Below are 115,343 nucleotides of genomic sequence, written 5' to 3' on the forward strand. Positions count from 1 at the left end.
AATATTAAATTAAGTAACCTCAATCACGGTACTTGATTGAAGCGGAAGACGGGATTCGAACCCGCGACCCCCACCATGGCAAGGTGATGTTCTACCACTGAACTACTTCCGCAAAATGCCGACTAGACGATTCGAACGCCCGACCTCTTCATTACTAGTGAAGCGCTCTAACCAACTGAGCTAAGTCGGCAAAATGTATATTGTTAGGTAACTAGCACCTATGCGGGCGAAGGGATTCGAACCCCCACGTCATAAGACACTAGAACCTAAATCTAGCGCGTCTGCCAGTTCCGCCACGCCCGCATTGTTAAAAACTGGCAATGAGCCGTGGCAGTCTCGAACTGCCGACCCTCTGATTAAAAGTCAGATGCTCTACCAACTGAGCTAACGGCTCAATGGAGGATACAGGGATCGAACCTGTGACCTCCTGCTTGTAAGGCAGATGCTCTCCCAGCTGAGCTAATCCTCCATGAATCTAATGAATCAAATATTGGTAGCAACATCATCAACACAACTATTAAATTTTACAATACCAGTCAATTCAAGTCAAGTGGAATTTTTAAATTTTATAGCTGGATGACTCTTAGTCAGTTGCGTCTTTTTCCGACAAAAAATATTATATCCTATCCTGGAAAACATTGCTAGTCCAATTTGAATATTTTTGGATTTTTATCCGATAATAACAAAAAGGCGAAAGACTTTTCACAGTCTTTCGCCTTCCTTGGATTAACGGAGTAGAAAATCACATGCACATCCAAGAAGATCAAGGAAATGAGGTCGACTAATCAAATGGTCGGGGAAACCACTGAATGGTTAGCCATAACCCGGGTTCGAATCAGTTCCTCCGGGTTACATTTATTAGTTACGCATTCTTTCCTCGAAATTATTTTTGTTTTTCAATTTTTGTCATCCCGTGCATATATGGACGAAGTGCTTCCGGAATTGTGACGGTTCCGTCTTCGTTTTGATAGTTTTCAAGAATTGCAGCCACTGTTCGACCAACAGCTAATCCTGACCCATTCAAAGTATGAACGAAGTGGAGTTTGCCGTCTTCGTCCCGATATTGAATATGGGCACGACGAGCTTGAAAATCAGTACAGTTTGAACAGCTGGAAATTTCGCGGTACTTATCCTGGGCTGGGAACCAAACTTCCAAATCGTGGGTCATAGCAGCAGTGAAGCTCATGTCGCTGGTGGTCAACGTAATAACGTGGTATGCCAATCCTAATTTTTGCAGGTTCTCTTCTGCTTGGTGGGTAATTTCTTCCAAAGCCTTCCATGAATCCTCTGGCTTGGTAAATTTGACCATTTCAACCTTGTTGAACTGATGCAGACGAATCAAGCCTTTGGTATCTCTGCCGGCACTTCCGGCTTCTGAACGGAATGCGGGTGACAACGCGGTAACTGAAACTGGCAGCTTTTCGGTTGGAATGACTTCATTTCTATAGTAGTTAACTAACGGAACTTCTGCAGTCGGAATCAATGTCAAATCGCTATCTTGAATTTCATAACCGGCTTTGGTCTCCAAGAACTTTGGAAATTGACCTGTGCCATACATCGAATCATTATTCACCATGTATGGTGGAATGACTTCGGTGTAGCCGGCTGCGGTGTTTTGATCGAGGTAGAAGTTGTAAACGGCACGTTCCAGCAAAGCCCCATCCCCAATATAGTAGACAAACCGACTGCCAGAAACTTTGGCTGCCCGCTCAAAGTCGAGGATGCCCAAGTCTTCACCGATATCCCAGTGATGCTTTGGTTTGAAATCAAATGAAGGAATCTTGCCAATCCTACGGAGCTCAACTGAGCCTTCCTCAGTGAGTGACACTGGGACACCATCATGGGGAATATTTGGTAAATGAGCTGCCAGATTATGTTCCTTGTCTTCAACTTGACGTAATTGCTCATCCAAGTCCTTGATTTTTTGGCCAACTTCCTTCATCTGGTTGATGGTTTCGGAAGCATCTTCCTTGTTGCGCTTCTTTTGAGAAATCTGGTCTGAGACCTCATTACGCTTTGCTTTCAACGATTCTGACTCAACAATTAAATCACGTCGTTTGGCGTCGTAGCCCACTAACTCATCAATCGTTTCGGGCTTAATACCTCTGGTGGCCAATTTTTCTTTGGTAAAATCTGGATCTTTTCTGATCTTTTTAATATCTAACATTCTAAATCCTCCCTTTTGTATACAAAAAGGACCCCTCGTCTATGGGACGAAGGATCCTTTTCGCGGTACCACCCAAGTTCTCGACAGTATCTTGTCGAGCTCTCAAAGTATGGTAACGGCATACACCGTGCAGCATTACCTGCCCGTTAACTTGTGCTGGAATGTTCGATGACAGTTCGCACCAGCCACTGTCTCTCTGAAATCTACTTAATAGGCACAAAACGTTTTATCTGCATTTGATTATAACCAATCAGTAGAGAAACTACAAGTTCAGATTGTCTTTAAATAGCCAGCTTTTCAACTTTGGCGTCGATCATATCGATGACCTTGTTCTTATCTGCATCATTTTCGACAAAGTCGTACTTATCACCATCAATTTGAATCTTTGGTGACTTGTCATAATCTTGATACCACTTTTGATAACGTTCATTTAAGTCTTTGTAGTATTGATACAAATCCGGGTCGCTGTCAATTTGTTCAAATGAACGGCCACGCTTTTGAATTCTTCTCAGCATCGTTTCAAATGAAATGTTGATATGAATCAACAAATCCGGGTTCTTACTATGATCGGTGGAAGAAATCTCCTGCATCATATTTTGCAGTAACGAATCATAAATGCTAACTTCGGTCTCGGTTGCCCGGCCTAAATCAGCGTTTAAATGAAAGAGCAATGAATCCTCAAAGATTGAGCGGTCCAACACGCTTTCGTTGTTCTGCCAGGCTTTTTTGATGTCATCCATTCGTCGATTCAAAAAATCGATCTGTAACAAGAACGCGTACTTCTTAGGATCCTTATAAAACAACGGCAAAATCCGATTGTTTTCAACAGATTCATAATAAGCAGGTGTTCCTAAATGGTCTGACAACATTTTAGTTAATGAAGTTTTTCCGGCACCAATCGTTCCAGCAAGTACAAGCATAAATATTCCCCTAACGTTTAAGCGTGCATTAAACACATGCACAATATTTTATCATCGCTACATATTGTACTAGTTAGAATAGATGGGTGCAACATATTGTGTAAATTATTTGATATTAGATGTGTCAACGACTTCGATATTGTCCAGGCCACCGTATGCTTCGAACCATGGTGTGGCATTTTCTGACAAGATTTGTGTCAACTCAGTCACATTCTTGGTTCCTTTTCGCTTAAGCCAATCAACCAAACCATCTTTACCATCACGAATGTAAATATCGACACCTTCGAGCCAAGTTGCCCGACCACTCAAGACACCATTGAACTTAGCACCTGAGTCGCCAGCTAATTTCAGTTCACGCTGGAAGACAGGTGTTGGCACACCGGCACTCAAGAAAATAAATGGCCGAGTTGCTTCATCGCTTAACTCTTTGAGGTATCCCTTAGCCTGATCTTCAGTATAAGCATAATCATCACCATCAGCCCATTCCTTCACATAAGTTGGGTTGAAAGGAATTTCCATCTTCAACACATCGATATGATATTTCTCTTTGGTGAATTCCATCATTGATTGGAGAACCAAATCGGGCTTGATCTTAGCAAAGTCCAGAGACTTGCTGTCATAACGATCGTCATAAGTGACAATTTCAAAGAAGGTGGGTGTCTGAGCAGCTAAGCCCTCTGTCCCGTATCGCTCTGCAAATGCTTTTTTAACATCGTTAATTTCATCAGGATCGTTTGGGTTGTAGTAAACCAACACTTTAAGCGCATCGGCACCCTTTTCCACCATGATTTGAGCAGATTGATCTGGAATTAAGCTGGGTAGTCGGCCAGGGGTATCAGCATCGTACCCCGTCTTTTCATAAGACATAATCAAGCCGGTATCTTTGTCTTTAGCTTGGATTCCTTTGAAACCCATTTGTTCATCGAGCAAAACTGCTGAACTCAACGGGCTCAAGATTTCCGAGACGATTTCCTTAAAATCGTAAACCATCTTCATACTGAAAAGCTTTCCGTATTTTTCGGAAGCTGTTTTCATACCCTTAACAAGCGATCCACGTTGATCTAACGCCAATGCATCGATAATGTTCTGATCGTTGGACAATTTGTTCATTCTTTCAAACTTGCCTTTTGACATATACTTTTTCATATATCTTTCACCTCATATTTTAAATATACCAATTACTGAAATTGTACCAAACTTCTCCATGCAATATCAAGTCTTGACCTTGTAAATAATAAAAATTGGCCTATCCAAACGGATAGACCAATTTACAATTAATATATTACTTGTTGTTCAATTTTGAAAGATTTTCATCTTTACGTGCTGGGGAAACGTCGACCTTATCCAGCGGAATGATTTTCGTGTGATGTTTAATTTTATACCAAATGTACAATACCAATACCAACGGCACACTCATGTATGTCACCAGAATTTGCTTCCAGTCAAAGTTGGCAAAAGCTTGCGGATTTTGACCCACGATAACCAAAATACACAAAATCAAACACAATACGGGACCAAATGGGAATAATTTGGCATGGTACTTTAACTCAGAGATACTATGCCCCTGCTTGATAAAAGCTCGTCTAAACCGATAATGTGAAATTGCAATTCCAAACCAGGCAATGAACCCAGTCAACCCAGAAGCTGCCACCAACCACATGTAAATTTTTGGGCCGGCAATACTGGAAATGAACGTCAATAATGAAACCAAAGTGGTAACCAAAAGTGAATAATAGGGGATTCCATTAGTGGCGGTTTTTCCCAAGGCCTTTGGCGCATAACCACTGTTAGACAATGAGTACATCATCCGAGTCGATGCGTACATCCCTGAATTGGCAGATGAAATAACCGAGGTCAGGATAACTGCGTTCATTACACTGGCTGCCGCAGCCAGTCCAGCCCGCTGGAACACCAAAGTAAATGGACTAATGGCAATATCGGTTGCACTTGAGCCCAATAGTGAATGGCTGGTATAAGGGATAATCGCTGCAATGACAAAGATTGTCAGAATATAGAATAAGATAATCCGCCAGAACACTTCATTAATCGCCTTAGGCACACTGTGTTGAGGGTCTTGAGATTCACCGGCAGTAATTCCAACCAGTTCAGTTCCCTGAAAGGAGAATCCGGCAACCACGAAGACACTTAGAATTGCAGGAAACCCACCAACAAATGGTGCCTGCTTAATTGAAAAGTTACGCATCCCAACAAAATGACCGCCCATAATCCCAAAAATAGTCAAAAAACCGACTGCCAGGAAGATAATGATCGTGACCACTTTAATGGCGGACATCCAAAATTCAGTCTCACCAAATGTGCTGACAGACATCGCGTTAATTAAGAAAATAATTGCCAAGGCAATCGCACTCCAAATCCAAGCGGGTACGTTTGGCAGCCAGAATTTCATAACCAACGCGGCGGTACTGATATCAACGGCAACCGTGATTGCCCAGTTGAACCAATAGTTCCAGCCCATGGCAAATCCCAAGGCCGGATCAACGTACTTGGATGAGTATGCCGCAAATGACCCCGAAATCGGCATATTTGTGGCCATTTCCCCAAGGCTGGTCATTAGGAAGTAAACCATCAAGCCCATCAAAACATAGGCCGTCAGGGCGCCTCCAGGGCCGGCCTGGCTGATTGCGGATCCGCTGGCTACAAATAATCCGGTTCCAATACAACCACCCAGGGCAATCATCGACACATGGCGGGCTTTTAGCCCCCGCTTAACCTGCCCATTGGATTCTTCGCTCTCGTTATCGTTCATCGTTTCGTCTCCTATATAAAATAATTTAGAACCTCACTAAATCTACAAAAAAATCCCTTTCAAAATATTGAAAGAGACAATGTGCGTTTCTCAACATCTTGATAGCTCTCCGCGATTTCCCGCGACAGTCCCCAGCCTCTTAAACTGGGTCCCAACAACCAATTGGAAGGCAATTGGTTGTTTCGGCACTCATCCCTTTTTACTTCAGTCATAACTTCCTTCAAGTTCCTGAAATATACTGTTGATGAATGCGCCTCTACTCGAATATATTGATTGATTTAGTTTGTAAATAACTTCGACAATAAAAATTGTAACTCACTTGCTTGAAATTGACAAACCAGAGCCGCTTTTCTCACTGCAGTTTGAGTTGGTAAAGCACTTTTTCTTTTCCAACAAGGGGGTCGGTAACCGTGGCAAGTTCTTGAAATCCAACTTTTTGTATTAATCCTTTGGAAGGTAAATTGTCGATAAACACTTCTGCACTGAGGCTTTGAACTGTGTGATCTCTTTTGAGGGCTTCAATCAACCCACTCATCGCTTCAGTCATCAGCCCTTGATTCCAAAAATCGGGATGGAGAAAATAACTCAGCTCCAAGTTGTGTGTATCGGGCTCCCCCGTTTGCTCGATTCGTTCATATAAAAGGATTGCCCCCACCAGCTGGTGATCCAACCAAATGCCTACTGAGTTAGGATGGGCAAGCTGTCGTTTGGCAATCTCCCCCAACATTTTCTGATTACTGACCAAATTGAAACCAGCACCTTCAGCGATGACAGGAATCGAAATTAACGCTTCGTATGCTGGTAAATCAGTCAAGGCGAGCTTGGTAATAACAAGTCGTTCCGTTTTAATGGGTAATTTCAAGGGTCTGCTCCTTTTAAAAAATGCCGGGGAAAATCCCCGACATCGAATTTAGATCTTAGTATGAACAACAAACCGGTAGCGCGCTACTTGAGGCGCATAACTGGCATAAAGCATTTCAGCAACTAACAACCAAGAATAGCCAACCAGGCAAGCACCGACCGTATCAGTTGGGTAGTGGGCGTTCAAATAGACGCGTGAGAGCATCACCAGTGCCAGACCAATGACCAAAAGCCCCTTCAGGACCACTCGAATTGAAGCTCGCTGAATCAACGGCATAACAATGATCCAAAGCACCCCGACTACTAAGAAGAAACCTAAGACATGACCACTGGGAAAGCTATAGCCGTTATCGACGCCTAAATGTAGTGGTGGCCGATGGCGTCTCACCAATTGTTTAACGACCGCACCAATCACGTCCCCGCCAACAATCGTACCTAATGCCCACAGTGCCGGCACTTTATATTTAAATCCCCAGAGGAAAAAAGCAACAATGAACACCCAAAAAATATCCATCTTGGGACTGGCTAAGAATGTGATAATCGAATAAAAATGCTCCAAGCCTTGACTAGGTGAGGATCCTTGAATGGCCGTGGTAAATATTGAATCTAAAAATTGCAAATAATCAAAATTAAACGCCACTGAAACTGAAAGCAAACCTGTAAAACACAAACTCACAAGTAGTTTGAGCAGACGGTTTGGATCGCGTTCCATCAGCATGTAGTCTTCGTTTCCGTACATCATTTCAACAATCCTCTCGTATGTATTACTCAAAAACGAGTATATCACAAATCGGAAACCTGGTTTTTGGTTTCTGAAAATTTTTAGCCATCTTTTAATTATTTACAGAAAGTGTATAATCTTGTGAGTTAGTGACAGCAATTATAAGGAGTGAGAAACTTGATAAATTATGCTTTGTTGATGATTGCCATCGGCGTGTTTGCAGGATTTGCCGGTGCAATCCTGGGGTTAGGCGGCGGAATTATCTTAACGCCAATCTTAACGCTCTTGATGGGTGTCGATATCAAATACGCAATCGGTGCCAGTATCGTTGCGGTCATCGCGACGAGCTCGGGGGCAACAATCGCCTATCTACGTGACAAAGTTCTCAACTTACGGGTGGCAATGTTTTTGGAAATTGCCACGACTTTAGGAGCATTAAGCGGTGCGCTTTTAACTGGCGTGATTGATCCCAAATATCTCTACATACTATTTGGTTTACTGCTATTATTCTCAGGTTACAATATGATCCGCAAGCTCATCAGCCATCAAGAAGTGCTCCATCTTGCCCATCCCGACAAACTATCTTCCAAGTTCAAATTAGACAGCAGTTACTTTGACAACGTTGAGGGCAAAACGATTAATTATGAAGTCGAACACATCCCTGGCGGTTTAGCCGTCATGTACGGCGCTGGAATTGCCAGTGGGCTCCTCGGAATCGGTTCAGGCGCCTTCAAGGTCATGGCAATGGACACGGTCATGAAAATGCCACTCAAGCCGTCAACTTCTACCAGTAACCTCATGATGGGGGTTACCGCCGCAGCCAGTGCGACTGTTTACTTCTTCAACGGCTCAATCAAGCCCATGATTGCCGTCCCTCTGGCACTCGGAATCTTAGTTGGCGCCCGAGGCGGTTCACGAATTATGCGTGACATGTCTGCCCGTTCAATTCGGATGATTTTCGTGCCAATCCTGTTCTATATCGGAATTGAAATGTTTATGAAGGGGATCAGATAAAATGGACAAAGACACAAAACAACAAACGACAGAAGAAATGGCCGATGTCCAACTCATCATTGGTAAGATCCTTCGGCTAGGTGTCCTGGTGTCAGCGACAGTCATGCTCATCGGGTTACTGCTCCTGATTGTCAAGGGCAACGGTGGCTACCCCAACAATACCTTTCCAACCGACTTCACTGAGATTTGGCACGGCATTGCACAATTGAAGCCCTATGCCATCATGATGCTGGGAATTTTCTTACTCATCTTAACCCCGGTTCTACGGGTGATCGTCTCAATCTATTCCTTCTACCGCGAGGGTGACAATCTATACGTGGTCATCACAACGATTGTCTTGGTGATCTTGGGAATCTCTTTTGTATTTGGAATTTTAAGATAATAGTTGAACATCAAAATGCGCCTCAAGATTTCGTATCTTGAAGCGCATTTTTTTGTTAGCCTTCATGAATTGTCACGTCACCAACATCGCTGGTAAATTTGTAAACAATCGGATTTTTCGCTGTGCTTTCAATGTGTTTCTTGTGTGAGCTGCCAAACAATGATGCGTCACCAACATCCGCACTTACTGAAATTTGTGCCCGTTTATTTTTCGCTACGTGGCCACTAATATCGCCAACATCACTATGGGCAGTCAATGACTTACCTACCTTCTGTGGATTGAAATTAATGTCGCCAGCGCCGGTTTCAACCGACATTGAATCGAATTTGTTGGACGTCAAGGTGACATCCCCGGCGCCCACATCAAGATGGGCATTCGGAAACCGGCTGGATTTCAATGTGACATCCCCGGTGTTCTCCAAATCCAAATCCGCAGTTGTCGTGACATGATCGAGCGTAACATCACCAACACCTGAAGAAGTGATCGTCTTGATGATCATATTTTTCACGGAAATCGAGTCAGCCACATCACTGGTAATTGTGCCAATCTGAGTGTTCTTAGGAACGGTAATGATTGTTTTGCCAAATAGATGGGATGCTTGATCAAAATCGCCAAAGAACACGACGCCATGGCGTTTAGGCTGACTCTTCAGGTTCATATGAAGCGTATCTCCTGATTTGGTCACCTTGGTAGCACTCGGATATGTGATTTCAGTTTTCGAAACGTTCCCTTTTTTGATTTGAACTCGACTGGCAGTCGCCAATGAAAAGTTCTTAATTCCAGAATAGCTCTTCGTGACCTGGTGGGACTTGACTCTACTATATTGATCAGTGGTGAACCCGTGATCCCAATAAACCGTGCGGGCACCGCCATTTCCCAGTCCGAGAGCAAACAGAAAGATTCCCACGACAGTGACTATGAATCCAACAATGACAGTTTTTTTCATTTCTGGTCACCCTTTTCCTTTCGTTCGGCCCGATTTTTCGGCACAATCTTGTTATAAATCCACTTAGAGAACAGCGTAATACCACGGATTAAGGCGTTGATGGCTTTTTTGAACAGCGGCGTCAGCATGATCAGCACACCGATCACCATCAAGCCCATTCCGACATAGAAAATTCCTGTCCAAAATGAGCTGAACAAGGTTCCCAGCCCGACAACAAAGCCAGTAATTCCGACTACAATGATCGCAAAGAAAATTGCCAAAACCGCAACAATCAGGGACCCGGAAACAACAATTGCTGCAAAGATTAACCCTGCCAAACCGAGGGCCAACGGAATCGTCACCGGCGTTGAAAGTAACGCCAAGATGATCAGCCAAATGGTTTTGACATCATTTTTCGGTTGCTGCTTGCGTGACTTTGCCGACGTCGGTGTTTCCAAGGTCCGAATGGAATAATCTGCCAGTACCTTCCGTGCCAATTGATGTGGTGTGCCCAATTCTCTAATGCAATCGTCGTAAGAATCGTAACCACCGTCCTGAAGATATTCAGTATAGAAATCAACTGCTTCATCCCGTTCTTCCGGACTCAGTTGCCCCAATAGCGCTCGAAATTCCTCAATGTAATCATTCATCCTGATCATCTCCTAACATGTTATCAATACCTTTCTTAAATTCGTGCCACTCCTGTTGAATAATGCCAAACTGCCGTTGACCTTCCGGCGTAATTTTATAATATCGGCGGTTGCGGCCTTGATATGGCTCATCATAAGTCGTCAACAAATCATTCTTTTTTAATCGCCGTAAAACTGGATACATCGTTGACTCCGATACGGATATCGACTCCTGCACTTTCTGAGTCAATGCATAACCGTAATAGTCCTGGTCATTCAAGATGCCCAAAACACATCCATCTAATAATTCTGAACTTATTTGAATTGCCATATTGTCACCTCCACAGTATTATACGTCGTATAATATTATCCAAGACAAATAATACTACTTGGAAAATGGATGTCAAATATTTTTCACTAAAAATTGCAACAAAAAAGAACGACCTAATTAGATCGTCCTCTTGAGACATATTTAATCTTAATTCGAATTTTATTAATTAATTCAGCAACGATAAACCCTAGGGCGATTGAGCCGGCAATCCACACCACCTCTGACAGATAGTTGAATGCCACTTGATAATCACCCAAGGCAAGGTTCTTAATGGTGTTGTACGCCTGTCCTCCTGGCACTAATGGCACCAGACCCGGCACATCAAATAAAATGCTGGGCATTTTTTTGAGGTGAGCAATGACAACTGAAACCAACCCAATTGTGAGGCCGCCAAAGAAGTTGGCCGACCCCAAGCCACCCCATGTGTTCATGATGGCATAATACACCAACCAGCTCAACGTCGCCGTAATGCCGGCAACGTTTAATGCTCGGTGGGGTAAGTTGACAATCAGGCCAAAGCCGATTCCCGAAAAATATACGCAGATACATTTGATAATAAACAAACTCATAAGCATCCCTCAAAAGAAGTGCAGCGCAATCGCCACACCAAAGCCCAGCGCACACGCACTGATCAAGGCTTCAATTCCCCTGGCCGGACCACTAATCAAGTTCCCGGACAAGGCATCTCGCACAGCATTAGTGAGTGGGATTCCTGGCACCAACGGCATCATGCCACCAATAATGATGTCATCAGCTTTAACGCCAATGCCATTTTTAACGGCGATCAGTGCCAAGGCACCAACCACAACAGCGGCCAAAAACTCACTTAAAAAACGGATTTGAATATAAATATTCAAGAAATAATAAACCGCCCAGCCAAACATGCCGACAATAAATGCAATCCAAAAATCGGGAAGATTGTTCTGGAAAACCACAACCAGCGTGCCACTGACTAAACCCGCGCCAAGAGTTTGAAGCCAAAGTGGAAACGTAGCCACCAAGTCGTCGATATGAACCAAATCATCTCGAAACTGGTAGATATCAATTTTCTTTGCCGCGTATTCCCGTGACAGCTCATTGACCTTGGCAACTTTTTCCATGTCAAACGCCCGCTTATCAATCGAACCAACCTCTGCTCCGACTTCTTTAACGCCACCTGACATAATAATGCCAGTCAGTGTCGCATAGACCTGAGCATCTTTCAGTCCGGCATTTCTCGCAATCCGCATAATCGTATCATTAACTCGCGACATTTCGGACCCCGACTCAATCATAATCCGGCCAGCGAGCACGCAGGTGTTTAAGACCAAATGATCATAGTTCTCCTGCCGAGTTGCAGTGTCTGGCATTTTAATCACCTCACGAAAACGTAGTGAGCCGTTTTAAATCCAATCACGAGTTTTTTCTTATCCGTTAAATTCTTAACGGTCACCGAGCCTTCGAACGGATCGTGGGAAATAATTTTTAACTTATCGCCAATATCGAGCTTAATATCGCCCAACAACGTGAGTAAGTCGTGATTATCAATAAACCGGTTGACGATAACTTCTTCACCGTCTTTGGCGTTGGTCAGCAGCTTATCCTTATCCGGGTGGTAGTTCCCGTTTCGGTCTGGAATGACTCCACCATGTGGACAACGTTTGGGATTGCCTAAGAAGTCGTCCAAGTGATCAATCATTTTATCTGAGGTGACATGCTCCAGCAATTCAGCTTCGCCATGGACATCAGAAATCTCGTAGTGCAACGTGTTGACTAAAAATGTCTCCCAAATCCGATGTTTGCGCACAAGTTCTTCAGCATACTTCTTTCCCTTTTTAGTCAGTTGAACACCAGAATAGGGTTCGTGAGTCACCAGTTTCTCGTCAACCATCTTGTTCACCATTTCAGTTACTGAACCGGCAGCGATGTTTAAACTGATTGCAATCTGTTTGTTACTAACCAGATCGTCGGAACCGCCAAGTTCAAATATTATCTTTAAATAGTCCTCTTTCATTGGGGTCATTAAGCTCTAAATCTCCTATATTTTATGGAATATCGTTTCCACGGTCATAAATAATATCTTCATGCTCGCCACGAGTTGTTTCCGCCTGTATAGTGACGTGGCACATGTGATACTTATCTTTCAAAACTTTACTAATTTCCGAATAAATCGGCTGTGCTTCGCTAATCTTCATATCATGCATGTTCACATGAGCTGAGAAAATCACGTTGTTTTCGTCAATCGACCAGGCATGGACGTGATGGACGCTAAAGACGCCATCAATTTGCAACAGATCTTTTTTGATCTGGTCATAGTCCAAGTTGGGTGCTCCCTGCATCAGAATTCTAAATGTTTGGCGAATAATTGGAATTGATTCATAGAAAATGTATACAGCAACAATGACCGTAACAATTGGATCAGCCATCGTCCAGTTGTACAAATCAATCAAAATTCCGCCAAAAATAATTGCTAATGATGATAACGCATCGCTTAGAATATGCAAGTATGTTGCTTTCATATTCAAGCTGCTTTTAGAACCTGAGTTCAACAGATAGGCTGATAATAAATTGGCGGCCAAGCCAATCACAGCGATCGTCAGCATTAAGTTACCGTTAATCGGTTGTGGCTTGGTAATCCGTTTCAAAGCCTCAATGATCAAAAAGACACAAATCAAAGCCAACGCAATTGAATTTAAAAATGCGGCGATAATTTCAGCCCGCTTGTAACCAAAAGTATTCCGGCCATTTTGACGGCGTTTACTGATTCGGCTGGCAGCATAACTGAAAACAATCGAAACTGAATCACCTGCATTATGAAAACCATCTGAAATCAATGAAAGACTTCCTGATAGCGCACCACCAATGAATTCAGCAATAGTAATAACAACGTTCAGCACGGTAACCCAAAAGAACTTGTTACCGGCCAATTCTTCGTGATCGTGATCTTTTTCAATCATCGGTTAATCACTCCAATCTATTATCATTATTGCATTAGTCGGAGAAAATTTCCATAACCAATAAACAATCCTTTTAGGGATACCAGAAAATTTCCCGCCATTCATCATAAAAGAAAAGGACGAGTCAGGTTTCACCAGCTCATCCACGATTATCTAAAATTCGTCAGCCACTTTTCTGGCTTCAGTTTCAGCATCTGCTACAATCTGCTCAGCTTGCTCCGGGAAATGATCCATTCCCTCAATACTGATTTTCTGAACCGATTGAAGGCCAACAAAATTCAGGATACCTTTAACATACTGGGTCCCAAAATCTTGATTATTATATTTCCCACCGGCCGCCTGAATGTGCATCGCCTTTTTGCCACTGGTTAGTGGGATTGCGGCACCGGTGTCGGTGTACTTAAAAGTTTTCCCGGCGACACAAATCGTATCAATCCAGGCTTTAAGCTTGGTTGGGACCATCAAATTAATCAGTGGATTGGCAATCACAATTTTATCAGCAGCCAAGAACTGGTCAGTTGAGGCATTAAATTCCGCAACCTTCACTTGTTGGGCGGAAGTCAGGTCACCAAAACGAGTGCCGCTGGTCAATTCATCCCATGCGGACAAAACATCGCCATCGATTTCTGGGAAATCAACTTGGTACAAATCCAATTTATCAATTTCATCATCTGGATGTGTCTTAACATATTCGGCCAAAAAAGCATTCAGGACTTTTAACGTCCGTGACTTGTCGCTTTTTGGACGTGCAATTACAACGAGTACTTTTGCCATTATTAAGGACCTCTTTTGTGAGCTAGTTAGGTTTCAACGCTGATACTATAGCATGATATGGGTGGTGTGGCAACGTTTTCATTCTTTGGTGGAAATATCGGGCTAAGTTTTGGGATCCTTGACAATATGCTGAAATATGGTCGATACTTTTATGTTGCTGAAACGTGCTCCGACGCAACTGACACTCTCAACAGAAAAAAGCCAGCGCAAATGCACTGACTTTTCCTAAGGGGAATCGGCGACTCTAATGGTTTTAATCAAATATCACTTCGTTCATACTCGAATACTGATCCGGTTTATAACCGAATACTCAAAGTGCTTTTATTCGCACGATGGAACTCTTTTGTCACATTACTTGTGCAATCTAACAGTTATACAAACGATCATCTAATTAATTACTTAAAGAGCGCCAATACCCCTCTTGTTTAGAATATCATTCAATTCTTGGTTTAACAATAACTTTGTCCTATATATTACAGTGTTTAATCAGCTGTTTGACATCGTCAATCGACGAACCGTTTTCGATGAAGCAATGGACCATATCCATCCAATACATATCAGTCTCATCAAAATCGGCCACTGCAGTCGCATCGGTTCTACTCGGCACCAAACCATTCTTGATATAGTCATCAATCACGGCAGGGGTGACATTAAATCTGGCTGCAGTTTCATTCAATGTAAGTTTCATAAGCGTTACTCCTGAATAGTCATTAAATTTCAAATCAAATGATAGTCTAACAGCTTGATAATAAAATGCAACAGCAATTATTCAACCATCCGCCAATTCCCTTCGTCGGCTTTAGAAATTTGATCCAGGAAGTGGAGAATTGACGCAGCTCGGTCCTTGTCGTGCTTGACCAACATGTTGAGGGCCTCACCGGTAATGATCGGATTACTCAATGAAAATTCTTCACCCTTCTTCTCGCCGGTAGAAAATGCCAACACTGTGTTGCCATCATCAATTTCAGTAATAATGAAGAACATACTGAAATCATCGTCATCTTTCATGTAGGCGGGCATTGCCCAAATACCATCGCTGATTTGAACCAGTTCTTCATTGTCAAAACGGTAGTCCCGGTGGTTCTGATCGTTAACCGGCTTGTCCAGCACAAACATCATCTTGTCAAAAACTGGGTTGCCGAGCTTAATATTGTCTTCCATATTGATCCCCTTTTTGCAGAATTAATTATTAAATGACACGTGCAAAAATCATTCTACTGATATTCCGGGGTTGATGCAAGAGAATATATAATCTGAAAACTCAAAGTGCCTACTTGACTTTAACAATATGTGAAATTGCTGTCCATGAATCAATTATCCATACCAGAAGGAAGAATCCAAGGGCAGACAAAATGATAAGCTGTGTTTTCATAACATTTGATGTCATCAATACTGTTAGGAATATTAATCCCCACAAGAGCCCTGAAATCATACTGCTTTTAACTGCATCAGAAACTGCATGTGAATAATCAGACTCTGAGACCTCTTGAATATCCAAATGGAGTTTGGAAACAGTTTGTCTGATAAAAATGTTTGTACCTCCCACACCAATAAATAAATTTGCATAGACAAAAATATTCATCATCGAAGTTAAGTTAGCCGAATTTGAGAACGTGACCATCGCTTCAGTTGCAATGAATATGTACAACCACAAAAAAATAAATGCGTGAACCACAGCCTCGTTGATGGCATTTCGAGTATGCTCATCAAGTAAGCCTCGAATATTGAAAAAGTACCTCATTAATTTGATTGATGTTGCTTCATTTCTTCTCATTTCTATCCTCCCTATTCAACTTTAACAATATGACCAATTTCTTTTTGGGTATCAGATGTCCAACCCATCACGACAATAAACAGGGTAAACAATATCGTGAAGAGTGAAAATAATCCCTGAATTCTTGCCATCATGAAATAACAAAAAATGCCATAAATAATGCCAAACCATGCGCCATGAATAATCGCTTGATGAACAGCTTTCGGATATTCCTCGACTGATACTTCACGATAATTTAATTTCAATTTTGAAATTTTTCGGGTCACGTAAAGGCTCACGCCACCCAAAGCAATGATCAGATTGACAAACAAAAACCAAATGAGTGTAGAGTGCGTCAGAAACTTATCAGAAACTATCAGCAACGCCCCATTTGCAACTGCTGTATAGATCCATAAAAACATAAACGCATTTGTTGCGACCTTATTAACCTCCCGAAGATTATGTTCATCCAGCACCCCACGAATGCTGAAGAAGTAACGCATGATTTTGATCAAGATACTTTCTTTCATTTGGTTTCATCCACCTTCCAAAATAACGTGTTCAAGTCCGTGCCCAACTCCTCAGCCAAACTAATACAAAGCTTGAGTGACGGATTATATTTGCCGTTTTCAATTAAATTAACGGTCTGCCTGGCAACACCTACCTTCTCAGCCAAGGCGAACTGAGAAAGTCCCCGATTTTTCCGATATTCCCTGACCCTGTTCAAATTAGCAGGCCTCCTTTGTCCTTTTGTCACATATATATGTCATTAACAATATAAAGCGGCTAGCACATTGTGTCAACTATATGTGACAAAAAAGGAGCTGGAATTAAAAATTCCAGCTCCTTAATATCTTTAAACATAAAGTAGGCTACGTTGTTTAGCAGCCTTTTGCATATGGTCATACAAGTGGTCCCCAATCATTTGGGTACCAACAGTCTTAAACCCTTTACGTTCATATAATTTTTTTGCTTCAGGATTTTCGAAATCAACGTTTAAGCCAATCACTGATTTGCCATCATTCAATGCCATGCGCGGTACGGCTGCAAGCAACTTGCTGCCGATACCGTGGCCCTGCCATTTAGGATCAACGGCGATGGAATCCAAGTACCATTCATCGGTATTGGTTTCGGAATCAGGAATATATGGCTCTTTAAAATCGGCACTCTTCTTCGATAAATTAATCAGAACCTTGTTGATATCGTCCTCGTTTTCGCTGGGGTAACCAAACACAACCCCAACAACTTGGCCATCGGCCTCGGCCACCACGGTGGATGCCTTACTCGACAGATACGTGTCTGTCTGGTAAGCCCTCGTGATGACCTTGGCTAATCCAGGTTCGGGAACGTCTTCTAATTCATCAAGTTCCATTTCATCAAAAATAATATCAATTAACGGGGCTATCTGGCCGGCGTCATCTTGCTGTGCTTCTCTAACGGTTATCAAAAAAATCCTCCTAATAAATGAACAATCTTTAGTATGTTACATCATATATTACTGAAGTTTTCATTTATTGTCAAAACTGGGGATTAATTTACTGATCTTTTTCAGAATCGTTTTCATGATCCTGATCGTTGCTTTCATTCAAATCACTTTTAGGATTGCCCAACTGATTGCGCTGCAGCATGTCAAGTTCAGTCCGGATTTGGCCAAGGATTTCAATCTCTAATTTTTGGATTTCCAATGAATGTGGCAATTGATTTTGCGTTAAATTATCAAGCTTGGCATGTAAGATTCTCAGTTCATGTTCAGATTTTTGGTTCACATGATAGTCGTTTTCAGAACTCATTCGATCACGGTCGGCAGCCCGGTTTTGACTCATCATGATAATTGGCGCTTGAATCGCGGCAATACAGCTCAGTGCCAGGTTTAAGAGGATGAAGGGATACGGGTCAAAATTCATTCCAAATAAATGCAATGCGTTGATGCACATCCAAGTCACTAACACAAATGTGAAAACACCAATGAAACCCCAACTACCACCGAAACGGGCAACGGCGTCCGAAACCTTTTGACCGAACGTCAAACTTTTAGCCAAGTTGTCGTTGACATCAACAATATCATAGTCGTCACTCTGCATCGCTTTGGTGAGTCGCCGATTAATCTTCTTGGTTTGTTTGACATCCGAGTTAACCATGCCGTCAACTCTCATCAATTGGTATTTCAACAAATCATGGTCACAAATAAAATCGGTCACCTTGGCTTTTGGATAATCCCCCTTGATCAAGTTTCTGGTTGCAGGTTCCAAATCTCTAAGATACCGGCCATCAATGATCATGTGCTCACGATGGTCAATGAAGCAAATTGCTGTTTTAGGTTCTGCCATGTTCTCTACCCCTCCCTAATATGTATGTAAAAAAGAATGTCCTACCGATTATTATATCAGTAAGACATTCTTTTAAAATCATTTAATAGTCGTCTAAAACTAGAGCCTAACCAAAGCCTGAAACATTATGCCTTAATTAAATCTGATTTTGCTTTCAACAAAGCAGCCTTCAAAGCACGAATATGCTCTTGGGTTTCTTTGTCTTCCTCTGCGCCCTTCATCCATGTTAATACAGACAAATTAGTTTCCATTTCAGCAATAATTTTTTGAACCGTCTGATCCGATTCACCATTGGTAGACATATCTAGTCTCCTCCTTAAGTTAATACCCATACTATACCAGAAGGAGACGAAAACACAACGGAAATGAACTCGCTTTCATCAAATTCTAATTTATAATTTGCATAAGTTATCCAACCATTGATCTTACAATGTTCATTTGTGCACAATATGAGTATTCTTCTAATCAAGGACGGCTGAAATGTCTTGTGGGAGTTGGGATTTAAAGCTCAACCCCCTGTTTGAAAATGGATCCTCAAAACTTAACTCGGTTGCATGGAGTGCCTGACGGTTAATCCCAAAATTCATCGGTCCATGATACAACTCATCGCCGAGCAACGGATGGCCGATTGAGGCGAAATGGACCCGAATTTGGTGGGTTCGGCCAGTGTGAAGGACTACATCAACCAAAGTCCGGTCTGCCAAGGCACGATTGACCCAGTATTCGGTTTGAGCCGATTTACCCTCGGGACTGATTATTTGCCCATACCCTTCCGGATCTTTGGCGATCGGCTTGTCAATCAGATCATGATCCGGCAGACCAACGCCTGCGACAACTGCCTGATACTTTTTATGAAGGTGCTTTGCAGCTAAGAGTTCATTTGCCAAGCTATTGGCTAATTGATGCTTGGCGATCAAAACGATCCCGCTGGTGAACCGATCCAATCGCGTAATAATATGGGGAACTAAATTTTCAGCGCGTTCGCTCATCAAATGACCTTTGACCCGGTTGACCAAGGTGTCATCCCGATTCGCCGGTCCGGGAACCACCGTTAGTCCGGCTTGTTTATCGACCACCAGCCAATTGTCATCCTCGTAAAGAATTCTGATTGGGCCATGACTGACGGCAACGTTTGGGTCACTGACTTCGGCAGGCAGCTTGACGACGACCCGATCACCGACATGAAGTGATACGGTGCCATCGACTGGCTGATCACCGATCAGGAAGGAACCGCCATTTGTCTTAGTTCGTTTGTACATTCGATGACTGATCCCCTTGGTGTTTAGAAATTTTTTTAATGATTGTGGATCGTTTTTAGTGACTGTCCAGGAAAATTTCAAAATAGCCTCCCAAAAAATATTTTTTATGTTGTGTACAACTATTTCGCCTGCGTTATAAATCCTATTCCGACAACAACCGTAGCATGTGAACGGATTTTCATATGGATAAATGCCAATGTCAAGCTCTTGACATCGCTTGCACAACTTGTAATATGTAAGTACAAGCATTGCTTGTGAATCTTTTATAAAACAGAGGAGAAGTTAATATGAAAATTGCAGTTATTGGTTGTACTCATGCAGGCACCTTTGCCATCAAAACTATTTTAGCAGAACACCCAGACGCACAGGTGACTGTTTACGAAAAGAATGACAACATTTCGTTTCTCTCATGCGGAATCGCCTTATATCTCGGGGGACATGTAAAGGATCCGCAAGGCTTGTTCTATTCTAGCCCAGACGAACTTAAAAAACTAGGCGCCAGCGTTAAGATGCATCATGAAGTAACTAATGTTAACCCTGCTTCCAAAACCATTGAAGTGACTGATTTGGAAAATGATCAAAAATTCGAAGATAGTTATGACAAATTAGTCGCTACCACCGGTTCATGGCCAGTTATTCCACCAATCAAAGGTGTTGACAACAAGAACGTTTACCTTTGTAAGAACTGGAATCATGCCCAAGAATTATTTGAAACTGCCCCAGAAAAGAAACGAATCACAATTGTCGGTGCCGGCTACATTGGTGCCGAATTAGCTGAAGCTTACAACACAAAGGGCCATGAAGTTACCTTGCTGGATGGTGCCGACCGCATCATGAGCAAGTATTTTGATAAGGAATTTACCGACGTTGTTGAAAAAGACTTCACTAATCACGGCGTTACTCTCGGCCTCGACCAACAAGTAACTGAAATCTCAGGTGATGACACTGTTACCATCAAGACGACCAAGGGTTCATACGAAACTGACCTGGTTGTCTTGTGTGTCGGCTTCCGTCCCAACACCGCATTGTTCCAAGGCAAATTAGCAATGACCGACAACGGTGCTTTGATTACCAATGAATACATGCAGACTTCCGATCCTGACATTTATGGTGCCGGTGATAGTGTTGCGGTTCATTACAACCCAACTCACGGTTTGGCTTACATTCCATTGGCAACCACGCCGTTCGCCAAGGAGTTTTAGTTGGCAAGAACATTGAAAAGCCAACCGTTAAATACATGGGAACCCAATCATCATCTGGCTTGAAACTTTATGACAAGACAATTGTTTCAACCGGCTTGACCATGGCTGCCGCAAAAGAACAAGGCATTAACGCCCGCGAAGTCATCGTAACTGATAACTATCGTCCAGAGTTCATGCCAACTACTGACCCGGTCTTGATGTCATTAGTTTACGATCCAGATTCACGTCGAATCCTGGGCGGCTCATTATTAAGCACCTATGATGTTTCACAATCAGCCAACACCCTTTCCGTATGTATCCAAAATGAAAACACGATCGATGATTTGGCAATGGTTGACATGTTATTCCAGCCACAGTTTGACCGTCCGTTCAACTACTTGAACATTTTGGCACAAGCTGCTCAAGAACAAGAAGCCAAGGTTACTGAGACCGCTTCAAAATAACGGTTACATTTTAGCTTTGTAAATAACTTGGAACCACGTTATAATATTTACGCATGGTGATGACGATCTTTCTAAACCACATTTAGCGTCTCACAAATGCATCCCGTCGGACTTCTGTTCGGCGGGTTTTCTTATATAATGCTTGTTGTATCCGTAATTTACGCTATACTTATGGCAGATTCAGAAAAGAAATTGGAGGAATTAATCATGGCTGAAGATCACTTTATTATCTCAACGACTGAACACATCCCTGGAAAAGAATACGACGTGATTGGTGAAGTATTTGGACTCACAACCCAATCTAAAAACGTTGTCCGAAACATCGGTGCCGGCTTGAAAAACATTGTCGGTGGTGAAATCAAAGACTACACCAAAATGTTGGACGAAGCTCGAAACGTTGCGGTTGACCGTTTGAAGCAAAACGCCATTGAAATGGGTGCAGATGCCGTGGTCATGATGCGGTTTGACTCTGGTTCAATTGGTGCTGACATGCAGTCAGTGGCTGCGTATGGGACAGCCGTTAAGTATAAGTAATTTTAATTTGTAGATTATATGGTCTGAAGACGTTTGTCTTTGGGCCTTTTTTGTTTTTTGGAGCACTCCTTTTATTTTGTGAAAACGTGCTCCTCGGAGCAATAACCTGCAGCTAAGGGAAGGATATCAAAAATCAAACTCGATTTTCGACATCCTTCCCTTAGCTTACGGTTATTCCCGCTCCGAGTCGCACTCTGTAAAATATCTGTAAATGACACGTAAAGGTTTAACCAACTTCAATTCAAATCCAGGTTTTCACGATACTATGAAATCACAGGAACAAATTCTTGAAAATTCATGGAGATGAAATTGATGATTGTTAAGTTGAAAAGTTCGATTTTTATCTCAGCGGTGGCGCTGGGAATGCTTGGGGTGAGTTGTGTGTCTGTCCAACCTGCTCATGCCAACAGCAAGAGCCAAATTGTGTCAGAACATTCGTTGACCAGTAAAGCGAGCAAAAGAAGTGTCACATTCACTGGGACATCCGCTCTTTACTCCAAGCCAAGGGTGAGCAAAGGCGCTCGAGTCGTCGCATCGACTAGCATTTTAAAAGGGTTGGCTGCTTCGAAGTCTTCCAGCGATAACTTTGCTGCTTATCGGCAGGCAACCGCCAAGAACGGCACTGTCTACTACAAAGTGACCTCATTTGACGGCAAATACCGCGGCTGGATTTACGGTGGGAAGAAACCTGGTCAATTCAAAGGTGGCTTGGAAAACTTTACCACTTTCAGTCAAACCAGCATGCCTTCTAATCTGAGTAACTATACGTTTAAGATTGCCGCACCAGGTTTTCAAAACGACGGCAAAACGGTTACATACAAAGCACCACTTAATACGACCTATGGAGCTGGCAAACAGATTGGCGATTCGGTGAAATACGCCAACACGACTTTTAAGATCGACGATATGGGCACCCGAACGCGTGAGGGTGATGTTTGGGTCCACATTAGTGCGATCAACTCGGACGATGCCCGGTCAAATGGCTGGATCCTCTATAAAGGGCTTCGGCAAGCAGAGTCACCGATACCAAACAATTCCCTGAGAATCGACTTGGTGGATTCGCAAGGTAACTTGATCCGATATATTAATTACACTGATGCCAACGCCCAATATGATCAACCACTAGGCGTTCCTTATGGCACTTCGTGGACCCTGGGCAATGACGACTTGGCAAACATCCAAGTGGCCGTCCGCCAAGCCCTGCAAGGAACCGGGTACACTTTAGACGCCATTTCAGCCAATCAAGCCGGTTTCCTCGCCCAGGCGAAATTTGGGCATAAAGCATCCCTCACGATTAAGACTGCCGACTCAATTCCAACCAATGCTGTTCGGATCAACATTGTCAACAGTGCCAATGCTGTTGTTGATACGGTGGATTACGCCCGGAATGGTGCGCAATCAGGCCAGACACTTGGAACGCCTTCACTAAGCGGCACGGATCAAAAAACGATTTTGACTAACATCTCAACCGCGCTCAAAGATTCTGGTTATCAACTAACTGATTTATCAAATGATCAGATTGCTGACCTTGCCAAAGCCCAATTCGGCGGTTCAGTTTATCTCAAAGCCGCCAATACTGATACCACAATTGCCGACAACGCCGTCCGAATTAATTTTACCGACCCGAGTTCCGGGAAAGTCATTAAATCGATCGATTATGTCAACACAGATGCCGATGATCCGGCCAAAAAGGGATCCACCCTTGGCACCCAAAAGGCGGGCAAATGGTCAATGGATGACAATGATGTCGTTGAAATCAACGCTTTGGCCGCTTCTGCTTTATCAGGTACCGGCTACATCTTGAACAACGAGCATTTATCTGACGACCAGCAGACCACCTTGGCTCAAGCTAAATTCGGCAGTTCAGTCTCAGTCAACGTTGGCAAATCAGCCAACTCAACTAATTTTGCGTTATATGCTACCGCAGCGTCAGATGACAGTGCCAACACTCAACAGCTCACCGCAACCAGCCTACCATACGTTAACAATAGCTGGGAATTTCCGGATGTTGGTGGCAGCAGCAAGCCGACATACAGCCAATTGAGTGCTGCAGCGATTGCCGGGATGTCTGCAAGCAACCTCAGTAACTTCAAGCAAGCGTTAGGAAAGTATAGTTCTGACTCCCTGGCAAAAATCAACGCTGATTTTAAATCCGCAGCAGAAATGCAATATGTTGATTCAGGTCAAACTGCTTCACTGAATAAATCGGACTTGAGCTTTGTAACCAACAACCTCAAGACCAGCAGCTGGTCAACCCTTCATTCGCCCAAGTACCCCGTATTCACCAAGAATGGCAATGGCGAAGCGTCAATTGATTGGCAGACCATCACCTATCAAGCAAAGTCAGCCAAACAAAACCCAACCGACAATTCACTAGCTGTTTACTACACTTATGATGCCCAGTAATCAGGCACACCAACAATTTAAGAAAAGGACTAGATAAGCATGAATAAACCTTTAAAAACCGTTGTGGCATTTGCACTGGCCTTTACCGCCGCAGGATTGTTTGCGACTTCCGGAAATGCCAAGGCTGATATCATTGACGTCCCCGGCGCCACCAAATCAATTCCCCAAGTCAATGCCGGCAACGTCTTAACCAACTATGAGTCAAGCGACCTCAAAGATATCAATAACACTTCTCCCGTTGGTAACATGGATCGAAAATATAATCAGGGAACCATCGATCCAAATGTGGACAACCCCGGTGACACATTTGCCACTACTTCGGCGACAACGACCACCGCGAACTCGTTTAAAACTCAATGGTTCCTCCCAGACGGTTTTAACGTCACCGATTACCAACACGGCAACTTTCAAAGTGTTGCCTTGGATGATTCCGGTAACGTGTACTTTGTGGAATCTAACGGAAGTGATACCAATCTCGGCGTGATTATTAAATTTAATACCAACAAATTAAAACAACTAGGTTTGGAAAATGATCCAATGGCCTTGTGGAAAGCCTTCAACTATTTCAATCCGTATACCGAAGATGGCATTGCGCATAATAACCAATATGACGACCTTTATGAATCAATGAAGGATTCTTTCAAGACCGTCAAATCACTTTCCAGCCAACTGGCAACCGTGAAGTCTGATATCAATGACCTCCGAAACGCCAAACGAACCGCCCAGTCTGAATTCAAGAAGGCCAGCAGCGCGACTAAGAAACATTTAACAGCAGTTCTCAAATCAAATGCAACCCAATCCGCAGCTGATCAGAAAAAAGCAGCTGCCCTTGAAAAGAAACTGGCTATCGCCCAGAGTCAAATTGACAAGATTAAATCCAAAAATCCAGACTTGTTCAAAAACATCGAAGTGGCTGAAACTGCTCAGTTGAGCCCACAGGTCGATATCGGTCATGGGCAGACGTTGACTTTCAACCCCCAGAATAAGCATCTCTATCTGGTTGAAGACAATACGTTGACCGACTTACGGAACCGCGATGAAAACAATAACGTTTTGGAAATCGATCCCAATACGATGGACCCCATCCGTCAGTATAATTTCAAGATGTTCCAAGGGACCAAAGGCAATCTTCAGCTGCACACATTGGCATTTGATAAGAACGGGAACGCCTACTGGGGCAGAAAAAATGGCATGGGCTATATGATTTTCTATGGTCGGCTTGATGAAAACGGCGTCAAATTCGCCGCTGCACCTGAAAAGCTGAAGACCCGTGGTGGCTCCCCGAACCAAGGAGTGGCATTCAATAATGTCAATAACCGAATCTATGTCGTCTCAGATGATGTGTTGACTTCGATTCCAATTGATAAACTCGTTGCTGGGACCGCAACTCCGGATGACGTTAACTATTCCGTCTTCCAGTCCAAACGAGAATGGGAGTGTCTGGCATTTGATTCGCAAGGCTATGGCCATCTCCTCGCCCTCTGGCCAGCCGAGTTGATGAAGACGACTGCACCTCTGAACTAAATTGAACAATTCACTAGGTAAACGAAAAGCCTGCAACCCAGCATTTAAGCTGAAGCTACAGGCTTTTAGTTTGTCTATTTTTTATCAGTTCATAAACCAACAGGATTGGGCCAAAGGCAATGGTCAATATGTTTAACAACAGGTTCTTGGTAATGTTGAAGCCAAAATCAGACGCACTCTTGTACGACTGAGTTTGTGAATACTGATATTCCCATGGGTTGGCAGTCACACCATTGGCTGACCAGGCCCGGTTCTTGTGGTTGGCTTGGGCATCTTCATGATGCAAACGCAGCGCCTTATCCTTATACGTCTCAAATTCGACTGAGTCCTGGCGATATGCGTGTCTCATGAAAACTCTCACGATTGGCAAAATCAGCACCAGGTTGACCAGAAAATACCAGTCCCACCACGAGAAGCCAAAAACCATCCGCAGGCTCCCCTTGGTGTACCAGTCGGGTAATATCAGCGCTCCATCATAAAAGTAAATCAACAATAGTGCAATCCCGCCGGCCACCAGCGACCAACAATAACTCAGGAAATACTTCACCGTCTTCAAGCCAATCACCTCTCTCAATGCAAAATCTTATCTTAAAGATACTTGTCATTAAGGGACGTGTAAAGACTATCTGAGATATATTCACACTTATTTCACATTTTAAATTGATTCTGATTTCACTTGTACAGCCACGTTCGCCAAAGCATCCGCAATCTGATCAATCCCTGCCAGCAAATCTGACTCACTCATCACCAGTGGTGGCAGCAAACGTAACGTATTGTGCTTGGCTGACAGCGTAAGCAGGCCTTCATCTTGTAGCTGGGCAATGACATCTGCAACCTTAACCGTGGGATTCAAATGAATGCCAATCATCAAGCCAAGACCACTGACACTGTCAACAACCGCTAACGGATTCACCTCTTGGTTGATTGCTGCAAAAACAGCCTGTGATTTTTTCTGAACATTTTCAAGAAAACTTGGTGTGAGTTGTTCCAAAACCGCTTTGGCTGATGCCAGGGCAATCTTGTTGCCACCAAAGGTTGTTCCGTGTGAGCCAGGTCCAAAGGCTGAGGCAAGTTCTTTCTTACCCAACATGGCACCAATTGGCAACCCATTGCCCAATGCCTTCGCGCAGGTAATGATATCCGGATCCAAATTGAAGTTTTGAAAGGCAAATTTCATCCCGGTTCGGCCGATTCCAGTCTGGACCTCGTCAATAATCAACAAGACCCCTTGCTCGTGACATTTTGCGGCAACTTTTTGCAGCCACTCACCATTGCCGGAAACCACGCCGCCTTCACCTTGAATCACTTCAAGAATCACAGCCGCCAAGTCATCGGTAATTGCGTCTAAAGCATTCGGATCGTTGTAATCCGCAAAACTAACTTCAGGGACTAAGGGCTTGAACCCAGCCTGAATATCCGGATTTCCAGTCAAAGACATCGACCCATAGGTCCGGCCATGAAAACCGTTGTTGAATGCGAGGACTTTCGCCTTACCAGTCACCTTTCGAGCTAATTTAAAAGCTGCTTCGTTGGCTTCGGTGCCGGAGTTACAGAAGAATGCCAGCATCCCCTCTGGACACAGGGCATTGGCGACATCATCCTGCAGTTGGCTGGGATATAAGTTGGAAGTATGCCAAATTTTACCTAATTGATTAATGACACTTTGCTCAATCCAATCATTGCTGTAGCCGAAACTGCAGACTCCGATGCCACTGGTGAAATCCAAATATTCTTTGTGATTGCTGTCGACTAAATGCCAGTCATGCCCCGAAACAATTTCCATCGGGTATTGGGCATATGTTGGAAAAATATGTTCCATAGATTTGATCTCCTTTAAATTGCGAGCTGCTCAACTGATAAATTGGTTCCTGAATGCTGCAGTTGATTAGTGATTTCGACTTCTTTAACGCCGTGCTTTAATGCCTCGAAAGCAGCTTTAATTTTTGGCTGCATTCCTGATTTGATGACCTCTGCTTCAAATAATTGATTTGCTTTTTTGAGGCTCAAGTGATCAATCACGTGACGATTTACCATTACCCCGGGCACATCAGTAACCAAGTACAGCTTTTCCGCGCCCAATAAACGAGCAATCCCAGCGGCGGCTACATCACCATTGACGTTGAGATAATTACCAGCTTCGGTCACTGCCATTGGCGCACAAACACCAATTCCATTTGCCAAAGCTTCCTTTATGTAATCTTGATTGATAGCCGTCACTTTACCAACCTCGCCATAAATTGATTGATCCAGATATTCGCCAAAAGCGACCGGCTGCCCAGTTGCATTCATGCCAACGACTGGGAGACCATGAGCGGATAATTGCCGACACAGTGTTGGTTGGACCAATCCAAGCAGAACCGCTTGCGTAATTTTCAAAGTTTGTGGGCTGGTCACACGAATGCCATTGATTTTTTTGACTAACAAATTAAGTTGAGTACTCCATTCGGAAATTTGTGGGCCACCGCCATGGACGATCAGAATTTGCTTGCCCATTTGGCGCCAAATTCGTAATTGTTCAAAGAATTCTTCTGTAAGATTATTGGTGGCGTTCCCACCAATTTTAACAACGATTATCTGACTCATGATGTTCACCTCCTAGCTTCGATATGATGCGTTAATCTGAACGTATTTATAAGTTAAGTCACAACCCCAAGCGGTGCCCGAGGCTTGACCGGCGTTTAAGTCAACGTCGATCGTCACTTTCGGTTGGTTAAGTGTCTTGGAGACCTCCGCATCGTCAATCCCAGTTCCTAGACTATTCTTAACTAGCTGCAGATCATTAATCGCAATGCTGACACCATCCAAATCTACATGGGCAGTTGTCTGGCCGATTGCCTGCATGATTCTGCCCCAGTTGCCATCTTCACCAAAGATCATCGCTTTGACTAAATTGGAACCAACAATCGCTTTCGCAACCTGCTGGCCTTCCAAATGATCGTAGACACCGGTAACGTTGACCTCAACCAGCTTTGAAGCCCCTTCGCCATCTCCGGCAATTTCTTGGGCCAAATGCGTTAACACTTTCTTGAAGGCCACCACAAAAGTCGGGTAGTCAGAATCTGTTTCTTTCAACGGATCATTGCCAGCAGCACCGTTTGCCATCACAACGACCATGTCATTGGTGGAAGTGTCGCCGTCAACGGTGATTTGGTTAAAGGTTTCATCAACAGTTGCACTGAGGAGTTGCTGAAGATCATTTCCGGCAATTGCAGCGTCGGTGGTGACAAAGCCCAGCATAGTGGCCATATTGGGATGAATCATGCCAGAACCCTTACAAAAGCCAGTGGTCGTGACAACTTTTCCGCCGATCAGACATTTGACGGTGATCGTCTTTGGATGAGTATCAGTGGTCAAAATGGCTTTGGTCACGCCAACGTTCTTGGTTAATTTGAGTTGCGAAATACCCGCCTTAATCTTTGCCATTGGCAGTGGTTCGCCAATCACGCCGGTTGAAGCAATTCCTACCATGTGGGGGTCGATTTGAAGACGATCAGCCGCCATTTTTTGCATCATGATGGCGTCGGTCTCTCCTTGGGACCCGTTGCATGAGTTGGCATTACCAGCGTTCATAACAACTGCCTGCAGTTTATGGGCCAAGTTGATGGTTTGTTTGGTTAACTTGGTTGGCGCCGCCTGGAACTGATTGGTTGTATAGACACCAGCTGCATCCGCTGGTTCTTCTGAATAGATCCAGCCCATATCATCTTGGTCGGGCTTAAGTCCGGCATGAGTGGAATCCGCATCATAACCCTTGGGCCAGGTAAATTCTGTTACTTCAATTAAGTCTTCACTTGTCATCTGCATCGCAATCTCTCCTTGTTTTATGGTAGGAACGTCTGAAGCTCCAGACCACTGGTTTCTTTATAGTTAAACATCTGATTAAAGTTTTGAACGGCTTGCCCGGCAGCACCTTTGAGCAAATTGTCAATGACACTGTCGGCCATCACCGTGTTGGTCACCGGGTTGTAAACCACGCCGATATTGCAGTTGTTGGTGCCCACCACTTGTTTGATATCGGGTAAGTGTTCTCCCATATAATTGACGAATGATTTGTCGCTATACGTTTCCTCATATGCTTGGTTAATTTGATCGCCGTCAACACCAGGTTTGACCTTTGCATAAATGGTGCTCATGATGCCGCGGGTAATTGGAATTAAGGTGGTCATGAATTGGATCGCCTTCACGTTATGATTCCAACTTTGCAGCTCCAACATGATTTCTGGAATGTGCTGATGTTGATTGGGCTTGTAAATTTGTAAGTTGTCATTAGCTTGGGTGAAATGAGTTGACTGCGCTGGATTTTTGCCGGCACCGGACGTTCCCGATTTGGCATCGACTATGATCGTGTCCAAATCGATCAAATCGTGTTGAATGAGTGGGGCTAATCCCAACAACGTGGCAGTGGCGTAACAGCCAGGGTTGGCAACGTACTTCTTACCGGCAGCTGATTCAAAATCTGCCAGTCCGTAATGTGCCTGGGTCATTGCCTGACGGGAAGCTGAAGGCTTGTGGTACCAACGTTGATATTCGTCCTCATCATTCAATCGTAGGTCGCCCGACAAATCAATCACTGGGAAGCCAGCAGCTATGTATGGCCGACTGAGCTGTGAAGTTACCCCCGCTGATGTGGCGAAGAAGACCATTTGGTTATCTGCCATGATTGCATCAGGTGTGTATGGCTGAACTTCTGTGCTGTCTGCATAGAAAGCAGGAACCATCTTAGATAACTTCTCATTTTCAGTTAGTTTGTGATCATAGAGATTAATATCGTCAACTTCTGGGTGCTGACGCAATAGTTGATACAACACCATGCCTGCATATCCTGTAATTCCGACTAATGCCACTTGCAAATAAATCGCCTCTCATTTTTCTAAATATTCTTCTAATTGAATATTAATGAATTGAAAGCATCTTACAACGCCATGCAGGAAAATGCAACGTTTTTTTAGATATTATTCATAATATTATTTCATTATTGATATTTATTCATTATTATGAGTATACTCATGTATATTTGGTTTGTGAAGGAAATTTATTCAGTTCTTTATTCATGAATAATAATGTTATTTTTGTGCTGATAATATTCATGATTGGATCTTGGTAGCTGACGTCATTGCTTAACTCACCAATTCCGCCGTGCCTCAGTCCACCGGCTCTGCCTGCTGTAGTGGCTTGGATTTCGAGCCTGTAGTCTCGAAATGCCAAGATGCTGTAATCACGACCTTCAGTCGTTTCAACAGCACTTTCACTACTGCTGGCAATGCCGGCAAACTGAGGCACGGCTACTTTGAAAATGAGTCTAAATTTGATCACCACTTCGACAGTGCTGATGCAAACAGCCAAATAGGCAAGGATAATCCGACTGCTATGACGGCGATTTGTAAAAGTTACAGTAAAACATCCAAAAGAGCATTTGCAGAATTAACACTTTGTAAGCTGATTTTGCTGGCTTGGTATTGCCGGCCACAGTGAAAGTGTTGTTGAAGCCGATAAAATCGGCGATTACAACACCACGATATTTCGAGACTACAGGCTTGAAATCAAAGCCACTATGGCAGGCGGACCCAAACCAGTAAAATCACACCACTTTTTTGAATAACTCACAGAAAGTTGATATCAAAAGAAAAAGGATTAACCGCAATGAATGCAGTTAATCCTTCGATCAATCAGATGGTTTAAATTAAGGCTTAGGTGCCCCCACCGCCTCGTGAACATCCGCAGGAATCTTGTCCAGTGCTTGACTGAGATCAGCAATCAAGTCGTCAGCATTTTCAACCCCCACTGAAACGCGGATCAAATCAGGTGTAATCCCAGCTTCACGCAGCTCTTCTTCGTTCAACTGAGCATGTGTCGTTGAAGCCGGATGGATAATCAGCGATTTGGCGTCGGCAACGTTTGCCAATAACGAGAATAACTCGAGATTTTGGATCAGTTGCTTGCCGGCCTTTTCGCCACCTTTTAAACCAAGGGTGAAGATTGAGCCGACCCCCTTTGGAAAGTATCTTTCTGCCAAGTCATGATATTTGCTGTCTTCCAACCCAGGATAATTAATCCAAGCTACTTTAGGATGATTGTGCAGGAAGTTGACGATTTTCTTCGTATTTTCTACGTGACGCTCAACTCTCAGCGATAATGATTCCAGACCTTGCAGTAACAAGAATGAGTTAAATGGACTGATGGTCGCGCCTAAATCCCGTAAAGATTCTGCCCGGACTTTCGTGGTAAAGGCAGCTCCCCCGAGATCCCCAAACACTAAACCATTGTATTGGGCATTCGGTTCAGTAAACCCAGGATATCTGCCGCTGGCGTTCCAGTCGAATTTGCCGTTTTCAACGATCACGCCACCCATTGTTGTACCATGGCCACCAATAAATTTAGTCGCAGAATGAACAACGACATCGGCACCATGATCAAGTGGCCGAACAAGATAGGGCGTGCCAAAGGTGTTGTCGACAATTAATATAATCCCGTGTCGATGAGCAACTTCAGCCACCGCTTCAAAATCAATCAGGTTAATACCTGGGTTACCGATACTTTCAATATAAAGGGCTTTGGTGTGTTCATTAATTGGTGTTTCAAAATTGGCGGGATCATCCGGATTTACGAAGTGGGTTTTGATCCCCAATTTTGGCAAAGTAACGTTAAATAAATTGAAGGTCCCACCATACAAGGTACTGGCTGAGACAATTTCATCCCCTTTACCGGCTACGTTCAAAATTGCGGCAGTGATGGCAGCTGAACCGGTTGCCAGCGTCACACCACCGGTCCCATTTTCCAAAGCAGCAACCCGCTTATCAACTACGTCAGTCGTTGGGTTGGTCAGTCGGGTATAAATGTTGCCGGGATCAGTCAAACCAAATCGGCCAGCTGCCTGTTCCGGATTGTCGAAGACATATGAGGTCGTCTGGTAAATCGGCACGGCTCGTGAGCCGGTTTCATCCACTGTTTGACCTGCGTGAACTTGGAGCGTTTCAAAATGTAAGTTGTTATTTTCTTCTGTCATATTGATAACCCTACTTTCTTATTGGCAATGATTGTCGTCCAGTTTTCATAAATTTGAATGCTGCTGGCTTTCCAGGAATAGTCCACGGTGCCGGAATCTTGATCAATGAAGTAATTTTTCGGAAGTCGGATGGGCATCTGTTCGTACAGATCACGATAATATTCTAGTGCAAGCGTCCCTTCTGAATACTCCGGATGACCGGTGATATAGGTGCTGTGAAGCTGCTTAGCCGATAAGATCATCGGCCCGGTCTCAGTCGAACTGACATCGACTGTCAATCCTTCGGGAAGATGAGTTTCATCGAGAACAATTCCTGTATGCCGTGACTGTGGCATCTTCAAGAGTCCTCCGGCGCCAAATCCACGCGCAATCGGTGATTCTGCATTAATCCTTTCAGCTGGAAAAATGCCAAATAATTTACTCAACAGCAGGTGTTTGCGAATACCAAAGTCATGGAATAAACAGGCTTGGGCCGCCCAACATTCATATAAACATTCAGTGACGTGATCTCGTGACCAATTGATGATTTCTTCTAACTCCTGCCAATAATCAACCTCACTAAATGGTAATGTTTCAACCGGTGCCCCGGTGATAATTAAACCGTCATAATGGGCATCTCTGATTTGATCCAAAGAGACATAATCTTGCTCAATGTCAGCTCGCGGAGTTCCTTGAAAATGATGGGATGCCGGGTACATAAACGTCAACTCAACATCAGAATTGATTTCACTGAATCGTGTTAAAAATTGATGCTCCGTGTTATGTCGAGTCGGCATCAGATTCAACACCAAGATTGATAGAGGATTAGTTGCTTCGTGGTTAACCCACTTTTGTTCCGCGTTCAAGAACCCGTTAATTGCATTTGCCGTCATCCAAATCATCTCCTTAGATAAAATAAAAAGCTTCCGTCCACATAGTTATATAACTACGGGACGAAAGCTTCGCGATGCCACCCTGATTTACTGTCACCTCACAATGACAGCCTCAATAAGTACTCCTAGGAATACCCGGTCCTTTATCGCGGACGTGCGGGCATCCTAGCCTTGCGACCGGATACCTGACTCAGAGCTCATCTTCACGCCGCTGCAAACCACTTCTCTCACCAAACGAAGCTCTCTTTGGGAATGCGTTAGTGTTACTCTTCTCTTCAATGTCTAATTTATTTTTAATAATTGATCCTAACTTTATCAGCACAACATGCCGTTGTCAACCTAATTTCAAAAAATATTTTTGTCCTGATTAAAATCATATGAGCTTATAATAGTTACAAAAGAAATTTTCAAGGGGTGAAAGTATGGATCAATCAATATCTGAAGACGAACTGATCGCCGTGTGCGGCAGGGTCGGCAAAATTCTTCTCACCAGTGGTGCAGAAACATCCCGGGTGGAAGGGACGGTTGAATACATTGGCCGGGCTGCTCATTATGATATCAGCTGCCACGCAACAATTACCGCCCTGTTTGTTGGGGTCAAAAATCAGACCAAGACCCACCTGGTGAAAGTCCGCCTGGGTGATTTTAATTTGGAAAAAGTCGATGAAATCAATACCATGTCGCGCAAATTTGTGACGGGCCAAATTGATTTTGATGAGCTCAAACGGACGATTGAACAGATCGACAAGAAGGTTATCGACTTCACCTGGCCGGAAAAAGTTTTCGGAGCGGCTTTAGTTTCAGTGGCGCCAATGCTGCTATTTAAGGCAACTTGGGCTGACTTGGGCTTGGCATTTTTCGTCGGTATCTTTGGCTATCTGGCCGCTGCCCTTTCAAGTCCACGAATCAAAACCCCTTACGTTGCCGCTGGACTGGGTGGATTTACGGTGGGCTTTTTGGCAGCTGTCCTACAATCACTTGGAATTGCCACCAACGCTGGAAACATCATCGTCAGCGCCTTGATGCCGTTGGTCCCCGGTGTCGCAATCACCAACTCATTTAGAGAAATCATTGACCGCAATACTATTTCCGGCGTGGTCAGGGCAGTCGATGCCCTGATCATTGCAGGGTCAATCGGCGCCGGTGTTGTCCTTGGTGCTGGACTGTCCGGCATTATTTTCCACATAATCGGAGGCGGCCTATGAAAGTCTTGATTGAATTAATCGTCAGTTTTGCTTCTACAGTCGGCTTTGGGTTGGTCACCAACGTTCCCCGCCGATCTTTACTTCCAGCCGGCATTACCGGATCGCTGGCATGGGTCGCATATTACTTGGTGCTTCAAGTTGACAACGGTCTCATCCTGCCGAACTTTACCGCTGCCATTGTCATCGGCATCTTAGGTAACATTTCAGCGGTCATGTTCCGAGTCCCCGTCAACATGATTTATGTACCCAGTCTGGTATCGTTGGTGCCGGGCGGCATCTTATATTTGGGCATGCGCAGCTTTACCCTTGGCAACGAAATGCGGACCGGACAGTATATGTTTAACGCTCTGACAATCGCGATTGCCCTGGCAGTCGGCTTTGTGGTCGCAGAAGTCATCTTTTACCGAATTAAACCAATTTTATTACGAACTTTGGACAAACAAAAAGAAAATTAGGAGGTTCAACAATTGGATTTAGAACAAGAATTAATGCAGCGTCTCGAAAACGATGAGGCTGAGATGATCAAAATCCGTCGTCATCTTCATGAACATCCTGAATTATCGTTTCAGGAAAAAGAAACTGCCAAATACATCAAAGATTACTACAAAAATTTGGACTGTACCGTCAGCGACTGCGGTGATGGTTATGGTATCTTGGTCGATATCGACAGTGGTCAACCTGGTCCGAAGTTAGCTTTACGAGCTGATTTTGATGCTTTGGCGATTCAAGAGGATAATGATTTGCCATTCAAGTCACAGAACCCAGGTGTCATGCACGCTTGCGGTCACGATGGCCACACAGCTTATACGATGGTGCTGGCTAAAAATCTCATTGCCTTGAGGAGCCAACTCAAAGGATCAATCCGGATCATCCACCAACCTGCTGAGGAAGTTTCTCCCGGTGGTGCCAAATCAATGGTCGCTGACGGTGCTTTAGACGGCGTTAATCATGTGGTTGGGATTCATGTGATGTCGTCAATGCCAACCGGTGCGATTGGCTATCATTATGGTGAGAGCCAAACCGGCCGCTCAGACTTCACCGTCAAATTCATTGGCAAAGGCGGTCACGCTTCGATGCCACATCTGTCTAATGATGCCATTGTTGCCGGCAGTTACTTTGTGACGACTTTACAAACGGTGGTTTCCAGACGGCTTGATCCGTTTGATACCGGCAGCGTGACAATTGGTTCCTTTGATGGTGCAGGTTCATTTAACGCCATCAAGGAATCAGTGACCCTCAAAGGCGATGTCCGAGTCATGAAAGAAAGCACCCGCAAAAAAATTCGTGAACAAATCAAGCAGATTGTCCACGGAATTGAAGTCACATTCGGCGTCACTGCTAAACTAGATTATGATGACAACTACCCAGTCCTCTACAACGATCCTGATTTCAGTCAGTATGTCGTAAAAGTTTTGAAGGACGCCAAGATCCCAGAAGTCAATCAAGTTACGGATTTTGGTCCCCAAGATCCTTCCGAAGATTTTGCCTACTTTGCCCAAAAAAAGCCCAGCATCTTCTTCTATGTCGGCTGCATGACTGATGATGGCGCCAATCACCCACACCACAGCCCCGACTTCATGATGAACGAAAAATGCCTGCTGATTGCAGCAAAGGCTGCGGGCACGGTTACGTTGGATTATTTATTGAAATAAATGAAGACAAACGTCCCGATATTTTCGAGGCGTTTTTTTAGACCAAATGTCGTAAAAATTGCAGTCTCTTTGGTAGCGTTCCCAATATAATCATTCTAAAAAAGTAGTTACTAATAAACTATGAGAAGCTTTCGGTATATAGTTATTCGATTGGTATTATAGCTAGTTTGAGTGAGCAGGCATAAATTGATTGACAACTCTTACATGAGGTAAATTATAATCATTCTAAACTAATTTTACAATTAATGCCTCAAATATGTTACGCTAAAGCTAACAGGTTCACAACTTGTTAATTTTGCTTAAGAAAGGCGGTATCATTCATGAAAGTTATTGTTGTTGGTTCATCTCATGGTGGATATGAAGCAGTTAGAGGAATTTTGGCTGAACAGCCGGATACTGAAATCCAGTGGTATGAGAAAGGTGATTTCATTTCATTCCTATCTTGTGGCATGCAGCTATATCTTGAGGGCGTTGTAAAGAATGTTAATAGTGTCCGTTATGCAACTGCCAAGGGAATGCGGGCAAAAGGTGTCAACGTGTTCGTTCACCAAGAAGTCACCTCGGTTAATCCCGATGCCCATACCGTGACGGTTCATAACCTTGATGATGATTCAACCCGCGAAGAAAAATATGACAAATTGATCTTATCTGCCGGTGCAATTCCCGCCAGCATTCCGGTTTCCGGTCGTGACTTGGAAAATGTCTACGCCATGCGGGGCCGTGATTGGGCAATCAGATTAAAGGCTAAAACTGTTGATCCAGATGTGCAAAATGTCACTGTCATCGGCGCTGGATACATTGGAATCGAGGCTGCTGAAGTCTTTTCGAAGGCTGGCAAGCACGTGACTCTAATTGATATTCTTCCTCGCCCACTGGCACTTTATCTGGATCAGGAATTCACTGACATTCTTGAAAAGACTTTAACCGATCACAACATTTATTTAGCAACCGGTCAGACCGTCAAGGAATTTACTGGCAAAGACGGCAAGGTAACCACTGTTAAAACTGATCAGGCAGAATACCCAAGTGATTTAGTTGTCGAAACTGCCGGGATCAAGCCCAACACCAACTGGTTAAAGGACACCCTCGACTTAACCGATAAAGGCTTGGTCAAGGTCGATGATCATCTTCAAACCAGCCAACCTGATATTTACGCCGTTGGTGACAGCACCAAGGTGCCATTTGCCCCAACTGGCAAATCATTGCAAATTGCACTGGCAACTAACGCCCGTCGTCAAGGTCGGATTGCTGCCAAGAATGTGCTGGGTCATGACATGAAAATGCCAGCCGTCTCAGGTTCATCGGCACTCTCAGTCTTTGATTATCACTTTGCTTCAACCGGTCTCAAAGAAGGAACTTCGGCTGCAAATGGTGTTAAGACGCAATCCGCTTTCGTCACCGACACCACTCAACCACCGTTTGTTCCTGATGCCGCTGGAAATCAACAGGTCTACTTCAAACTGACCTTTAACCCCGAAAATCATCAAGTTTTAGGTGCCCAAATCATGTCCAAACGCGACGTGACCGCAAACATCAACGCAATTAGTTTGGCCATTCAAGGTAAGATGACTCTGGACGATTTAGCTTATGCCGACTTCTTCTTCCAACCAGGCTTTGACCGTCCTTGGAACATCATGAATGTTGCCGCTCAAGAAGCGCTCCAAAAATTAGCTCAATAGAATGCCTTTCTTCACGAAAAAAGATTGCTCACTACAACGCATACTATAATTTGCGTTATAGTTGAGTTGTACCTAAATCTTTTTAAGGAGGGATTTATTTGAAAACTGTATTAATTCTTGGTGCTGCAGGACAAATTCCCAGTTTCTTGATTCCCCAGCTCTTAAAACAAACTGATTTTAATTTAAAACTATATGCTCGAAACGCAACCAGCCGACTCAAGGTGACTGATCCCAAACGGGAAACGGTGATTGATGGTGATTTTAATGATAAACAAACTTTAAACGATGCCATGAACGGTGTTGACGCTGTTTATCTGAATGAAATGCGTGATATCACATCTGTTAACAATATCATCGAAGCAATGGACGCCAACCACGTTCACCAGTTCATTGGTGCAACCGTCTTAGGAATCGAAGACGAAGTCAAAGGTGCCTTTGGCCAGTGGAATACCAGTATGATTGAAAGTTCCATTACCAAGCGCAAGGTCACTGCCAAGGCGATTGAAGATTCTGATCTAACGTACACCCTGCTCCGGCTGGCTTGGTTGTACAACAAAGACGGCAATACCAACTACGAGTTAACTCAAAGTGGTGAGCCATTTGGCGGTACCGAGGTTACCCGACAGGCAGTTGCCCAACTGATCATTGATATTTTGAACGATGATTCGCGGAAATTTGCTCGGAAGAGTCTTGGCGTTAATGAACCAAATACGAAGTTCGATAAACCATCATTCTACTAATATTAGCCGGTAAGATTAATGCATCCTCAATTTTAATCTTAGAATCAAAAAAGCAGCCCATCCGATAAGAAGATTATCGCATGAAGCTGCCTTTTTCAATTACTTATATACAACTATCAGTCGGCTTCATTCGCCGTTGTTTTCCCAAAGCGAAGTCCTAGCATGATACAGCTAATATTAACCACTTGTAAAATAAGCAACAACAAAAATGCATGTTGGGCGCCCAAAGCAGTGGTGTGTGCATAATCCGTGGAAACTTGAGCTAATGCCACCACCAGCGCTACAATAGCCGTTCCTAAGGCTCCGGCAAATTGTTGAAGAGTGTTAAAGACGGCGTTTCCATCAACGTTTTGAGAAGATGGCACCTGTGCCAGGCCATTGGTAATGATGGTCGACATACCGAATCCAGTGCCGAGCATCATCAAGATATAGCCGATAAGCGGTGGGATGGGGTTTGCCGATAATGCCTCAACCATTAGGAGAATAATGCCGATGGTTTGAAAGAACAAGCCAATCATGATCGGTTTACCGGCCCCCAATCGGTCATAAATTGTCCCACTAATGGGTGCTAAAATGGCACCCAGTGCTGCACCAGGTAGCAGCAACAAGCCGGCAGTAAGCGATGACGTATGGGCAACAATCTGCAAATAGTTGGGAAGCACAAATGCCGCCCCCACGTTCATAATTTGAAACATAACAAAGCTGACAACGTGAAGGTTGAATGATTTGTTCTTAAAAACGTCAAGGTTCACAATCGGTCTTGTAATCCGCTTGGAACGGATAATAAAACCAATCAAGCCAACTAAAGCGATTAGACCAAAAATGCCAGCTGTTGATAAAGACGATTCAATATTATTGAAAGCGAGAATCGCTCCGGCAAAAAAGATTGAGATCATTAGCCATGACACAAAGTCTAAAGGCACTCTCTCCGGCTTAGAAACTTGTCTAATTGACGCAAGCCCCATAATCAAAGCGATCACCATGATAACTAATAAGATACCAAAAATCAGGTGCCAATTAATGCCAATTAGAAAGCCCCCGTATGAGGGTCCCAACGCTGGTGCAATGGCAGTTACTAGGGTCCCGATCCCCATTAGTAAACCAATCTTATCTAACGGCGCCTGTTCCAAAATAATGTTAAACATCAAGGGCAAAGCAATTCCAGTTCCGACACCTTGAATAATTCGGCCAATAAGTAGAATATCAAAACGGTTTGCTAAGGAACAAATTAATAACCCAACGATAAAAAAGATACTAGCAGTTATAAATAACTTCATCGTTGTAAATCGTCGTTTAAGCACACCGGAAATTGGAATAATGATTGAAACAACTAGCAGATAGCCCGTCGTCAACCACTGAACGGTTGCTGTATCAACGTTGAATTGAGTCATTAGTTTCGGAAAAGTAACGTTCATCGCCGTTTCAATCAGAACACCGCAAAACGCCATTAACCCCGTTGCAATAATTGATAAGTAAAGTTTAATTGATACATTTCGATTCATAAAATCCTCCCAAAAAAACAATTAGTTCTATATAGAACTATGTACTAACTTATCATCTTTTCAAAAGTAAATCAACACTTTTTCTCATTTACAACCCCCAAGAAATCGTATACAATAATTCTAAATGTAATTAGTTTGAAATAGAATTATGAGGTGCTTATGTCAGAACAAATTGGAATTTTACTCAAAAATATCAATAACGATCTAGGACGTTATTCTGATCGGGAAGCTAAAAAGATGGGCATTACCCAAGTTCAAATGTCCATTATTGACTTTGTCTATCGAAATGAATCCAAGCAGGAACTTTACCAAACAGATGTCGAACGTGAATTCAATATTCAAAAGTCCTCTGCGACCGCCCTACTTAAGCTGATGGAAAAAAGGGGGTTGATTGTCCGATCACCATCCAAAACTGACAGCCGTTATAAAATGATCCTACTGACAGCCAGAGCACGCCAATTTGCCAAGAAAATTCGATTGTTTTATGATGCAACCGAAACCAACCTGCGTCGGATACTCGGTGATGATAGCGATGCGTTTATTCGGAATCTCAAATCATTGAAGACTTTTATGAGAAGCCAACTCGACTAAAAAACGGTGTGGCACCAAAATCCTAACCAACAAGCAAATTTGCTTGATTGAAAGTATTGTGGTGCCACACCGTTTTGTGATCGAACACTCCAAAACAGCTGAGACATAACCTTTTTTTGTTTGTAATGGCAACTTTGATCACTACTCTGACAGTCCAAAGCTGCGACAAACTGAAGGCCCCTGCCATTTTCTTGTTAAACTCTGGGGCCTAAAGAACTATCCCCCAGGCTTACCATCTAAATCTTACCAACCAATTTGGTTCCGGGCTTGAGCGTTTCTTCACCTGGCTGCCAGTTCGCTGGGCAAACCCGGTCGCCGTGTTCAGCAACAAATTCAGCAGCTTCCAACGTCCGCAAGACTTCTTTAGCATTCCGGCCGATTCCCATATCGTTAATTGTGTACGAACGAACCTTGCCTTCAGGATCGATAATGAACACACCACGATAAGCCTGGCCGGCATCTTCATCCAACACTTCGAAGAACCGGGCTAATTTACCAGCCGGATCAGCGATCATTGGATACTGAACTTTGCCAACTTCTTCGCTTCGCTCATGCCAAGCTTGGTGGACAAATTCGGTATCTTCGGAAACAGAATAGATCTCAGCGCCAGCTTTTTTGAAAGCATCATAGTTATCTGCCAAGTCCCCTAGTTCAGTCGGACATACAAACGAAAAATCAGCCGGGTAGAAGAAGACAATTGACCAGTGCCCCAACAAGTCCTTCTTGGTAACTGGATGAACATCCCCATCTTGAAATGCATTTACCTTGAAATCATCAATCTCTTTACCAATGAAATTCATATTTGTATCCTCCTATGTCAGTCATTTACTAACTGACTTAAGTGTACGATAAACGAAGTCACTTTTCAATAATGATTCTAAACTAGATTCAATTTTAAAATTAGTATGCCTACCCTAAGCGAATCCAGAGAGCATTAATATAGCAAACTTATTTGGTCTTCTTACAAACAAAGCAGCTGAGTATTATCCCAGCTGCTCATAATTAATATTTGTAAAACACACCATTTCCATCCGAACTACCATTGACCTGTTTGAAGTAAATTTTGTGGTGGTTATAGACTTTTACCAAGAAATGGACTTTAATGCCATTAGCTGGGGCATTGTTGAATTCACGCCCGATAATACTGTAGACGTGTTTACCAACATATCTGTAATGAAGCTTGCTCGTATAGTCAGGATCCTGGGGCGGAAACTTTGGTGAATTCATTAATCCTTTTTTAGTAATGTGTAAGTGGGCTCTTCCCGAAACACCGTATTCTCGGGAAACTTTAGTCCGCCATTTCCCTCGCAAAATAGTCGGCGTCCCGTTATGCCACGTAGCTGCAGCAGTGCTTCCAGAATTGCCAGCCAACACAAATAGTGCCAGAGCAGCAATCCCAGCAATCAATGTGCTGATTACAAATCGTTTCCAATGATTCTTCAAATTGATCACATTCCCCTCATCATTAATAACTTAATTATAGTCTTTGAGAGGAAAAATCGGAGCTGAAATTAAGACTAATCAAATATCTTTTTGGCAATGCCAAATGCCGATCAAGCCTTTGGCCAACCAGCATAAAATGCCAAGTGAGTGATAATCTCCACCATTTCATCCTTGGTCACGCCATTTTCCTTGGCCATCTTCATATGGGCCTCAAGTTGTGGAAACAAGCCTTGAGACATTGGCTGGCACAAGGAACAATAAAAGGGAAACGCAAAATGCGTTTCCCTTTAATATTGCTATAAAATAATTATTCGCCCTTAGCTTGGTAAACATACTGACGAGTCATTGGCAGACCCGTTCCACTTGGTGAATTAGTCAAGAGATACTGCATCACGTCAATGTTTCCGGCTTCAAATGAAGCGGCACTGGCTTGAAGATACATGCTCCACATTCTTGAGAATGGGACACCGTACTTCTCTTGGACCTTATCGATCACCTTCATGTAATTGGCGTACCAGATTTCCAGAGTCTTCTGATAATGACGACGAAGTGGTTCCAAGTCGCTCATCTGCATCCCTGCATCCATGATATGAGTCATGTTCTCAGCGACGTTTGGAATGTAGCCACCATGAAAAATGTACTTGTTCAGGAATGGATCAACCCCGGCGCCTTGATGTTGCCCGGTGATTCCATGAATCAATGCGCGTCCTTCAGGCTTCAAGAAATCATGAACCTTCTGGAAGTACAAGCCAAGGTTTTCCTTACCAACGTGTTCAAACATTCCAACAGAGGTAACGTAGTTGAATTGACCCTTTACTTCACGGTAGTCTTCAAGCAAAATATCAACTTTGCCTTCAAGGTGACGTTCTTTGATTTGTTGCTTCGTATAATCATACTGTTCCTGGCTCAACGTAATTCCAGTAGCATGCAAGCCAAAGTCTTCGGCAGCCATGAATAACAAGGTTCCCCAGCCACTACCGATATCGAGCAGTGAGTTGCCGGCAACTGGATGAAGTTTATGCAGAATATGACGGTCTTTGTTCATCTGTGCTTGTTCCAAAGTATCGTCATCATGTTCAAAATAAGCACATGAATAAGTCATGGTCTTATCAAGCCACATCTTGTAGAAGTCATTTCCAATATCATAATGCTTCTGGATGTCTGATTCACTGGCTTTTTCAGAGTGGGAAATCTTTGGTAAGTGTTTTAAAAATGGGTTGTTGGTTAAGAAACTATGATCAGCACGAAAGGCGGAAGCAACCAATTCCTGAATGCTGCCTTCAATGTCAATATCACCATTCATATAGGCTTCTGCCAGCACCAAAGTTGGTTCAGAAGTCATTTTCTTTAATGGAATCTCTTTCTTAATATCAATCTTAACTTGCGGCTCGCCATCCCCGTAGTTATCAGTTTTACCATCCCAGTATGTCACGGACACCGGAATATCAAATGCGTGGCTGAGCAGCTCTTTATAAGTGATTTTTTCTAACATGAATTTTCCTCCATCAATTTTTCTAACATTAACAGTGTAACGCTTTAAGGGGTATAAAAAGCAAGCATAAATTTCTTAAAATTTACTTGGTCACGGGAACGACTTTGAACTTCGTGCCGTCCTTGTTAACAATTGCATAAAGGATTGAGTCCTGCTTATCGTCCAAATATCCCAAGTTCACTGCCGGTTCACCATCAATTTCAGCCATCCCCTCAAAACGATCGAATAAGACTTGCTTTAATATTTTGAGCTCATGACTTTTTGATTCAGCCTTTTGCGCTGCTACCGCTAAGGTATAGCCCTGGTCCAGTAACAATTTCATTTGGTAGACTTTCATCAACATACTATAGGTAAATTTGCGGTTTTGGCCTTTACCTTGAATGCTTTCAATGTACCCTTTGTGCTCCCAGTACCGCAACTTAGTTTGCGAGACCCCGGTTGCATTAGACACATCGCCGATTCCGAGATGCCAATCATTTGCCTTCATTATTTGAGCCAGCTTTTGCTGGAACTCCTTGTCCACAATGATCCCTCGTTTCTTATTTAAAATTCTTGTAATAGCTTTCAACGCCTTGATATCGGCATTTTAATTATCAAATCGTCTGATACCAGTAAGACATTAATTAACATTAAGTATATATTTTTATATATGTTTGTCAACTTCCTTGACAATTAGGGCGAATAATCTTATATTAGTCCATGTTCGATTTTAAAAGAAATCAAAATTTTAAATAAAGAAGGTCTTAAATCGTGGGTAACGCAGTAGATAAAAACGGGAAGTCATACAACCGTGGTTTAATGATTATCGTTATTCTAATCGGAACATTTTGTACCGTTTTGAACCAAACGATTCTTTCAACCGCATTTCCAACTATTATGAAAGCATTCGACGTGAATACATCGACTGTTCAGTGGTTGACCACTGGTTTCATGATGGTGAACGGAATTATGATTCCTGTGAGTGCTTGGTTAAGCACGCGTTTCAATTCTAAATGGCTCTATATTAGTGCCATGACCGTTTTCTTTGCTGGAACGATCGTTTGTTATGTCGCACCTAACTTTGCGACATTGTTAATTGGTCGTCTGATTCAAGCACTTGGTGTTGGTGTTACTATGCCATTGCTTCAGACAATCATGTTGTCAATCTTCCCACCTGCCAAACGGGGAACGGCCATGGGGCTTGCCGGAATCGTTATTGGGCTGGCTCCTGCGATTGGTCCAACCCTTTCAGGATGGGTCATCGACAACTGGACTTGGCGTGATCTGTTCGGAATGATCATTCCACTTATGTTCTTGGTCATTTTGGGCAGCTTCTGGTTTGTCAGAAATGTTTTGGATACTAAGAAGACCGGAATTGATCTGCTTTCAATCGTCATGTCAACAATCGGATTTGGAAGTTTACTTTACGGTTTCTCATCCGTTGGTGAAGACGGTTGGGGCAGCACCTTGGTTATTTCGACTTTAATCGTCGGTGTTGTCTTCATCGCTTTGTTCATCTGGCGTCAATTAACCATGAAGACCCCATTCTTGGAATTCAGAGTTTACCGCTCAGTTCCATTTACCGTTTCAGCCATTTTGAGTTCAGTTACCATGATGGCCATGGTTGGTGTTGAAATGGTTATTCCACTATATCTCCAGATCGTCAAAGGGATGTCAGCCTTCCATTCCGGATTAACACTGTTAGCCGGTGCCTTGATGATGGGAATTATGAGCCCAATTACAGGTCGAGCCGTTGACCGATTTGGTGCCAAACGACTGTCTATTTTAGGAATGTCCTTGCTGACATTGGGTTCAATTCCATTTATCTTTATTACCAAGAGTACTTCGACCTTATACATCGTTGTCTTCTACGCAATCCGGATGTTTGGAATTTCCATGACCATGATGCCTGCGACAACAGTTGGTATGAACTCATTGCCAATTAATTTGTTAAGTCACGGAACTGCTGTTAACAACACACAGCGTCAAGTGGCGTCTTCAGTTGGTACTGCTGTGCTGATTAGTATTTTGACCAACGTAACCAAGAGTAACCAACCTGGCAAATCAATGCTGACATCCAACCCACTGGGCTACCGTGATCACATGATCAACGCAACCTTGACCGGTTACCACGCCGCATTTGCCATCTCACTGCTCTTCTGTGTCTTGGCTTTGATCACCGCCTTCTTCTTGAAGAACCGCGGTCACTCAAACGACTATACTAAAAATGGAGGTGAAGACTAATGATCGTTATAACACTTGCGATAGGAGTCGTTCTCTCCTTCATCTTCTTTATCTATATCTCAAATAAGCCGGCCAGCTACACTTTAACTGCGTTGTCACTGCTGCTGGCGATCGTATCAATGGTCTTCATCATCAAAAATGACCATGATCACTATGGTATGACACAAGTTACCAAGCAAACCACTCAACAAATTTACCCAATCGGTAATAAGCAGATGCAAATGTTGCTTTACCAACCAATTGGCACTGCCAACAAGCATCAGGTTTATATCTATCAAAAATCAAAGGATGCCAAGAAAAAGTCACACACCCAAACGACAGATACCAGCAACAAAGTGGTAAAAGTCAGTGGATCAACTCATATGGTTACCAACACAACGCGTTGGGAATATAAGAGTGATGCCGCTAAATTATGGTTTGGCATTTCCGGTGAAAATCATAAGTTCGTCAAGCGACAAAACATTCTTTACGTGAACAAATCAGTTCAGGTGCTCTCCGTTCAACAAGCCAAAGCGCTTAAGAAAATGATGGCAAGTAAATCTTACCAAGCAAAACTTAAGACTCAGGCCAAAGCGTTTGTCGCCAAACAAGTAATGGTCGCAATGAAAAAGAATCCAACCATGTCAACTGCTGACCGTGCTAAGATCATAAAGCAGGCTGAGGCTGAATTCCAAGCACAAGCTGTGAAGAATGTTTTGAAACAAATCCAAAAATAGTCTTCAAAAAGGATCTCACTAGTTGAGATCCTTTCTTTGTCTCTGATAGTTGATCACTCGGATGGCAACTGGAATGCCTATGATAACCCCCAGTGCTGCAAGTGGATCAATAATTGCTGGCCGCGATGATACTCCAAGTCTTGGGCAATCTTCTAGTGATGGAGGGGCGCGTCATTTACCGTAGCAACATAGATAACAATTTCCAAATTCAAGATGATAAAGACAGTCGATTTTTGTAGAAATGGATGTACATTCATTTAAATATCTCCAAATAAAAAATCACTTCATATTCCAGCAAATAAATTTGCAAGAGCATGAAGTGACTGCAACCAGCCATTTGCTGTCTGTTGATTGATGGGCGCATTGATAAGGGTGACGATGCATTCACAGTTGTTGAGGTAAGATTAGGAAGCTATTACTTGTTTGAAAATAATACTTACATGAACCTTACCAAAGCTAAATGGTAATGGTTACTGTTTATTATACATACCCTTCGCTGTCACGTCTAGTAGATTTTCAAAATAAAGTTCACTCCAAGTAAACTACGGGTTTTATTTCATGACTACCCCAGGAAATTTGAAATGCCACGTTGTTGTCAAAAATTTAGCGATGATTCTTGACTCACCTATATAGATATGTTTATATAATACTGTATGGACGCTTATGGCTTTCCCAAGGGAGGAATTCCAATGACAGATTTAAAGGCAGAAGTTGACGCAAACCACGTTCATAGTTTACATTGTGGACATACTAAAGTTTTGCATCACGACCATATTGATTTTGTTGAAGCCAACGGTCATTTGCACCACAAACACGAAGATCACTGGGACGAATGTAAGATTGAAGTTTCTGACCAAAATCCTGACGGCGAACATCCCGTAGAAGGCGAAATCCACGATCAATATTGTGGTCATCAACAAGTTCCACATGGTGATCACATGGATTATTTGGTAAACGGACGTCTTCAACATGTTCATGACAATCACATCGATGATCACGGTCCATTAGATATTGTAAGTTAATTCAATTTTTATCAGCAAAAAATTTAACTGTTCCGACAATTAAAAAGCAATCAGTCCAACATTTGGACTGATTGCTTTTTGTCTGCCAATGGTTTTCCAAAAAATTCAATTGAGCTTGTCACCACTCCTGCGCTTAGATCAAAATTATAAATTGGATAAAACGGCAGTTAGTTTGGATAGGAAGAATTCCAATTCTTTGTGTGTGCCAACTGTCACCCGAATGTGATCCGGATAGCCCCATGGTGTGCAGTCACGAATGATCACTCCTTGTTTCATGAGGGCGTCGGCAATTGTTGTGGCGTTGGGTGCCCCATCAGGTAGCTTTGCAAAGACAAAGTTGGTTTGAGATGGTGCCACACTGAAGCCAAGTAGTCCCAGTGATTCAATCAACCCTTCCCGGTCACCCAAAATCTTCTTTCGAGTGCCCTCAATTTGAGCTTGATCAAACTGAATTGCGGCAGCTGCGCCTGCAATCGCTGTCCGATTGGTGTTGAATGGTTCGGTGACGGTATCATAAGCTTGAATTGCTTCCGGATCGGCTAGGACATAGCCCAACCGTGCCCCGGCCAAGCCATAGAATTTGGAAAATGTCCGCACTACCATGACGCGTTTGCGGCCAATATAACGAACAAAGTTAGCCAGACTCAAGTGATTGGCAAACTGCGCGTATGCTTCATCGACAATCACCCAAACATCATCTGGAACCTGATCCATAAACGCCTCAAGTTTTGAAGCGTCGGTCACAGTACCGGTCGGGTTATTCGGATTACAGATCCAGATTAACTTCGTCTTGTCAGTAATTTTGTGCTGAAATTCTTCCAAATCAAATTGATAATCATCGGTTAACGGAATTTCGATCACTTTGCCGCCCATTAATTTGGAAACTTCGCGGTACAGCCGATATGACTGTTTGGCGATCAATACTTCATCACCTTCATTAATGAACATCTTGGAGATGGTCTCAATGATATTGCCGGCACCGCTTCCCAGAGCGACATTTTCTGGTTTCAAGTCATTCTCATCAGCTAATAGTTGCTTCAAGTTAACAAAGTCATCTTCTGGATACCGGTTCAGTGTACTGATACTGCGAATCATCGCATTTTTAGAATGATAATAAGGGGCGTAAGGATTTTCGTTAGAACCTAACTTGACGACTTTATCCAAGTGATACTTACGTCGAACCTCATCCTCTGTTTCACCTTGAATGTATGGTTGAGTAATATTTACTTCATTTCTAAATGTTGAATCAAATTTTGTCATCATTTCACCGCCTTAATCACAATTAACATTTCTCTACACATCAATCGTACCGCGAACGGGGCTCTGATTGTGAATTAACGACGTTCTAATTGTAAAAAAAGAGTGCGACACGAGGCGTTTTGATCCCAGAATTTAAGAGCAAAAATCGATTATTCCTGAATTTGGAATGATTGCTTTTTGCTCTTAAATGGCCGGGATCAACCGACTGTCGCACGTTTTGGCTGAATAGCAGTAGAGCACAAAAAATCTTGGAAGAAAGTTGTTACACTCTACTTTGCAATTTCAACTGATTCCATCACAACATCTTCATCAGGCTTATCTTGTGAATTTTTCTTAACCTTACTGATTTCTTTGACAACATCCATACCTGAAATCACTTGACCAAAGACGGTGTGTCTGAAGTCAAGCCATGGTGTGCCACCATTCTTGTAGGCATCAATAATTTCTTCGGGATAACCGGCTGTCTTCATTTGAGAAATCATGCCGTCATCCACGTGTTCGTTAGTAACGATAAAGAATTGACTGCCGTTCGTGTCAGGACCAGCATTGGCCATTGACAGGGCACCGTTAATATTGAATAGTTCTGGTGAAAATTCATCGGCGAAGTTGCCGCCAAAGCTACTTTCGCCACCCATTCCGGTACCAGTTGGATCGCCGCCTTGGATCATGAAATCAGGAATCACTCGGTGAAAAATAACACCGTTGTAGTAGCCCTTTTCAGCAAGTGCAACAAAGTTTTCCACTGTCTTTGGTGCTTCTTCTGGGAATAATTGGACCACAATGTCGCCATGATTGGTTTTGATGGTTGCTTTAGGGCCCTTGGCATTCTCTAAATCTAATTGAGGTAAAGTCATTTTATATCTCCTTTAATTTGCAAAATACATCTTAAATGAGCTTATCACAACCACCAGGTAAAGTCAGGAACTTTGACGGTATTTCACCCGTTTTTATGCCAATTACGGTAAAATATGGATAAAGTTGAATTTATGAAATCATGAGGTATTTGCGATGAGGGTTAGTCATGAACATTGGCGTCGAAATATTTACCTATTCTTGGGGAGTCAATTCTTAACTGGCATCACTAGTATGATCGTACAATACGCGATTATCTGGTATCTAACCAAGGAAACCGGCTCGGCGACCATCTTGAGTATTGCCACCATTTTGGGGATGCTGCCGATGGCGTTGTTAAGCCCATTTGTGGGGCCGTTAGTCGATCGCTGGAACAAGAAGGCTTTATTAATTGTACCTGATGTGGTAGCCGCGGTCTTTGCCATCATTCTGTCAATTTCAGGTGGTGTCTTTCACGTCTTCCCCATCTGGTTAATTTTCGTGTCGCTATTGATGCGTTCAATTGCCCAAACGTTTCAAATGCCAACAATCCAATCAGTGATTCCGACGATGGTGCCGGACAAAGAGCTAACCAAGATCAACGGGCAATTGGGGATGGTTCAATCTGCAAATATGATCATTGCCCCAGCTTTGGGTGCTTTCTTATTTGCGATCATTCCTTTACAATACCTGATCTTGTTGGATGTACTCGGTGCGATTCTGGGAATTAGTATCCTGATCTGGGTTCAAATTCCCAATAATGAGAAAATCGATGCTGCTTTGCACATGCTTCACAACACCAAATTGGGGGTGCAGCAGCTAATGAATAATAAAGGACTCTGGTATATCACCATCACCGGAGCCGTCTTCACATTGCTCTATATGCCCGCTGCCAGCATGTATCCATTGATGACCATGAAATATTTTCAGGGAACCGTTGGCCAAGCCGGCTTTATTGAAGCACTGTATTCAGCTGGCATGTTGGCTGGCGGCGCCATTATTGGTATCTGGGGAAATTGGCGAGACCGAATGAAGCCGGTCATTATTGCCTTTTTCCTGGTTGGAATCCCAACTGGTCTCAGTGGCCTATTGCCAGGTAATCAAACCGGGTTTATGTGGTTTGCGATTTTAAATGTCGTCGAAGGGATCGCCACGCCGTTTTTCAATACCCTTTTAATGGCAATGATCCAACAGAGCTACCCACCGCAACAACTCGGTCGTGTTCTTGGTGTGCTGAACTCATTAATGAGTCTGACCGGCCCGGTTGGCCTTATCTTTGCCGGACCGTTGGCGGATACATTAGGTGTTGAAATGCTATTCATCATTGCTGGAATTGGGACGGTTATCTGTGGGATTTTCGCATTGCTGATGCCGGTCATGCGACAATACGATCTCAAACTGCAAGCCCGTCTAGCCGAGGAAGATCGTTAATTTTAAAATGCCTGTTGCCTTAAAGTGGACTTCAAGGTCTACAATTAACTTGTAATAAAGATAAAGGAGATCACTTATGGAATCAACATTATTTGTTAAACCTGGAAAAGTTGAAATTACCAATATCGATAAGCCGTCAATTCAAGCTGACGACGATGCTATTTTGCACATCGTTCGTGCCTGTGTCTGTGGATCTGATTTATGGGCCTACCGCGGTTTGGAGGATAAAGAACCCAATTCCGAGAATAGCGGCCATGAAGCCATCGCAATTGTCGATCAAGTCGGCAAAGATATCACGACTGTCAAACCTGGTGACTTCGTCATCGCACCATTTACCCACGGATGTGGCCATTGTGCAGCTTGCCGTGCCGGTTATGAAGGCAGCTGTCAGAGTCACAGCGACAATTTTAGCTCCGGCTATCAAGCAGAATATGTCCGTTACCAACACGCTGAATGGTCCCTGGTTAAAATTCCCGGTCAACCTGAAGATTATAGTGACGGCATGCTGAATTCGCTGTTGTCACTGGCTGATGTCATGGCGACTGGTTACCATGCCGCTCGCACGGCAAATGTTAAGCCCGGTGACACGGTCGTAGTTGTCGGTGATGGTGCGGTTGGCTTATGTGGTGTCATTGCTTCTCAGATGCGTGGTGCCAGCCGGATTATCGCAATGAGTCGCCATGAAGATCGTCAGAAATTGGCCACTGAATTTGGTGCCACTGATATTGTTGCCGAACGTGGTGACGAAGCGGTTGCCAAAGTCATGGCCCTGACCAATGGTGCCGGTGCTGATGCCGTTCTTGAATGTGTCGGCTCAGAGTTGTCGACTGATACCGCAATGAAAGTCGCTCGCCCAGGTGCAATTGTCGGCCGGGTTGGGTTACCACACACACCAAAAACAGATCTCACTAATTCATTCTATGGTAACCTCGGCATCGCCGGTGGTCCTGCATCTGTCACCACTTATGACAAATCAGTCCTATTAAAGGCCGTGTTGGATGGTGAGATTCACCCTGGTAAAGTCTTCACCAAACGTTTTAGCCTTGATGACATTGATGATGCCTACCAGGCAATGGCCAAACGTGAAGCAATCAAGTCATTGGTCGTCGTTCAAAAATAGAATCATTTATGTACTAAACAGCGCCCTGTCAAACTTTTGGGGCTCTTCGTCAACCGTTGTTGGTGAATCCAAATATTAGAGTTCTAACCACTTTGTGATTAGGGCTTTTTTGTTTTGATCTTAAAGACATACAACACCTGAGTTCGAAATCTGAAGAAACTCTTGTAGCCAAAGCTGGCTCGCTTTATGGCTTTAATTTTGTTATTAGAACCTTCTAGAAGACCGTTTGAATACTGGTTGGTAAAGGTGTTGTGGATTTCTTCGTGATGCATTTGAAGCATTTTAATGGTGCAATTCATTTCTTCAGAACAGCCATCTGCTTTCCAGAAGGCAGCAGGTCAATTAATTCGTGGGTTTCACCGTCCATGAATTCAAACCCATCGCATCGGTTGCCGAGGGTTTTTGAAAAACGGATGAGCGTCTTGCGCCAGCCATAATTAATGATTTGTCCTTCATTGATGATGCCACAATTGGGACAAGCCTCCGGCTGATAGTCTAAACGGCCCTCCAAACGGACAACTCCATCGCTTCCCTTTACGCCATCTATAATCTGAATGTGAATATCGTCTATACCTAACAATAACTTGGTAGTATCATGACACATAAGGACATTTCCTTCTTTCTGTAAAATCTTCGTGGTTGTTGGTTTTAATGAACGGACAGGGAATGTCCGCTTTTTTGTGTTCAATAAACAATATACAAAAAATCTGTCATCAGTAATAGATAAAATCTATTACCAACAACAGATATTGTAGAGCCTTATGTTTACCATAACTGCTCTATCATCAAATTCAATTTAGTTATTCTTGATCTTTTCTGCTGTCAGGCCCATTGCATTCAAGGCAACGATAATTGTTGACATTGCCATGACTGCAGCACCAACGGCTGGATCCAGGATAATCCCTGCGAAGGCTAAGACACCGGCAGCCAAAGGAATGGCAATGATGTTATAGCCTGCTCCCCACCAAAGGTTTTGAACCATTTTCCGATTGGTAATCTTGGCCAAATCAAGGAAGTGGAGAATGTCACTTGGTTCTGATTTAACCAGAATCACATCGGCTGAATCAATTGCCACATCAGTTCCGGCACCAATTGCAACACCAATGTTGGCTTCTGCCAAGCTAGGTGCATCATTAACCCCGTCGCCGACCATGATGACATGATTGCCCTTGGCTTGATACTCGGAAACAATCTTCTGCTTATCATTTGGAAGTAGACCAGCATGAAATTCATCCAGTCCAAGTAATCCGGCAACATGTTCGGCTGCCTTCTGATTATCACCAGTCAGCATCACAGGGGTAATCCCGCGTTGCTTCAAGCCGGCGATCAAATTCTTAGCACCAGACTTGATGGTATCTCCTTCGGCAACCATCCCCAAAACTTGCTTGTCTTGAAGCAGGAAGCTGACAGAGTTACCTTTGGCTGCCCATTGATCGGCAGTCGCGTCATCAAACGAGATCCCATTTTTAGTTAAATAATTTCCATTCACAATCGTGTAGTTCTGGCCATCAATATCACCAGAAATTCCGACACCAGGAATGTTTTGTGAGTTTTGAGCAGCTTCAATCTTGATGTCCTTCTCCTCAGCTGCGGCAATAATTGCCTGAGCCAAAGGATGGGTTGAGTTACTCTCAAGTGCAGCCAGTTTGCTTAACAATGACTGTTCGTCGCTGCCGGCAACTGGTACCAAAGCGTTCACTGTGAATTTACCTTCAGTCAACGTTCCAGTCTTATCCAGCAAAACATGGCTGACATGCTGACTGGCTTCAATTGCTTGACGATTTCGAACCAGCAACCCATTCTGGGCACCAATTGAAGTCGAACGCGCAACTACCAAAGGAATTGCAACCCCCAAAGCATGAGGACATGCGATCACGAAGACCGTTACCATTCGGGTCAATCCAACCGATAAGCCTTGCGGTAACCATGCGAAAAACGCGATGATACCAACTGACAATGCGGCGTAGAACAAATATTTAGCAACCAGATCTGCTCGGTCTTCAGCCTTTGACTTTGACTGCTGAGCTTCTTGAACCATCTTCATGACTTGTGACAAGTAACCGGACTCACCAGTTCCAGTAATCTCGACGGTTAATGTTCCGTTGTTATTAGTGGCGCCACCGATGACCTTATCGCCAACATTTTTGTTAACGGCAGCAGATTCACCGGTAACCAGTGCTTCGTTCACTGTTGATTGCCCATTTGTGATCGTTCCATCAGCAGGAATACTTTCGCCTGAACGAACTTGGAACGATTGCCCAACTTGTAAATCAGAAACCTGGACATCTTGCGTTTCACCATTTTCAGTCACTAAATGGGCAGTCTTAGGCAAGAGTGCTGCCATTTTTTCAACGGCATCCCCCGCGCCCATCACAGCATTCATTTCCAGCCAATGGCCCAGTAACATGATTAAGATCAAAGTGGCCAGTTCAAATGAGAAGTCCATTACGTGAGTCGGCGTATGCATCAAGTTATTGGCAATAAAGGCATAAATACTGTAGAAGTATGAAACTGAAATACCTAACGTGATCAAGGTCATCATTGCAGGTGCTTTACTCTTGACTTCAGCCCATGCACCCTTCAGAAATGGTGATCCGCCATAAAAATACAGCGCGGTATCAAATAACAGAATGGCGATGCCTTTAATTACGGGGGCGTTGAAATTGATGACCGCGACGTTGAGTCCCATAATTGGCGCTAGCAATAATACTGGAATTGCTAAGACAACTGAAACCCAGAATTTTTGCTTCAAATTCCCCATGTGCATCATTTGGCCGCCATGCATCATCATGTCGCCGCCCATCTCCATGCCAGACATATCCATGTCGCCATGGTCCATCCTCATATCCGAGTGGTCCATGTGGCTCATATCTTGATCCATATTTTTCATATCATGATCCATGTTCATTTTATTGGCATCCATCTTTGAGTGATCCATATCACCCATCCCATGGTCCATATTCATATCATCATTATTCTTTGCCATTTCAACTATCCTCCTCGCATGTCATTTTTCCAGGTAGACAATTGCACTGAACCATCTCTGGGGCATCCTTAGCTTTCTCAGCTAAGATCTGTTGTAGTTCCGCGATATCACTTTTTGAAAGCTCACGAGTCTTAATCACCTGAGCAATTGTCGAACCAGCTCGCATCGCACACATATGATCAAATAAATCATCAGCTGCCGCAGACATTGATTCTTTCTCCCCGACCACCGGTTTAAATGTATACGGGCGGCTATCGCCAGTCTGTTCAACAGCATTCTTTTTGATCAAACGATGAAGGAGTGTTTTAGTAGTGGAATCAGACCAACCTTTTAACTCATGCATCGCATCAATCAGTTCCCGACTGGTGGCTTGCCCCATTGTCCAAATGGCGCGCATCACTTCCCATTCAGAATCGGTAATGGTCACATTTTTTGCATCTATCATTTCATCAACCTCATTTTTAATTTGATTTAAGTTTACGTTTGTAGCTCTTAACAATTGTTAGTTTACATCTGTAACCTGGAACATGCAACTATTTGTTTTTAAATATTCTATTAAGCACCAAAAAAGACGATCAGGATGCTGTCCCAATCGTCTTTTGTTAACTAAAATTAATTAAAATGTTTTCCCAAAATATCCAAACTTCGTCGTTTTCCGTCCATCTCGGCGACATCCGGCAAATGCCCCCAGGTTTCAAAGCCGTTGTGTCTGAATAGCTTTTGACTCGGTACGTTGTGACTGAAGATAAAGGCTACTAGCGCATCTAACCCAAGTCTTGATAGTTCATTGCTGACAAAATCAAGGGCTTGCTGACCTAAACCATGATGTCGAAATTCTGCGTCAATATAGATGCTGATCTCTGCTGTATGGTGATATGCAGGTCGACCATAGAACGATTCCAAGCCAACCCACCCAGCAATTTGACCGTCAATTTTCATCACCCACAATGGTCGGGAGTCATGATTAAATTCATCAAACCAAGGTTGCCGTGATTCAACTGAAACGGGTTCCAAATCTGCTGTTGCCATGCGACTCGGAATAATTTCATTATATATTTCAACAATTCTAGGTAATTCATTTTGGGTTGCGTATTCAAATTCAATTGTCATCTCATTGCCTCACATTAATTACTATCTACCAAGTTTATGCCAACCTTTGCGGCTGTGCAACGTCACGTGGCCATGTAAATAAAAAAGAATCTCACTTCATAAGTGAGATTCTTGTGAGTTAACTTATTTCATGCTGGCGGCCATCCGAATGGCAACAGCAGGATCATTCGCCTTTAATCGGTAAACAACACTACCAGCTTGCCAGGTAATGACCTGTGATGAACTACCGACATTGAATTTGACAACCCCTTGTGTGTTGGGTGCTGGCAATGAATAACTTTCAAACATGTCAACACTTGAAATCGCTAATTTCTTAGGCGTGGTGTTATTGACAGGACTACCGTGAACACTGATTGACCAATTGCCTTCATTCCAAGAAATATACTGCTGACCAGCACCTGATTGGGTGTGGCCGATGATAGAATGACCGAGGTTCACTTTGGGTAGGCCTTTGATCTCGGAAGCTGATGTGTAATCCAAATGGCTTTGGGCATCGGAAGCTGAAGAATAGCTACGTTTTGTTAATAACGCATATGGTGTTTCAGCTTTAATGCTGGCATCATTTAAAGCTAACGCATCATTACCAACACTATAGTAAATATTACTATCGGCTGAATTACCATTATATCTGATGTGAATATTCTTTGAGGTATCGCTCAACCCAGAATTTTGTGGCAATAACGTATCTGATAATTTACTTGATAGATCTTGTGTCAAAGACGAGAAGTCGTATGATTGACCGTCGGATTGAGAATTATTTGCGCCAGAAGTAGTTGAAGCACTTTCTTGGCTAGTCGTACTCGAACTGGTGGCGGAACTGCTTGAACTGCTGGAGTTTTGCATATCAGTCTTTGACTCATTATTTGAACTTTGCTTACTGGAATTACCATTGCTGCAGCCGACAAGGACCAAGCTGAGTAACAGAATGCCACCTAATTTATAGAGTTTCATTGTTTCCCTCCAAATGTTTGACACAGATTATTGGACATAGTTCTTGTTGGCAGTTAAGTAGCGGCCATCTGCCGTTTCAAAGTAATACGAACCAGTGGAGCGTTTGTGGATCGCGGTCACATTGACTTTGGTACCGGCCTGAACTTTCACAACCCGGTTGGCTTTCTTAAAGCTGGTAGAATCATATAAGTAGATTTTTTGCGTTGTAGTAACACTTGAGACAACGTCGGTAAAGTATGTTGGTTTAGCAGTATCAGCAGACTGAGCGCCACCGATCCACCAAGTGATTGGCTTGCTGGAGTTCAAAATGGTACTGGCATCAACAGACTCTTTTAATGCGGGAACGTATTTTTTGTTGGTGTATTGCCAAAGGTCAGTTTGAATGGTTGGCTTTGATGAATAGTTTGCAATCCATTGGGCGTCAAAACTTTTCCGTGCAGTATTCGCATGCGATGTCGCAAATGATTGATAAGAATAGAAGATCAGCTTCTTACCGGTGAGCGAACGCATTTGATTGTACCATGCTTTAACAGCGGAGTTAGTGGAACCGGATGTGACGTCATTTTCTTCGTAGTCCAATACGTAGAACTTGGCATTTTTATTGGAATGCTTGTAAAAAACATTAGCTTCATTTCGAGCACTTGCGGCGCTTGTGAAGGTGGCATAATCATACTCACCAAATGGAATGCCGTATTTAACGTACAAGTTGGTGTTGTTAGTCGCGTATTTGTCTTGATAGTTCGCACCATATTGACGACGATTAATGATAAAAGAAACCTGGCTCTTTAAATTAGATACTTTGGAATCCGTGAGTTTCCCCTGCCATTCCGAAATATCTGGGATCACCGTTGTTGCGGCCGATGCCTTAACTGCACCAAAGATCGATACTGATAAAACAACGGTCAAAATCGAAAGAATAATTGTCCGTGCCTTTTTGCTCAATGAACTCATTCAAAACCACTCCGCATTTATTTATTTGTTTATGCCAAATTCACTCAGCTAAACAGTTGTCGTTAATTTACTTACCCAACATATGCCGAAATGAGTCCAAACACAACAAGCAGCCTGGTCGAATACTAAAATATTACATTGCTGAGTGGCGCTGTTAAGCCACTAAATTTGCTTCTTTTCAAGATTATTATAAATGTGTAACATTACTCAAAAAATATGGTCTCCACAATTACTAATGAATAAATCGGAATGCTTTACTAGACAGACATTTGCAGATAACAAAAGAGTTCCATCAAGCAGATGAAACTCTTAGGATAATTTCAATTCTATTTAACCACATGAGAGACTGCAGCATTAACATCCGCCTTTTCAGCCTCAACTAATTGAACACGGCTATCAATGACACTGACATCCATCTTGATTTCCCGTGTCAATCCAGGAGTTGGAATCTTAGGGACGAAGAATTCTTTGAACTCGGCCAATCGTTGTGATGTGTGGAAAACGCTTGAGATTACGGTAATATAGGTGGCAAACTCCATGTCACCACCAACCGTCTCTTCAAGCCACTGCCAGTTATTTCTGATCCAGTCCCAGGCAGCTTGTTCGCCTTCGGTATTAGCCAGAACCCCCCGGAACCATGCCCGCAGATCTTGTGGTTTAATTGTCTCAGCATCCTCAAACTTGCTGACCAATTTGGCAATCAGTTTTGGATCTGTAGTACGAGTCAAAGCAGCACAAATGTCCTGCTTGTAACTGGCGTCAGAGGTTTGCCGATAAACAGCCAACAATTGATCAAATAGCTTTTCACTGCCAAAATTCTTCACTTCATTGAAGAGGACAAAGGCTCGAACATCAGCTGACAAGCCAGCCAGATTATCCTCGTTGCCCTTAAACAGGCTGTGCGCCGAAGCGATGGCATCAGCATTCTCTGCATATAATGATGCACCTAAAACGTAAGGACGAGTCAGTTGATCATCATTGGATTCACCATCTTTAGGCACAAATCCCAAACGATCAAGTTGAGCAGAACTGAGCTTATCGAAAAATTGTTTGAGTTCCTTTTCTTCTGCTGATTTTGGTGTCACGAATTTCTTTAAATTATTGGCAACCCGATACAAAGCCGCATTAACAATATTTGAATGGCTGTCAGCAAATCTTGGCAGCAGCGGCACAATGTTGGCATATGAGTTCTTGCGACCATCGGCTAACAAGCGCAGGTCTTGGAGAACCTGAAGTTGTGAAATGGCATCCAGGTCATCAACATTGTCCAGAATGTCCTTCATCAGCGTTTCATCATATTGAATAATAAAGTGTGAGTTATTGCCGACATTCAAGAAGAATGGTTTCCCATTTGCTTGGCGAAGTTCCTTATAATCGCCTACAGTCACCGTCTGATCAGCCATAATTTCGGGAACAGCATCGTAATTGCTGTTAAGTGGGATTTGCCACTTGCGGTCAACGTCCTTACTTTCACCAATGAAGAATTGTTGTTGTGACAAGGTTAATTTGCCGTCTTCGACTTTGGCAGTCACAACTGGATAACCTGGTTGTTCCAGCCAGGAATTCATAATTGCGCCGACGTTGATGCCTGAAGCATCCCCCAGTGCTGCCCACAAATCAGCACCGGTCGCATTGTGGAACTTATGAGCGGCAAAGTAATTCTTCAAGCCCTCGCGTAACGCTTTATCGCCAACCAATGCCCGGGCCATGACTAACATTCTGGCACCTTTGGCATAGACAATCGCCGAGTCAAAAATCGAATCGATCTCAGCTGGATCTTCAACCTGAACATGGACTGATTGAACGCCATCAGTCGCATCTCGTTGCAGTGCAGCAGGTACATCTGAAGTTTGGAAGACCTCCCAAATGTGCCAGTCAGGTTCGATGGCATCAATCGCAACATATTCCATCATATTGGCAAAACTTTCGTTCAACCATAAGTCGTCCCACCACTTCATGGTGACCAAATCTCCGAACCATTGATGGGCCAGTTCATGAGCAATGACAGTGGCAACTAATTGTTTCATTTCAAATGAAGTGTTCTTAGGATCTAACAATAGGTAGGCTTCTCGATAAGTGACCAAGCCCCAGTTCTCCATGGCGCCGGCAGAGAAGTCTGGTAATGCCAGTTGCCATGAATGAGGAAGTGGATATGGGGTTTGGTAAAAGTCTTCATAGAATTCAATCGAACGTTTGGCAATGTCCAACGCAAAATCAAGTTCGTCTGCTTTATGCGCTTTGGTTGCAAAAACGCCAACCTTCACACCGCTCTTGGTAGTGGTTTCTTTGCTCTGCAGCTCCCCGAAGCCAAAGGCAATCAGGTAAGTCGACATTCTCATTGTGGTGTCAAAGTAGTGAACACCATTTTCAGTGCGGGTTTCGGGCATATTGCTGATAATTGTTTCACCGGCATGTTCGTCGAACTTGATGGCCAAGTCAAAAGTGGCTTTGGCTTCAGGTTCATCAACACATGGGAAGGCCTGCCGAGCAGCTGTCGTTTCAAATTGAGTGCCAATGATCTGTTTCTTAACGCCGTCAACTTCATAATATGAGGGATAAATCCCCATCATCGTGTCGGTCAGTTTGGCATTGAATTTGACTGCTAAGGTCACTTCGCCTGTCTTGGGTAGGTCGATGTTGATTGCTTCATTATCATCATCTTTCGTGAATGATACATCTGCACCGTCAGCTGTCACTGAGTCGATGTTGAGAAACTTCTGGTGAATGGAAATTGATTGGGTCTTGGCATCGCCAGTAATTGTTGAAGTACCGGAAAACTGTTTGTTTGCTCGGTTAATGTCCAAGTAAATGTTGTAATGACTTGGTTGAAACTTATTGTAAAAATGAGTTAATTGTTCTGCCATGAGTTGCCTCCTTGAAAATTTCTTAATTATATTATACGACTCTGAGAATTATGATGGGGAAAATATCGCGACAATCTGGGAGTGTCTTGCCTGATAAAAAAATAGCTTGTATACTTTAACCGGCAGAGGTTAAGTTGCCATGCAAGTGATTTTTACATATGGACGTCAGCAGATTTGGGTGCTGGCTTTTTTACTATTTGTCGAGGGGGCAATCATCATTCAAAACACAAAAGCAAAACGCTGGACCGGCCTGATCTCCGGTTTGATCCTCAACGCCTTCGGAAATGCACTGACCATTTCCGCCAATATGGGAAGCGCGGTTTGGACGGCCTCTGCTGTGAATTACAGCCATTGGTTCAATCTCAACGTTGGCGTTATCCTGTTTGTCATTGGCTTTCTCAATGCCGTGACTAATCAGATCCTGCTGCGAAGTCCAGACTGGCCACGATTTGTCGGTGAAATTCTGTATGTCTGTTGCTTCAGTTATTTTGTTAATATTTTTGTCCAAGCCTTTGACGCCACTGGAATTGGTCAGTTGCCAGTTTGGGTTCGGGCACTTCTGTCGTGCTTAGGAATTATCTTCTTCTGTACTGCAATTTCACTATATCAACGCGCAAATCTTTTGATGCACCCCAACGATGATACCACCAACATTTTGCGCTTTATGTATCTTAATAAGAGCGCCATTGCCTCGCAGTTAGTTGACTTCATACCGCCGATTATTGCGATGATCATTTCGTTTGCGATCACCAAGAATCTTTATGCTGTCAATATCGGAACCATCTTTTCGATTTTATTTAATGGGCTCATCATTCAAACGGCGGATCGCTTGGTTTGGCCAACTTTGAAGCATAACTTCAAAACACTTGGGAATCATAATCATTAAAACCTGACACCATGAATTGCGACAGATTCATGGTTCATTTAATATGAGGAGGATGATTATTTGAAACGTTATGCACCACTGTTCGTTGCCCTTGGCGCAATCAGTTACGGTATTCCTGGATCATTATTTAAAATGGCACGGGCTGATCAGGTTACCGACAGCTTACTATTAAGTATGACATTTTTAATTGCCTTTATCATTTTCTCTTTTGCCCGGAGGCTGCTCAAACCAGATGATCGCTATGTTGCGGATCGAAAGCTCAAATGGTTGGTCATCATTTCCGGGAGCTCCATGGGGTTCACGAATACCTTTTATCTGTTGTCATTAGCCTACGTTCCAGTGGCAATCGCAGCCGTCATGATGATGCAGTCAGTTTGGCTCTCGATTGCCATCTCGTGTTTAATACACCGTCAGTTTCCGACCGTCACCCAAGCAATCAGTGTCATCACAATTTTGATTGGCACTGTATTAGCCACGGGTCTATTCCCACTCCATCAAAATGTTTCGTGGAAAGGAATGGGACTCAGCTTTCTTTCAGCCCTCGCCTATGCTTTGACGATTCAATTTACCGGCAATGTTGGGTCCAACCTCCATCCGCTCACCAAAGCGCAACTCATGAGTGGTGGCGCTTTGATCGTAATTTTAGTCATCTGGCTGCCGACTATTTTACCAGTTCATCACTTGATCACTGGTATTCAATGGGGCGGGATCACATCATTCTTTGCAATGCTGCTGCCCCTTACCTGCTTCTCGTTCTTCATGCCCCACTTATCATTAGGCATTGGGCCAATCATTTCATCATTAGAATTACCATCTTCGGTTGTATTTGCCTTCATATTGTTGGGAGAAGCCGTTACCATCAGCCAAATCGTGGGGGTTTGTTTAATTATTCTAGCTGTCATCCTTTCCAACATTTTGCCGTTTCGACTTCATGGACAATACCAACAAATGCGCCCATAAAATATTGACCATATTCATTAAATACCCTTGCATCTCGACTAAAGTATGGTAAATTTAACTTGAATTGATTGATTGCCATTCAACAAGGAAAGGAACCTTAACGATGATCATTACACTGCTTATGATTCTTCTATTTGGCTATTTGCTCATCAACCTCAGCTGGCTGTTTGTTAAGGCCTCGGTGTGGCTGGTGTTACTGATGGTTGGTTTCTTCATTGTTTCAAAGCTCTTGCTAGTTGGTTTGATTGTTGCTGCCGTTTATGCAGTTTATGTGTTCATTCAACGTTCACAGATGCAGCCATATAAGAATCGTCATTAACCAATTATTTGAAAATAATTTACATGCTGGAGGTTAGCCAAAAGAAGATGTCTTTTGGCTAACCTCCTTTTTATTTAACAACCCAGTTACGTAAAAAACGAGTATAATGCCCAATCTTAGCTGTTCCCAGATTTTTTTGATTGCTCCATCGGTACACAATCAGTTGATTTCCATATATACCATGATCGGTCTACCCGATGTGCCACTGTAAACTTTAGGTTTTTCTTAACTTTGTAACCGTTTTGATAGAAAATTTCTTTCATAAGGTATAGAATTACTGTTATCAATTAAAGTTGAGGAGAGTCTTGAATATGAATTTAATTATTGCGTTACTTCCCGCCCTTGGCTGGGGATTAATGCCACTTATAACCGGTAAAGTTGGGGGAACGCCAGCCAACCAGATCTTTGGAATCGGTGCTGGAACCACCATTATTGGATTAATCGTCTTTGTGGTAACCCGTCCCGCTGTGAATCTCACTGCGTTCCTGTTTGCAATCGTTTGCGGGGCGTTGTGGACAATTGGTCAAATTGGTCAATTTATTTCCTTCAAACGGATCGGCGTATCAAACACCTACCCCTTATCAACTGTCTTTCAGTTAGTTGGTAACTCAATTCTAGGTGTTTTGATCTTCGGTGATTGGCAGGGAACTCAATCAAAAATCATTGGGGTCATTGCGTTGATTATCGTGATTGCCGGGGCGCTGTTAACCTCTGTCAGTGACGAAAAAGGCGGTAAAATCACCTTTAAAGATGCCATGTTCCTATTGTGTACGACCGTTGGTTACTGGATTTATTCATCGTTTCCAAACATTCCAATCATCAAGGCGCAGAGTGGAACTGCCGTTTTCCTGCCAGAAATGATGGGAATTCTGATTGGTGCCATTATTTTCGGTTTGTTCACTGACCGCCGTTCCTTCATGCAAAAAGAGCAATACTTGAACATCATTGCCGGTTTGCTCTGGGGATTTGCTGCACTTTCGTATATTTATTCCGCTCAAGCAAACGGCAATACCTCAGCATTTATCTGGACTCAGTTAAGTGTTATTATTGCCACATTTGGCGGAATCACCATCCTGCACGAACATAAGAGTCGCCGTGAGATGATTTTTACCATCGCCGGGATTCTATTGATTGTGGTTGGAAGTATCGCAACATCATTTGCTTAAAGTAATTTAATCAGCTAAATCAAAAACGGCCACCAAGCAGAGTGCTTGATGGCCGTTTTCTTGTTCATTTTTTACGGTTGCCCAATCCCACTCTTGGTAAAATCGTTGAGCAGTCTGGCCGTGACCCGTTTGAAGAAGTCCTTCATAAACAGGCCGACGATCAATCCACCAATCAGCATACAGATCAGAACGAAGAAATCTAACACAACTGTTCCGACATTCGGGCCACCGACAGCTTCCCGAAAGCCACTGACACTGTATGAAAACGGGAAAATTGGTTGAATGATTCTTAAGAACAGTGGATTCAACTGGACTGGGTAAATTGCCCCACTACCAGCCAACTGAAAGGCCACCATCATCACAGCAAGGGCCTTCCCCAGGTTGCCAAACACTGACGCCATCGTATACACGATTACCGAGAACGTCAGCGATGAGACCACGCCGATCATCACCATCAGAAATAAACTTTCCACGTGAACTCTGAGAATAAAAACCGTTGAGAACACAATAATCATCGTTTGAATCATTGATAAGGTGTTAAAAAGCAGCATCTTGCCAATATATTCTTCACGCGGTCGTAGATTCTTGAAACGGTGATATTTGGGTGCGGAAGTGTGCAGCACCGCGACCAGCATCGCACAGCCAACCCAGATCGACAGTGCCATGTAAGTTGGGGCAAACGCCTCACCAAATGAACTCACGCGATAGATATTTTCGTTCTTAACGTTAAATGGTTGTGCCAAGGCATTCCCCATTAACTTTGGATTATTCTGGAGAATACTGATGATATCGGCAATATTATTATCAGAGGTCAATTTCAGTTGATTGCTGGCTTGAAGGATCACCCCTTTGTATTGTAAAAGCTGATTCTCCAAATCACCGGTAGAACTGCTGACCAATTTGTTGCCAGAAATCACGGTATCCAAAGACTTCTCGTTTAAATTCTGAATGTCGTTCACATTGTTCAAAATGCCTGAAGCTTTACTGCTGGCAGACATCAAATTTTGCTGAATGCCATTCAGTTCTGATTTGACCTGCTGGTTATAACTGGAAAGTGAATGATTCAGCTTGGCAACTGTTGAATATGATTGGCTGGAAATTTGATGGAGTGCATTCGCATTGGCAGTATTGCCCGCACTTAGACTGCGCTCTAGCTGCGAAACTTGATGCGATTGGCTATCCAAAATATTTTTAACATCGTTCAATTGACTGATGAGATTGGTGACACCTGCCAGATGACGATTTTTATTGATCGTTTGGAGATACGAAATCAACGGTGTAATCTGCCCTCGCAAAAGTTGAATCTGTGAACGAATCTGGCCGGCAAGCGAGTTCGCCTGCCCACGACTGGTTGCAGATGTCATTTTGCTCAATTGATCGGTCTGGGTTTGTAGCCGTTTGGCATCTGTTTGAACGCTGTTCAGACTGGTTTGAACGGTGCCAAATGATTGGTTGACTGAGTGATTAACGCTTTGAATCAAGTCTTTGTTGGAAGATCCAATGGCTTGATTAATATTAACGTCTTGGGAAGTCGCAATGACTGGTTTAAGTTCAGAAAAGACCATCGCCAATCCACTGGAGGTCTCGCTAATATCACCCAAGGTGTTGGTAGCGAGTTCCATACTGTCCCCAAGATTAATGATCAAATCTTTTAAATTGAGAATTTCTGATTCGTTATCCCCCGCCTTCTTACCAGCGATATTTAGATAAGAAAAGATGGTGCTGTTCACTTGATACACAAATTGCTTTTTGATCGTATTCAAAAGGGTCTTAGAGGCCGCTTCGGTGATCTTGTAGCTCATCGGGCTGGCCTTGGTATCGGCAATGTAATCAATATGCGCTTTCTTTGGATTTGAACTAATGATGCTTCCCAGATCAGTTGAAAAATTCTTTGGGATTCGAATCTCAGCGTAATATTTACCAGCGCGGACTTTTTTCTGAGCGGGCTTGGCATCGACAAACCGCCAGCCGATTTGATTGTTGTGCTTTAATTGGGCAATAATCTGATTACCCAAGTTCATTTGCTTCCCCTGCACGGTTGTCCCCTGATCATTATTCACGACTGCAACGGGAATTTTGCTGACTTCTTGTGATGTATAAGGATTCCAGATTGCTTTTACGTTTACCAGCGTGTATAAGCACGGCAGAAAACAAAGCGCGGTGATTGTGAGCAAAGCGGCCTTGTATTTAAAAATCGATTTTAAATCACGTTGGTAAATCAGTTTAATATTTTTAAACATTGTTCAATTCCTCAAATTTTCTGATGACTTGTTTCTCTAAAAAAATGCATTATACTGATAATAACGCGTATGCGAATGATTAACAATGGTAACTATAGTTAACAACATTAACCTAACTTTATGAGGAGATTTAAAAAATGAAGCATTCAATCATGATAAATTGGGTAGTTGGACTGGCAATCTTATTTGGAATCGGCCTGTCTCAACCAACCACCGTTTCGGCAAAATCAACTGCTGTCAAAGTCACCAACACACAGTCTTTGACCAAGGCACCCTATCGTGCGGTCAGTGGCTATCTGTACAGTTCCGCGAAATTAACCAAGAAAGTTCATAATGCGGACAACTACCCGTTGACCACATTTTACGCTTACAAATCAGCCAGCATCCAGCGTGCCAACGGGAACAAGGCCGTGTATTACTATGTCAAGAACGGCAATGGCAAGGTGAAGGGCTGGATCTGGAGTGGCCACTTGGTTCGACTGATTAACATCAGTCAGCAACGCAAACAGGTTAACCAAATTATTGGGCTAATCGATACGTTGTCGACCGACAACAAAAATAATGTCATTTCGATTCTGAACTTGATGAACCGACAAAGTACCCTGCCAGATTTATTGACCCAGCTTAACAATTTGGCACAATCAATTAATAACAATCCAGACATCGTCAAACTCAATCAAATTATAAAAATGATCAAATCTGATGGCCAAACTCTCAATTATTTATTCAGCGAAGGCATCAACAAACTTTATCCAAAGATTGTTGCCATCCATCATTTAAATAACCGAGTGTTTGCGTTGGCCCAAGGATTACTAGATCGAATCAACTGAAAAGGACCCATTTATGCGAACAATATTTACCTTACTCAAACGTGATCTACAAAGAATATTTCATAGCCGGCCGGTGTGGATCACCCTGCTGGCTTTTTGTCTGATTCCAGCAATCTACGCTGTACCAAATATTATGGTGTCATGGGATCCGTATTCTAAGGCCAATACCAGCCGGCTGCCGATTGCCGTAGTGAATAACGACGAAGGCAGTACCGTTAACGGTAAGCAGCTTAACGTCGGCAAGCAAATTGTTAGCCAACTTAAACAAAATCACCAGATCAATTGGATCATGACCAACGATTGGCAAGGCAATAATGGCTTAGATGAAGGAAAGTATTACTCGATCATCGAAATTCCCAATGACTTCTCCAGCAAGCTGGCCACCTTGGTTTCCAAAAATCCGGAAAAACCAAATATCATTTATAAGTCCAATGAAAAATTAAACCCGGCTGCCACTAAGATTACTGGACAAGCAGTCGATACCCTGACCGAACAGGTTCGGGATAGTTTCATCAAAATCAGTTCCAAGGCTGCTCTGAAAGAAATGAATGCTGCAGGTGAGAAAATCAACACCCACAAGCCAGAAATCTTGCAGATTCGGTCTTCCTTGATGGACGCCATTAATACCGTTAAGAAAACCAAGGGTTATTTGAACCGTGCCAACAAGGATTCAGCGGATGTTCAAAAGTATTTGCAGACCGTTCAGGGCGACATTCCCAAAGTCTCCAGCCAGATTACCAATCTCCAAAATGTTGTCAATCATGGTCGTGACTTAACCAAAGCCACAAAAGAGTCGCTCAATTCAGCCCAGAATGATTTGACCAGCGGCATTAACGACTTGCAGTCAGACAACAATCGGATGCGTTCATTGGTTGATGATATGAATTTGGGCGGTCACTCGTCCAGTAAATCCTTGCTTAATAGTGAAATTAACCAGCTGGAAAGTCTCAATTCCAGCACGATCAGCCATCTCAATAATGCGCTGCGAGTGGCTGATATCGTCAATAACATTCTCCCAAGTAATCAAACCGTGTCATTGATTAAGGGATTGAGCAATGCTAAAAAGCACATCCATCAGCAGCAACGAAACCTGGCAAGTCTAAAAACTGCTAATTCCGGCAGGTCGCAAAGATCCATCAATCGGCTCATTAAACAGCTGGCATCGACTGCCAATGCATTTGGTAACAGCATCGACAATGCCGGTTCCACATTTAACAACACCGTCAATCAAAGTATTGATAGCTTGAGCGACACAATGGATACCCAATTAAGCGGCGACGATGACGTTCTTGAATCGCTGCGAACGTTGTTGCCGCAACTGAATGCGTTGACGGCCGCCGGGAAAGCAATTAGCAAAATTTCCGTCTCGCAAATTGACCGAATCAAACACCGATTAGATGGAATTGAGGATAAACTCAACGATTTAAATGAGCAAACAAAATTTGTGAACGAACAAAACCTCAACAAACTAATCAATGTACTGGGCGAGAGCCCAAAAGTTTCCAACTTACTGGCTTCGCCGATCACTCTCAAGCAGAAGCAACTCTACAATATGGGGCTGTTTGGCTATGGGATGGCACCGTTTTATACCGTTCTATCCATGTGGGTCGGCGTTCTGCTGCTGACAACGATTGTGTCATGGAAGTATGTTATTCCGGAAAATGAACGGTTCCCGAAGGCCAACCTTGTTCAGAAATACGTTGGGAAATTGTTGTTGTACCTAACCTTATCCTTCACCCAAACAACGTTTATCATGCTTGGTGAATTACTCATCATTGGGTTACGGCCACGAAGTCTCTTGGCAATGTTGGCGACTGCTTACCTGGCAACGACCGTCTTCACGATTATTATGTTCACGTTTGTGTATATGTTCGGCAATATTGGCAAGGTCTTTAGTGTCCTACTGATGATTGCCCAACTGTTCGGAACCGGTGGCGTCTACCCACTGGAACTAATTCCATCACATTTGGCAAATCTAGCGCCGTTTTTGCCGTTTACTTACGTCATTCAAGCATTCCGGGAAGCGATCGCGGGCCCCATCCCAAGCGTTTACTGGCATGCCATGCTCATGCTGGCGGCGTTTGGTGGTGGCTTCTTACTGATTGCACCATTGCGAAGAGTCTTTGTTAAGCCACTCTCGAAGATGGAAAATGGATTTCATAAGTCACAGTTATAAGCAAAATCAGCTACCTTCGAAATACAAAAAGAGCTCACAAAATCATTTTTTGATTTTGTGAGCTCTTTTAATCTACATGAATCAATTTGTTTAATTACTAAAGAATTCTTCGCATATCCAATCCTCTGGCACTTCGAATGTTTTCAACGACAATTAATGCATTCTTGTCTTCACGCTCAATAATTGGAACCAATCTGGTCACCCGCCGTGGACTCGCAATCATGTAAAGCATATGCTGGTCAGCATCGCTGTAATAACCAGTACCATTAAAAATGGTCATTTCCTGATCTAATTCTTTTGAGATTGTCACCGCAATTTGGCGATATTTTGGCGAAACAACTAAGACGGCCTTTTTGGCGCCGATATTGGCTAAAAATTGGTTAGTAAATACTGAATACACATACAGATAGATGACCGTTAGAACGGTATTGGTAAACCCAATGATCATGATAAATGGGATTACAATGAACAAGTCAAACACTAAACTGCCTGTTCCAATCGAAATGCCAAAGAAATAATTGAGAATTTTACCGATGATCGTGTCACCCGCGATGGTACCATTGTATCGAAAAATCAATCCAATGGAAATTCCCGTCAATGCGCCAGCTAAAAGCGTCGGGACAATGAGTTCATGAGTGTGATAGGTATAGAATACCGGAATTTTCAGAAAAACCGTCATCCAGGCAATTGCCCAAATTGTCAAATAAGTCGTCTTTTTTTCAAACAATTTATATCCAACCACGATCAGAACAGCATTTATCAGCAAATTGGACAGATAGGATGGTACACCAAATGCATAGTACAACAAGGCTGTGATTCCCATCGCCCCGCCTTCACCAAGATGGGATGGTAACAATAAATAATTATAAGTCATCGAATAGATGAATGCGCCGACAGCAACCCCAATCAGTTCTGTGGATTTGATATTCAGTCGCTGCCAATATTTCCAAATTGAATTCATTTTACACCTCAAAAATTATGTATGAGTTTCATTCTAACATCAATACTACAAATTTGGGATACTCTTTTCATTGATGATATCCCAATAAAAAATTCGTGAAAAAAAGAGGCCAAAATCAAAATTCGATTTTGGACTCTTTGCGCATTTATAAAATGATTATTCCCATTCAATTGTTGCCGGTGGCTTGCTCGTAATGTCATACACTACGCGGTTAATGCCATCAACTTCGTTTACGATCCGAGTTGAAATGTTCTGCAGAACATCCCAAGGAATTCTTGCAAAGTCGGCAGTCATACCATCAACAGAGTTCACACCCCGGATAGCGATGGTGTAGTCGTAAGTCCGACCATCACCCATGACACCAACACTTCTAAAGCCTGGTAAAACAGTGAAGTATTGCCAGATATCACGATCAAGGCCGGCCTTTTTGATTTCATCTCTCAAAACCCAGTCACTATCGCGGACAATCTTCAACTTTTCAGGAGTGACTTCACCAAGTACACGAATTCCAAGACCTGGGCCTGGGAACGGCTGGCGCCATACCAGGTTTTCAGGCATTCCCAGCTTTTCACCAATCTCACGAGCCTCATCTTTGAACAAGGTGTTCAGAGGTTCGATCAACTTGAACTTCATGTCCTTTGGCAATCCACCAACGTTATGGTGAGACTTAATTGTCTGAGCAGTATCAGTCCCACTTTCAACGACGTCGGTATAAAGTGTACCTTGGGCAAGAAAATCAATGCCGTCAAGTTTCTTGGCTTCATCGTTAAATACTTGAATAAATTCGTTACCGATGATCTTCCGTTTCTTTTCAGGATCGGAGACACCCTTTAATTTGGATAAGAATCGGTCCTGAGCATCGACTTTAATGATGTTCAAGCCAAACTTACCAACCAGGCTGTCCATGACTTCATCAGCCTCGTTCTTACGTAACAAACCGTGGTCAACAAAAATACTTGTCAGCTGGGTTCCAATTGCTTTATGCAAAAGAACACCAACAACACTTGAGTCAACGCCACCAGAAAGGCCCAGCAAGACCTTCTTGTCGCCGACTTCTTTTCTGATATGTTCGATCTGCAAATCAATGAAATCATCCATTGACCAGTTTGCTTCTGCGTGACAAACATTAAAGGCAAAGTTCTTCAAAATCTCGTTACCATACTTGGTATTCCGAACTTCAGCATGGAATTGAATTCCGTAGAAATTGCGGTCAGTATCCTGCATCGCAGAAATTGGACAGTTACGGCTGGTTGCCACTGAGGTAAATCCGGTTGGTACTTCATTAACCAGATCACCATGACTCATCCATACCGGCTGCTCTCTTGGCAAACCTTTAAACAAAACGGCATCATCTGAAGTGATCTGAATGTCTGCATGACCATATTCTGAGTCATCAGCCTTCTCCACTTCCCCATCAAGGGTATATGCCATAATCTGCATACCATAACAGATTCCCAGGATTGGAATTCCCAGCTTAAAGATGTCTGGATCAACCTTCAAAGCGCCATCTTCGTACACACTATTTGGACCACCAGAGAAAATAATTCCCTTGGGGTTCATGTCTTTAATCTGTTTTGCGGACAATGCGTGGGACTTAAGCTCTGAATATACGCCTAAGTCACGGATCCGTCTTGTAATCAGTTGGTTATACTGACTACCGAAATCCAGCACTAAAATCTTATCGAAGCTTGATAAGTCAACGTTTGCCAAATCATACACCCTTTCAAAGTTCTTACATAAATAATAAACGATTCAACTAGGTTTGGTCAACATTATTCTGAAAATCCAAACATTAATATTTTCTCAGGTACAATCGATCGATCAAATGATTGTCCGTCTTATGCATTATCATATCAGCTCGTGACCGAGTTGGCAGGATATTTGCTCGAAGGTTCGGCAAGTCAATTGTGTCCCACACGCGGCGTGCCACGGCGAAAGCCTCGTCACGGTCGCCCTGAGCATAGTCATAATAATAGTTATCCGGATCTTGAAACGCCGTGTCCATCAGACGGCCAAACCGTTCCAAGTACCATTTTTCGATCAAATGCACATCAGCATCCATGTAAATTGAAAAATCAGTGAAATCGCTGACGTAAATCTGCTCATTACTTGGAAGCTGTAAGGTATTAATCCCTTCGATAATTAGAACATCCGGGCGGTCAACCAGTTCAAACCGGTTGGGAATGATGTCATAGCTTTGATGGGAATATACCGGCGATTTAGTCACCGGCACTCCTGACTTAACCTCATTTAAAAAGGCGATCAACTTCCGCATATCATAGCTCTCAGGGAATCCTTTTTTGTCATAAATGCCGCGTTTCTTCAATTCCGCATTTGAATACAGGAATCCATCGGTGGTAATTAACTTGATCGTCTCACCAGTGAAATAATTGGAAAGCAATTCCTCAAGCACCCGGGCAGTCGTTGATTTGCCGACAGCCACGCTTCCGGAAATTCCGATAATAAATGGCACGGTTCGGACCTTTTTGCGCAGGAAGCGCGCCTTAGTCGTCTGCCATTGATCAAAATTATTCTTCTGCAAGCGAATCATATGCACCAATGGCTTATAAATGTCAGCCACATCCTGCAACGAAATTTGATCATTAAACGCCTTAATGTGTCGTAATTCATTGGAAGTCAACGGCAGATCAACTTCACTGTCATTATTAAAATGTTTCCATTCATTTTTGGTGAACGAATAATAATTAATTAAATCATCCATGCTTTTTCTCCGGTATCCTTTACTTAACCTAACAAGTATAACATTTAGTACTCACTCCATGTTGACTCACAATCCACAAATTAATTACAAAAAAATCGGACCATTACGATCCGATTACTGACTAATTGAGTTCGTATTCATCTTTTGGAACCGTATCGAAAATCGGTGATAGTTCTTTGATTGCCACCACTGTCAATCGATGCATGGCCCGAGTAGCAATCGTATACACAAGCTGCCGATCACTTTCATCTGGGTAGCATGCCTTGGAGGCATCCCACATGATGACGCTATCGAATTCCAACCCTTTGGCAAGATAGGATGGCACAACGATAATGCCTTTGACCAGCCGCTGGTTCTCAGTTCGAATCAATGTCGACTTAACACCAAGTTCGGCTAATTTACCGCTCAGTTCTTTACACTCTTTCAAAGTTTTACCAATGATGGCAGTCGTTTCATGATCAGCCAGATTCAGATCAGATTGCTGCTTAACTTGTTCGACCGCGGCATCCATCCCATCCTTAACGTAAATGTGAGGCAGGTCGCCTTGCCGGTTAAATGGAATGATGTTTTCACCGTTGGTAAGCAAATGTTTGGTAAAGTTGGTAATCTGCTCGGTTGAACGATATGATTTGGTCAATTGTACGACTCGCGTCTTATCCTCAGGGAACATGCTGCCAAGTTCGCCTAACAGCTTCCGGCTGTTTTCATGGGTAAAAATGGCTTGATTCAAATCGCCAAGCAACGTAAATCGGGTTCTTGGGAAACTGAACTTTAAGAATGCCAGTTGAAATGCCGAATAATCCTGCACTTCATCAATAAACAGATACCGGATATCCTTATCGCCACGTTTACCAGTCATTAAATCATACAGGTAAATATACGTTGACGCGTCAGCCAATGATAATCGCCCCTTCTTCAAACGACCAACTGTCGCTTTAATTTCTTCCTGCCACATGTCATCGGTGATATCAAAATCAGTTAACTTGATGATCTTCGGAATGGCCCGCAACATATGGACAAATTGATTATTGATACTCAGCCAGTGATTCCGGGCAATTTGCCGTTGAACTTTTCTAAATGATTTGATCACAATTCTTCGAGCGAGGAACTTAAACTCTTTGTCAGAATTCAAGATTTCTTCTTCACCCTCTGAGTGGAATTGCTGAATCTCTTCTTTTGATAGGTTTTGGACAGCATCTTCAACCCACTTTTTCTTCATTTCAACGTGAATCTTTCGGTTCAGAATCTTCATCAATTCTTCTTTGGTCGATTCCAACCGGTTACGCAAGTTGTAGTTCTCATTGAAGCCATAATAAATTTCAGCAATCTTTTCCTTAGGGATCAACACAGTTCCATTAAACATCAAGTTTCTAAAGCGCATGTCTTCCTTGTTCAAATGATTGGCATAAGCGCTGACTGCCCGGAAGTAATCCAAGCTGCCCTTGATATCATTGAGCTTTTGAGCCTGCTTGTCCAGTTGTTCGGTGAACCGTTCAGACAAAGTTTCGACTTGCACGCTCGGCAAACGATGGGAACTATATTGAAAGAAAGTCATTTGGACCATGTTTTGCTCACCTAATTCGGGGAGCACTTGGTTGATGTAGTCGTTAAACAACTGGTTAGGTGAGAACAAAATAATTTGGCCGGAATGCAAATTGCCACGATATTGGTAAAGCAGGAAGGCGACCCGCTGCAGAACTGCGGCAGTTTTCCCTGAACCAGCCGATCCTTGAACGAACAGCAAATCAGAATCGGTATCCCGAATAATCTGGTTTTGTTCCTTTTGAATGGTGGTGACAATACTCTTCATCTTGGTGTCAGAACGATTGCTTAAAGCATCCAGCAACATTTGATCGCCGACCACTTCTTCAGTATCGAAGACGGTCTTGATTTTTGAATTTTCAATTTGGAATTGACGCTTTAATTTCACGTCAACGGTCTGTTCACCATCGGGCGTCATGTAAGTGACATCACCGATTCCACCGTTATAGTAGATACTCGAGATTGGTGCCCGCCAGTCGTAAATTAAATAATGATCCGGCTGGTCAGTAAATGAAGCCATCCCAATATAGATGGTCTCATCACGTTTCTCGTCTCCTTCACGGAAATCAATCCGTGCAAAATAAGGATTCTTCTCAAGCTTGTTGAGAGTACCAAGTTCTCGGGCGGCATGTTCCTGGCGATTTTCACGTTCGGAAAGCATCTGCTGTTGCTGCCGAATAGACATGGCAGTTTCCATCATTCCGCTGTAGGTTTCCGTCTTGAGACGCACATCATTATTAAAATTTCTGTTGATATCCTTCACATCACGCTTGGTTGACTTGATCTTTTTCTCAAGGTCCTTTTGTGAAATATGAATCTCATCAATGACGTGGTCCAAGTGGTGTTGTTCTTGTGTTTTGATATTATCTGCCATTAATTTACCCCCTATAACTTGACTTAATAGTTTAGCATAAAAACGTTACCAATACAAAAAACATTATCGTTTTGGTCTTAAAGTTAACAATTCATGCCACAATTGTAAGATTGGTATACTTGTAAATGTTGCGTTATGATATGATATAATTTAGATGTTTTAAATAATTGTATACTTAGGAGGACGCTCATGACTATTTCACTATATTTCGTTCGACATGGCCAGACGTATTTAAACAAATATCACCGCATTCAAGGTGTCATCGACTCCCCGTTAACTGACAAGGGAATTGCCGATGCCATCGATGCCGGGAAACGCCTCAAACAGATTCCCTTTGACGCGGCTTATAGCAGTGATACCTCCAGAGCAATGAAAACTGGAGCATTAATTTTAAAAGAAAATCCATCTGAAGTAAAGAATCCTGTTCCAGTCAGCGCCTTTCGTGAACTGAACTTCGGTTACTACGAAGGTGAAGATGATGTGAAGACCTGGCATACAATTGGTGGCCCAATCGGCGTCAACTCATTCCATGGTCTGATTGCCAAATTTGGTATCAGCAAGGCCGAGGACATGATTGCCGCAGCTGATCCCTACAAAGATGCCGAGAGCGGCGAAGCGTTCTGGAATCGGCTCAAACCTGCCATTGATCAAGTGGTTGCCAATGCCGAAGATGGTGACAAAATCTTGCTGGCCACTCATGGCACTTTGATTCGAAACGTAGTTGCCAAGTGGAGCGATATTCCAGTGGATGTTTCAACCAAGAACGGCAGTGTTACCAAGGTTAACTGGGATGGGAAGAACTATTCCGTTGAGTATTTTAATAATGTGAGTGAAGATTTATAAACTGTGAGGTCAGCAAATGAAAGATTCAACTACTTCAAGCCAAGACCTAATTAATCACTTTTCTCATTATTCTGATCAAATAATTGACTTAAACAAAGCTTTAATTGTAAAGAGGCCAAATAACAAAAATGTTGTCTTGGTTCCTCAATCCGAATTTAACGCTTGGATTAAATCAGAACAAGTTTCTAACAACGACTAGCCTTTAAAGACCGTGAGCAAATACAACTCACGGCCTTTTTTATGGAATTTATTAAACCACAAGAATTTGAAGAAAATGTGAACGTGTGCGAGTGCCAGGCTCTGTTATAATATAGGCGACAGGGGGTCACATCATGAAGAAAATTCTACCTTTAATTGCCGTTGGTCTGGCAGGCGTCCTTTTGCTTGCAGGCTGTGGCCACAAAAAAGCCGACATGGAAGATGCCACGACGGCACCCAGCAATTCGACTAAATTAAACAATTTGCTCACACCCGCAAAGGTTAAGGTGCCCGAAGACTCGCAGACTTCTAACAATGATCAATTGTATTCCCAGTTCTATAAAAAAGATGGTCAATGGTACTGGAAGTTGACGTCACAACAAGATGGCACTATTGACAATAGTCAGATTAAATCACTGAAATCAACTAACCAAACTGACGTTTATAATTTCTCAATGGTCAGCAATCAAAACAAAAAGTACAATTTAAAGTTTAATTGGATTAACGGTGGCCACCAGGCCTACACGGTCAATGCCGCCTATCATAACGTTGACAGCAACTTCATTCTCGCTGATGCCAAGGTTTCTGGGCAATGGCAGACAGGTGCACCAGAGGCTATTCAGGGCACTTGGGCAACCGATTTTGCCAACAATTCAGGCAGTGATGCCCAAAAACTGCCATTTACCAAGCAATTCTTGAATATTACCGCCAGTGCCACTAGCAGTTTCCTCAACGAGTATGACAGCAATCACCGTCTATACAACTCCGAAACCAGCAATAAGACCACTAATTTATTCTATAAAGAAAATGGTAATGACAGTTATGTACTTAAATCATACAATGCCAACCAAACACCGGTTGTTTACAGCATTTCTGTCGTCAACAATAATCAGATCAAAGTCGACGGACTAACAACTGGAAGCCTGATAATGTCTAAATCAGCAACCAGCTCCACCACCGCAGCGTCCGCCTCATCAGCCAGTTCTCAATCCGGGTCGGTGGCAAGCAGCACCACTACTAATGCCAACAGCAACCACTTAACTGACCAGCAGGTGGTTAACTGGATTTGGCCATACGTTCAGGCAAAATATCCCAATATGAATGTCGCCTCAACTGACTTCACCTACATGCCACAGATGAAAGACGGCCAACTTTATGTCAATGTCCTTGAAAACCATAATGCCGCTGCCTTCAAGAAGAGTGGCGTCGACACTGGCACCAATCCACAAGTTGCCAGCTTCAGAGTGACTGCCAGTGGTGCTTTGCAGCAGATGAACGCGACAACTGGTGATTGGACCACCGTTTCGAGTGGTTACAATGGCTAATATTTAAGCATCAATTTAAGCATCAATTTAAGTGTTAATTGGTTTTTGAACAGTTTCTTAAACAGCTATGTTTGATTACACTGGTATTGAATTGTCACTAAAACTAACAAAGAACTGGAATCCGGCCTTTAGTCGGAGATCCCAGTTCTTTTTATTTTTCCTTCCCCTTCGTTACCATTGCTAAAAAGCTCTGGCGCATACTTGCTAGTCTTTGTTTGTCATTTGGACCATTATATTTTGCTGCCATCCCAGCAATTATGGTCTGAAATAGTTTAGCAAGTTTATCCTGATCAGCATCACTCAATAAATTCCAGCCCGAAATTTCAGATTGATGTCCTTCGCTGATTACTTGTTTCCCAGCAGCAGTCAAATTAATTAATGTCACTCGCTTATCCTTCTTTGAGTGATTTTTCTGAACCAATCCCTTTTTGACCAGCTTGTTCACAAATTCAGTAACCGACGGCGCTGAGATTGATAACCCCTCAGCCAATTCCTTTTGGGATTGACCATCCCGCTCACTTAGTGCATAGAGAATGTTTCCTTGGCCTTGGTAGAATAAGTCTGGACTATCTTTCCCGCGCATCTCCAAAGCAAAATATAATAGCAAATCAAAAAAATTTTCAGTTAGTTCATGTTGCTTTAATTCGTCAGACATTCTAATTCCTCCGCTATTTTTTAAATTAGTATAACATAATTTCGGTTTATAGTAAGGGCCCCTAAATTTTTATTGACATTTTATTTAGGGGGCCTTATTATATTTGGGTACCAAGATGACCCAATCGTCATTTAATAAAATTTGATTTGCGAGGTGTTCCATTATGAAATTAATATTTAATGACCCAACATTTTCCTTCGAAACAATCAGGACATTAGGTTACAGCGCTTATGGCGGTTCTGACCTCAGTGAGGTTGTTACAACTGCCAACAAAATTAATGATGGTGACTTTGAAAGTTGGTACACCAACTGGAATGCATTAGCAGTACATGTCAATAACCGGGCAAAGTCATTCGAAAATTCCGGTGAGCTTTTGAGCGCCGGACAAAATTATCTGAAAGCTTCCAACTATTTTCGGACGGCTGAATTCTTCTTACATGGCCGTCCAGACGATCCCCGTTTAATATCAACCTGGGAAAATAGCCGAGAAACGTTTAGAACGGGTATTCAGCTTTCCGCCCAAAACGTGGAATTTGTTGAAATCCCATACGAAAATACAACCATGCCAGGATATTTCTATTGGCTGGATGACAAGCCACGCCCAACATTACTTGTTCATGGTGGCTATGATTCTACTGGCGAGGAACTATATTTTCAAATTGTTATTGATGCCCTGGCTCATGGCTACAACATTCTGACCTTTGAAGGACCAGGCCAAGGTGAAATGGTCCGAAAGCAGAAGCTTGCATTCCGTCCCGACTGGGAAAACGTCGTCTCACCTGCAATCGACTTTCTGGAAACAAAACCGGTTGTTGATAACAAACGGATCGCGTTAATGGGAATTAGCTTCGGCGGATTGCTTGCCCCACGAGCTGCTGCATTTGATCACCGGATTGCTGCTGTAATTGCAGACGACGGACTATTCTCTTTTGATTTTTTTGATGCGTTTGCGGCACGCGGACATCACACACACGACTTCGGTGGGATAGAAAAAATCATTCAAAAGTTGATGGCTGAAAGTACGCAAGTTCGCTGGGTTATTGAGAATGGTATGTTTACATTTGGAGCTAAATCTGTACAAGAGCTATTTCAGCTAACACAAAAGTATACGTTGAAAAATGTTGCCGAAAAAATCGAGTGCCCCGTGTTAGTATGTGATGCAGCCAATGATGGCTTCTTCAAAGGACAGCCAGAATTATTGTATAGTCATCTAAAATCTTCGAAAACGTTGATGAAATTTGATCAGACTGACGGCGCACAGGAGCATTGTCAAATAGGGGCAATCAAATATTATAATCAGAAGGTGTTTCAATGGTTGAATAAAAGCCTCAAATAATAAGTTTCTCTTCTAAGATGTCTTTCTCAGTAATCGCGCCACCCTTTTAAATAAGTAAAAAACGCATTGATTCAATTTGTGAGAATTCAAATTCTCCAAATCAATTCAATGCGTTTTTCTAATGTTTACCCATTTTACCTTCGTAATCCTTATCAATCTTCTCATAATGATCAACCTTATATTTCAGCTTATTATAAGATTTCTGCATCTTGGCTAATCGCGCACTCACTATTTCCAGTTGATCGTTCAGCAATTCCTTGCGTGCCTGGACTGTCTGCTTACCCTGCTTAAATAATGAAATATAGTCAATCAGATATTCGACGCTCACCCCAGCATCCCGCATGCACATTGCAAAAGACACCCAGTCTAAGTCTTCGTTATCATAGTTCCGATAGCCAGCTGAATCACGGGTCACAGCTGGAATGGCACCAACGCGTTCCCAATATCGGAGCGTATCCGATGCGATATGATACTTTTTTGAAACTTCGTTAATTTTCATTTAATCACCTCATCAATTACACCACTATCATAAACCTTAGAGTGGACTTTAAGGCAAGACATGTCCATAAAAAATGAAACCAGCATCAACATGTCAGCTTCATCATTCATATTATTCTGAAATTGGTTTCAACTTCTGAATGACTTTGGCAGGGACGCCACTCAAGCAATCGTTGTCTGGGCTATGATCTTAGTGATCATTCTGTTACTGGCACCTGCCAGCCATTGTCGAGCATCTGATGGTATTTCCGACCCACCGGCACCCATAGTTTGGAACGCATGATTCTTTTCATTGAATCCCAAAACAAAGGGTCCTGCTTCTCTTTAGTTGATAAATTAAGCTGCCAGTATTGCCCATCTTCGGTTTTAATCAAAACAAACGGATAGAATACCTTGGCAAGCTGTGCTGAAACAATGTTGTTAATCATTTTAGTATCGTCTATTAATGCGGTCATTTTTGATGTCACCTTTCTTAGTTACTTTGATTAACTGAATGATATCAGCAACGGCTTAAACGAAGATTAAAATAAAAACACTTCCAAAATTTGGAAGTGCTTTTGAATATTTGCTTTTGTTTACGTTGTGTTTTGTGGTTGGTGTTAGGCTACCTAGCCGAATCGTGCTCCACCAAGCAGAGACTTGCATCTAAGGGGCTTTAGGCAAAAATCAAACTCAATTTTCGCCGTCTTGAAGGCCACCTAGCCGAATCGTGCTCCACCAAGCAGGGACTTGCATCTAAGAGTACTTAAGCAAAAATCAAACTCGATTTTCGCTTAAGTACTCTTAGATGCAAGTCCCTAACCGCTTGGTTCCGCACACTACACTACTTCTTCAGTCTCGAATCCTCTTGCGCACGCTTCTTATACATCGGGATTTCATCCTCGCTGGCACGTACCCAGTGATGCGGGACGATTTCCACTAGCGAACGTTCTTTATCGTCAAATTCTTGACTAGCATCGTATGGGATTTGTACCCGGGCCCGCTCGTACTCTGGATCAGGCACTGGAACCGCCGACAATAAGCTGGCGGTATAATCATGCAATGGATGGGCATAGATTTCATCTGAACTGGCAATTTCCAGCATTCTACCATAATGCATAACCCCAATTCGGTCAGAAATATACTTAACCATTGAAAGGTCATGGGCAATGAACAGATAGGTCAGATTACGTTCACGCTGCAGCTTCTTCAACAAGTTAACCACTTGGGCCTGGATGGAAACATCCAGCGCTGAAATGGGCTCATCAGCGATAATAAACTGTGGTTGAACGGCCAACGCTCTAGCAATTCCAATCCGTTGACGCTGACCACCTGAAAATTCATGTGGATAACGACTGGAATGGTCTTTGTTCAAACCAACGGTCTCAAGCAAATCTTCAACTTGTTTGGAACGATCAGCATCATCTTTAGCCAAATGATTAATATCAATTCCTTCAGCAACAATATCCTTAACCTTCATCCGTGGATTCAGAGAAGCATATGGATCTTGGAAAATCATCTGCATGTCTCGGCGGAACGTCTGCTTCTGTTTTTTAGAATCCAGCTTGGAAACATCCTGACCATCAAAGATGATTTTACCTGAAGTCGGTTCGTACAGATGAATGATTGCGCGACCGGTCGTGGTTTTACCAGAACCGGATTCACCAACTAACCCAAATGTTTCACCACGGTACACGTCAAAGGTGATGTCGTCAACCGCACGGACTTCATTGGGTTTGCCAATGTTGAAGTATTGTTTCAGGTGTTCAACTTGCAATATTTTGTTTTCTTCTGAATAGTCAATCACAGTTGTTCCTCCTGTTCTTCAACATGATTCCCCTTGCTCTTGTTAATTTCTTGATGAACAAGTTCAGCATAGTGTTTCTGACGTTCGATGATCGGTGCCGGTGGCGTCACTTTTGGCGCTCTGGGGTCCAACAGCCAAGTTGCAGCATAGTGGGTATCAGACACCTTAAAGAACGGCGGCTGCTTTTCTGTGTCGATTTTAAGGGCATATTTGTTTCGGGCAGCAAAAGCATCCCCTACTGGTGGATCCAATAAATCTGGTGGTGTTCCGGGAATTGATGGTAATTCAGTACCACTCGTATCCATCGTCGGCATGGAGTTCAAAAGGCCCCAAGTGTATGGATGCTTTGGATTATAGAAGATTTCATCAACCGTACCGTATTCGACAATCTTGCCGGCATACATAACGGCAACTCGATCGGCCATCCCGGCAACAACCCCCAAATCATGGGTAATGAAAATGATTGACGTGTTGGTCTTAGCCTGCAATTCCTTCATCAGATCCAAAATCTGAGCTTGAATGGTTACATCCAAGGCAGTTGTTGGCTCATCAGCAATCAAAATTTCAGGGTAGTTAACCAAGGCGATTGCAATCACAATCCGTTGTCTCATCCCACCTGAAAATTGGTGAGGATAGTTGTTAATCCGCTGTTCAGCGTTTTCAATCCCAACTAATTTCATCATTTCCAAGGCTTGAGCATATGCTTTCTCACGCTTCATACCCTTATGGATAATCAGCGGTTCAGCAATTTGCTTGCCAATCTTCATCGTTGGATCAAGTGAAGTCATCGGGTCCTGGAAGATTTCGGCGATGTCTCGTCCACGAATCTGGTCCATTTGTTTCCGTGACTTCTTCAATAAATCTTGACCCTTGAACATAATTGTTCCACTGTCAATGACAGCGTTGGGCGAATTTAATCCCATAATACTTCTTGTGGTAACAGTCTTGCCTGAACCGGATTCCCCAACAATCGCCAAGGTTTCCCCTTTTCTCAGGTCAAAGCTGACATCTCGAATCGCTTTAACACTACCAGCATAAGTATTGAAGTTGATTTTGAGATTTCTTACCTCAAGAACATCTTTTTCGTTTTCCATCTCAAAACACCTACTCTCTACTCTTTGGATCAAGGGCATCACGAAGCCCATCACCCAAGATATTAAATGCAATCATCAAGACTGAAAGCACGATCGCTGGATACCACATTTGATAAGGCAAGAACTGGAAGTTTTTCTGGCCATCATTGATCAAAGTACCAAGTGAAGCTTGTGGTGCACTAATACCAATACCAATGTATGACAGGAAGGCTTCGAAGAAGATTGCTGTTGGAATGGTGAACATCAAGTTAATGATGATGACACTACTCAAGTTAGGCAATAAATGCTTAAAAGCAATCTTCCAGGAACTCTCACCCAGCGTTCGAGCCGCCAGGATAAATTCCTGGTTCTTGAGCTCCAGAGTTTGCGCCCGGACCAGCCGGGCCATGTTAATCCAACTGGTAATCGCAATTGAAAGGATGATCGCAGTCATACCTGGTTTTAATACCAAGATCAACAGAACCATGACAACCAAGTTAGGAATTGACAACATGATTTCAATGATTCGTTGCATCAAAGTATCAACCCGGCCGCCGATCCAGCCTGAAGTGATGCCGTAAACAACACCGAATGCCAAATCGAAGAAACTGGCAATCAACGCAATTTCAAGGGAGATTCGAGTTCCATACAAAATTCTTGAGAACAAGTCACGGCCAAGATAATCAGTTCCTAGAAGGTACCAGTTATTGCCTGCATGAGCTTGGGCATATGCGTTAACTCGTTCGCCTGATTGATCAAGCGTCCCGTTAAGGCCATTAATGTCAATGCCAGGAATCTTTGGTGGTAAATTGGCAAAATTAGGATTGGTTGCGTTTGGATTATGTGTTTCAAAGAAATGAGATCCAAAAGCAAGAATGAATAAAATGATCAGAAGTACCAGAGCAATCATTGCTGCTTTATTTTTACGTAATCGACGCCACGAGTCTTGTAAGAAAGTTAAAGATGGCGTTGCGATTTTTTCGTCATCCAGCTTGGCACGATCGGCACCGGCAATCGGTGTGAAATCGTCAGCTGAAGTTTGTTTTGCATTGTCTGCCATTATTTTTCTCCCTCCTACTTATTAATTCTGATTCGTGGATCAATTAATCCATAAACAATGTCAGTGATCAACAGCACAACACAAAGCATCGCACTATACACGATCGTCAGTCCCATGATAGTTGGGTAATCGTTGGTCAAAATTGACTTAACGAATTGTTCACCAATACCAGGAATTGAGAAGATGTTTTCAACAACCATCGAACCGGTCATGATGTTAACGGCCAAAGGTCCAATGATGGTAACAACTGGAATTAAACTGTTACGCAGTGCGTGATGATAAATAATTCCGACTTTATTGAGTCCCTTGGCTTTTGCAAGTTCAATATAATCCGAACTCAACACGTCCACCATTTCCGTCCGCATAAACCGAGCGGTTTCAGCTAACGGCGACGCGGCCAGCGCCAAGGTCGGCAGGACGGTATACATAAATCCGCCCCAGTCAGCGATTGGGAACAATCTCAGCTTCAAGCCCAGGTAGTACTGCAACAGTACCGCCAAAACGAATGAAGGAATTGAGATGAACAGGATTGAAATGATGGTAGCTGAAGTATCAACCCAAGTGTTAGCCTTGATTGCACCAACAGCACCAACAATCAGCCCTGCAAGAACCCCAAGTACCATTCCTTGGCCACCAATAATCAGTGATGGTCCAAGACGACTGGAAATCAGGTATGAAACCGGCTGGTTACTGAACTGGAATGAAGTACCAAAATTACCATGAATCACTCCACCCAGATATACCAGGTATTGCTGCCAGACGGGCTTATCCAACCCATACTGCTTATAAATCTGATGAATTTGTGTCGGTGTCAGCTTGGCTTGGTTGGTCAATGGAGTACCTGGCATTAATTTCATCAAGAAAAAGGTAATTGTAGTGACGATAAACAAGGTCAGAATAATGTAAAATATTCGTTTTCCCAAGTATTTTGCCATAAGTGTTCCTCTCATTTCTAATTATGTTGTAACTATTTTTTCATAAACCCCATAATAATGTAAAAGAGGCCGGATTTCAATAACCAGCCTCAAATACATCGAACTGTTCATTTAATAATTACTTAACGTAAGCCTTACTAAAGTCATATTGTGGTGATGTTGTAAAGGCTTGAACGCCCTTAACAGATGAACGTACCAATGCGGCTTGTCCTTGTTGATAAAGTGGAACAATTCCTTGGTCATTCATCAAAATCTTTTCAGCAGCAACCATATCGTTCCAACGAGCGGTTTCGTTGTTGGCATCAGTTGATTCAGACTTCTTGATCAAAGCATCGTATTGTTTGTTATTCCACTTACCATCATTGTAAGAGTTGCTTGATGTCATCAAGTCCAAGAAGTTACTTGGATCTGGGTAATCGGCAATCCATGCTGATGTAACCAAATCAAATTGTTGATCTTCTGAACGAGTCAATTTTGACTTAAATGGAATACTTTGAACGGTAATCTTCAAGCCAGGCAATTTTTCAAGTTGACTTTGAATAAATTCGCTTGCCCGCTTGCTGTCATCGTCATCTGAACCCAATAGGCTTAAGCTCAATGACTTCTTGCCCTCTTGTTTCAAACCTTTTGCGAATAAGGTCTTAGCTTCTTTCAAATCATAGTCGGTACCATCCTTGACGTAAGCTTGGGAAGCAAAGTCTTTGCCGTTATGCTTAGCCATGCTTGCAGGAACAAATCCCTTAGGTGCGATATCCCCACCCTGCATAACTTTATTAACCATTTGTTTCTTGTCAATCGAAAGTGCCATCGCTTTACGAATGTTAACATTTCTTAAAGCCTTGATCTTCTTTTGGTTGAATTCCAAGTAAGAAGTTGATGCTTGTGGGAACACCGTGTATGCTTTGTTCTTCTTATTGTTGGCAGCTAGAGTACCACTTAAGGTGGTGTAATCAAGCTTGTTGCTGTTGAAACTGTTCAAACCAGTTGATGGTGTCTTAACTGCTTGGAAGTTCACAGTGTCAACCTTGACCTTTTTAGCATCCCAGTACTTGGTGTTCTTAACAAGTTTCCAAGTATCGTTGGTACCGTTCCATCCCTTAAGAATGAATGGTCCATTATAGCTGTTCTTTGTGGAATTAGTTCCAAAACCACTACCATACTTGGCAACTGTCTTAGGATTCTGTGGGAAGAATTCTGGCTGGGTAACCATGTACTTAAAGTAACTTTGTGGCTTTACCAAACTAACAACGAACTTGTAGTTACCTTCGGCTTTAACACCTAATTTTGAAGGTGACATCTTACCGGCGTTAATCTTGGCTGCATTCTTAATGTTGGCAAATATGTATGCATATTGTGAAGCCGTCTTTGGCTTAACAGTTCTTTGCCATGAGAATACGAAGTCTTTAGCGGTAACAGCAGAGCCATCGTTCCACTTAGAATGACGTAGATTAAATGTCCATGTTAAACCATCTTTTGAGACGTTATAACTCTTGGCAACACCTGGGTCGACTTTGTTGTCCTTAGCCATACGAAGAAGACCTTCGTTAGTACCATTGGCAACTTGAGCTGAATACAAATCAATCATCTTTGAAGTATCCATAGTTGAAATTGCGGCTGGCGTGCTCCAATTGATCTCCTGTTTCTTTGATTGTGATGACTTACTACCACACCCTGCAAGGATAAGTACTGATACGAGTGCTACCCCACCGAGCTTCGCTAATGAATTAATTTTCATGTTGCGATACTTCCCTTCTTAAATATGAAATACTTATTTTGTGATGCCCTTATTTTAAATTAAAATTTGATTAAAAGCAAACACTATCTTGGCATTTATGACATTTGTTCGGTCGACAATTGGTATGGTTGGTTAATTGTGAAATAGAGATTGCTTAACCAGCAGTGGCTTACGCGTTGCGTTTCACTTTTGAGCTTTTGAAAAATTTATTGGTAGAAAAGATTTAAAGAGAGAAATACTTACCAATTATTCCAGATGATCGCACCACGAGTATATCAATTCACAGAATGAATCAATCTGTTACTCACAATATTAGGAGGGTACTAGGACGTAGATATGCACGTTTATATGCATAAAGAGAGTGAGAAAAAAGGCGTTTTGACTAAGTAATCATGAAACCACTAAAAAGAGGCTGGAGCAAAAGTTCGCACTTTTGTTCCAGCCTTCTTGTAGATTAACGATTATTTAACAGAGATCTTGCTCCAATCCCACTGTGGTGCAGTTGGGAAGAATTGAACGCCTTGAATCTTTGGCTTCATCAATGTTGAAATTGCGGGTTGATACAATGGCACAATTCCTTGATCATTCATCAAGATCTTTTCAGCCTGAACCATGTCGTTCCAACGAGCGTTTTCATTGGCAGCATCGACACCTTCCGACTTCTTAACTAAAGCATCGTATTGCGCATTGCTCCATTTACCATTGTTGTATGCATTCTTGGAAGTCAAGATATCCAAGAAGTTGCTTGGATCTGGGTAGTCAGCGTTCCATGCAGTGATAACCAAATCAAATTGACCACTGGCTGAACGGGCAAGACGTGTCTTATAAGGAACGTTTTGGTTCGTGATCTTCACACCAGGCAACTTAGTCAACTGACTTTGAACAAATTCAGTTGAACGCTTAGCCACATCGGTATCGTCTGAAAGCAAGGTCAAGTTAACCGACTTCTTGCCAGTTTCCTTCAAACCTTTGGCCCAGTATTTCTTGGCTTCAGCCAAATTGTAATCAACCGCGCTCTTAACGTATGATTGATCGGCAAAGTCCTTACCATTGTGTTGTGACATGTCGTCGGCAACAAATCCCTTAGGTGCCTGTGAACCGTCAGCAAGCACTTTGTTGGCAAGTTGTTTCTTATCAATTGCCAATGAGAAGGCCTTACGAAGGTTCTTATTCTTAAACATTGGGAATTTCTTTTCGTTCATTTCCAAGTAATAGATAGATGCTTGCTTGTATACATGGTAGTTCTTGTCATTCTTGTATTGCTTAACTTGGGTGCCACTCAACGTCGTGAAGTCCAGCTTGCCACTTTGGTAACCATTCAAAGCAGTGTTTGGATCCTTGATTGCTTGAATGTTTAAAGTGTCGAGCTTAATTGACTTGGCATTCCAGTACTTAGGGTTCTTAACCAATTTCCAATTATCGTTGGTACCGTTCCAACCCTTCAATACAAATGGACCGTTGTAACCATTCTTTTGTGCGTTGGTTCCATATGCTGAACCATACTTCTTAACAACAGACGTTTCTTCTGGGAAATAATAACTTTGAGAAACCATGTACTTGAAGTAACTTTGTGGCTTGATCAAATGGACAACCAGTTTGTAGTTGCCCTCGGCTTTAACACCCAGCTTTGAAAGAGCCATCTTACCGGCATTAATTTTTTCAGCATTTTCGATGTTATTGAAAATGTATGAATACTGTGATGCCGTTTTTGGATTAACTGTTCGTTGCCAAGAGTTGACAAAGTCGCTGGCAACAACCGGCTTGCCATCATTCCATTTAGAATGACGCAAATTGAAGGTCCATGTCTTGCCATCCTTTGAAACCGTGTAATTTTTGGCAACTCCGGGAACAACTGAGTTATTCTTGGACATTCTCAAAAGTCCTTCATTAGTTGCGTTGATGTTTTGACTGGAAATCAAATCAGTCATTTTTGAAGCATCCATAGTGTTGATGTTTGCGGCCACCATCCAGTTGGCAGTCTGCTTCTTAGCACCTGAATCAGAAGATTTGCTACCGCAACCTGCCAGTACAAGTGCGGCGAGTAAGCCAACTCCTCCGATTTTTAATAGCGATTTAGTCCTCATAAATATGAAACTTCCCTTCTTGTATTATGTATTATCTGTGAACCCATTCATTTTAAATTAAAATTTAATTAAAATCAATCCCATTTTAGTGTTATTATTATTCCTGTTTGCCGGCGTTTGTAACAAATGCAATGAGATCAATGATATGAAGTATGAATTTTGAATAATAAATTTACTTTATTTCTCTAATATTCCGACAGACAGTCCTGATATCTCAGCCAATCAAGTGCACTTTGTCCACTATTTATTTACATTTGTGTGTTATACTTGAACACATAATTTATTAGGAGGCACCACATGGATTTACAAGAAACTTTAACTCCTGTTGTCACGATTGGATTGAATCGAAACACCAATAGCTTTGAATATTCAATGACCGAACTGAACAACTTGGCCGAGGCCAATAATATGAAGGTTGTTGAAACCTTGGTTCAGAAATTAGACCGTCCCGATCCCGCCACTTACTTTGGTAAGGGCAAGATTGAGGAGTTGGCTCAAGTTGTCATTGATGATGGTGTTGACACCATCGTGGTGAACGATGAACTGTCACCCAGTCAAATTCGAAACATTGAGAAAAATACCCGGGCCCGAATCATTGACCGGACCGGATTGATTCTGGAAATTTTCGCCAACCGTGCTCAATCCAGGGAAGCCAAACTTCAAGTTGAATTAGCAAAATTAAAATATCAGCTGCCCCGGCTCCATACCAGTGCCAGCCAACGTCTGGATCAGCAGACCGGTACCAGTAGTGGTGCCGGTGGGGCTACCAACCGTGGTGCCGGTGAATCTCAATACGAGTTGAACCGTCGGACGCTTGAAAAACGCATCACCCACGTTAATCAGGAACTTAAGGAAACTGCTAAAGCAGACCAAACGAAGCGTAAGCAGCGTGATCGCAGTGAGATGCCCACCGTTGCGCTGGTTGGTTATACCAATGCCGGTAAATCAACCGTTATGAACGGCATGATTAACCTGTTTGGCGAGAATGAAGACAAACAAGTGATGGTTAAGAACATGCTGTTCGCTACTTTGGACACATCAGTCCGCAAATTAACCCTGCCCGATCAAAAACGTTTCCTATTGAGTGATACAGTTGGATTTGTCAGTCAATTACCCCACCAATTGGTTCAAGCCTTCAAGTCAACTTTGGCAGAAGCTGCCAATGCCGACTTGCTCATTCAAGTCGTCGATTATTCAGATCCCCATCGTGAATTGATGATGAAGACCACCGAAGATACCTTGGCTGAAATCGGCGTCACTGGGGTCCCCATGATCGTTGCTTTGAATAAAGCCGACAAGATGGAGGTTTCGTTTCCATCTCGTGAAGGCGACAATTTGATCATGTCTGCGATGGATGAAAAGTCCCTGCAGGAATTGACCACAATGATTAAAGAAAAGATTTTTAAAAACTACCAGAAACTGACATTGCTCATTCCATTTAATGCCGGTGATGTCGTTTCTTATTTGAATGAAAACACCAACATCGAAAAGACCGATTACCGTGACGACGGAACAGTCATCACGGCCGAGTTAAATGATGCTGATGCCAAAAGATTTGAAAAATATATTTTAGCAACCGAATAAATTGTTCGTTCAAAATAATTTATTTTGATATTATTTGTGTTCACATTTTTATGATGAGAAGAGAGGAAGAAACCCCATGAAAGAACAGAAAGAAGTCACGCTGGACAGAGACCTTGGCCTTTGGTCAGCGTTAGCCCTTGTTATTGGAACGATTATTGGTGCCGGTGTCTTTGTTAGACAATCTGCCGTTTTAGATGATGCCGGCTCAACGTCAATGGCCTTATTTGCCTGGCTGGCTGGTGGTATTTTAACCATCACTGCCGGATTGACCATTGCTGAAATTGCTTCACAGATGCCCGAAACCGGTGGTCTTTACGTTTATATGGAACGAATCTACGGTAAGCTTTGGGGATTTCTCTCCGGCTGGATGCAGATCATTATTTACGGACCCGCAATGATTGCCTCACTTGGTGCCTACCTGGCAATTCTATTATCTGATTTCTTCGGATTCCCAAGTAAATACAATGCGATGCTCGCAATCGGAACCATTATTTTAGTTGGTATTTTAAATTTATTTTCGAACCGTTATGGTGCAACGTTTGCTATTATCACAACTATTTGTAAATTGGTTCCAGTTGCGGCTTTGATCATCTTTGGTCTCTTCTTTGGTAACGAGAGTGCCTTCGGTCAAAGTTTGGTTCATGTTCATCAATCTGCCGGAAACTTCGGAGTTGCCATCTTAGCTACCCTGTTCGCCTTTGACGGCTGGATCTTGGTCGCCAACCTGGGTGGTGAAATCAAGAACCCAAGAAAGCTGCTGCCACAAGCCATCACCCTTGGTATCTTGGCCGTGTTAGTGATCTACTTATTGGTTTCCTATGGTGTTTACCGTTCAGTCCCCGCAGAACAAATTCATCGTCTGGGAACCAGTGCCATCCCTTACATCGCTAACCAAGCATTTGGTGAAGTTGGTGGTAAAATCCTCAGTATCGGAATCATTATCTCGATTGTCGGCTGTATGAATGGTAAGATCATGACTTTTCCACGGATTATGTACGCCATGGCCAAACGTGGTCAACTGCCATTCTCAAAGACTTTGTCATACTTACATCCAAAGTCACATACTCCAATTTTCTCAACTGTTGCCGAATTGATCATCGTTACAATCATGATCATCTTCTCCAACGCCGACCGTTTATCAGAATTATGTATCTTCACGGTTTATTGTTTCTATGTGATGGCCTTCGTTGGTGTCTTCTTATTAAGAAAACGCAATCCAAACCAACATCGAGTTTTCTCAACGCCACTCTTCCCAATCACACCAATCTTGGCAATCGGTGGTTCACTGTTCGTCATTGTCAGTGAAATCATGTCCGATCTCCCTGGTGTGTTAACATCCTTTATCTTCGTTGCAGTTGGAATTCCAGTCTTTTATTACGAAAGTAAGAAGTACCGTGAGCGCCAAGCTGAATTGAATGATGAAGATTAATTCTTTAAAATAGACGAAAGCCCACAAGCGCAATGCTTGTGGGCTTTTTGATTGCTTTCATGTTATTTTGTGGAAACGTGATTTGCCAGCCACTCTTATGGTAAAACGACTACCTTACCAAAGCTGTTATGACCATCCAGATAGGTCTGGGCATCAGCCGTATGCTTCAAATCAAAGACTTTAGTTGGTGACACGTCGATTTGGTTATCGTTAATAATATCAAATAAATCATCGAACATGTGCTGATCGAGCGCGCCCGACTCAAAGCTGGTTAAGTAACCGCCATTCAGCTGGGAAATTGGTTCGAAATGAGTTAGATCCCACACCCCGCCAAGTTCTCCGGTAACACAGGCAACTCCGTTTTCCTTAATAAATTGCATTGAGTTCGTTAATGTGAGTGCACCAACCAGTTCAAGAATTCGGTCGTACTTCTCACCGTCGGCTTGTAACTGGTTATCTTTATCCAAAACAACTTCATCAAAACCGGCCTTTTTAAGAGCGTCAGCTTTTTCCAAGTGCCGGGTTGAACCAACCAGTTTAATCGATGGCACCATTGCCCGGGCTAATTTGCCGGCAGCAACGCCGACGCCACTGGTTGCCCCACGAATGAGCAGTGAATCAGCTTCATCAAGGTGCAACTTGAGCAGTGACCCATATGCCGTGCCATAGGTCTCTGGCACGGCTGCCAAATCTTGAATGGCAAGCTGAGTGTTAACCGAGTAGATATGGTCATTGGGCAGTAAAGTATATTCTGCATAACTGCCGTCAAACGCTCGGCCCATGCCACCCATAACCGAAACCACAATTTGACCTTTTTGAAGGCGTTCAGGATCCGTTGTCTCAACAACTTCGCCCACACATTCAATACCTAAAATTCTGGGCAGTTTTACTGAAGGTGACCAGCCGTTTCTGGTAAAAATTTCAGACCGGTTAATGCCAAAGCCCTTCACTTTCAACAGCGTCCAGCCTTCTTTAACCTTCGGCATTGGCGCATCTTCATAAGATAAGGCGGTTGGTCCGCCCGGGTGTCGTAATACAATTGCTTTCATACAAAACCCTCCTAGACACTTTCACGTTCCACAATTTTGATCGGTGTATACATCGAATAAAAGTCCTTAAACGACTCGCTGACCAACATATCCATCCCTTTGGCGCCCATTTCAAAGAAAGATTGGGTCAGACTCGTCAGCTTCGGTCGGACAATGTCACATAACTGAGTGCCATCAACTGTGAGGATGGCTAATCTATCAGGTACTTTCATTCCATAATTCATTGCCTGATTCAAAACGCCAATCCCTGCCAAATCACTGGAAGCAATTATCGCCGTAAGTTCCGTTTGCTTACCAAACTTTTTCATGGCATTGACCCCATCCATGTATCTGAAATGACCATGTTGTACCCAATCGTCGTTGAATTCCAGTTGATTATCACGCATGGCATCCCGATAGCCTTCATATCAGAGGTTACCGACAAATGAGTGCAGGTCTGTGGCAACGAAGCCGATTTTGCGATGGCCCTTGCTAATTAAATACTTGGTGGCCTTGTAGCCAATGTCAAAATCATTTGAAGAAATGAATGGGAATTCGGTGTTTTTCAATGTCATTGAGAGAAACAGAAACGGAATATTCGCACTTTCCAATAAATCGTCGTTTTCCGGATCCAGATCAATCGCAACCAATAAAATTCCCATCACCGATCTTTCAATCACGGTTTGAATTGCTTTTGCCTGGACTGCTGCATCCCCCTCACCTGCATAGATAATCATGACACTTAGATTGCGGGCTTGAGCCTGTTGCTGAATACCTCTTAAAATCTGGTCAGAAAAGTTGGTTTCTGTTGAGCTGACCAGCACCGCAATCACATTGCTGTGCTGGGTAACCAATTCAACGGCATTTTGATTTCGCTGGTAACCCAATTTTTTAGCAACTTCACGGACTTTTTTGGCAGTCTTCTCTGAATAGAATTCTTTTTGATTGGATAGGACTCTTGAGACTGTCGCCGGTGAAACACCTGAAATTCTGGCAATATCTTTAATTGTTGCAGCCATATGATCACCTCTTAACCCGCATTATTTCAGATAAATCTCTGTTAATAATTATAACATAGGGGGTGCCTTGTTTTTTACTCAAACGTTTGTGATACGATAATACGGGGATTGAAAACCCACCTCACAGATGTTAATATCAACGAAAAGGCCCACTATACTATTGGAGGTACATATACTTATGACACACAAATGGTGGCAAAACGCGGTTGTTTATCAAATTTACCCACAAAGCTTTCAAGACAGTAACCATGACGGAATCGGTGACCTTCCCGGTATCGTTAGTCGACTTCCCTACCTGCAAAAATTAGGTGTTGACGTCTTGTGGCTCAACCCAATCTATGATTCACCGTTAAAAGATAACGGTTATGACATTGCCGACTATGAAAAAATTCTACCAACTTACGGCTCAATGGCTGATTTCGACAAGATGCTTCAAGAGATTCACACTCATCATATGAAACTCTTAATGGACTTGGTCGTTAATCATACTTCAGCCCAACATCGCTGGTTCCAAGAAAGCAAGCAATCAAAAGACAACAAATATGCCAATTACTACATTTGGCGCGATCCGGTTGATGGACACGCACCCAACAACTGGAACGCTGCATTCGGTGGACCAGCTTGGACCTATGTGCCGGAACGTGGCCAATACTATCTTCATTTATTTGCGCCAGGCCAACCGGATTTAAATTGGGAAAATCCGCAAGTCCGTGAATCCGTTTGGAACATCATGCGTTTTTGGCTGGATAAAGGTGTTGATGGTTTCAGAATGGACGTTATTAACCTTATTTCCAAGCCAGCTGGATTACCCGATGCACCGGAGCCAGCCACTTATGGACTTGTTGAAAATTTCGTTGCCGACGGCCCTAAACTAAACGATTATTTGCATGAAATGAATGACAAGGTACTTTCCCACTACAACGTCATGACAGTTGGGGAAATGCCTGGTTCAACACCAGAAGACGCGATTGCTTATACTGGTCTGAACAGCCACGAACTGAACATGGTTTTCCAATTCGAACATGTTCAGCTTGCAGGTAATTCCGACCCTCGTTTGGGTAAATGGAACGACACCCCAGTCAAGCTACCCGAACTCAAACAGGCACTGTCCCGTTGGCAGAAAGCACTTGACGGCAAAGGTTGGAACAGTCTCTATTGGAATAACCATGATCAACCACGGGCAGTATCGCGATTTGCCACAGATGATCCGAAGTATCGGGTTCGCACTGCCAAGATGCTCGGCACAACCCTTCACATGATGCAGGGCACCCCATTCGTCTATGAGGGTGAAGAACTGGGAATGACCAACGTGCACTACACCAGTTTGGATCAATACGAAGACTTGGAAGTTTTCAATTCCTGGCATGAATTGGTGGATCAAGAAAAGTTGGTCGATCCACAAACAATGCTCAAATACCTCAACAGTCGTTCACGTGATCACGCCAGAACACCTATGCAATGGGATAATAGCCAAAATGCCGGCTTTACAGATGCCAAGCCATGGTTCGCGTTGAATCCCAACTATCAAGATATCAACGCCAAAAAGGCCATTGCCGACAAACAATCGGTCTTCTACCATTATCAAAGATTGATTCAGTTACGTCATGAGTCTGATTTGATCAAATTTGGAACCTACGACGAAATTGACCCAGACGATGCCCAAGTATTCGCATATCGTCGTCACTATCAAGGTAAGATGCTCTTGGTCATCAGTAACTTTACTGATCAAACTGTTCGTCGTGATTACAATCAAGCAAAATCTTCAGAACTGCTCATCAGTAATTACAACGATGATCAGGACACGGAACTGCGGCCTTATGAAAGTAAAGTTTATCTATTTGAATAATGGGCGTCGCAAAAGGCAACCAATTGCGGTTGTCTTTTTTGTATCCCCAATAACCTTGGCGTTATAATTAAGGAAATTATTCAGTAAAGGAGGGGTGCCCATGACCGCATACGTGTTATACCAACTAGAATGGATTTTAAGGCTGTTTGTGGCCGCCATATGCGGTGGTCTGGTCGGTTATGAGCGAAAGGTCCGATTGAAAACAGCCGGCATTAGAACACATATGCTGGTGGCAGTTGGATCGGCCCTGTTCATGATTATTTCCAAATATGGTTTTTTTGATGTGATTAATCACGCTGATGTCAGTCTCGACCCTTCGCGGATTGCCTCACAAGTTGTAACTGGAATTGGGTTCATTGGCGCCGGAGCGATTATCACTCGGAACCATAAGATTGATGGTTTGACGACCGCAGCCGGTTTGTGGGCTACTGCCGCCATCGGTCTAGCGATCGGAGCCAATATGTATGTCATTGGGATTGCTGGAACGCTTTGTATTCTGGTGACCCAGACGATTGTCCGTCAAATCCGTGCATTTAAACGTTATCCCAACCGTTCACTGCTTCGCCTACAAGTTACCTTTCATGGGGAATTGGCGTCCATGGACGAGCTCCCAGATCGTCTGAGAGACATTGGCAGTGCGGATCTGAAGATGAGAATTCTCGCTTACAAACCAGATTCATTTTCGTTGGAAGTCCGCGTAAAGTTGCGCCATAAGATGGATCCGGATGAGTTTATTCGCCAGATGAGTGATTTGGTGGATGTTCGGCGGATTGAGGTGTTGGATTAAGATTAGAGTGCAGCAGTAGGCGTTTTGATCCCAGAATTTAAGGAGATAAATCGATTATTCCCGTTTTTGGAATGATTGATTTATCTCCTTAAATGGCCGGGATCAGCCGATTGCTGCACGTTTTAGCTAGGTAATATGAGTGTACTCAAAAAGAGGTCGAGACAAAGGTTAATGCTTTTGTCCGGCCTCTTCGTTGTACATTTCTTATAATCCCAACGAAAATCCAATCAGGAATGCCAATATTAGAAGTAATATGATTGGTCCTATGAAGCGGATGAATTTGATTAGTTCCATATGGTATTTCCTTTTATGAGTTGGCGAATAGTTCACGGTTATTTAGTGATTTTACTTTGTGGGGAACGATAGTTGATCGCTCCACTTGTACATAGATTAAACGTGTTCCGACGACCCAGATGCTAACTTCTAAGGGAACTTTAATTAAAGTCTCAAACCCAGGGACTTCAATCAAAGTACCCTTAGAAACCGCCTCACCCGTTACTCGTCACACTCTATCGTTCTGCTCCCTGCACCACTTCTTCGACTTCGCCCGACTTCTTGGCTGTTCCCAGTCTGTGGTCGAGGTACTGTGACAATAGTGACAGTGAGTAACATACGATGAAGTACATGACGGATAATGCCAAGAACATTGGAATCGTGTAATTGGTGTTCTGGCCGTAGATGATTTGCGCATGGTTCATCAAATCTGGCAGCACAATGATGGTAGCCAATGACGTATCCTTCACCAAAGAAATGAATTGACTAACAATCGCTGGAATCATGTTCTTAATGGCTTGCGGCAAAATGATGTATCTCAACGCCTGCCAATAAGTCATTCCAGTTGATCTGGCACCTTCCATTTGCCCAGTTGGAATTGAGACAATTCCAGCACGGACAATTTCGGCCACCATCGCCGATTCGAATACCGCCATCGCAATCACTGACGCCCAAATTGGATCCGGCTTGAAGCCGATATTTGGTAATCCAAAGTAGGTAAAGAAGATAATCAGGATTAACGGTAAGTTACGAATGATATCAATCACAAAACCGACAATCGCTGATACATATTTAATTTCAACGTATCTGATAATTCCTAAAATTACCCCGAATATGTAGCTCAGGATAATCGAACATACAGAAACCAGGATCGTAACCCAAGCCCCTTCAAGAAGGAACCTGATATTAATCCATGAATAAGCACCTAAGACTGTTAACATATCTCGATTCCTCCTTTATGCCAATTTCTTTTCAAGATAACGCATGTAGTAACTCAGCGGCAAAGTCAAAATCAAGTACAGAACACCAACACAAAGGTAAGTGCTCATACTTTGCAGCGAATCAGATGCGATAACGTTACCTTGATACATTAAATCAAATCCGGCAACAAAGGCTAAGACTGAAGAGTTCTTAACCAAGTTGATGAACTGGTTGCCCAGTGGAGGAATAACATATCTAAAGGCTTGTGGCAAAACGATGTAACGCATTGCCTGCCAGAAGGTTAACCCGTTGGCACGGGCACCTTCCATTTGACCGGGATCAACGGATTGAATTCCTGAACGAACCGTTTCAGCGATAAATGCTGAAGAGTAAAGAATCAATCCAATGGTACCGGAAGCAAACCCACTAATTTCAACGATGTACATTGGAATAACAACGTAGAAGAACATCGTGATAACCAGCAATGGAATGTTCCGGAATACTTCGATATAAACTCTTGCAATCACTCTAAGAAATTTATTGGGTACAACTTCCAGGATGGCAAAGCCTGAACCGATAACTAACGCGAAAACCAATGCGATAATACTGCACAAAAGCGTTTGACCTAATCCATAAAGGAGTGTACTTCCATAATTTTGAAAAATGCTTATCATCGTTCTGCCCCCTTAAAGTCAAATCCTTTAACCTTGTGGAACCACTTGTAAAGGAGCTTGTTATATTGACCAGAGTTTTCAACTTTGGTCAAAGCTTCGTTCATGGCATCCCGCATCTTACCTTGACCTTTATCAACGGCAATTCCGTAAGGCTCTTTGGTAAATGTGCCGCCGACAACTGAGTACCCCGGGTTTTCAATTGACATACCATAAAGGATACCGTTATCAGTGGTTAAAGCATCACCTTGGCCAGACTTCAAAGCAGTTAATGCTTGAGAGTAGTCAGACAATTGCAGCACTTTAGCCTTAGGCGCGAACTTCTTAATGTTTTGAACAGAGTTTGAACCAACAACCCCTAACACAACGGCGCCTTTATGATTCAAGCCTCTAACATTTTTAATGGGACTACCATTCTTAACGAGGATGGCTTGCCCGGCATCAAAGTATGAGCGTGAGAAATCAACTTGTTCAGCACGTTGTGGGGTGATAGTCATAGTCGCCATAATGGCGTCAATGTTACCGTTTCTAAGTAAAGGCATCCGGGTTTGACTAGTAACTTGAATGAATCTCGCCTTACCGTCTTTACCCAGAATCTGTTTGGTCATTGCTTTGGCCAAATCAATTTCAAATCCCTTAATCTGGTTATCACGCACGTCCATCAAACCAAATAGTTTGGTGTCGGCTTTAACTCCCCAAGTGATCGTCTTTGTTTGCTTGTCGTCACGCAGCACATTTTTTTGTGACGCTGAACTTGAACAGGCACTCAAAGTTACGACCGTTAAGAGTAAGGTCAATAATAACCCAATTCTTGATATGATCTTTTTCATGATGCGACCTCCCAATAATGAAATTTTTAATGCGTAATAATTTTTCCAAGAAATTGTCGTGCACGTTCATTGGAGGGTTCGCCATCGAAGAACTTTTCACTTGTGTCATCTTCCAAGATCTGACCATCATCCATAAAGATAACCCGGTTGGCAACTTCACGAGCGAATCCCATTTCATGAGTCACAACCAACATGGTCATATCTGAATCTTGCGCAATATCTTTCATAACGTTCAAAACATCATCAATCATTTCAGGGTCCAACGCACTGGTTGGTTCATCAAACAAGAGGCACTTAGGCTTCATTGCCAATGAACGGGCAATTGCAATACGTTGTTGTTGACCACCAGATAATTGAGCAGGCAGCTTGTTGGCTTGGCTTTGAAGACCAACTTGATCCAACAATTGCATTGCAAATTTTTTGTTTTCAGCTTCTGGTCGTTTCAACACAATTCGAGGAGCCAACATGATGTTTTCAAGCACCGTCTTGTTTGCATACAAATTAAAATGCTGGAAAACCATGCCGACGTTTTTACGGATTCGGTTAGGGTCGGTCTTCTTGTTGGCCAAATCTTGACCATTAACAATTAACTTACCTTCTTGTATAGGTTCCAATCCATTAACCGTTCGAATCAAAGTGGACTTACCAGAACCTGAAGGGCCGATTAACACAACGGTTTCGCCTGCTTCAATCTTTAAATTGATATCCTTTAAAGCATGGAAATCGCCATAATACTTTTGTACGTCTTGAAATTCGATCATTGCCATGTCATTTTCCTCCAATGCTTTTGGGCTAATTATTAAAATCGCCTAAGAATGATACTACATCCATAATATGTTAAAAATTTTGATAGGTCAAAAAAATGTAACAAAAAGTTTATTCTCATGTCACATTTTCTATCAAGCACTTAATTTAAGTAACCCGGGCACCTAGCGTATGTAACAGTTCTGGATGAATATTTTTGAGTAATTATCTAATTATAATTCATGATAAGTGAAAATGGAAACCTAATTTGTATAAAATTTAATTGGAGTTTCATTTTGTGGCCAAAAAATGAGAATAAAAAGCCAGAAAAAATAAGGCTTAATCCACCATCCAAGAAATGGCAGATTAAGCCCCATAAATTATAAAACTTATTGATTTTCAGAGATATAATCCAATATCTGAAACATGACATTTTTATTTTCAGCAGGTACCTGACGCGCTAAGATTTCCTCAGCAGTCTGATTTAACACCGAGCCTTGAATGTAAGCCGAGTCGTTCACGACCATCTCACGAACGTTGTCTTCTTTGGGTTCAAAGTGAAATTGGAGACCAACGACTTGGTGATTCAAGACAAAGCCTTGATTCTTCAAGTTGTCACTTGAGAACAACAAGTCAGCGCCATCAGGAATCTCAAAGGTCTCTTCATGCCAATGCAGTGCCGTTAATTGTTCCGGCAAACCTGGAATGACGTCAGATTTTCGATACACCGGCGCCCAACCAACTTCTTTGGCAGGTCCTTTGGTGACCAAATAGCCGAGGGTTTTAGCAATCTGCTGAGCACCAAAACAAGCACCGAAGATTGGCGTGTGGTTATTTAATAATTCCTTGATCAACACACGTTCCTGCTTGATCCATGGCAAATCATCGTTGGGACTCATCGGTCCACCCAACACCACCAGCATGTCGGTTTCGTCGGCCGTTGGCAGGTGACCAAATTGGTCAGGATGATAAATGTACATTTGATGACCTTTTGAGTGTGCCCAATCCTGGATTGATCCCGGCCCCTCATCGGAGGCATGCTGCAAAACATTGATTCTCATGTTGGATCCCTTTCATTTACAGTTTCTTATAAGCCAGCATTGCCCGCAGCTTGAAGTCTTGCGGGGCTTCAATCACACCCGCACGGCCAATCTGTTTATACGGTCCACCGACTAGGGTTACAGAGGCTAAATATAGTTTGACTTGAGTGAGATCGAGTGATTTCACGGACTGCAAGCCAACCCGCTTAATTTCACCCACCGGATAAATTTCGGCTTGGTTCAAACCACAATAAACGATCAGTGATGACCCCTGCTTTTTCATTTCAAAGTAAGGCATCAACACGCCCTTGCCAATCGCATAAACCGGCTTGCTGTTGACCTTCAGCAATTCAAAAATCTTGCGGTCATTCATGCCGTTATAATCAGCTTGGAACAACTGCTGCTGTTCCATTTGGGCAACTAACCGATCGATATTGGCCTGTTGAGTTGGACTGACTTCAATCTTGGCAGGTAGTAAATGCTGATCATCGAATAAACCATTGGCTGGAACATTTCGTTCCTCAGAAATCACCGTGGTGCCCATTTTGGATTCCACTTGTGTTTCCCGTGGGTGTTCCTGGATGTGCAGCGCTTTGGCAATCTTGGGTGAAATATCAAACCACGGCTGTTTCTTTGTGAAATAGTAGTAGAAGTTGCAGACGGTAAAGTACAGCAAAATAATTGCCACTAATAAGATTGGAATGCCTTTGGTAAACATCTGATTCTGCAGAAAACGGAAACTGATGTAGAACAGGTAAATATCGCCAAAGAAGCCCAAAACCGTGTATATCCGGCTTTTAAGGGTTACGTTGATGTTAAAGTAACCCAGGTAGTGGTTAACCATGTCCAAAAAACTAAACATTAGTCAGTCCCCTCCCCTGTATCGCTAGTCGTTACGTCAGCGTTGGCGTCATTATTATTTTGGGTCGTCGTCCCGCCAGTTGTCCCAGTGGTCGTGTTGCCACTGCTACTGCTGGTTTGGGAATTTTGATTTGAATTATTATTATTGGAATTATTGGTACTGCCACCAGTGGTTGTACCTTTATTGGTCGTAGTGCCCTTGTTCGTAGTGGTTCCTTTGTTGGTCGTTGTCCCATTGTTTGTATTGGTATCCGTGTTGTTATCTGTATTATTGTCAGTCGTCTGATCATCAGATGAGCTGGCATTCTTTTCACTCTCAGCTTTTTCAGACGAAGCTTTGGCCGCAGAAGATTCTTCTGCCGCCTTTTTCTTTTCGGATTCTTCCTTTGCTTTTTCAGCTTTTTCTTTGGCATCAGAATCATCGGTCTTTTTCTTCTTACCGTAAATTGAGTCCGAAATCTTCTTTTGATTGGTCGTTTGAGTGGTCCTAGGGGTTCCCTCGTTGGTGGACGTCACATTGTTGACCACAACGTTGGTAGCGCCGAGTGCCAAAGAAATTGAGAGAATGGCAAATGGCGTGATTAATGGTGGAATTCTATTATCCATTCAAAAAACTTCCTTACTAAAATTTTGTAGCCTCAATTATCGCACATGAATATGAACGAAAGCTAAATAATTCGTTAATTATTCATTAAGTTGACGCACTGAGGGCACAAACCGTAAATCTGGAATAGATGGCCGGTGACTTCACAGCCAGCCAGCTGGGAAGTAATCTCAGGACTCAATGGGCAGTCTTTGAGTTCAATCACTTTACCGCAGTTACTACAGATAAAGTGATGGTGATGTTCATGCTGAAAATCACATTGGAATTTGACGGATGCCCGATCGCCCTGAACCTGTCGTTCAACAATCCCCAGGTTTGCGAATTCGGAAATGTTTCGATAAATCGTGTTGTGGCTCATATTGGGAAATGTTTTGCGCATAAAATCATCGATACTGGTAACTTCGACAAATTTATGCGTGGCAGTTCCAACCAAGAATTCGATCATTGCCCGGCGTTGTTTGGTAATCTTAAAATTATTTTCTTTTAATACTTTGGTAGCTTGTTCGATTTCAGCAGGCATACTGTTCACCTCTAATAAGTAATTATTACTGTTTATTGCATACTACCATAATCCACAGTCTGCAACAACTATCCTGCCGGCTCATTGCGGTACTTCTCAACGATCTGATCAATCTGAGCCCGTGTCTGCTGCCAATCGTGATTAATTACTTTGTACGCTTTACCCTCTAATTCATAAGGCATCTGTAAATCGCGGTTATATTCTTTGCTGTTAACGCGTTTGGCAACCATGTCGGCATTGTCGCCGCGGCCCTGCATTCGACGCTGGAGTTCTTCGGTATCGCCAACTTGGAGGAAGATAATGACTGCCTTGTCACCCAGCTTTTCTTTGTATGTAATGGCACCAGCCGTATCCAACACAATGGTTGCAAATGGTGATTTCTCCCAGGCGTTTTCCAAGCCTTCATACGATGAACCATAGTAATGGCCGGCATAGTGAACCGATTCCAGAAAATGGTTGTCAAAAAATGACTTGTCATCTTCGAAATAGTAGTCGACCCCATCGCGTTCATACGCCCGTGGTGCCCGAGTTGTATGGGTGATGACCCGCGCCATCTTATATTGGTCATGTAAATAATCACGGACGGTCGTCTTACCGCTGCCAGCCGCGCCAGTGATTACAAATACTCGATTGTTCATCGCTATTCCTCGATATTTTCTTTATTGCGAATATAGTCTTCAGCTTTTTTGAGCAATGCCCGTAAATTGTCGTAAGTCAGCTTTTCGTAAGCATCCGCATAGTCAAACCAGCCAAATGAATTAATCTCTTCATCCTGCTTGCGAACCTTAACTTCCGGTGCCACCCGACTGACGAAAAACGTCACATCTTTGTGATGGCCATTTTTCATGTCATACTCAACTTTTTCTTTAAAATTTGAGTCAATCTGGGTCTTCAAACTGGTCTCTTCGCGAATTTCACGGACGGCCGTTTGGATGAGATTTTCATTTTTTTCAACGTGCCCTTTGGGTAATCCCCAAAAATCAGAAGTCGCACTTTGAAGTAACAAGTACCAAATTTTGCCATCCCTGATCTGATAAACAACTGCACCACTTGCATATTCAGTAACCATAATTTGTCTCCTTTTAGACTTTCATTGTTTTCTTGAGTAACATTGGGGCCACAATCGTCGACAGAACGATTACGATAATGATTTCAGAGTACAGGTTTTTGGCCATTAAATTAGCCGATAACCCGATCTGCGCAATGATCAGTGCCATTTCGCCTCGTGAGACCATTCCGGAACCGACGATAAACGCACTGCTCCAATTCATCTTGGTGATCCAAGCGCCCAGCGCACCACCAAAGAGTTTTGTGGCAATCGCCAACAACGTCATGATGACAATGAATCCCAGGTTCTTGAGGACGTTGTTAAACTCCATGTCTAAGCCGATGCTGACAAAGAAGATCGGAATGAAGAATGTGTAACCGACTGAGCTGACGCTGCTGGAAATTTCATCTTGGAATTTGGTTTGTGAAACCGCGACACCAGCGAAGAAAGCCCCCACAACCGAGCTCAAGCCCAGCGCATCAGCTGACCAGGCCATCGTCAGACAAATCACTAACGATGTGATGGCAACGGATCCATGAACCGGCAGGCGTTCTGCGACTCGCAAGACAACCGGTGCCACCCATTTGACCAGCACAATCACACCTAAGAAGTAGAGCAATTGGTAGAGCGTGGCGACCAACAGATTGGATGAACCGCCGCCCCCGACGCCAAATGAGCTGACGAAAATACTCAGCAGGATCACGGCGATAATATCATCGACCACCGCCGCCCCCAGGATTGTGGCGCCTTCTTTAGTATTAAGCTTCTTGAATTCCCGGAGAACTTCCACACTGATTGATACAGAAGTGGCCGCAAAGATAACACCCCAGAATATTGAGCGCTCGAATCCCTGACCCATCATTTGGCCATAAATATAGAAGACAATCATCGGGAACAGGACACCGATCGCGGCAACACTGATCGCCGGCTTGAAATATTTCTTCAACAGATCAAGGTCACTTTCAATCCCGGCAATGAACATTAAAATGATCACGCCAATTTCGGCGCCGGCATGCATCAGTTCAGTGTTTTGAAGCACCCCTAAAATACCGGGGCCCAAAATGACCCCCGCAATTAATTGACCAATCACGGCAGGCATCCCCAATCGTTGACTGATCGCTGCTGCCAGCAATGTCGCAATTAAAATTAATGCAATTTGACCCACAAACGCCATCTAAAAACCCTTTCTTTTCATTCACATTTTGTCATGTTCTATTGTTATTAGTTTACCATACCGATTGAGTGGGTTCATTGGTGAGGCAGGTAAATTTGAGAAGTATATTTCACAATCAGGGTTCTTTTATAACTTGTGAAATGTTTGGTATAATGGAAGCGATTACAGAGGGAGAATTTTTATACATGGGGGTGTAAATATCATGAAGATGTTTAAAAGGTTATTCAAAATCGTCTTATTAGTGGGCGCGACTGCATTGTTTTCAATTGCCGGAAGCACTGTGATCAACCAAATACCAATAACAATGAATGTCAGTGCTGCTTCCATTCAGGACCAAGAAGCAGTTAAACGAATCATGCCAAACGAGAAACTCCGGCAATTAGTTTTGGTGAATATGAAAAGCGAAGGAATTATTAAAGATTCGGACTTTAAAGTAAGCGATTTTACTGAACAAGCTTTTATTGATGATTTACAGCAGCTTAAAGCCTTAACGTGGTTTGTCGGATCATCGAACGCTCAAATAGACACACAGGATCCTGTATATGGTGGTAACGGATCGCTTGGTCCCAATAACAAAGGTGATTATTCTCTAGAGGGACTTCAACACTGCACGAGTCTAACCCAAATCAATCTAGGTTACGATTTGGACAGGGGTCATGGATTCTGGCATAACGACATTACCGACGTTTCACCATTACAAAACTTAACTAAATTAACGTACATCGATCTTTCCGGAAATCGAATTACTAACATTTCACCAATTGCAAAATTGCCGGATGTCACGACCTTGTACATCAACGGTAATTGTATTACTAATTTAAATACACTGAATGCAGAACAATATACTAATGGATTCAACTTTTTGGGGCAGACGGTTATCTTCCCTCTGGAGACACTTCACTCAAACACATATACTTGGAAAGCACCCTTTGTGAATTCATTACCTCAAAATGCTAAAACGGAACCAGCAAGGCTTTACCAGCCTTATCAGCGAGAGTTCTTACGACCCGGAACATCAGCATACGGCACTTTTACTGACTCCGACCAAACGTCGCTCGATGTCTTCCGCAATGGCACCCAAGGTAAAAACGTACCGCAGGGAACAACCAAGATCACTGGTGACGACTTTACTTACACAAACTTAGCGCCACAAATTACCCCCACGGATCCAACAAATCCATGGGCAAGTTCCTATCCGAAAGCAACTGTGGTCAACAATGACTACACCTACTACATGATTGCTGAATACAATTTCTATCCTGAAACACCTCTCTATCCAGTATTTGTCTACCTCATGCCCTATGAAATTACGCCAGAAGAAGCCCAACCAGTCACAGTCGAATATGTCGATGCCAACGGTAAACAAATCCACGCATCAACAACAATTACCGGAGAAATCGATAAAGCCTTCGATCTTTCAACCACGGACTACAAGTTGAACATCCCTGGCTACACATTTTCCAAGTATGATCCAGCTCAAACTGGTAAGATCACCGGACAAAAACAGACCTATAAACTGATTTACACCAAGAATTCCACACCAGTCACTCCCAACCCACCGGTTACGCCAAATCCGACACCACCAACTAATCCAGAAGTGCCAACCTTCCCAATTCATCCAACCCCGCCAAGTGGCACCCAGTTACCAAATTACGCTAAGACCACCGGTGAGGTTGTCTACTCATTGAAGAAGATCTATTTGTACAAGAATTCGACTTTCAAAAAATCGGATCGACTTGTTGGCTACGTCAAGAAGCCACGGGTGTTCCGACCGATGTTCGTCGTTGCCGGCTACAAATACTCAAATGCTGGCCGGCTACGTTTCAAAGTCGTTGATGTCAACCATGACAGCAAGACTGCTGGTATGACTGGCTACATCACCACCAAATCAAGTTATGTCTCACCGGTTTACTACAAAGCAGTTCCCAAAGTTATTACCGTCATCAATCCTGATGGGGTCGTTGAATACAACGAAAAGGACCTCACCAAACCAGTCAAGACGTTCAAACAAGGGACTGTCTTGAAGGTGGAATCAATCACCACCCACAATTTGACGACTCGTTACATGCTTGGTAATGGCAACTTCATTACCGCCAACCGAAAACTAGTTGTAAACGGTAAAAAGAAGCAGCCTAAACGCGTCGTGGTCAAAAAAGCCATCAACCGCTACACCACCGCCAACTTCACCAAGAAGAACGGCCACTACAAGAAACGCACCAAGATCAAAGTCAAGTTCTACACCTACAGCCATGCCAAATCAGTTACCAAGTCCGGTACCAAGCGCTTCGCTGTCAAAGGTGGTTACATCACCGCTAATCCAAAGTTTGTTAAGGTGTATTACAAATAATTGAACTGACACTACAAAGGGATCCTCGACTTCAACAGCCGAGGATCCCTTTTCATTCATAAAACATATTAACTTTAATCCAGATACCCTTTCGTAGCTGCAATGATTTCCTGCAAGCCCTTCTTGGCATCCGAGAACATCATGCTGGTCTGATCTTCACTGAACAATGGGTTTTGAACACCGGCATAACCGGTACTCATTGAACGTTTAATGACGACGACCGACTTGGATTTATCGACATCCAGAATTGGCATCCCTGAAATGGCATTACCCTTTTCACGAGCCAATGGATTGGTAACATCATTGGCACCAATGACCAGTGAAACGTCGGTATTTTCAAACATTGAGTTAGCTTCATCCAGCTGCTTCATTTGATCATAAGGCACATTGACATCAGCTAACAAAACGTTCATATGACCAGGCATTCGGCCGGCAACTGGGTGAATCGCGTAGTTGACGTTAATCCCGGCATCGGTCAGCAATTTGGCCAACTCAGCAACTTCGTGTTGGGCTTGAGCGGCGGCGAGACCGTACCCAGGGACAATCATGACGTTGTGTGCATAGGCCAGCTGCATGCCGACATCGTCTGGCGTGGTCTTCTTGATGTTGGTTGGCACTTCTGCTCCAGCACCGGTTGAACTATCAGAGTCCCCGCTACCAAAGCCACCGGCAATGATATTGGCAACTGATCGGTTCATTGCTTCGGCCATTTGCAAGGTCAAGATTGTTCCGGCGGCCCCAACTAAGGCACCAGCGATGATCAAGACTTGATTATCAATGACAAATCCGGCAAAGGCAACTGCCAGACCGGTAAAGGCGTTCAAAAGTGAAACCACAACCGGCATATCAGCCCCACCAATTGGTAAGGTCATCAACAAACCGAAAATCAGGCTGGCACATAAAGCAAGCACCATTGGCCAATAGGCGGAAGGAAAACCAATCATCCAAACACCGGCAACAATAATTGCAAGAACTGCCAGACCATTAATCAATTTATCTCCGGGAAATGAAATTGGTTTGCCGGGAACGTGACCCGATAATTTTCCAGTCGCAATCAGCGAACCTGAGAAGGTGATCCCACCAATAATAATATCGAGTAGCACTGGAATCGAAAATGCCAGGCTCAGTGAAGTGCCTAAAGCTTCGTGGGTATAATCAAAAATACCAATCGTGGCGGCGGCACCACCGCCAACGGCGTTGAACAATGAAACCAGCTGTGGCACATCGGTCATCGGCACTTTACGAGCTTTAATGACACCATAAAGAATTCCGATTAGCAGACCCGCAAACAAGACGGTCCAACCGATCAAGGTAATTTGACCCTTGGCAATAATTTCGATCAGGATCATGACCACAGCCATTGCCATCCCAAGTCCGGACAGCAGGTTACCATTCCGAGCGGTTTTTGGTGAACGCATCATATGAACACCCATGACGTAGCACACCGCTGACAGCAAATAAATCAATGAAGCAATCGTTTTAAGAAGTGACATTATTTGTCGCCTCCTTTATCAGAATCATTCGGCTGCTTTTTCGGTCGGTTAAACATCCCAAGCATCCGGTCGGTGACTGTATAACCACCAGCAACGTTCACGGCAGCAAAGAATGCGGCCAGGAAGGCTAACAAATAAAAGTACCAGTTACTTGCTTCCGCAGCAATCACAAACGCACCAACAACTACGACGCCGTGAATCGCATTGGCACCAGACATCATTGGCGTCTGCAGGGTTGAGGGAATTTTACTCATAACTTCAAACCCAACGAGCAGGCTCAAAACAAAAATAGCTAAATTCGTGTACAATTCTTGACTCATAATGATTAATCCCCCTTCTCAGCTGACTTTTCATCGGCAGGTGCGGCTTCTTCTTTGGCAGGCTGCTTATCCGGTAAATTAAGGGCTTTACGGACTCTGTCAGAAATAATTTCACCATGGTCGGTTGCGACTAATTGGCTCATGACATCATCCGCAAGGTCAATCGTAATTTTGGCATCCTTATCAGCAACGTCGTTAATCACTGCCTGAACATTCTTCGAGAACATTTCAGAAGCAGAAGTTGCCATTTCACTGGCCAAGTTGCCGGCACCAATCAGCTGGGCACCTGAGTCAGTGACCACAGTTTGATCTGGCTTCGAGCCAGCCACGTTACCACCCAAATCACTGGCGGCCAAATCAACGAAGACACTCCCTGGTTTGGCATTATCAACTGCTGCTTGAGGAACCAGCAGCGGTGGCTTCTTGCCAGGCACTTGAGCGGTCGTGATGACGATATCATTTTGTTTGATAAAGCCAATCAGTTCATCTTGCTGCTGTTTTTGTTCATCAGCGGACAACTGACGGGCATAACCACCTTCACCAACGGCACTAACTGAACTGGTTAGAAATTCGGCACCTAGTGATTCAACTTCACCTCGTGAGGCTGGTCGAACATCGTAGCCGGAGACAATTGCCCCCAATCGTTTGGCGGTCCCGATGGCTTGCAAACCGGCAACTCCGGTTCCTAACACCAGCACCTTGGCTGGTTTAGCAGTCCCGGCGGCGGTAATCATCATTGGAAAATACCGGGCAAATTTGTCGGCCGCAACCAACGCTGCTTTGTACCCCGCAATCGAAGCTTGTGAACTCAAAACATCCATACTTTGGGCTCGAGAAATTGTCCGTGGCAACAGCTCAAACGAAAGTGCAGTGACCTTCTGTTTGGCAAGTTGTTGAATAGAATCGAGGTCGGTCAAAGCTTTCAATAAACCAATCAAGATCTGCCCTTCCTTAATCTTACCCAACGTCTCTTTATCCGGTTGATTAATCACGGCAATCACGTTGGCCTTGCTAATCGCATCATCGCGGCTAACAACCTGTGCGCCAGCGTCTGTGTATGCTTGGTCAGAGAAAAATGCGTTTTGACCAGCACCCTTTTCAACCAACACTTCGAAGTTGCTGTGGATTAATTTTGCGGCAACGTCCGGCGTAATTGCCACACGGTTTTCATCGCCGGATTCTTTCAAAGTAGAAATAATCGTTGACATTAAAGCTACCCCCTTCACAATATGCTTGTAAACGCTTAATACAGTTCCAAGGGTAGGCTTCTTAAACCGTAAATGCAATAGATTGTGATAGGTTATACAAGTCATAAATAAACCGGACTGAAATATGATTTTTCAGTCCGGTTAAGGTGGTTATTTACTTTTTATATCCAAAATTAGGAATCTTGGTCCAACGATCTTTCAAATAACGGACAACCATCTTGGGCTCTCGTGATCTGGTGAAGATCCCCTTTTTATTTCCTTGAACCCGCTGAATTCCAAATTTCGTCTGGAAGTCTGCAAAGTTCCACAACTGTTCACCAACAAAGTGTGGGCACTCATCAAAGACTCTGCTGGACATACGATAGTAATCTTCCTGGAATTCCTCTGAGAATGGCTCGTCATAATTACTGTGCAGACCAGGAATCGTGTCGGCCCCATATTCCGTGTACATAATCGGCTTATCTGGGAACTTCTCGGAATATTCTTTCAATTCGTCTCGGGTTGCCTTCTCGGCTGTGACAAGATCACCGTTGCCGATGTACCAACCATAGTACCGGTTTAAGGCAATCACATCGACCAATGAAATGCAATTGTCAGTCTTGGGATTAGCCATCATAATGCTGGTATAAGTGCATGGACGTTCCTGGGGGTCCAACTGACGAGCTTCGTCAAAAAGCGGTTTGAAGTATTCATAAGCCCCTTTGGAAAATGTCGCTGCTTCATTGGCAATCGACCACATAGCAACACAGGCATGATTTTTATCTCGATCAATGATTTCTTTAATGACTTGCTTGTGAGCGTCGGCAGTCTTTAATTTGGTCCAAGTGTCATCGTGGTAGTCGTCACTTTCGAGCATGGAAACATCAAAACCAAAAGTGACCATCAACCCCACTGCGGGCGTCTCATCAATCACGACAATCCCTTCTCGATCACATAGACGCATCATTTCCTCAGAATATGGATAGTGGGATGTCCGGAATGAATTGGCGCCCATATCCTTCATGAGATTAATGTCTAAAATGTTGACCGGTTGGTTAATCCCTCGGCCGTGGACGTATGAATCTTCATGCTTACCAAAGCCTTTAAAGTAAAATGGCTGGCCGTTAATTAAGAACTGGGCATTTTTAACTTCAATCTTACGAACCCCGAATTCTTCAGAATAAGTATCGATCACTTCGCCATTTTTGCTGGCCTCAACTTTGGCGGTATAAAGGTAGGCTTTTAACGGCTGCCATAGATGGACATGTTCAAGATGGAGAATCTGGTCAGTTGAACTCCCACTGATTACTGGATTACCGGCTTGATCCAAAATGGTTACTTTAACCGCATCAAAGTCGCCTTCAGTCGCAACTTGAACATGAACATCGGCACTAGATTCTGACAGATGAACATCTGGGACAACCGTAATGTCACTAATATAATCAGTTGGAGTTGAATAAATTTTCACCGGTCGCTGCAAACCTGCATAGTTGAAGAAATCAAAGTTCTCATCAACGTGGCGTTGTTTGTGACCATTTTCATCGGTTGGTTCTGAGTAATTTCCAACTGGTAAAGTCGTGTAATCAAGAATATTGCTTAATTTGACTGTCAACCGATTATTACTGTCTTTCAAATAATCGTTTATTTTAACCTCAAATGGTGTAAAACCACCTTTATGATGGGTGATTTCTTGACCATTCAAGTATACCCATGCTTCATGAGTGGCAGAACCGAATCGCAGTACGAGGCGCTGATCTCTTAAAGGCTTGGCGATATCAAAGTTGGTTTCATACCAGACAAAACCATTGTGCTCACGGATCTTCTTGGAAGCAGTTTGATCGTTAAACGAAGCCGGTACGGAAATGACATTATCAGTTGGTAATGGTTGTGTAGGATCAATTGGTGTTATTTCTTCATCAATCATAAATTTCCAAAGGCCTGACAAATCTAAAATTGTTCTGCTGGGTGTTGTTAAAGGATATAACATGTTTTACGTTCCTCCATTTATTGGGCAAATTTCTAAAGAGCATCTTTTCAATGATTCTAATATAGACTAGAATCAAGTTACATACTTATCTTATTTTTACTTTTATTATCTTTTAATGACTTTTATGTAACCGTTAACAAAGAGGAGCTTAATTATGGGATTCAAGGATTATCAATCAATTGCTGAACTAATCCATTCACTGACCCAAATTGATGTGGTGATCTTTCAAACAGACGGCACTCCGGCGGTTCGAGTCCAGGAAAACACATTGCCGGCATTCCAACGATTGTCAGAACTCCGAGAAATTCTGGCTCGAACACGCCGACTTCAAACTAACGATTTTCTCACCTTTATTGATTCTGCTCAATTAACGTATCTAGCCGTCGTCCTCCCATCGTTCAGTATTGGTGGCACAGTCATCTTAGGACCGTTTCTAACAACCATATTGTCAACGAACGAAATCAATCACATCATGGTTACAAATAACTCCACAGTCAGTGAACGCACCCAGTTGACCCAACTTTATCAAAGTCTGCCAGTTCTCGCAGAAAATCAGGTCACCGATTTAGCCAGCCTCACAATCAATTTATTTGCCAAACCACTCACCCCGATCAATTCCAAAGTCAAACTGAGCCATCGCCAGTTCCACGAAAAATCATTCACGACAGTCAATGCTGAACATCGCCAACAAATTGAAGCAAATTATGTTAATGAAGATAAAATTACTAACGCCATCGCGTCTGGGGATGAAAACAAAGTCCACGAGTTGAACGCGACCGTGACCAAGATCTTTGATTCCTTTTCGAATCGGATTCCCGGAAACCCGCTGCGATCAGCCAAAAACATCTGCTTTGTATTCAACACGGTTTGTCGAATTGCCGCTCACAAAGGTGGTGTCCATCCCTTTTATTTAAACGATATTTCTGAAAAATACGCACTGTTAATTGAACGACAAAGCACCCTTCAGGGACTTCATCAATTGGTCACCGACATGACTCACGAATATTGTCAACTGGTCATATCAGTTTCAACTGCCGGATATTCACCCATGATCAAACAAACTGCCGACTACATCCTGTTGAATCTCGGTCATCCCATCGCCCTCAGTCAGATTGCTGAGTCAATCGGCACCAATCCTTCCTATTTGTCTCGGAAGTTTAAACAGGAAACCGGTATGACGATCACCGACTATATCAACTTCAGGCGAATCTCGGTTGCCAAACAATATTTAGTGACCCCAAAACTGGCCATCACAGACATTGCGCTCATGTCCGGGTTTAACGATTTAAATTACTTCATCCGAGTATTCAAAAAAGTTGTCGGTGAAACGCCCTCGCAGTTTCGCCGCAAGACAACCGGTTCAGCCATTGAAAAGTAAGGTATAATAGCGATAACAATCATTTTCCAGGAGGTATTTCATGAAAATTAATCAGTTTGCATACGTTCCCACAGATCATGACCAAATTGTCCAAGAATTGGCCGATGTCCACTTTTTGACTGCCAAAACTAAAAAGATGGCCGATCCGGTCATGCTTTATCGCCAATTACTACTGAAATTCTTCATCGAGAAGCAAAGTTTGGCGACTCGAATTCAAAAAGTGTCGAATCTAATGGCGACACCGACTTTGAATGCTTATGAGTACACCACTACTCAATCGTCAGTTTCTAAGATTGCCTTCTATAATGTGGGCTTGCAGCTGTTAGGCTTTGAAGTTGGCTTGGATTTTGAACTGACCGATCCGTTGGCGGCCATGAAAGAATATCGACTGCCAACCGCAATTGTCGATGACACCATGGATCGCAAGCAAGTGATCGACGCCTGGTACAAACTACTCAATACCCGCACCAAATTTGGCCAAACCTTGATTGATTACTTGGCCGGTCAAGGTTACTATCACCAATTTTTC

At 43.1% G+C, this 115,343-nt stretch carries 109 protein-coding genes, 5 tRNA genes, 3 pseudogenes and 1 riboswitch (1 of these 118 cut by a window edge); of the genes and pseudogenes, 34 read left to right on the forward strand and 83 right to left on the reverse strand.

Translation table 11 applies throughout. From position 1 onward, the window contains the following. Positions 1 to 40: 40 nt before the first annotated feature. The 11 genes from FD05_RS06470 to FD05_RS06520 all read right to left on the reverse strand — a co-directional run bounded on the left by FD05_RS06470 (position 41) and on the right by FD05_RS06520 (position 7,454). A tRNA-Gly gene (locus FD05_RS06470) sits at positions 41 to 112 on the reverse strand. A gap of 4 nt (positions 113 to 116) precedes the next feature. Continuing rightward, positions 117 to 190 (reverse strand) — tRNA-Thr (locus tag FD05_RS06475). A gap of 31 nt (positions 191 to 221) precedes the next feature. Then, positions 222 to 303 (reverse strand) — tRNA-Leu (locus tag FD05_RS06480). Between the two features lie 18 nt (positions 304 to 321). Beyond that, positions 322 to 394: transfer RNA gene (locus tag FD05_RS06485), tRNA-Lys, on the reverse strand. Between the two features lie 2 nt (positions 395 to 396). Then, a tRNA-Val gene (locus FD05_RS06490) sits at positions 397 to 469 on the reverse strand. A gap of 414 nt (positions 470 to 883) precedes the next feature. After that, on the reverse strand, positions 884 to 2,167 hold the full coding sequence (serS, locus tag FD05_RS06495; RefSeq protein WP_020281096.1) for a serine--tRNA ligase: 1,284 nt from the start codon (positions 2,165 to 2,167) through the stop codon (positions 884 to 886). A 281-nt stretch (positions 2,168 to 2,448) separates the two neighbouring features. Further along, entirely contained in the window at positions 2,449 to 3,087 is a 639-nt protein-coding gene (locus FD05_RS06500; RefSeq protein ID WP_020281095.1) for a deoxynucleoside kinase, read from the reverse strand. A gap of 105 nt (positions 3,088 to 3,192) precedes the next feature. Beyond that, positions 3,193 to 4,233: a tagatose 1,6-diphosphate aldolase gene (locus FD05_RS06505; protein WP_020281094.1), complete on the reverse strand. Its 1,041-nt coding sequence runs from the start codon at positions 4,231 to 4,233 to the stop codon at positions 3,193 to 3,195. A 136-nt stretch (positions 4,234 to 4,369) separates the two neighbouring features. Further along, a complete protein-coding gene (locus FD05_RS06510) occupies positions 4,370 to 5,854 on the reverse strand; it encodes an amino acid permease (RefSeq protein ID WP_020281093.1) in 1,485 nt (494 codons plus the stop codon). 94 nt (positions 5,855 to 5,948) lie between these two features. Next, a riboswitch (Lysine riboswitch) is annotated at positions 5,949 to 6,121 on the reverse strand. Between the two features lie 85 nt (positions 6,122 to 6,206). After that, entirely contained in the window at positions 6,207 to 6,716 is a 510-nt protein-coding gene (locus FD05_RS06515; RefSeq protein WP_020281092.1) for a GNAT family N-acetyltransferase, read from the reverse strand. A 48-nt stretch (positions 6,717 to 6,764) separates the two neighbouring features. After that, positions 6,765 to 7,454: a phosphatase PAP2 family protein gene (locus FD05_RS06520; RefSeq protein WP_039932865.1), complete on the reverse strand. Its 690-nt coding sequence runs from the start codon at positions 7,452 to 7,454 to the stop codon at positions 6,765 to 6,767. A 159-nt stretch (positions 7,455 to 7,613) separates the two neighbouring features. Between FD05_RS06520 and FD05_RS06525 the strand changes: the two genes are divergently transcribed. Next, positions 7,614 to 8,450 (forward strand): sulfite exporter TauE/SafE family protein, encoded by an 837-nt coding sequence (locus FD05_RS06525; RefSeq protein ID WP_039932809.1) that lies wholly within the window; start codon positions 7,614 to 7,616, stop codon positions 8,448 to 8,450. A 1-nt stretch (position 8,451) separates the two neighbouring features. Further along, positions 8,452 to 8,832 carry a DUF1634 domain-containing protein gene (locus FD05_RS06530; RefSeq protein ID WP_020281089.1) on the forward strand — a complete coding sequence of 127 codons (381 nt, stop codon included), beginning with the start codon at positions 8,452 to 8,454 and terminating at the stop codon, positions 8,830 to 8,832. A 55-nt stretch (positions 8,833 to 8,887) separates the two neighbouring features. On the opposite strand, the gene FD05_RS06535 is transcribed toward FD05_RS06530, so the two are convergent. The 17 genes from FD05_RS06535 to FD05_RS06610 all read right to left on the reverse strand — a co-directional run bounded on the left by FD05_RS06535 (position 8,888) and on the right by FD05_RS06610 (position 19,847). Then, positions 8,888 to 9,778: a DUF4097 family beta strand repeat-containing protein gene (locus tag FD05_RS06535; protein WP_039932807.1), complete on the reverse strand. Its 891-nt coding sequence runs from the start codon at positions 9,776 to 9,778 to the stop codon at positions 8,888 to 8,890. Continuing rightward, entirely contained in the window at positions 9,775 to 10,407 is a 633-nt protein-coding gene (locus FD05_RS06540; protein ID WP_020281087.1) for a DUF1700 domain-containing protein, read from the reverse strand. The genes FD05_RS06535 and FD05_RS06540 overlap by 4 nt, the downstream gene beginning before the upstream one ends. Further along, positions 10,400 to 10,717, reverse strand: a complete 318-nt coding sequence (locus tag FD05_RS06545; protein ID WP_039932805.1) for a PadR family transcriptional regulator — start codon at positions 10,715 to 10,717, stop codon at positions 10,400 to 10,402. Before FD05_RS06545 ends, FD05_RS06540 begins: the two co-directional genes overlap by 8 nt. A gap of 113 nt (positions 10,718 to 10,830) precedes the next feature. Beyond that, a complete protein-coding gene (locus FD05_RS06550) occupies positions 10,831 to 11,286 on the reverse strand; it encodes a threonine/serine exporter family protein (protein ID WP_020281085.1) in 456 nt (151 codons plus the stop codon). Positions 11,287 to 11,295: 9 nt separating this feature from the next. Beyond that, positions 11,296 to 12,066 (reverse strand): threonine/serine exporter family protein, encoded by a 771-nt coding sequence (locus FD05_RS06555; protein WP_039932803.1) that lies wholly within the window; start codon positions 12,064 to 12,066, stop codon positions 11,296 to 11,298. A gap of 5 nt (positions 12,067 to 12,071) precedes the next feature. Next, positions 12,072 to 12,719 (reverse strand): metal-dependent transcriptional regulator, encoded by a 648-nt coding sequence (locus tag FD05_RS06560; RefSeq protein ID WP_039932802.1) that lies wholly within the window; start codon positions 12,717 to 12,719, stop codon positions 12,072 to 12,074. Between the two features lie 22 nt (positions 12,720 to 12,741). Then, complete coding sequence (locus FD05_RS06565) at positions 12,742 to 13,653, reverse strand: cation diffusion facilitator family transporter (protein WP_020281082.1); 912 nt, start codon at positions 13,651 to 13,653, stop codon at positions 12,742 to 12,744. Between the two features lie 153 nt (positions 13,654 to 13,806). Continuing rightward, the gene (locus tag FD05_RS06570) at positions 13,807 to 14,427 is read right to left on the reverse strand and encodes an FMN-dependent NADH-azoreductase (RefSeq protein ID WP_039932801.1); all 621 of its coding nucleotides are present in this window, start codon (positions 14,425 to 14,427) and stop codon (positions 13,807 to 13,809) included. A 466-nt stretch (positions 14,428 to 14,893) separates the two neighbouring features. Then, positions 14,894 to 15,115: a helix-turn-helix domain-containing protein gene (locus FD05_RS06575; protein ID WP_020281079.1), complete on the reverse strand. Its 222-nt coding sequence runs from the start codon at positions 15,113 to 15,115 to the stop codon at positions 14,894 to 14,896. Between the two features lie 77 nt (positions 15,116 to 15,192). Further along, positions 15,193 to 15,588, reverse strand: a complete 396-nt coding sequence (locus FD05_RS06580; RefSeq protein ID WP_020281078.1) for a hypothetical protein — start codon at positions 15,586 to 15,588, stop codon at positions 15,193 to 15,195. A 109-nt stretch (positions 15,589 to 15,697) separates the two neighbouring features. Next, the gene (locus FD05_RS06585; RefSeq protein WP_020281077.1) at positions 15,698 to 16,201 is read right to left on the reverse strand and encodes a DUF3278 domain-containing protein; all 504 of its coding nucleotides are present in this window, start codon (positions 16,199 to 16,201) and stop codon (positions 15,698 to 15,700) included. Between the two features lie 11 nt (positions 16,202 to 16,212). Next, positions 16,213 to 16,710, reverse strand: coding sequence for a DUF3278 domain-containing protein (locus FD05_RS06590; RefSeq protein ID WP_020281076.1), 498 nt, complete (start codon positions 16,708 to 16,710; stop codon positions 16,213 to 16,215). Continuing rightward, complete coding sequence (locus FD05_RS06595) at positions 16,707 to 16,907, reverse strand: helix-turn-helix transcriptional regulator (RefSeq protein WP_039932798.1); 201 nt, start codon at positions 16,905 to 16,907, stop codon at positions 16,707 to 16,709. The genes FD05_RS06590 and FD05_RS06595 overlap by 4 nt, the downstream gene beginning before the upstream one ends. A 129-nt stretch (positions 16,908 to 17,036) precedes the next feature. After that, positions 17,037 to 17,627, reverse strand: coding sequence for a GNAT family N-acetyltransferase (locus FD05_RS06600; RefSeq protein ID WP_020281074.1), 591 nt, complete (start codon positions 17,625 to 17,627; stop codon positions 17,037 to 17,039). 88 nt (positions 17,628 to 17,715) lie between these two features. Further along, complete coding sequence (locus tag FD05_RS06605) at positions 17,716 to 18,507, reverse strand: DUF1003 domain-containing protein (protein ID WP_020281073.1); 792 nt, start codon at positions 18,505 to 18,507, stop codon at positions 17,716 to 17,718. 125 nt (positions 18,508 to 18,632) lie between these two features. Then, complete coding sequence (locus FD05_RS11775) at positions 18,633 to 18,809, reverse strand: hypothetical protein (RefSeq protein ID WP_020281072.1); 177 nt, start codon at positions 18,807 to 18,809, stop codon at positions 18,633 to 18,635. A gap of 159 nt (positions 18,810 to 18,968) precedes the next feature. Next, entirely contained in the window at positions 18,969 to 19,847 is an 879-nt protein-coding gene (locus FD05_RS06610; RefSeq protein ID WP_020281071.1) for an RluA family pseudouridine synthase, read from the reverse strand. A 206-nt stretch (positions 19,848 to 20,053) separates the two neighbouring features. Here FD05_RS06610 and FD05_RS06615 point away from each other — a divergent pair. From FD05_RS06615 to FD05_RS06630, 4 genes and pseudogenes are all read left to right on the forward strand, one after another. Further along, positions 20,054 to 21,411, forward strand: a pseudogene (locus FD05_RS06615) (FAD-dependent oxidoreductase). A 207-nt stretch (positions 21,412 to 21,618) separates the two neighbouring features. After that, positions 21,619 to 21,945: a heavy metal-binding domain-containing protein gene (locus FD05_RS06620; RefSeq protein ID WP_039932796.1), complete on the forward strand. Its 327-nt coding sequence runs from the start codon at positions 21,619 to 21,621 to the stop codon at positions 21,943 to 21,945. Between the two features lie 312 nt (positions 21,946 to 22,257). Beyond that, entirely contained in the window at positions 22,258 to 24,351 is a 2,094-nt protein-coding gene (locus FD05_RS06625; RefSeq protein WP_039932795.1) for a hypothetical protein, read from the forward strand. A 39-nt stretch (positions 24,352 to 24,390) separates the two neighbouring features. Continuing rightward, complete coding sequence (locus FD05_RS06630) at positions 24,391 to 25,875, forward strand: hypothetical protein (protein ID WP_020281066.1); 1,485 nt, start codon at positions 24,391 to 24,393, stop codon at positions 25,873 to 25,875. A gap of 55 nt (positions 25,876 to 25,930) precedes the next feature. On the opposite strand, the gene FD05_RS06635 is transcribed toward FD05_RS06630, so the two are convergent. The 8 genes from FD05_RS06635 to FD05_RS06670 form a co-directional block, all read right to left on the reverse strand. Next, a complete protein-coding gene (locus FD05_RS06635) occupies positions 25,931 to 26,440 on the reverse strand; it encodes a hypothetical protein (protein ID WP_020281065.1) in 510 nt (169 codons plus the stop codon). Positions 26,441 to 26,530: 90 nt separating this feature from the next. Beyond that, on the reverse strand, positions 26,531 to 27,694 hold the full coding sequence (locus FD05_RS06640; RefSeq protein WP_020281064.1) for an acetylornithine transaminase: 1,164 nt from the start codon (positions 27,692 to 27,694) through the stop codon (positions 26,531 to 26,533). Between the two features lie 14 nt (positions 27,695 to 27,708). Next, positions 27,709 to 28,458 (reverse strand): acetylglutamate kinase, encoded by a 750-nt coding sequence (gene argB, locus FD05_RS06645; protein ID WP_020281063.1) that lies wholly within the window; start codon positions 28,456 to 28,458, stop codon positions 27,709 to 27,711. Positions 28,459 to 28,470: 12 nt separating this feature from the next. Further along, on the reverse strand, positions 28,471 to 29,679 hold the full coding sequence (argJ, locus tag FD05_RS06650) for a bifunctional glutamate N-acetyltransferase/amino-acid acetyltransferase ArgJ (RefSeq protein ID WP_020281062.1): 1,209 nt from the start codon (positions 29,677 to 29,679) through the stop codon (positions 28,471 to 28,473). A gap of 17 nt (positions 29,680 to 29,696) precedes the next feature. Continuing rightward, positions 29,697 to 30,725, reverse strand: a complete 1,029-nt coding sequence (gene argC, locus FD05_RS06655; protein ID WP_039932791.1) for an N-acetyl-gamma-glutamyl-phosphate reductase — start codon at positions 30,723 to 30,725, stop codon at positions 29,697 to 29,699. Positions 30,726 to 30,879: 154 nt separating this feature from the next. Next, positions 30,880 to 31,188 carry a hypothetical protein gene (locus tag FD05_RS06660; protein WP_152436163.1) on the reverse strand — a complete coding sequence of 103 codons (309 nt, stop codon included), beginning with the start codon at positions 31,186 to 31,188 and terminating at the stop codon, positions 30,880 to 30,882. 367 nt (positions 31,189 to 31,555) lie between these two features. After that, positions 31,556 to 32,878, reverse strand: coding sequence for an O-acetylhomoserine aminocarboxypropyltransferase/cysteine synthase family protein (locus FD05_RS06665; protein WP_020281059.1), 1,323 nt, complete (start codon positions 32,876 to 32,878; stop codon positions 31,556 to 31,558). Next, the gene (locus FD05_RS06670; protein ID WP_020281058.1) at positions 32,875 to 33,750 is read right to left on the reverse strand and encodes a homoserine O-acetyltransferase/O-succinyltransferase family protein; all 876 of its coding nucleotides are present in this window, start codon (positions 33,748 to 33,750) and stop codon (positions 32,875 to 32,877) included. Before FD05_RS06670 ends, FD05_RS06665 begins: the two co-directional genes overlap by 4 nt. 422 nt (positions 33,751 to 34,172) lie before the next feature. Here FD05_RS06670 and FD05_RS06675 point away from each other — a divergent pair, with 422 nt between their 5' ends. The 5 genes from FD05_RS06675 (at position 34,173) to FD05_RS06695 (ending at position 39,026) form a co-directional block, all read left to right on the forward strand. Continuing rightward, positions 34,173 to 34,955, forward strand: coding sequence for a threonine/serine exporter family protein (locus FD05_RS06675; protein ID WP_020281056.1), 783 nt, complete (start codon positions 34,173 to 34,175; stop codon positions 34,953 to 34,955). After that, positions 34,952 to 35,410, forward strand: a complete 459-nt coding sequence (locus tag FD05_RS06680; protein WP_020281055.1) for a threonine/serine exporter family protein — start codon at positions 34,952 to 34,954, stop codon at positions 35,408 to 35,410. Before FD05_RS06675 ends, FD05_RS06680 begins: the two co-directional genes overlap by 4 nt. A gap of 12 nt (positions 35,411 to 35,422) precedes the next feature. Then, complete coding sequence (locus FD05_RS06685) at positions 35,423 to 36,607, forward strand: amidohydrolase (RefSeq protein ID WP_020281054.1); 1,185 nt, start codon at positions 35,423 to 35,425, stop codon at positions 36,605 to 36,607. A 320-nt stretch (positions 36,608 to 36,927) separates the two neighbouring features. Further along, the gene (locus tag FD05_RS06690) at positions 36,928 to 38,286 is read left to right on the forward strand and encodes an FAD-dependent oxidoreductase (protein WP_020281053.1); all 1,359 of its coding nucleotides are present in this window, start codon (positions 36,928 to 36,930) and stop codon (positions 38,284 to 38,286) included. A gap of 98 nt (positions 38,287 to 38,384) precedes the next feature. Further along, positions 38,385 to 39,026 (forward strand): NAD(P)H-binding protein, encoded by a 642-nt coding sequence (locus tag FD05_RS06695; protein ID WP_020281052.1) that lies wholly within the window; start codon positions 38,385 to 38,387, stop codon positions 39,024 to 39,026. Positions 39,027 to 39,142: 116 nt separating this feature from the next. Here FD05_RS06695 and FD05_RS06700 read toward each other — a convergent pair whose 3' ends face one another. Then, on the reverse strand, positions 39,143 to 40,528 hold the full coding sequence (locus FD05_RS06700; protein WP_020281051.1) for a DHA2 family efflux MFS transporter permease subunit: 1,386 nt from the start codon (positions 40,526 to 40,528) through the stop codon (positions 39,143 to 39,145). Positions 40,529 to 40,687: 159 nt separating this feature from the next. Between FD05_RS06700 and FD05_RS06705 the strand changes: the two genes are divergently transcribed. Next, a complete protein-coding gene (locus FD05_RS06705) occupies positions 40,688 to 41,119 on the forward strand; it encodes a MarR family winged helix-turn-helix transcriptional regulator (protein WP_020281050.1) in 432 nt (143 codons plus the stop codon). A 236-nt stretch (positions 41,120 to 41,355) separates the two neighbouring features. Here the strand turns inward: FD05_RS06705 and FD05_RS06710 are convergent, their stop codons facing one another. The 5 genes and pseudogenes from FD05_RS06710 to FD05_RS06730 form a co-directional block, all read right to left on the reverse strand. Further along, the gene (locus tag FD05_RS06710; protein WP_020281049.1) at positions 41,356 to 41,919 is read right to left on the reverse strand and encodes a redoxin domain-containing protein; all 564 of its coding nucleotides are present in this window, start codon (positions 41,917 to 41,919) and stop codon (positions 41,356 to 41,358) included. A 202-nt stretch (positions 41,920 to 42,121) separates the two neighbouring features. Further along, on the reverse strand, positions 42,122 to 42,562 hold the full coding sequence (locus FD05_RS06715) for a hypothetical protein (RefSeq protein ID WP_152436162.1): 441 nt from the start codon (positions 42,560 to 42,562) through the stop codon (positions 42,122 to 42,124). A gap of 110 nt (positions 42,563 to 42,672) precedes the next feature. Continuing rightward, positions 42,673 to 42,801, reverse strand: a pseudogene (locus FD05_RS06720) (carboxymuconolactone decarboxylase family protein); the annotation flags it as partial. A 68-nt stretch (positions 42,802 to 42,869) separates the two neighbouring features. Continuing rightward, positions 42,870 to 44,054 (reverse strand): SAM-dependent methyltransferase, encoded by a 1,185-nt coding sequence (locus FD05_RS06725; RefSeq protein WP_020281046.1) that lies wholly within the window; start codon positions 44,052 to 44,054, stop codon positions 42,870 to 42,872. An 82-nt stretch (positions 44,055 to 44,136) separates the two neighbouring features. Next, a complete protein-coding gene (locus FD05_RS06730; RefSeq protein ID WP_020281045.1) occupies positions 44,137 to 44,577 on the reverse strand; it encodes a MerR family transcriptional regulator in 441 nt (146 codons plus the stop codon). A gap of 227 nt (positions 44,578 to 44,804) precedes the next feature. On the opposite strand from FD05_RS06730, the gene FD05_RS06735 reads away from it, so the two are divergent. From FD05_RS06735 to FD05_RS06745, 3 genes are all read left to right on the forward strand, one after another. Next, complete coding sequence (locus FD05_RS06735) at positions 44,805 to 46,277, forward strand: MDR family MFS transporter (protein ID WP_039932787.1); 1,473 nt, start codon at positions 44,805 to 44,807, stop codon at positions 46,275 to 46,277. Further along, complete coding sequence (locus FD05_RS06740; RefSeq protein ID WP_039932786.1) at positions 46,277 to 46,993, forward strand: DUF4811 domain-containing protein; 717 nt, start codon at positions 46,277 to 46,279, stop codon at positions 46,991 to 46,993. The genes FD05_RS06735 and FD05_RS06740 overlap by 1 nt, the downstream gene beginning before the upstream one ends. 689 nt (positions 46,994 to 47,682) lie before the next feature. Further along, positions 47,683 to 48,015, forward strand: a complete 333-nt coding sequence (locus tag FD05_RS06745; RefSeq protein WP_020281041.1) for a hypothetical protein — start codon at positions 47,683 to 47,685, stop codon at positions 48,013 to 48,015. A 144-nt stretch (positions 48,016 to 48,159) separates the two neighbouring features. Here FD05_RS06745 and hisC read toward each other — a convergent pair whose 3' ends face one another. Continuing rightward, positions 48,160 to 49,275, reverse strand: coding sequence for a histidinol-phosphate transaminase (gene hisC, locus FD05_RS06750; RefSeq protein WP_039932784.1), 1,116 nt, complete (start codon positions 49,273 to 49,275; stop codon positions 48,160 to 48,162). A gap of 269 nt (positions 49,276 to 49,544) precedes the next feature. After that, the gene (locus FD05_RS06755; RefSeq protein ID WP_020281039.1) at positions 49,545 to 50,129 is read right to left on the reverse strand and encodes a peptidylprolyl isomerase; all 585 of its coding nucleotides are present in this window, start codon (positions 50,127 to 50,129) and stop codon (positions 49,545 to 49,547) included. Between the two features lie 154 nt (positions 50,130 to 50,283). On the opposite strand from FD05_RS06755, the gene FD05_RS06760 reads away from it, so the two are divergent. Then, on the forward strand, positions 50,284 to 51,537 hold the full coding sequence (locus tag FD05_RS06760; RefSeq protein ID WP_039932782.1) for an MFS transporter: 1,254 nt from the start codon (positions 50,284 to 50,286) through the stop codon (positions 51,535 to 51,537). A 76-nt stretch (positions 51,538 to 51,613) separates the two neighbouring features. Continuing rightward, the gene (locus FD05_RS06765; protein ID WP_020281037.1) at positions 51,614 to 52,657 is read left to right on the forward strand and encodes a zinc-binding dehydrogenase; all 1,044 of its coding nucleotides are present in this window, start codon (positions 51,614 to 51,616) and stop codon (positions 52,655 to 52,657) included. A 98-nt stretch (positions 52,658 to 52,755) separates the two neighbouring features. Here FD05_RS06765 and FD05_RS11855 read toward each other — a convergent pair whose 3' ends face one another. From FD05_RS11855 to FD05_RS06805, 8 genes are all read right to left on the reverse strand, one after another. Next, positions 52,756 to 52,956 carry an ISL3 family transposase gene (locus FD05_RS11855; RefSeq protein ID WP_039932862.1) on the reverse strand — a complete coding sequence of 67 codons (201 nt, stop codon included), beginning with the start codon at positions 52,954 to 52,956 and terminating at the stop codon, positions 52,756 to 52,758. Next, positions 52,953 to 53,261: a hypothetical protein gene (locus tag FD05_RS11860; protein WP_039932781.1), complete on the reverse strand. Its 309-nt coding sequence runs from the start codon at positions 53,259 to 53,261 to the stop codon at positions 52,953 to 52,955. The genes FD05_RS11855 and FD05_RS11860 overlap by 4 nt, the downstream gene beginning before the upstream one ends. Positions 53,262 to 53,453: 192 nt before the next feature. Beyond that, complete coding sequence (locus tag FD05_RS06780; RefSeq protein WP_020281035.1) at positions 53,454 to 55,643, reverse strand: heavy metal translocating P-type ATPase; 2,190 nt, start codon at positions 55,641 to 55,643, stop codon at positions 53,454 to 53,456. 1 nt (position 55,644) lies between these two features. Then, positions 55,645 to 56,088, reverse strand: a complete 444-nt coding sequence (locus FD05_RS06785; RefSeq protein ID WP_020281034.1) for a CopY/TcrY family copper transport repressor — start codon at positions 56,086 to 56,088, stop codon at positions 55,645 to 55,647. Positions 56,089 to 56,255: 167 nt separating this feature from the next. Then, entirely contained in the window at positions 56,256 to 56,753 is a 498-nt protein-coding gene (locus FD05_RS06790) for a GNAT family N-acetyltransferase (RefSeq protein WP_020281033.1), read from the reverse strand. A 123-nt stretch (positions 56,754 to 56,876) separates the two neighbouring features. Next, entirely contained in the window at positions 56,877 to 57,704 is an 828-nt protein-coding gene (locus FD05_RS06795; RefSeq protein WP_020281032.1) for a hypothetical protein, read from the reverse strand. Between the two features lie 27 nt (positions 57,705 to 57,731). Continuing rightward, positions 57,732 to 58,655, reverse strand: a complete 924-nt coding sequence (locus FD05_RS06800; RefSeq protein ID WP_020281031.1) for a GH25 family lysozyme — start codon at positions 58,653 to 58,655, stop codon at positions 57,732 to 57,734. Between the two features lie 326 nt (positions 58,656 to 58,981). After that, positions 58,982 to 61,519, reverse strand: coding sequence for a M1 family metallopeptidase (locus FD05_RS06805; RefSeq protein WP_020281030.1), 2,538 nt, complete (start codon positions 61,517 to 61,519; stop codon positions 58,982 to 58,984). A gap of 139 nt (positions 61,520 to 61,658) precedes the next feature. Between FD05_RS06805 and FD05_RS06810 the strand changes: the two genes are divergently transcribed. The 4 genes from FD05_RS06810 (at position 61,659) to FD05_RS06825 (ending at position 64,850) form a co-directional block, all read left to right on the forward strand. Beyond that, positions 61,659 to 62,405, forward strand: coding sequence for a DUF6198 family protein (locus FD05_RS06810; RefSeq protein ID WP_476737547.1), 747 nt, complete (start codon positions 61,659 to 61,661; stop codon positions 62,403 to 62,405). Positions 62,406 to 62,465: 60 nt separating this feature from the next. Continuing rightward, positions 62,466 to 63,365 (forward strand): DMT family transporter, encoded by a 900-nt coding sequence (locus FD05_RS06815; protein WP_020281027.1) that lies wholly within the window; start codon positions 62,466 to 62,468, stop codon positions 63,363 to 63,365. A 103-nt stretch (positions 63,366 to 63,468) separates the two neighbouring features. Next, on the forward strand, positions 63,469 to 63,684 hold the full coding sequence (locus FD05_RS06820; RefSeq protein ID WP_020281026.1) for a hypothetical protein: 216 nt from the start codon (positions 63,469 to 63,471) through the stop codon (positions 63,682 to 63,684). A gap of 311 nt (positions 63,685 to 63,995) precedes the next feature. Further along, a complete protein-coding gene (locus FD05_RS06825) occupies positions 63,996 to 64,850 on the forward strand; it encodes a GRP family sugar transporter (protein ID WP_020281025.1) in 855 nt (284 codons plus the stop codon). A gap of 71 nt (positions 64,851 to 64,921) precedes the next feature. Here the strand turns inward: FD05_RS06825 and FD05_RS06830 are convergent, their stop codons facing one another. Next, a complete protein-coding gene (locus FD05_RS06830) occupies positions 64,922 to 67,090 on the reverse strand; it encodes a YhgE/Pip domain-containing protein (protein WP_020281024.1) in 2,169 nt (722 codons plus the stop codon). 137 nt (positions 67,091 to 67,227) lie between these two features. On the opposite strand from FD05_RS06830, the gene FD05_RS06835 reads away from it, so the two are divergent. Then, a complete protein-coding gene (locus tag FD05_RS06835) occupies positions 67,228 to 67,920 on the forward strand; it encodes a hypothetical protein (RefSeq protein WP_020281023.1) in 693 nt (230 codons plus the stop codon). Positions 67,921 to 67,933: 13 nt separating this feature from the next. Next, positions 67,934 to 70,096, forward strand: a complete 2,163-nt coding sequence (locus FD05_RS06840; RefSeq protein WP_039932779.1) for a YhgE/Pip domain-containing protein — start codon at positions 67,934 to 67,936, stop codon at positions 70,094 to 70,096. Positions 70,097 to 70,193: 97 nt separating this feature from the next. Here the strand turns inward: FD05_RS06840 and FD05_RS06845 are convergent, their stop codons facing one another. The 4 genes from FD05_RS06845 to helD all read right to left on the reverse strand — a co-directional run bounded on the left by FD05_RS06845 (position 70,194) and on the right by helD (position 76,195). Next, positions 70,194 to 71,057 (reverse strand): YitT family protein, encoded by an 864-nt coding sequence (locus FD05_RS06845; protein WP_020281021.1) that lies wholly within the window; start codon positions 71,055 to 71,057, stop codon positions 70,194 to 70,196. Positions 71,058 to 71,213: 156 nt separating this feature from the next. Further along, a complete protein-coding gene (gene guaA / locus FD05_RS06850) occupies positions 71,214 to 72,767 on the reverse strand; it encodes a glutamine-hydrolyzing GMP synthase (protein WP_039932777.1) in 1,554 nt (517 codons plus the stop codon). A gap of 82 nt (positions 72,768 to 72,849) precedes the next feature. Continuing rightward, positions 72,850 to 73,779 (reverse strand): type I pantothenate kinase, encoded by a 930-nt coding sequence (coaA, locus tag FD05_RS06855; protein ID WP_020281019.1) that lies wholly within the window; start codon positions 73,777 to 73,779, stop codon positions 72,850 to 72,852. Positions 73,780 to 73,900: 121 nt separating this feature from the next. Further along, positions 73,901 to 76,195: an RNA polymerase recycling motor HelD gene (helD, locus tag FD05_RS06860; RefSeq protein ID WP_020281018.1), complete on the reverse strand. Its 2,295-nt coding sequence runs from the start codon at positions 76,193 to 76,195 to the stop codon at positions 73,901 to 73,903. A gap of 189 nt (positions 76,196 to 76,384) precedes the next feature. On the opposite strand from helD, the gene FD05_RS06865 reads away from it, so the two are divergent. The 3 genes from FD05_RS06865 (at position 76,385) to FD05_RS06875 (ending at position 78,561) form a co-directional block, all read left to right on the forward strand. Further along, entirely contained in the window at positions 76,385 to 77,038 is a 654-nt protein-coding gene (locus tag FD05_RS06865; protein ID WP_020281017.1) for a histidine phosphatase family protein, read from the forward strand. Between the two features lie 16 nt (positions 77,039 to 77,054). Continuing rightward, entirely contained in the window at positions 77,055 to 77,237 is a 183-nt protein-coding gene (locus tag FD05_RS06870; RefSeq protein ID WP_020281016.1) for a type II toxin-antitoxin system Phd/YefM family antitoxin, read from the forward strand. Positions 77,238 to 77,370: 133 nt separating this feature from the next. Continuing rightward, entirely contained in the window at positions 77,371 to 78,561 is a 1,191-nt protein-coding gene (locus tag FD05_RS06875; protein ID WP_020281015.1) for a hypothetical protein, read from the forward strand. A 151-nt stretch (positions 78,562 to 78,712) separates the two neighbouring features. Here the strand turns inward: FD05_RS06875 and FD05_RS06880 are convergent, their stop codons facing one another. Next, positions 78,713 to 79,216, reverse strand: a complete 504-nt coding sequence (locus FD05_RS06880; RefSeq protein ID WP_020281014.1) for a MarR family winged helix-turn-helix transcriptional regulator — start codon at positions 79,214 to 79,216, stop codon at positions 78,713 to 78,715. 163 nt (positions 79,217 to 79,379) lie between these two features. Between FD05_RS06880 and FD05_RS06885 the strand changes: the two genes are divergently transcribed. After that, positions 79,380 to 80,552 carry an alpha/beta hydrolase family protein gene (locus FD05_RS06885; protein ID WP_020281013.1) on the forward strand — a complete coding sequence of 391 codons (1,173 nt, stop codon included), beginning with the start codon at positions 79,380 to 79,382 and terminating at the stop codon, positions 80,550 to 80,552. 118 nt (positions 80,553 to 80,670) lie between these two features. Here the strand turns inward: FD05_RS06885 and FD05_RS06890 are convergent, their stop codons facing one another. The 8 genes from FD05_RS06890 to FD05_RS06925 form a co-directional block, all read right to left on the reverse strand. After that, entirely contained in the window at positions 80,671 to 81,051 is a 381-nt protein-coding gene (locus FD05_RS06890) for a MerR family transcriptional regulator (RefSeq protein ID WP_020281012.1), read from the reverse strand. Between the two features lie 196 nt (positions 81,052 to 81,247). Continuing rightward, the gene (locus tag FD05_RS06895) at positions 81,248 to 81,505 is read right to left on the reverse strand and encodes a hypothetical protein (RefSeq protein WP_020281010.1); all 258 of its coding nucleotides are present in this window, start codon (positions 81,503 to 81,505) and stop codon (positions 81,248 to 81,250) included. Between the two features lie 368 nt (positions 81,506 to 81,873). Then, entirely contained in the window at positions 81,874 to 82,836 is a 963-nt protein-coding gene (locus tag FD05_RS06900) for an ABC transporter ATP-binding protein (RefSeq protein ID WP_020281009.1), read from the reverse strand. Then, a complete protein-coding gene (locus FD05_RS06905) occupies positions 82,833 to 83,930 on the reverse strand; it encodes an ABC transporter ATP-binding protein (RefSeq protein ID WP_020281008.1) in 1,098 nt (365 codons plus the stop codon). Before FD05_RS06905 ends, FD05_RS06900 begins: the two co-directional genes overlap by 4 nt. A gap of 10 nt (positions 83,931 to 83,940) precedes the next feature. Beyond that, positions 83,941 to 84,969 carry an ABC transporter permease gene (locus FD05_RS06910; protein WP_020281007.1) on the reverse strand — a complete coding sequence of 343 codons (1,029 nt, stop codon included), beginning with the start codon at positions 84,967 to 84,969 and terminating at the stop codon, positions 83,941 to 83,943. 14 nt (positions 84,970 to 84,983) lie between these two features. Continuing rightward, entirely contained in the window at positions 84,984 to 85,904 is a 921-nt protein-coding gene (gene opp3b, locus FD05_RS06915) for an oligopeptide ABC transporter permease (protein WP_020281006.1), read from the reverse strand. A 118-nt stretch (positions 85,905 to 86,022) separates the two neighbouring features. Beyond that, positions 86,023 to 87,639, reverse strand: a complete 1,617-nt coding sequence (locus FD05_RS06920) for a peptide ABC transporter substrate-binding protein (RefSeq protein ID WP_039932774.1) — start codon at positions 87,637 to 87,639, stop codon at positions 86,023 to 86,025. A gap of 461 nt (positions 87,640 to 88,100) precedes the next feature. Then, the gene (locus FD05_RS06925) at positions 88,101 to 89,723 is read right to left on the reverse strand and encodes a peptide ABC transporter substrate-binding protein (RefSeq protein ID WP_039932772.1); all 1,623 of its coding nucleotides are present in this window, start codon (positions 89,721 to 89,723) and stop codon (positions 88,101 to 88,103) included. Positions 89,724 to 90,020: 297 nt separating this feature from the next. On the opposite strand from FD05_RS06925, the gene hflX reads away from it, so the two are divergent. Together hflX and FD05_RS06935 are read left to right on the forward strand one after the other, a co-directional pair. Further along, positions 90,021 to 91,307, forward strand: coding sequence for a GTPase HflX (gene hflX / locus FD05_RS06930; protein WP_020281003.1), 1,287 nt, complete (start codon positions 90,021 to 90,023; stop codon positions 91,305 to 91,307). A 76-nt stretch (positions 91,308 to 91,383) separates the two neighbouring features. Then, a complete protein-coding gene (locus FD05_RS06935; RefSeq protein ID WP_020281002.1) occupies positions 91,384 to 92,736 on the forward strand; it encodes an APC family permease in 1,353 nt (450 codons plus the stop codon). A gap of 95 nt (positions 92,737 to 92,831) precedes the next feature. On the opposite strand, the gene FD05_RS06940 is transcribed toward FD05_RS06935, so the two are convergent. Together FD05_RS06940 and FD05_RS06945 are read right to left on the reverse strand one after the other, a co-directional pair. Beyond that, complete coding sequence (locus tag FD05_RS06940) at positions 92,832 to 93,785, reverse strand: zinc-binding dehydrogenase (protein ID WP_020281001.1); 954 nt, start codon at positions 93,783 to 93,785, stop codon at positions 92,832 to 92,834. A gap of 11 nt (positions 93,786 to 93,796) precedes the next feature. Further along, a pseudogene (locus tag FD05_RS06945) lies at positions 93,797 to 94,783 on the reverse strand (LacI family DNA-binding transcriptional regulator). A gap of 178 nt (positions 94,784 to 94,961) precedes the next feature. On the opposite strand from FD05_RS06945, the gene FD05_RS06950 reads away from it, so the two are divergent. Then, a complete protein-coding gene (locus FD05_RS06950; protein ID WP_020280998.1) occupies positions 94,962 to 96,629 on the forward strand; it encodes a glycoside hydrolase family 13 protein in 1,668 nt (555 codons plus the stop codon). Positions 96,630 to 96,729: 100 nt separating this feature from the next. Further along, positions 96,730 to 97,416: an MgtC/SapB family protein gene (locus tag FD05_RS06955; protein WP_039932769.1), complete on the forward strand. Its 687-nt coding sequence runs from the start codon at positions 96,730 to 96,732 to the stop codon at positions 97,414 to 97,416. Between the two features lie 509 nt (positions 97,417 to 97,925). Here FD05_RS06955 and FD05_RS06960 read toward each other — a convergent pair. From FD05_RS06960 to FD05_RS07010, 11 genes are all read right to left on the reverse strand, one after another. After that, on the reverse strand, positions 97,926 to 98,630 hold the full coding sequence (locus tag FD05_RS06960; RefSeq protein ID WP_020280996.1) for an amino acid ABC transporter permease: 705 nt from the start codon (positions 98,628 to 98,630) through the stop codon (positions 97,926 to 97,928). A gap of 15 nt (positions 98,631 to 98,645) precedes the next feature. Beyond that, positions 98,646 to 99,284 (reverse strand): amino acid ABC transporter permease, encoded by a 639-nt coding sequence (locus FD05_RS06965; protein WP_039932768.1) that lies wholly within the window; start codon positions 99,282 to 99,284, stop codon positions 98,646 to 98,648. Then, a complete protein-coding gene (locus tag FD05_RS06970) occupies positions 99,281 to 100,111 on the reverse strand; it encodes a transporter substrate-binding domain-containing protein (protein WP_020280994.1) in 831 nt (276 codons plus the stop codon). The genes FD05_RS06965 and FD05_RS06970 overlap by 4 nt, the downstream gene beginning before the upstream one ends. 26 nt (positions 100,112 to 100,137) lie before the next feature. After that, the gene (locus tag FD05_RS06975) at positions 100,138 to 100,878 is read right to left on the reverse strand and encodes an amino acid ABC transporter ATP-binding protein (RefSeq protein ID WP_020280993.1); all 741 of its coding nucleotides are present in this window, start codon (positions 100,876 to 100,878) and stop codon (positions 100,138 to 100,140) included. 366 nt (positions 100,879 to 101,244) lie between these two features. After that, entirely contained in the window at positions 101,245 to 101,916 is a 672-nt protein-coding gene (locus FD05_RS06980; protein WP_020280992.1) for a type 1 glutamine amidotransferase, read from the reverse strand. Between the two features lie 16 nt (positions 101,917 to 101,932). Then, positions 101,933 to 102,757, reverse strand: a complete 825-nt coding sequence (locus tag FD05_RS06985) for a DUF6681 family protein (RefSeq protein WP_020280991.1) — start codon at positions 102,755 to 102,757, stop codon at positions 101,933 to 101,935. After that, positions 102,757 to 103,362, reverse strand: coding sequence for a hypothetical protein (locus tag FD05_RS06990; RefSeq protein ID WP_020280990.1), 606 nt, complete (start codon positions 103,360 to 103,362; stop codon positions 102,757 to 102,759). The genes FD05_RS06985 and FD05_RS06990 overlap by 1 nt, the downstream gene beginning before the upstream one ends. A gap of 74 nt (positions 103,363 to 103,436) precedes the next feature. Then, complete coding sequence (locus FD05_RS06995) at positions 103,437 to 103,880, reverse strand: Fur family transcriptional regulator (RefSeq protein WP_020280989.1); 444 nt, start codon at positions 103,878 to 103,880, stop codon at positions 103,437 to 103,439. A gap of 68 nt (positions 103,881 to 103,948) precedes the next feature. Further along, on the reverse strand, positions 103,949 to 104,518 hold the full coding sequence (locus FD05_RS07000; RefSeq protein ID WP_020280988.1) for a guanylate kinase: 570 nt from the start codon (positions 104,516 to 104,518) through the stop codon (positions 103,949 to 103,951). A gap of 2 nt (positions 104,519 to 104,520) precedes the next feature. Beyond that, entirely contained in the window at positions 104,521 to 104,949 is a 429-nt protein-coding gene (locus tag FD05_RS07005; RefSeq protein ID WP_020280987.1) for a bis(5'-nucleosyl)-tetraphosphatase, read from the reverse strand. A 13-nt stretch (positions 104,950 to 104,962) separates the two neighbouring features. Next, positions 104,963 to 106,102 carry a cation:proton antiporter gene (locus FD05_RS07010; RefSeq protein ID WP_020280986.1) on the reverse strand — a complete coding sequence of 380 codons (1,140 nt, stop codon included), beginning with the start codon at positions 106,100 to 106,102 and terminating at the stop codon, positions 104,963 to 104,965. 202 nt (positions 106,103 to 106,304) lie between these two features. Between FD05_RS07010 and FD05_RS07015 the strand changes: the two genes are divergently transcribed. Next, positions 106,305 to 108,449: a DUF5776 domain-containing protein gene (locus FD05_RS07015; RefSeq protein WP_020280985.1), complete on the forward strand. Its 2,145-nt coding sequence runs from the start codon at positions 106,305 to 106,307 to the stop codon at positions 108,447 to 108,449. A gap of 74 nt (positions 108,450 to 108,523) precedes the next feature. Here the strand turns inward: FD05_RS07015 and FD05_RS07020 are convergent, their stop codons facing one another. The 4 genes from FD05_RS07020 to uidA form a co-directional block, all read right to left on the reverse strand. Then, entirely contained in the window at positions 108,524 to 109,942 is a 1,419-nt protein-coding gene (locus tag FD05_RS07020) for an NAD(P)(+) transhydrogenase (Re/Si-specific) subunit beta (protein WP_020280984.1), read from the reverse strand. Continuing rightward, positions 109,942 to 110,262 carry an NAD(P) transhydrogenase subunit alpha part 2 gene (locus FD05_RS07025; protein ID WP_020280983.1) on the reverse strand — a complete coding sequence of 107 codons (321 nt, stop codon included), beginning with the start codon at positions 110,260 to 110,262 and terminating at the stop codon, positions 109,942 to 109,944. The genes FD05_RS07020 and FD05_RS07025 overlap by 1 nt, the downstream gene beginning before the upstream one ends. A gap of 5 nt (positions 110,263 to 110,267) precedes the next feature. Continuing rightward, positions 110,268 to 111,470: an NAD(P) transhydrogenase subunit alpha gene (locus tag FD05_RS07030; protein ID WP_020280982.1), complete on the reverse strand. Its 1,203-nt coding sequence runs from the start codon at positions 111,468 to 111,470 to the stop codon at positions 110,268 to 110,270. Between the two features lie 154 nt (positions 111,471 to 111,624). Then, positions 111,625 to 113,436, reverse strand: a complete 1,812-nt coding sequence (uidA, locus tag FD05_RS07035) for a beta-glucuronidase (RefSeq protein WP_020280981.1) — start codon at positions 113,434 to 113,436, stop codon at positions 111,625 to 111,627. A 154-nt stretch (positions 113,437 to 113,590) separates the two neighbouring features. Here uidA and FD05_RS07040 point away from each other — a divergent pair, with 154 nt between their 5' ends. Both FD05_RS07040 and FD05_RS07045 read left to right on the forward strand, forming a co-directional pair. Further along, on the forward strand, positions 113,591 to 114,814 hold the full coding sequence (locus tag FD05_RS07040; RefSeq protein ID WP_020280980.1) for a helix-turn-helix transcriptional regulator: 1,224 nt from the start codon (positions 113,591 to 113,593) through the stop codon (positions 114,812 to 114,814). A gap of 40 nt (positions 114,815 to 114,854) precedes the next feature. After that, on the forward strand, positions 114,855 to 115,343 hold the beginning of the coding sequence (locus tag FD05_RS07045) for a Xaa-Pro dipeptidyl-peptidase (protein WP_020280979.1). It continues 1,941 nt past the right edge of the window; 489 of the gene's 2,430 nt are visible here — the first part of the coding sequence; the start codon lies at positions 114,855 to 114,857; its stop codon lies beyond the right edge, outside the window.

This window comes from Lentilactobacillus otakiensis DSM 19908 = JCM 15040, from assembly GCF_001434145.1.
Classification (GTDB): domain Bacteria; phylum Bacillota; class Bacilli; order Lactobacillales; family Lactobacillaceae; genus Lentilactobacillus; species Lentilactobacillus otakiensis.

Excerpts from the sequence above, each read along its gene's own strand:
- serS (WP_020281096.1), bottom strand. The coding sequence starts at position 2,167 with ATGTTAGATATTAAAAAGATCAGAAAAGATCCAGATTTTACCAAAGAA.
- FD05_RS06500 (WP_020281095.1), bottom strand. The coding sequence starts at position 3,087 with ATGCTTGTACTTGCTGGAACGATTGGTGCCGGAAAAACTTCATTAACT.
- FD05_RS06505 (WP_020281094.1), bottom strand. The coding sequence starts at position 4,233 with ATGAAAAAGTATATGTCAAAAGGCAAGTTTGAAAGAATGAACAAATTG.
- FD05_RS06510 (WP_020281093.1), bottom strand. The coding sequence starts at position 5,854 with ATGAACGATAACGAGAGCGAAGAATCCAATGGGCAGGTTAAGCGGGGG.
- FD05_RS06520 (WP_039932865.1), bottom strand. The coding sequence starts at position 7,454 with ATGTACGGAAACGAAGACTACATGCTGATGGAACGCGATCCAAACCGT.
- FD05_RS06530 (WP_020281089.1), top strand. The coding sequence starts at position 8,452 with ATGGACAAAGACACAAAACAACAAACGACAGAAGAAATGGCCGATGTC.
- FD05_RS06535 (WP_039932807.1), bottom strand. The coding sequence starts at position 9,778 with ATGAAAAAAACTGTCATTGTTGGATTCATAGTCACTGTCGTGGGAATC.
- FD05_RS06540 (WP_020281087.1), bottom strand. The coding sequence starts at position 10,407 with ATGAATGATTACATTGAGGAATTTCGAGCGCTATTGGGGCAACTGAGT.
- FD05_RS06545 (WP_039932805.1), bottom strand. The coding sequence starts at position 10,717 with ATGGCAATTCAAATAAGTTCAGAATTATTAGATGGATGTGTTTTGGGC.
- FD05_RS06550 (WP_020281085.1), bottom strand. The coding sequence starts at position 11,286 with ATGAGTTTGTTTATTATCAAATGTATCTGCGTATATTTTTCGGGAATC.
- FD05_RS06555 (WP_039932803.1), bottom strand. The coding sequence starts at position 12,066 with ATGCCAGACACTGCAACTCGGCAGGAGAACTATGATCATTTGGTCTTA.
- FD05_RS06560 (WP_039932802.1), bottom strand. The coding sequence starts at position 12,719 with ATGACCCCAATGAAAGAGGACTATTTAAAGATAATATTTGAACTTGGC.
- FD05_RS06565 (WP_020281082.1), bottom strand. The coding sequence starts at position 13,653 with ATGATTGAAAAAGATCACGATCACGAAGAATTGGCCGGTAACAAGTTC.
- FD05_RS06570 (WP_039932801.1), bottom strand. The coding sequence starts at position 14,427 with ATGGCAAAAGTACTCGTTGTAATTGCACGTCCAAAAAGCGACAAGTCA.
- FD05_RS06575 (WP_020281079.1), bottom strand. The coding sequence starts at position 15,115 with ATGAAACTTACATTGAATGAAACTGCAGCCAGATTTAATGTCACCCCT.
- FD05_RS06580 (WP_020281078.1), bottom strand. The coding sequence starts at position 15,588 with ATGGAAGACAATATTAAGCTCGGCAACCCAGTTTTTGACAAGATGATG.
- FD05_RS06585 (WP_020281077.1), bottom strand. The coding sequence starts at position 16,201 with ATGAGAAGAAATGAAGCAACATCAATCAAATTAATGAGGTACTTTTTC.
- FD05_RS06590 (WP_020281076.1), bottom strand. The coding sequence starts at position 16,710 with ATGAAAGAAAGTATCTTGATCAAAATCATGCGTTACTTCTTCAGCATT.
- FD05_RS06605 (WP_020281073.1), bottom strand. The coding sequence starts at position 18,507 with ATGGCAGAACCTAAAACAGCAATTTGCTTCATTGACCATCGTGAGCAC.
- FD05_RS11775 (WP_020281072.1), bottom strand. The coding sequence starts at position 18,809 with ATGTCTACCAATGGTGAATCGGATCAGACGGTTCAAAAAATTATTGCT.
- FD05_RS06620 (WP_039932796.1), top strand. The coding sequence starts at position 21,619 with ATGGCTGAAGATCACTTTATTATCTCAACGACTGAACACATCCCTGGA.
- FD05_RS06625 (WP_039932795.1), top strand. The coding sequence starts at position 22,258 with ATGATTGTTAAGTTGAAAAGTTCGATTTTTATCTCAGCGGTGGCGCTG.
- FD05_RS06630 (WP_020281066.1), top strand. The coding sequence starts at position 24,391 with ATGAATAAACCTTTAAAAACCGTTGTGGCATTTGCACTGGCCTTTACC.
- FD05_RS06640 (WP_020281064.1), bottom strand. The coding sequence starts at position 27,694 with ATGGAACATATTTTTCCAACATATGCCCAATACCCGATGGAAATTGTT.
- argB (WP_020281063.1), bottom strand. The coding sequence starts at position 28,458 with ATGAGTCAGATAATCGTTGTTAAAATTGGTGGGAACGCCACCAATAAT.
- argJ (WP_020281062.1), bottom strand. The coding sequence starts at position 29,679 with ATGCAGATGACAAGTGAAGACTTAATTGAAGTAACAGAATTTACCTGG.
- FD05_RS06665 (WP_020281059.1), bottom strand. The coding sequence starts at position 32,878 with ATGACAGAAGAAAATAACAACTTACATTTTGAAACGCTCCAAGTTCAC.
- FD05_RS06670 (WP_020281058.1), bottom strand. The coding sequence starts at position 33,750 with ATGACGGCAAATGCAATTAACGGGTTCTTGAACGCGGAACAAAAGTGG.
- FD05_RS06675 (WP_020281056.1), top strand. The coding sequence starts at position 34,173 with ATGGATCAATCAATATCTGAAGACGAACTGATCGCCGTGTGCGGCAGG.
- FD05_RS06680 (WP_020281055.1), top strand. The coding sequence starts at position 34,952 with ATGAAAGTCTTGATTGAATTAATCGTCAGTTTTGCTTCTACAGTCGGC.
- FD05_RS06690 (WP_020281053.1), top strand. The coding sequence starts at position 36,928 with ATGAAAGTTATTGTTGTTGGTTCATCTCATGGTGGATATGAAGCAGTT.
- FD05_RS06700 (WP_020281051.1), bottom strand. The coding sequence starts at position 40,528 with ATGAATCGAAATGTATCAATTAAACTTTACTTATCAATTATTGCAACG.
- FD05_RS06705 (WP_020281050.1), top strand. The coding sequence starts at position 40,688 with ATGTCAGAACAAATTGGAATTTTACTCAAAAATATCAATAACGATCTA.
- FD05_RS06710 (WP_020281049.1), bottom strand. The coding sequence starts at position 41,919 with ATGAATTTCATTGGTAAAGAGATTGATGATTTCAAGGTAAATGCATTT.
- FD05_RS06725 (WP_020281046.1), bottom strand. The coding sequence starts at position 44,054 with ATGTTAGAAAAAATCACTTATAAAGAGCTGCTCAGCCACGCATTTGAT.
- FD05_RS06740 (WP_039932786.1), top strand. The coding sequence starts at position 46,277 with ATGATCGTTATAACACTTGCGATAGGAGTCGTTCTCTCCTTCATCTTC.
- FD05_RS06745 (WP_020281041.1), top strand. The coding sequence starts at position 47,683 with ATGACAGATTTAAAGGCAGAAGTTGACGCAAACCACGTTCATAGTTTA.
- hisC (WP_039932784.1), bottom strand. The coding sequence starts at position 49,275 with ATGACAAAATTTGATTCAACATTTAGAAATGAAGTAAATATTACTCAA.
- FD05_RS06755 (WP_020281039.1), bottom strand. The coding sequence starts at position 50,129 with ATGACTTTACCTCAATTAGATTTAGAGAATGCCAAGGGCCCTAAAGCA.
- FD05_RS06760 (WP_039932782.1), top strand. The coding sequence starts at position 50,284 with ATGAGGGTTAGTCATGAACATTGGCGTCGAAATATTTACCTATTCTTG.
- FD05_RS06765 (WP_020281037.1), top strand. The coding sequence starts at position 51,614 with ATGGAATCAACATTATTTGTTAAACCTGGAAAAGTTGAAATTACCAAT.
- FD05_RS11855 (WP_039932862.1), bottom strand. The coding sequence starts at position 52,956 with ATGAATTGCACCATTAAAATGCTTCAAATGCATCACGAAGAAATCCAC.
- FD05_RS11860 (WP_039932781.1), bottom strand. The coding sequence starts at position 53,261 with ATGTGTCATGATACTACCAAGTTATTGTTAGGTATAGACGATATTCAC.
- FD05_RS06780 (WP_020281035.1), bottom strand. The coding sequence starts at position 55,643 with ATGGCAAAGAATAATGATGATATGAATATGGACCATGGGATGGGTGAT.
- FD05_RS06785 (WP_020281034.1), bottom strand. The coding sequence starts at position 56,088 with ATGATAGATGCAAAAAATGTGACCATTACCGATTCTGAATGGGAAGTG.
- FD05_RS06790 (WP_020281033.1), bottom strand. The coding sequence starts at position 56,753 with ATGACAATTGAATTTGAATACGCAACCCAAAATGAATTACCTAGAATT.
- FD05_RS06795 (WP_020281032.1), bottom strand. The coding sequence starts at position 57,704 with ATGAAACTCTATAAATTAGGTGGCATTCTGTTACTCAGCTTGGTCCTT.
- FD05_RS06800 (WP_020281031.1), bottom strand. The coding sequence starts at position 58,655 with ATGAGTTCATTGAGCAAAAAGGCACGGACAATTATTCTTTCGATTTTG.
- FD05_RS06805 (WP_020281030.1), bottom strand. The coding sequence starts at position 61,519 with ATGGCAGAACAATTAACTCATTTTTACAATAAGTTTCAACCAAGTCAT.
- FD05_RS06810 (WP_476737547.1), top strand. The coding sequence starts at position 61,659 with ATGCAAGTGATTTTTACATATGGACGTCAGCAGATTTGGGTGCTGGCT.
- FD05_RS06820 (WP_020281026.1), top strand. The coding sequence starts at position 63,469 with ATGATCATTACACTGCTTATGATTCTTCTATTTGGCTATTTGCTCATC.
- FD05_RS06825 (WP_020281025.1), top strand. The coding sequence starts at position 63,996 with ATGAATTTAATTATTGCGTTACTTCCCGCCCTTGGCTGGGGATTAATG.
- FD05_RS06830 (WP_020281024.1), bottom strand. The coding sequence starts at position 67,090 with ATGTTTAAAAATATTAAACTGATTTACCAACGTGATTTAAAATCGATT.
- FD05_RS06835 (WP_020281023.1), top strand. The coding sequence starts at position 67,228 with ATGAAGCATTCAATCATGATAAATTGGGTAGTTGGACTGGCAATCTTA.
- FD05_RS06840 (WP_039932779.1), top strand. The coding sequence starts at position 67,934 with ATGCGAACAATATTTACCTTACTCAAACGTGATCTACAAAGAATATTT.
- FD05_RS06845 (WP_020281021.1), bottom strand. The coding sequence starts at position 71,057 with ATGAATTCAATTTGGAAATATTGGCAGCGACTGAATATCAAATCCACA.
- coaA (WP_020281019.1), bottom strand. The coding sequence starts at position 73,779 with ATGGATGATTTAATTAATTATTATTCGTTCACCAAAAATGAATGGAAA.
- helD (WP_020281018.1), bottom strand. The coding sequence starts at position 76,195 with ATGGCAGATAATATCAAAACACAAGAACAACACCACTTGGACCACGTC.
- FD05_RS06865 (WP_020281017.1), top strand. The coding sequence starts at position 76,385 with ATGACTATTTCACTATATTTCGTTCGACATGGCCAGACGTATTTAAAC.
- FD05_RS06870 (WP_020281016.1), top strand. The coding sequence starts at position 77,055 with ATGAAAGATTCAACTACTTCAAGCCAAGACCTAATTAATCACTTTTCT.
- FD05_RS06875 (WP_020281015.1), top strand. The coding sequence starts at position 77,371 with ATGAAGAAAATTCTACCTTTAATTGCCGTTGGTCTGGCAGGCGTCCTT.
- FD05_RS06880 (WP_020281014.1), bottom strand. The coding sequence starts at position 79,216 with ATGTCTGACGAATTAAAGCAACATGAACTAACTGAAAATTTTTTTGAT.
- FD05_RS06885 (WP_020281013.1), top strand. The coding sequence starts at position 79,380 with ATGAAATTAATATTTAATGACCCAACATTTTCCTTCGAAACAATCAGG.
- FD05_RS06890 (WP_020281012.1), bottom strand. The coding sequence starts at position 81,051 with ATGAAAATTAACGAAGTTTCAAAAAAGTATCATATCGCATCGGATACG.
- FD05_RS06895 (WP_020281010.1), bottom strand. The coding sequence starts at position 81,505 with ATGACCGCATTAATAGACGATACTAAAATGATTAACAACATTGTTTCA.
- FD05_RS06905 (WP_020281008.1), bottom strand. The coding sequence starts at position 83,930 with ATGGAAAACGAAAAAGATGTTCTTGAGGTAAGAAATCTCAAAATCAAC.
- FD05_RS06910 (WP_020281007.1), bottom strand. The coding sequence starts at position 84,969 with ATGGCAGACAATGCAAAACAAACTTCAGCTGACGATTTCACACCGATT.
- opp3b (WP_020281006.1), bottom strand. The coding sequence starts at position 85,904 with ATGGCAAAATACTTGGGAAAACGAATATTTTACATTATTCTGACCTTG.
- FD05_RS06920 (WP_039932774.1), bottom strand. The coding sequence starts at position 87,639 with ATGAAAATTAATTCATTAGCGAAGCTCGGTGGGGTAGCACTCGTATCA.
- FD05_RS06925 (WP_039932772.1), bottom strand. The coding sequence starts at position 89,723 with ATGAGGACTAAATCGCTATTAAAAATCGGAGGAGTTGGCTTACTCGCC.
- hflX (WP_020281003.1), top strand. The coding sequence starts at position 90,021 with ATGGATTTACAAGAAACTTTAACTCCTGTTGTCACGATTGGATTGAAT.
- FD05_RS06935 (WP_020281002.1), top strand. The coding sequence starts at position 91,384 with ATGAAAGAACAGAAAGAAGTCACGCTGGACAGAGACCTTGGCCTTTGG.
- FD05_RS06940 (WP_020281001.1), bottom strand. The coding sequence starts at position 93,785 with ATGAAAGCAATTGTATTACGACACCCGGGCGGACCAACCGCCTTATCT.
- FD05_RS06950 (WP_020280998.1), top strand. The coding sequence starts at position 94,962 with ATGACACACAAATGGTGGCAAAACGCGGTTGTTTATCAAATTTACCCA.
- FD05_RS06955 (WP_039932769.1), top strand. The coding sequence starts at position 96,730 with ATGACCGCATACGTGTTATACCAACTAGAATGGATTTTAAGGCTGTTT.
- FD05_RS06960 (WP_020280996.1), bottom strand. The coding sequence starts at position 98,630 with ATGTTAACAGTCTTAGGTGCTTATTCATGGATTAATATCAGGTTCCTT.
- FD05_RS06965 (WP_039932768.1), bottom strand. The coding sequence starts at position 99,284 with ATGATAAGCATTTTTCAAAATTATGGAAGTACACTCCTTTATGGATTA.
- FD05_RS06970 (WP_020280994.1), bottom strand. The coding sequence starts at position 100,111 with ATGAAAAAGATCATATCAAGAATTGGGTTATTATTGACCTTACTCTTA.
- FD05_RS06975 (WP_020280993.1), bottom strand. The coding sequence starts at position 100,878 with ATGGCAATGATCGAATTTCAAGACGTACAAAAGTATTATGGCGATTTC.
- FD05_RS06980 (WP_020280992.1), bottom strand. The coding sequence starts at position 101,916 with ATGAGAATCAATGTTTTGCAGCATGCCTCCGATGAGGGGCCGGGATCA.
- FD05_RS06985 (WP_020280991.1), bottom strand. The coding sequence starts at position 102,757 with ATGTTTAGTTTTTTGGACATGGTTAACCACTACCTGGGTTACTTTAAC.
- FD05_RS06990 (WP_020280990.1), bottom strand. The coding sequence starts at position 103,362 with ATGGATAATAGAATTCCACCATTAATCACGCCATTTGCCATTCTCTCA.
- FD05_RS06995 (WP_020280989.1), bottom strand. The coding sequence starts at position 103,880 with ATGCCTGCTGAAATCGAACAAGCTACCAAAGTATTAAAAGAAAATAAT.
- FD05_RS07000 (WP_020280988.1), bottom strand. The coding sequence starts at position 104,518 with ATGAACAATCGAGTATTTGTAATCACTGGCGCGGCTGGCAGCGGTAAG.
- FD05_RS07005 (WP_020280987.1), bottom strand. The coding sequence starts at position 104,949 with ATGGTTACTGAATATGCAAGTGGTGCAGTTGTTTATCAGATCAGGGAT.
- FD05_RS07010 (WP_020280986.1), bottom strand. The coding sequence starts at position 106,102 with ATGGCGTTTGTGGGTCAAATTGCATTAATTTTAATTGCGACATTGCTG.
- FD05_RS07015 (WP_020280985.1), top strand. The coding sequence starts at position 106,305 with ATGAAGATGTTTAAAAGGTTATTCAAAATCGTCTTATTAGTGGGCGCG.
- FD05_RS07020 (WP_020280984.1), bottom strand. The coding sequence starts at position 109,942 with ATGTCACTTCTTAAAACGATTGCTTCATTGATTTATTTGCTGTCAGCG.
- FD05_RS07025 (WP_020280983.1), bottom strand. The coding sequence starts at position 110,262 with ATGAGTCAAGAATTGTACACGAATTTAGCTATTTTTGTTTTGAGCCTG.
- FD05_RS07030 (WP_020280982.1), bottom strand. The coding sequence starts at position 111,470 with ATGTCAACGATTATTTCTACTTTGAAAGAATCCGGCGATGAAAACCGT.
- uidA (WP_020280981.1), bottom strand. The coding sequence starts at position 113,436 with ATGTTATATCCTTTAACAACACCCAGCAGAACAATTTTAGATTTGTCA.
- FD05_RS07040 (WP_020280980.1), top strand. The coding sequence starts at position 113,591 with ATGGGATTCAAGGATTATCAATCAATTGCTGAACTAATCCATTCACTG.